General features: G+C 52.9%; 115 protein-coding genes, 3 tRNA genes and 1 pseudogene (1 of these 119 running past the window's edge). 53 read left to right on the top strand and 66 right to left on the bottom strand.

What is annotated here, in order from left to right; genetic code table 11:
* From OGX75_RS15570 to OGX75_RS15530, 9 genes are all read right to left on the bottom strand, one after another.
* Positions 1-440, bottom strand: partial view of an efflux transporter outer membrane subunit gene (locus OGX75_RS15570; RefSeq protein ID WP_286450917.1) — the 5' end (the start) only. It extends 925 nt beyond the left edge of the window; the window shows 440 of its 1,365 coding nt (coding positions 1-440); its start codon is at positions 438-440; the stop codon falls past the left edge of the window.
* A 3-nt stretch (positions 441-443) separates the two neighbouring features.
* Positions 444-3,551: an efflux RND transporter permease subunit gene (locus OGX75_RS15565; RefSeq protein ID WP_199977814.1), complete on the bottom strand. Its 3,108-nt coding sequence runs from the start codon at positions 3,549-3,551 to the stop codon at positions 444-446.
* Positions 3,551-4,672 (bottom strand): efflux RND transporter periplasmic adaptor subunit, encoded by a 1,122-nt coding sequence (locus OGX75_RS15560; RefSeq protein ID WP_012133656.1) that lies wholly within the window; start codon positions 4,670-4,672, stop codon positions 3,551-3,553. The genes OGX75_RS15565 and OGX75_RS15560 overlap by 1 nt, the downstream gene beginning before the upstream one ends.
* 160 nt (positions 4,673-4,832) lie before the next feature.
* Positions 4,833-5,399 carry a TetR/AcrR family transcriptional regulator gene (locus OGX75_RS15555; RefSeq protein WP_049009383.1) on the bottom strand — a complete coding sequence of 189 codons (567 nt, stop codon included), beginning with the start codon at positions 5,397-5,399 and terminating at the stop codon, positions 4,833-4,835.
* A 188-nt stretch (positions 5,400-5,587) separates the two neighbouring features.
* Complete coding sequence (locus OGX75_RS15550) at positions 5,588-6,481, bottom strand: MurR/RpiR family transcriptional regulator (protein WP_112002454.1); 894 nt, start codon at positions 6,479-6,481, stop codon at positions 5,588-5,590.
* Positions 6,482-6,483: 2 nt separating this feature from the next.
* Positions 6,484-7,428, bottom strand: a complete 945-nt coding sequence (locus OGX75_RS15545; protein ID WP_275376275.1) for an iron-siderophore ABC transporter substrate-binding protein — start codon at positions 7,426-7,428, stop codon at positions 6,484-6,486.
* A 15-nt stretch (positions 7,429-7,443) separates the two neighbouring features.
* Positions 7,444-8,496 carry a FecCD family ABC transporter permease gene (locus tag OGX75_RS15540; RefSeq protein WP_047458603.1) on the bottom strand — a complete coding sequence of 351 codons (1,053 nt, stop codon included), beginning with the start codon at positions 8,494-8,496 and terminating at the stop codon, positions 7,444-7,446.
* Entirely contained in the window at positions 8,493-9,506 is a 1,014-nt protein-coding gene (locus tag OGX75_RS15535; protein ID WP_049008662.1) for a FecCD family ABC transporter permease, read from the bottom strand. Before OGX75_RS15535 ends, OGX75_RS15540 begins: the two co-directional genes overlap by 4 nt.
* Positions 9,503-10,330, bottom strand: a complete 828-nt coding sequence (locus tag OGX75_RS15530) for an ABC transporter ATP-binding protein (protein WP_199977816.1) — start codon at positions 10,328-10,330, stop codon at positions 9,503-9,505. Before OGX75_RS15530 ends, OGX75_RS15535 begins: the two co-directional genes overlap by 4 nt.
* Positions 10,331-10,779: 449 nt before the next feature.
* Between OGX75_RS15530 and OGX75_RS15525 the strand changes: the two genes are divergently transcribed.
* The 4 genes from OGX75_RS15525 (at position 10,780) to mtr (ending at position 16,154) form a co-directional block, all read left to right on the top strand.
* Positions 10,780-12,942, top strand: coding sequence for a TonB-dependent siderophore receptor (locus tag OGX75_RS15525; RefSeq protein WP_060816139.1), 2,163 nt, complete (start codon positions 10,780-10,782; stop codon positions 12,940-12,942).
* 221 nt (positions 12,943-13,163) lie between these two features.
* Positions 13,164-13,259 (top strand): tryptophanase leader peptide, encoded by a 96-nt coding sequence (gene tnaC, locus OGX75_RS15520; RefSeq protein WP_024130621.1) that lies wholly within the window; start codon positions 13,164-13,166, stop codon positions 13,257-13,259.
* 125 nt (positions 13,260-13,384) lie between these two features.
* Complete coding sequence (gene tnaA / locus OGX75_RS15515) at positions 13,385-14,773, top strand: tryptophanase (RefSeq protein WP_275155452.1); 1,389 nt, start codon at positions 13,385-13,387, stop codon at positions 14,771-14,773.
* 136 nt (positions 14,774-14,909) lie between these two features.
* Entirely contained in the window at positions 14,910-16,154 is a 1,245-nt protein-coding gene (gene mtr / locus OGX75_RS15510; protein ID WP_024130622.1) for a tryptophan permease, read from the top strand.
* 80 nt (positions 16,155-16,234) lie between these two features.
* On the opposite strand, the gene OGX75_RS15505 is transcribed toward mtr, so the two are convergent.
* From OGX75_RS15505 to OGX75_RS15445, 13 genes are all read right to left on the bottom strand, one after another.
* Positions 16,235-16,885 carry a hypothetical protein gene (locus tag OGX75_RS15505; RefSeq protein ID WP_146235382.1) on the bottom strand — a complete coding sequence of 217 codons (651 nt, stop codon included), beginning with the start codon at positions 16,883-16,885 and terminating at the stop codon, positions 16,235-16,237.
* The gene (parM, locus tag OGX75_RS15500; protein ID WP_197982146.1) at positions 16,878-17,912 is read right to left on the bottom strand and encodes a plasmid segregation protein ParM domain-containing protein; all 1,035 of its coding nucleotides are present in this window, start codon (positions 17,910-17,912) and stop codon (positions 16,878-16,880) included. The genes OGX75_RS15505 and parM overlap by 8 nt, the downstream gene beginning before the upstream one ends.
* A 43-nt stretch (positions 17,913-17,955) precedes the next feature.
* Positions 17,956-18,768: a C40 family peptidase gene (locus OGX75_RS15495; RefSeq protein ID WP_309300386.1), complete on the bottom strand. Its 813-nt coding sequence runs from the start codon at positions 18,766-18,768 to the stop codon at positions 17,956-17,958.
* A gap of 16 nt (positions 18,769-18,784) precedes the next feature.
* A complete protein-coding gene (lafU, locus tag OGX75_RS15490; protein ID WP_286450916.1) occupies positions 18,785-19,732 on the bottom strand; it encodes a putative lateral flagellar export/assembly protein LafU in 948 nt (315 codons plus the stop codon).
* Complete coding sequence (gene motA, locus OGX75_RS15485; protein WP_012133674.1) at positions 19,732-20,595, bottom strand: flagellar motor stator protein MotA; 864 nt, start codon at positions 20,593-20,595, stop codon at positions 19,732-19,734. The genes lafU and motA overlap by 1 nt, the downstream gene beginning before the upstream one ends.
* 7 nt (positions 20,596-20,602) lie before the next feature.
* A complete protein-coding gene (locus OGX75_RS15480) occupies positions 20,603-21,298 on the bottom strand; it encodes a FliA/WhiG family RNA polymerase sigma factor (RefSeq protein ID WP_012133675.1) in 696 nt (231 codons plus the stop codon).
* 19 nt (positions 21,299-21,317) lie between these two features.
* Positions 21,318-21,788: a flagellar basal body-associated FliL family protein gene (locus tag OGX75_RS15475; RefSeq protein WP_012133676.1), complete on the bottom strand. Its 471-nt coding sequence runs from the start codon at positions 21,786-21,788 to the stop codon at positions 21,318-21,320.
* 13 nt (positions 21,789-21,801) lie between these two features.
* Positions 21,802-22,875 (bottom strand): flagellar hook-length control protein FliK, encoded by a 1,074-nt coding sequence (locus OGX75_RS15470; RefSeq protein ID WP_115615035.1) that lies wholly within the window; start codon positions 22,873-22,875, stop codon positions 21,802-21,804.
* On the bottom strand, positions 22,875-23,180 hold the full coding sequence (locus OGX75_RS15465) for a hypothetical protein (RefSeq protein WP_049011587.1): 306 nt from the start codon (positions 23,178-23,180) through the stop codon (positions 22,875-22,877). The genes OGX75_RS15470 and OGX75_RS15465 overlap by 1 nt, the downstream gene beginning before the upstream one ends.
* Positions 23,177-23,569, bottom strand: coding sequence for a flagellar export chaperone FliS (fliS, locus tag OGX75_RS15460; protein WP_012133681.1), 393 nt, complete (start codon positions 23,567-23,569; stop codon positions 23,177-23,179). Before fliS ends, OGX75_RS15465 begins: the two co-directional genes overlap by 4 nt.
* Before the next feature lie 22 nt (positions 23,570-23,591).
* Positions 23,592-24,920 carry a flagellar filament capping protein FliD gene (gene fliD, locus OGX75_RS15455; protein WP_047458617.1) on the bottom strand — a complete coding sequence of 443 codons (1,329 nt, stop codon included), beginning with the start codon at positions 24,918-24,920 and terminating at the stop codon, positions 23,592-23,594.
* A gap of 204 nt (positions 24,921-25,124) precedes the next feature.
* The gene (locus tag OGX75_RS15450; RefSeq protein WP_024130627.1) at positions 25,125-26,018 is read right to left on the bottom strand and encodes a flagellin N-terminal helical domain-containing protein; all 894 of its coding nucleotides are present in this window, start codon (positions 26,016-26,018) and stop codon (positions 25,125-25,127) included.
* A 247-nt stretch (positions 26,019-26,265) separates the two neighbouring features.
* Entirely contained in the window at positions 26,266-27,144 is an 879-nt protein-coding gene (locus OGX75_RS15445; RefSeq protein ID WP_024130628.1) for a flagellin N-terminal helical domain-containing protein, read from the bottom strand.
* 743 nt (positions 27,145-27,887) lie between these two features.
* Here OGX75_RS15445 and OGX75_RS15440 point away from each other — a divergent pair.
* Both OGX75_RS15440 and OGX75_RS15435 read left to right on the top strand, forming a co-directional pair.
* Positions 27,888-28,841: a winged helix-turn-helix domain-containing protein gene (locus tag OGX75_RS15440; RefSeq protein ID WP_047458621.1), complete on the top strand. Its 954-nt coding sequence runs from the start codon at positions 27,888-27,890 to the stop codon at positions 28,839-28,841.
* Positions 28,813-29,283, top strand: coding sequence for a hypothetical protein (locus OGX75_RS15435; RefSeq protein WP_012133689.1), 471 nt, complete (start codon positions 28,813-28,815; stop codon positions 29,281-29,283). Before OGX75_RS15440 ends, OGX75_RS15435 begins: the two co-directional genes overlap by 29 nt.
* Before the next feature lie 40 nt (positions 29,284-29,323).
* Here OGX75_RS15435 and OGX75_RS15430 read toward each other — a convergent pair whose 3' ends face one another.
* The 12 genes from OGX75_RS15430 to flgB are packed head-to-tail and all read right to left on the bottom strand — an operon-like array spanning position 29,324 to position 39,105.
* Positions 29,324-30,328 (bottom strand): hypothetical protein, encoded by a 1,005-nt coding sequence (locus OGX75_RS15430; protein ID WP_049011795.1) that lies wholly within the window; start codon positions 30,326-30,328, stop codon positions 29,324-29,326.
* Between the two features lie 5 nt (positions 30,329-30,333).
* Positions 30,334-31,251: a flagellar hook-associated protein FlgL gene (flgL, locus tag OGX75_RS15425; protein WP_071818870.1), complete on the bottom strand. Its 918-nt coding sequence runs from the start codon at positions 31,249-31,251 to the stop codon at positions 30,334-30,336.
* Positions 31,252-31,273: 22 nt separating this feature from the next.
* A complete protein-coding gene (gene flgK, locus OGX75_RS15420; RefSeq protein ID WP_115615038.1) occupies positions 31,274-32,659 on the bottom strand; it encodes a flagellar hook-associated protein FlgK in 1,386 nt (461 codons plus the stop codon).
* A 3-nt stretch (positions 32,660-32,662) separates the two neighbouring features.
* Entirely contained in the window at positions 32,663-33,052 is a 390-nt protein-coding gene (locus OGX75_RS15415; RefSeq protein WP_012133693.1) for a rod-binding protein, read from the bottom strand.
* 9 nt (positions 33,053-33,061) lie between these two features.
* Positions 33,062-34,165, bottom strand: a complete 1,104-nt coding sequence (locus OGX75_RS15410) for a flagellar basal body P-ring protein FlgI (RefSeq protein WP_012133694.1) — start codon at positions 34,163-34,165, stop codon at positions 33,062-33,064.
* Positions 34,165-34,830: a flagellar basal body L-ring protein FlgH gene (flgH, locus tag OGX75_RS15405; RefSeq protein WP_012133695.1), complete on the bottom strand. Its 666-nt coding sequence runs from the start codon at positions 34,828-34,830 to the stop codon at positions 34,165-34,167. The genes OGX75_RS15410 and flgH overlap by 1 nt, the downstream gene beginning before the upstream one ends.
* 26 nt (positions 34,831-34,856) lie before the next feature.
* On the bottom strand, positions 34,857-35,642 hold the full coding sequence (gene flgG / locus OGX75_RS15400) for a flagellar basal-body rod protein FlgG (protein ID WP_012133696.1): 786 nt from the start codon (positions 35,640-35,642) through the stop codon (positions 34,857-34,859).
* A gap of 21 nt (positions 35,643-35,663) precedes the next feature.
* On the bottom strand, positions 35,664-36,395 hold the full coding sequence (locus OGX75_RS15395; protein WP_012133697.1) for a flagellar basal body rod protein FlgF: 732 nt from the start codon (positions 36,393-36,395) through the stop codon (positions 35,664-35,666).
* Positions 36,395-37,585: a flagellar hook protein FlgE gene (gene flgE / locus OGX75_RS15390; protein ID WP_012133698.1), complete on the bottom strand. Its 1,191-nt coding sequence runs from the start codon at positions 37,583-37,585 to the stop codon at positions 36,395-36,397. Before flgE ends, OGX75_RS15395 begins: the two co-directional genes overlap by 1 nt.
* A gap of 34 nt (positions 37,586-37,619) precedes the next feature.
* Positions 37,620-38,303 carry a flagellar hook assembly protein FlgD gene (gene flgD, locus OGX75_RS15385; RefSeq protein WP_012133699.1) on the bottom strand — a complete coding sequence of 228 codons (684 nt, stop codon included), beginning with the start codon at positions 38,301-38,303 and terminating at the stop codon, positions 37,620-37,622.
* A gap of 2 nt (positions 38,304-38,305) precedes the next feature.
* Positions 38,306-38,731: a flagellar basal body rod protein FlgC gene (flgC, locus tag OGX75_RS15380; RefSeq protein WP_110494618.1), complete on the bottom strand. Its 426-nt coding sequence runs from the start codon at positions 38,729-38,731 to the stop codon at positions 38,306-38,308.
* A gap of 23 nt (positions 38,732-38,754) precedes the next feature.
* Positions 38,755-39,105 (bottom strand): flagellar basal body rod protein FlgB, encoded by a 351-nt coding sequence (gene flgB / locus OGX75_RS15375; RefSeq protein WP_012133701.1) that lies wholly within the window; start codon positions 39,103-39,105, stop codon positions 38,755-38,757.
* A 78-nt stretch (positions 39,106-39,183) separates the two neighbouring features.
* Between flgB and flgA the strand changes: the two genes are divergently transcribed.
* From flgA to OGX75_RS15350, 5 genes are all read left to right on the top strand, one after another.
* Complete coding sequence (flgA, locus tag OGX75_RS15370) at positions 39,184-39,975, top strand: flagellar basal body P-ring formation chaperone FlgA (protein WP_081353224.1); 792 nt, start codon at positions 39,184-39,186, stop codon at positions 39,973-39,975.
* Positions 39,976-40,106: 131 nt separating this feature from the next.
* Complete coding sequence (gene flgM / locus OGX75_RS15365) at positions 40,107-40,379, top strand: flagellar biosynthesis anti-sigma factor FlgM (RefSeq protein ID WP_012133704.1); 273 nt, start codon at positions 40,107-40,109, stop codon at positions 40,377-40,379.
* Positions 40,380-40,381: 2 nt separating this feature from the next.
* Positions 40,382-40,819, top strand: coding sequence for a flagella synthesis protein FlgN (locus OGX75_RS15360; RefSeq protein WP_219935915.1), 438 nt, complete (start codon positions 40,382-40,384; stop codon positions 40,817-40,819).
* Positions 40,820-40,892: 73 nt separating this feature from the next.
* Complete coding sequence (locus tag OGX75_RS15355; protein WP_012133707.1) at positions 40,893-42,140, top strand: class I SAM-dependent methyltransferase; 1,248 nt, start codon at positions 40,893-40,895, stop codon at positions 42,138-42,140.
* Positions 42,141-42,158: 18 nt separating this feature from the next.
* Positions 42,159-43,232, top strand: a complete 1,074-nt coding sequence (locus tag OGX75_RS15350) for a glycosyltransferase family 2 protein (protein ID WP_047458632.1) — start codon at positions 42,159-42,161, stop codon at positions 43,230-43,232.
* A gap of 99 nt (positions 43,233-43,331) precedes the next feature.
* Here the strand turns inward: OGX75_RS15350 and OGX75_RS15345 are convergent, their stop codons facing one another.
* The 10 genes from OGX75_RS15345 to OGX75_RS15300 all read right to left on the bottom strand — a co-directional run bounded on the left by OGX75_RS15345 (position 43,332) and on the right by OGX75_RS15300 (position 53,391).
* Entirely contained in the window at positions 43,332-44,219 is an 888-nt protein-coding gene (locus OGX75_RS15345; protein WP_286450913.1) for a glycosyltransferase family 9 protein, read from the bottom strand.
* 110 nt (positions 44,220-44,329) lie between these two features.
* Positions 44,330-45,271, bottom strand: coding sequence for a hypothetical protein (locus tag OGX75_RS15340; RefSeq protein ID WP_071259990.1), 942 nt, complete (start codon positions 45,269-45,271; stop codon positions 44,330-44,332).
* A gap of 33 nt (positions 45,272-45,304) precedes the next feature.
* Positions 45,305-46,738 (bottom strand): glycosyltransferase family 2 protein, encoded by a 1,434-nt coding sequence (locus OGX75_RS15335; protein ID WP_053090068.1) that lies wholly within the window; start codon positions 46,736-46,738, stop codon positions 45,305-45,307.
* A gap of 4 nt (positions 46,739-46,742) precedes the next feature.
* Positions 46,743-47,186, bottom strand: a complete 444-nt coding sequence (fliJ, locus tag OGX75_RS15330; protein ID WP_049009295.1) for a flagellar export protein FliJ — start codon at positions 47,184-47,186, stop codon at positions 46,743-46,745.
* A gap of 6 nt (positions 47,187-47,192) precedes the next feature.
* Positions 47,193-48,512: a flagellar protein export ATPase FliI gene (fliI, locus tag OGX75_RS15325; RefSeq protein WP_286450912.1), complete on the bottom strand. Its 1,320-nt coding sequence runs from the start codon at positions 48,510-48,512 to the stop codon at positions 47,193-47,195.
* Positions 48,499-49,257: a flagellar assembly protein FliH gene (gene fliH / locus OGX75_RS15320; protein ID WP_049009546.1), complete on the bottom strand. Its 759-nt coding sequence runs from the start codon at positions 49,255-49,257 to the stop codon at positions 48,499-48,501. The genes fliI and fliH overlap by 14 nt, the downstream gene beginning before the upstream one ends.
* A gap of 3 nt (positions 49,258-49,260) precedes the next feature.
* Complete coding sequence (locus OGX75_RS15315; RefSeq protein WP_012133715.1) at positions 49,261-50,298, bottom strand: flagellar motor switch protein FliG; 1,038 nt, start codon at positions 50,296-50,298, stop codon at positions 49,261-49,263.
* Entirely contained in the window at positions 50,270-51,961 is a 1,692-nt protein-coding gene (gene fliF / locus OGX75_RS15310) for a flagellar basal-body MS-ring/collar protein FliF (RefSeq protein ID WP_101743925.1), read from the bottom strand. The genes OGX75_RS15315 and fliF overlap by 29 nt, the downstream gene beginning before the upstream one ends.
* A 10-nt stretch (positions 51,962-51,971) precedes the next feature.
* Positions 51,972-52,340, bottom strand: a complete 369-nt coding sequence (gene fliE / locus OGX75_RS15305; RefSeq protein ID WP_047458644.1) for a flagellar hook-basal body complex protein FliE — start codon at positions 52,338-52,340, stop codon at positions 51,972-51,974.
* Between the two features lie 19 nt (positions 52,341-52,359).
* On the bottom strand, positions 52,360-53,391 hold the full coding sequence (locus OGX75_RS15300; RefSeq protein WP_101743927.1) for a sigma-54 interaction domain-containing protein: 1,032 nt from the start codon (positions 53,389-53,391) through the stop codon (positions 52,360-52,362).
* A gap of 510 nt (positions 53,392-53,901) precedes the next feature.
* Between OGX75_RS15300 and OGX75_RS15295 the strand changes: the two genes are divergently transcribed.
* The 7 genes from OGX75_RS15295 to OGX75_RS15265 are packed head-to-tail and all read left to right on the top strand — an operon-like array spanning position 53,902 to position 60,197.
* Positions 53,902-54,786, top strand: a complete 885-nt coding sequence (locus OGX75_RS15295) for a FliM/FliN family flagellar motor switch protein (RefSeq protein WP_047458648.1) — start codon at positions 53,902-53,904, stop codon at positions 54,784-54,786.
* The gene (fliN, locus tag OGX75_RS15290) at positions 54,779-55,177 is read left to right on the top strand and encodes a flagellar motor switch protein FliN (RefSeq protein ID WP_012133720.1); all 399 of its coding nucleotides are present in this window, start codon (positions 54,779-54,781) and stop codon (positions 55,175-55,177) included. The genes OGX75_RS15295 and fliN overlap by 8 nt, the downstream gene beginning before the upstream one ends.
* Positions 55,174-55,926 carry a flagellar type III secretion system pore protein FliP gene (gene fliP, locus OGX75_RS15285; RefSeq protein ID WP_047458650.1) on the top strand — a complete coding sequence of 251 codons (753 nt, stop codon included), beginning with the start codon at positions 55,174-55,176 and terminating at the stop codon, positions 55,924-55,926. The genes fliN and fliP overlap by 4 nt, the downstream gene beginning before the upstream one ends.
* A 2-nt stretch (positions 55,927-55,928) precedes the next feature.
* Positions 55,929-56,201: a flagellar biosynthesis protein FliQ gene (fliQ, locus tag OGX75_RS15280; RefSeq protein ID WP_012133722.1), complete on the top strand. Its 273-nt coding sequence runs from the start codon at positions 55,929-55,931 to the stop codon at positions 56,199-56,201.
* 6 nt (positions 56,202-56,207) lie between these two features.
* Positions 56,208-56,981: a flagellar biosynthetic protein FliR gene (gene fliR / locus OGX75_RS15275; RefSeq protein WP_049009537.1), complete on the top strand. Its 774-nt coding sequence runs from the start codon at positions 56,208-56,210 to the stop codon at positions 56,979-56,981.
* Complete coding sequence (gene flhB / locus OGX75_RS15270) at positions 56,981-58,114, top strand: flagellar biosynthesis protein FlhB (protein WP_012133724.1); 1,134 nt, start codon at positions 56,981-56,983, stop codon at positions 58,112-58,114. The genes fliR and flhB overlap by 1 nt, the downstream gene beginning before the upstream one ends.
* Positions 58,101-60,197, top strand: a complete 2,097-nt coding sequence (locus OGX75_RS15265; RefSeq protein WP_012133725.1) for a flagellar biosynthesis protein FlhA — start codon at positions 58,101-58,103, stop codon at positions 60,195-60,197. Before flhB ends, OGX75_RS15265 begins: the two co-directional genes overlap by 14 nt.
* A gap of 60 nt (positions 60,198-60,257) precedes the next feature.
* On the opposite strand, the gene OGX75_RS15260 is transcribed toward OGX75_RS15265, so the two are convergent.
* Positions 60,258-61,247 carry a lysozyme inhibitor LprI family protein gene (locus OGX75_RS15260; protein WP_012133726.1) on the bottom strand — a complete coding sequence of 330 codons (990 nt, stop codon included), beginning with the start codon at positions 61,245-61,247 and terminating at the stop codon, positions 60,258-60,260.
* A gap of 168 nt (positions 61,248-61,415) precedes the next feature.
* On the opposite strand from OGX75_RS15260, the gene OGX75_RS15255 reads away from it, so the two are divergent.
* A complete protein-coding gene (locus tag OGX75_RS15255; RefSeq protein ID WP_024130634.1) occupies positions 61,416-61,673 on the top strand; it encodes a hypothetical protein in 258 nt (85 codons plus the stop codon).
* A 126-nt stretch (positions 61,674-61,799) separates the two neighbouring features.
* On the opposite strand, the gene OGX75_RS15250 is transcribed toward OGX75_RS15255, so the two are convergent.
* Together OGX75_RS15250 and OGX75_RS15245 are read right to left on the bottom strand one after the other, a co-directional pair.
* A complete protein-coding gene (locus OGX75_RS15250; protein ID WP_158661222.1) occupies positions 61,800-63,260 on the bottom strand; it encodes an EAL domain-containing protein in 1,461 nt (486 codons plus the stop codon).
* 232 nt (positions 63,261-63,492) lie between these two features.
* Positions 63,493-63,837: an anti-adapter protein IraM gene (locus OGX75_RS15245; protein WP_047458657.1), complete on the bottom strand. Its 345-nt coding sequence runs from the start codon at positions 63,835-63,837 to the stop codon at positions 63,493-63,495.
* Positions 63,838-64,148: 311 nt separating this feature from the next.
* On the opposite strand from OGX75_RS15245, the gene OGX75_RS15240 reads away from it, so the two are divergent.
* Positions 64,149-64,679 carry a hypothetical protein gene (locus OGX75_RS15240; RefSeq protein ID WP_012133729.1) on the top strand — a complete coding sequence of 177 codons (531 nt, stop codon included), beginning with the start codon at positions 64,149-64,151 and terminating at the stop codon, positions 64,677-64,679.
* 115 nt (positions 64,680-64,794) lie between these two features.
* On the opposite strand, the gene cueP is transcribed toward OGX75_RS15240, so the two are convergent.
* Positions 64,795-65,343 (bottom strand): copper-binding periplasmic metallochaperone CueP, encoded by a 549-nt coding sequence (gene cueP, locus OGX75_RS15235; RefSeq protein WP_071260005.1) that lies wholly within the window; start codon positions 65,341-65,343, stop codon positions 64,795-64,797.
* 690 nt (positions 65,344-66,033) lie between these two features.
* Positions 66,034-66,789, bottom strand: coding sequence for a helix-turn-helix domain-containing protein (locus OGX75_RS15230; RefSeq protein WP_286450910.1), 756 nt, complete (start codon positions 66,787-66,789; stop codon positions 66,034-66,036).
* Between the two features lie 106 nt (positions 66,790-66,895).
* Between OGX75_RS15230 and OGX75_RS15225 the strand changes: the two genes are divergently transcribed.
* The 15 genes from OGX75_RS15225 (at position 66,896) to OGX75_RS15155 (ending at position 82,195) form a co-directional block, all read left to right on the top strand.
* Entirely contained in the window at positions 66,896-67,279 is a 384-nt protein-coding gene (locus tag OGX75_RS15225; protein ID WP_286450940.1) for a nuclear transport factor 2 family protein, read from the top strand.
* Positions 67,280-68,053: 774 nt separating this feature from the next.
* Positions 68,054-68,632: a fimbrial protein gene (locus OGX75_RS15220; RefSeq protein ID WP_024130637.1), complete on the top strand. Its 579-nt coding sequence runs from the start codon at positions 68,054-68,056 to the stop codon at positions 68,630-68,632.
* A gap of 181 nt (positions 68,633-68,813) precedes the next feature.
* The gene (locus OGX75_RS15215) at positions 68,814-69,512 is read left to right on the top strand and encodes a fimbrial biogenesis chaperone (RefSeq protein ID WP_049009526.1); all 699 of its coding nucleotides are present in this window, start codon (positions 68,814-68,816) and stop codon (positions 69,510-69,512) included.
* A gap of 31 nt (positions 69,513-69,543) precedes the next feature.
* Positions 69,544-71,982, top strand: coding sequence for a fimbria/pilus outer membrane usher protein (locus OGX75_RS15210; RefSeq protein WP_200096322.1), 2,439 nt, complete (start codon positions 69,544-69,546; stop codon positions 71,980-71,982).
* A 15-nt stretch (positions 71,983-71,997) separates the two neighbouring features.
* On the top strand, positions 71,998-73,089 hold the full coding sequence (locus OGX75_RS15205) for a fimbrial protein (RefSeq protein ID WP_058668655.1): 1,092 nt from the start codon (positions 71,998-72,000) through the stop codon (positions 73,087-73,089).
* A 317-nt stretch (positions 73,090-73,406) separates the two neighbouring features.
* Positions 73,407-74,189: a response regulator transcription factor gene (locus tag OGX75_RS15200; protein ID WP_146209150.1), complete on the top strand. Its 783-nt coding sequence runs from the start codon at positions 73,407-73,409 to the stop codon at positions 74,187-74,189.
* A 52-nt stretch (positions 74,190-74,241) separates the two neighbouring features.
* On the top strand, positions 74,242-74,907 hold the full coding sequence (locus tag OGX75_RS15195) for an EAL domain-containing protein (RefSeq protein ID WP_104869041.1): 666 nt from the start codon (positions 74,242-74,244) through the stop codon (positions 74,905-74,907).
* A gap of 45 nt (positions 74,908-74,952) precedes the next feature.
* Positions 74,953-75,540 (top strand): LuxR C-terminal-related transcriptional regulator, encoded by a 588-nt coding sequence (locus tag OGX75_RS15190; RefSeq protein WP_286450907.1) that lies wholly within the window; start codon positions 74,953-74,955, stop codon positions 75,538-75,540.
* Between the two features lie 179 nt (positions 75,541-75,719).
* On the top strand, positions 75,720-76,601 hold the full coding sequence (locus OGX75_RS15185) for a glycine betaine ABC transporter substrate-binding protein (protein ID WP_047458689.1): 882 nt from the start codon (positions 75,720-75,722) through the stop codon (positions 76,599-76,601).
* A gap of 9 nt (positions 76,602-76,610) precedes the next feature.
* Positions 76,611-78,155: an HAL/PAL/TAL family ammonia-lyase gene (locus OGX75_RS15180; protein WP_286450905.1), complete on the top strand. Its 1,545-nt coding sequence runs from the start codon at positions 76,611-76,613 to the stop codon at positions 78,153-78,155.
* The gene (locus OGX75_RS15175) at positions 78,155-78,778 is read left to right on the top strand and encodes an ABC transporter permease (RefSeq protein ID WP_012133746.1); all 624 of its coding nucleotides are present in this window, start codon (positions 78,155-78,157) and stop codon (positions 78,776-78,778) included. Before OGX75_RS15180 ends, OGX75_RS15175 begins: the two co-directional genes overlap by 1 nt.
* Positions 78,775-79,407: an ABC transporter permease gene (locus tag OGX75_RS15170; RefSeq protein ID WP_012133747.1), complete on the top strand. Its 633-nt coding sequence runs from the start codon at positions 78,775-78,777 to the stop codon at positions 79,405-79,407. Before OGX75_RS15175 ends, OGX75_RS15170 begins: the two co-directional genes overlap by 4 nt.
* Positions 79,408-79,419: 12 nt before the next feature.
* Positions 79,420-80,391, top strand: coding sequence for an ABC transporter ATP-binding protein (locus tag OGX75_RS15165; RefSeq protein WP_047458700.1), 972 nt, complete (start codon positions 79,420-79,422; stop codon positions 80,389-80,391).
* Entirely contained in the window at positions 80,388-81,392 is a 1,005-nt protein-coding gene (locus OGX75_RS15160) for an ornithine cyclodeaminase family protein (RefSeq protein ID WP_110494633.1), read from the top strand. Before OGX75_RS15165 ends, OGX75_RS15160 begins: the two co-directional genes overlap by 4 nt.
* The gene (locus OGX75_RS15155) at positions 81,389-82,195 is read left to right on the top strand and encodes a phosphate/phosphite/phosphonate ABC transporter substrate-binding protein (RefSeq protein ID WP_286450904.1); all 807 of its coding nucleotides are present in this window, start codon (positions 81,389-81,391) and stop codon (positions 82,193-82,195) included. The genes OGX75_RS15160 and OGX75_RS15155 overlap by 4 nt, the downstream gene beginning before the upstream one ends.
* A 51-nt stretch (positions 82,196-82,246) precedes the next feature.
* Here OGX75_RS15155 and OGX75_RS15150 read toward each other — a convergent pair whose 3' ends face one another.
* The gene (locus OGX75_RS15150; RefSeq protein WP_286450903.1) at positions 82,247-83,179 is read right to left on the bottom strand and encodes a LysR substrate-binding domain-containing protein; all 933 of its coding nucleotides are present in this window, start codon (positions 83,177-83,179) and stop codon (positions 82,247-82,249) included.
* Positions 83,180-83,350: 171 nt separating this feature from the next.
* On the opposite strand from OGX75_RS15150, the gene OGX75_RS15145 reads away from it, so the two are divergent.
* The 9 genes from OGX75_RS15145 (at position 83,351) to OGX75_RS15105 (ending at position 92,107) form a co-directional block, all read left to right on the top strand.
* Positions 83,351-84,301, top strand: a complete 951-nt coding sequence (locus OGX75_RS15145; protein WP_024130638.1) for a branched-chain amino acid ABC transporter permease — start codon at positions 83,351-83,353, stop codon at positions 84,299-84,301.
* A 10-nt stretch (positions 84,302-84,311) separates the two neighbouring features.
* A complete protein-coding gene (locus tag OGX75_RS15140) occupies positions 84,312-85,418 on the top strand; it encodes a branched-chain amino acid ABC transporter permease (protein ID WP_198448456.1) in 1,107 nt (368 codons plus the stop codon).
* Complete coding sequence (locus tag OGX75_RS15135) at positions 85,415-86,182, top strand: ABC transporter ATP-binding protein (RefSeq protein WP_012133754.1); 768 nt, start codon at positions 85,415-85,417, stop codon at positions 86,180-86,182. The genes OGX75_RS15140 and OGX75_RS15135 overlap by 4 nt, the downstream gene beginning before the upstream one ends.
* Positions 86,175-86,894 carry an ABC transporter ATP-binding protein gene (locus OGX75_RS15130; protein ID WP_286450901.1) on the top strand — a complete coding sequence of 240 codons (720 nt, stop codon included), beginning with the start codon at positions 86,175-86,177 and terminating at the stop codon, positions 86,892-86,894. Before OGX75_RS15135 ends, OGX75_RS15130 begins: the two co-directional genes overlap by 8 nt.
* Positions 86,895-86,921: 27 nt before the next feature.
* Positions 86,922-88,079, top strand: a complete 1,158-nt coding sequence (locus OGX75_RS15125) for a branched-chain amino acid ABC transporter substrate-binding protein (protein ID WP_286450900.1) — start codon at positions 86,922-86,924, stop codon at positions 88,077-88,079.
* 17 nt (positions 88,080-88,096) lie between these two features.
* Positions 88,097-88,579, top strand: a complete 483-nt coding sequence (locus OGX75_RS15120; protein ID WP_012133757.1) for an L-2-amino-thiazoline-4-carboxylic acid hydrolase — start codon at positions 88,097-88,099, stop codon at positions 88,577-88,579.
* Positions 88,576-89,799 carry a Zn-dependent hydrolase gene (locus OGX75_RS15115; RefSeq protein ID WP_286450899.1) on the top strand — a complete coding sequence of 408 codons (1,224 nt, stop codon included), beginning with the start codon at positions 88,576-88,578 and terminating at the stop codon, positions 89,797-89,799. Before OGX75_RS15120 ends, OGX75_RS15115 begins: the two co-directional genes overlap by 4 nt.
* A gap of 265 nt (positions 89,800-90,064) precedes the next feature.
* Complete coding sequence (locus tag OGX75_RS15110; protein ID WP_219935944.1) at positions 90,065-91,048, top strand: DUF1852 domain-containing protein; 984 nt, start codon at positions 90,065-90,067, stop codon at positions 91,046-91,048.
* A 27-nt stretch (positions 91,049-91,075) separates the two neighbouring features.
* A complete protein-coding gene (locus OGX75_RS15105) occupies positions 91,076-92,107 on the top strand; it encodes a methionine synthase (RefSeq protein ID WP_219935946.1) in 1,032 nt (343 codons plus the stop codon).
* Between the two features lie 59 nt (positions 92,108-92,166).
* On the opposite strand, the gene OGX75_RS15100 is transcribed toward OGX75_RS15105, so the two are convergent.
* From OGX75_RS15100 to proB, 3 genes are all read right to left on the bottom strand, one after another.
* Positions 92,167-92,242, bottom strand: a tRNA-Thr gene (locus tag OGX75_RS15100).
* Positions 92,243-92,357: 115 nt separating this feature from the next.
* Complete coding sequence (gene proA, locus OGX75_RS15095; RefSeq protein ID WP_115181967.1) at positions 92,358-93,611, bottom strand: glutamate-5-semialdehyde dehydrogenase; 1,254 nt, start codon at positions 93,609-93,611, stop codon at positions 92,358-92,360.
* 11 nt (positions 93,612-93,622) lie between these two features.
* A complete protein-coding gene (proB, locus tag OGX75_RS15090) occupies positions 93,623-94,726 on the bottom strand; it encodes a glutamate 5-kinase (protein ID WP_012133771.1) in 1,104 nt (367 codons plus the stop codon).
* A gap of 289 nt (positions 94,727-95,015) precedes the next feature.
* On the opposite strand from proB, the gene phoE reads away from it, so the two are divergent.
* Positions 95,016-96,068, top strand: coding sequence for a phosphoporin PhoE (gene phoE, locus OGX75_RS15085; RefSeq protein ID WP_024130644.1), 1,053 nt, complete (start codon positions 95,016-95,018; stop codon positions 96,066-96,068).
* 104 nt (positions 96,069-96,172) lie between these two features.
* Here the strand turns inward: phoE and crl are convergent, their stop codons facing one another.
* The 3 genes from crl to gpt form a co-directional block, all read right to left on the bottom strand.
* Positions 96,173-96,571, bottom strand: coding sequence for a sigma factor-binding protein Crl (gene crl / locus OGX75_RS15080; protein WP_047458752.1), 399 nt, complete (start codon positions 96,569-96,571; stop codon positions 96,173-96,175).
* A gap of 57 nt (positions 96,572-96,628) precedes the next feature.
* Positions 96,629-97,873, bottom strand: coding sequence for an esterase FrsA (gene frsA / locus OGX75_RS15075; RefSeq protein WP_286450897.1), 1,245 nt, complete (start codon positions 97,871-97,873; stop codon positions 96,629-96,631).
* Between the two features lie 99 nt (positions 97,874-97,972).
* Positions 97,973-98,431 carry a xanthine phosphoribosyltransferase gene (gene gpt, locus OGX75_RS15070; RefSeq protein ID WP_006685917.1) on the bottom strand — a complete coding sequence of 153 codons (459 nt, stop codon included), beginning with the start codon at positions 98,429-98,431 and terminating at the stop codon, positions 97,973-97,975.
* A gap of 257 nt (positions 98,432-98,688) precedes the next feature.
* On the opposite strand from gpt, the gene pepD reads away from it, so the two are divergent.
* Positions 98,689-100,146: a cytosol nonspecific dipeptidase gene (gene pepD / locus OGX75_RS15065; protein WP_104869055.1), complete on the top strand. Its 1,458-nt coding sequence runs from the start codon at positions 98,689-98,691 to the stop codon at positions 100,144-100,146.
* A gap of 103 nt (positions 100,147-100,249) precedes the next feature.
* On the opposite strand, the gene dinB is transcribed toward pepD, so the two are convergent.
* Positions 100,250-101,305 (bottom strand): DNA polymerase IV, encoded by a 1,056-nt coding sequence (dinB, locus tag OGX75_RS15060; protein WP_286450896.1) that lies wholly within the window; start codon positions 101,303-101,305, stop codon positions 100,250-100,252.
* A gap of 272 nt (positions 101,306-101,577) precedes the next feature.
* On the opposite strand from dinB, the gene dpaA reads away from it, so the two are divergent.
* Positions 101,578-102,318 (top strand): peptidoglycan meso-diaminopimelic acid protein amidase, encoded by a 741-nt coding sequence (gene dpaA, locus OGX75_RS15055; protein ID WP_012133778.1) that lies wholly within the window; start codon positions 101,578-101,580, stop codon positions 102,316-102,318.
* Here dpaA and OGX75_RS15050 read toward each other — a convergent pair.
* Positions 102,289-103,056 (bottom strand): class II glutamine amidotransferase, encoded by a 768-nt coding sequence (locus OGX75_RS15050; RefSeq protein WP_112001150.1) that lies wholly within the window; start codon positions 103,054-103,056, stop codon positions 102,289-102,291. The two genes, dpaA and OGX75_RS15050, sit on opposite strands and share 30 nt — an antisense overlap.
* Before the next feature lie 130 nt (positions 103,057-103,186).
* The gene (lpcA, locus tag OGX75_RS15045; protein ID WP_024130646.1) at positions 103,187-103,765 is read right to left on the bottom strand and encodes a D-sedoheptulose 7-phosphate isomerase; all 579 of its coding nucleotides are present in this window, start codon (positions 103,763-103,765) and stop codon (positions 103,187-103,189) included.
* 238 nt (positions 103,766-104,003) lie between these two features.
* Between lpcA and fadE the strand changes: the two genes are divergently transcribed.
* Together fadE and OGX75_RS15035 are read left to right on the top strand one after the other, a co-directional pair.
* Positions 104,004-106,451, top strand: a complete 2,448-nt coding sequence (fadE, locus tag OGX75_RS15040; RefSeq protein WP_047458764.1) for an acyl-CoA dehydrogenase FadE — start codon at positions 104,004-104,006, stop codon at positions 106,449-106,451.
* A 107-nt stretch (positions 106,452-106,558) separates the two neighbouring features.
* Positions 106,559-107,329 (top strand): amidohydrolase, encoded by a 771-nt coding sequence (locus OGX75_RS15035; RefSeq protein ID WP_024130647.1) that lies wholly within the window; start codon positions 106,559-106,561, stop codon positions 107,327-107,329.
* Positions 107,330-107,444: 115 nt separating this feature from the next.
* Here the strand turns inward: OGX75_RS15035 and OGX75_RS15030 are convergent.
* Together OGX75_RS15030 and dnaQ are read right to left on the bottom strand one after the other, a co-directional pair.
* Positions 107,445-107,521, bottom strand: a tRNA-Asp gene (locus OGX75_RS15030).
* 133 nt (positions 107,522-107,654) lie between these two features.
* The gene (gene dnaQ / locus OGX75_RS15025) at positions 107,655-108,386 is read right to left on the bottom strand and encodes a DNA polymerase III subunit epsilon (protein ID WP_024130648.1); all 732 of its coding nucleotides are present in this window, start codon (positions 108,384-108,386) and stop codon (positions 107,655-107,657) included.
* 64 nt (positions 108,387-108,450) lie between these two features.
* Between dnaQ and rnhA the strand changes: the two genes are divergently transcribed.
* Positions 108,451-108,918, top strand: a complete 468-nt coding sequence (gene rnhA / locus OGX75_RS15020) for a ribonuclease HI (protein ID WP_012133784.1) — start codon at positions 108,451-108,453, stop codon at positions 108,916-108,918.
* Here rnhA and OGX75_RS15015 read toward each other — a convergent pair.
* A complete protein-coding gene (locus OGX75_RS15015) occupies positions 108,915-109,637 on the bottom strand; it encodes a class I SAM-dependent methyltransferase (protein WP_012133785.1) in 723 nt (240 codons plus the stop codon). The two genes, rnhA and OGX75_RS15015, sit on opposite strands and share 4 nt — an antisense overlap.
* 33 nt (positions 109,638-109,670) lie before the next feature.
* On the opposite strand from OGX75_RS15015, the gene gloB reads away from it, so the two are divergent.
* On the top strand, positions 109,671-110,426 hold the full coding sequence (gene gloB, locus OGX75_RS15010) for a hydroxyacylglutathione hydrolase (RefSeq protein ID WP_047458770.1): 756 nt from the start codon (positions 109,671-109,673) through the stop codon (positions 110,424-110,426).
* Between the two features lie 71 nt (positions 110,427-110,497).
* Positions 110,498-111,865 carry a murein transglycosylase D gene (gene mltD, locus OGX75_RS15005; RefSeq protein ID WP_047458772.1) on the top strand — a complete coding sequence of 456 codons (1,368 nt, stop codon included), beginning with the start codon at positions 110,498-110,500 and terminating at the stop codon, positions 111,863-111,865.
* Positions 111,866-111,913: 48 nt separating this feature from the next.
* Here mltD and OGX75_RS15000 read toward each other — a convergent pair whose 3' ends face one another.
* The gene (locus OGX75_RS15000; RefSeq protein ID WP_286450895.1) at positions 111,914-112,684 is read right to left on the bottom strand and encodes a class I SAM-dependent methyltransferase; all 771 of its coding nucleotides are present in this window, start codon (positions 112,682-112,684) and stop codon (positions 111,914-111,916) included.
* Positions 112,685-112,760: 76 nt separating this feature from the next.
* Positions 112,761-113,561 carry an endonuclease/exonuclease/phosphatase family protein gene (locus tag OGX75_RS14995; protein WP_024130650.1) on the bottom strand — a complete coding sequence of 267 codons (801 nt, stop codon included), beginning with the start codon at positions 113,559-113,561 and terminating at the stop codon, positions 112,761-112,763.
* Between the two features lie 299 nt (positions 113,562-113,860).
* Here OGX75_RS14995 and yafC point away from each other — a divergent pair, with 299 nt between their 5' ends.
* Positions 113,861-114,775, top strand: a complete 915-nt coding sequence (gene yafC, locus OGX75_RS14990) for a DNA-binding transcriptional regulator YafC (protein WP_012133790.1) — start codon at positions 113,861-113,863, stop codon at positions 114,773-114,775.
* Positions 114,776-114,799: 24 nt separating this feature from the next.
* Here the strand turns inward: yafC and OGX75_RS14985 are convergent.
* Together OGX75_RS14985 and OGX75_RS14980 are read right to left on the bottom strand one after the other, a co-directional pair.
* Positions 114,800-115,153: pseudogene (locus OGX75_RS14985) on the bottom strand (aldo/keto reductase); the annotation flags it as partial.
* A 111-nt stretch (positions 115,154-115,264) separates the two neighbouring features.
* Positions 115,265-115,341: transfer RNA gene (locus OGX75_RS14980), tRNA-Asp, on the bottom strand.
* Positions 115,342-115,343: the final 2 nt, after the last annotated feature.

The following is a 115,343-nucleotide window of genomic DNA, read 5'->3' as shown; positions in this document are numbered from 1 at the left end:
CTGGCAAGCCAGGTTTCCCGCGCCGCCCGCGACAGGCTCTGATTGCGGCCAAACAGATCCAGCTCAAAGCTGGACACCGCGCCATCGGCTTCAGCGCTCGTTCCGGTTCCGTTCGCCAGCGTACGGCTGCGTGTAGAACTGAGTGAAGCATTCACCGTCGGGAACAACGAGGCACGCGCTTCGCCATACAACGCCCGTGCGGAGTCGATATCAGCAATCGCCTTCTGGACATCACGGTTACTGTTAAGGGCGGTGTTCACCACCTGTTGCAGCCGCGCGTCGTTAACAATCTGCTGCCAGTCGCGGCTGACAGCGTTCCCCTGCCCCTGCGCGCCCGGTAAAGTTGCCGGAACCGGCGCATCGGGCGTGCTGTAGTGCGGATCAAGCGACACACACCCTGCGCTCAGGAGAGCGAAAACAAAGAGAAAAATACGCAACATAACTTACTCCTGACGACGGGACTTGCGGGTAAACAGATGCCTAACCAGCACGAAGAACAGCGGGACGAAGAAGATAGCCAACAGCGTGGCGGTTAATGTCCCACCGATGATTCCGGTCCCGATCGCCACACGGCTGTTCGCCCCGGCCCCTGTGGCGATAGCCAGCGGCGTAACCCCGGCAATAAAGGCCAGAGAGGTCATAATGATTGGGCGCAAACGGGTCTGCGCCGCTCGCAGCGCAGCCCGGCTCAGGGAATAGCCTTCCGCAACCGCAGCTTCGGCAAATTCGACGATCAGAATGGCGTTTTTCGACGACAGGCCGATGGTGGTCAGCAGCGCGACCTGGAAGTAAACATCATTATTTAAATCACGCATCCAGGCCGCCAGCGCTGCGCCTAACAGCCCCAGAGGGATGACCAGAATCACCGAAAACGGTACCGACCAGCTTTCATACAGCGCCGCCAGGCAGAGGAAAACCACCAGAATAGAGATGGCGTACAAGCTCATAGCCTGACCGCTGGCCAGCTTTTCCTGCAATGACAATCCGCTCCACGCCCATGTGGTGCCAGCAGGCAAGCTGTTTGCCAGCGCTTCCATTTTGTCCATCGCGGCGCCGGAGCTGAAACCGCTGGCGTTTTCTCCCTGAATCTCATAGGCGGCAGAGCCGTTGTAGCGCACCAGACTTTCCGGGCCGTACTCCCAACGAGTGGTGGCGAAGGCGGAAAAGGGCGTCATGCTGTTATCGCTGCCGCGCACGAACCATTTGCCCAGGTCCGCAGGCGAAGAACGGAACTCGCTGTCGCCCTGAATGTAGACTTTCTTCACGCGGCCGCGATCGATAAAGTCATTGACATAGGTTCCCCCCCAGGCGCTGGATAAGGTGCTGGTCACATCGCTTAAGCCAAGCCCCAGCGAGACGGCCTTATTGCTGTCGATATCCACCTGAAGCTGCGGCATTTGCGGCAGGTCATTTGCGCGCACGGCGTGCAGAATATCGCTCTGGTTTGCCTGGGCGATCAGCTGATTACGCATCTGTAACAGGGTATCGCGATCGGTCGCCCCATTCGCCATCAGCTCAAAAGAGAATCCGTTGCTTTGCCCCAGCCCCTCAACCGACGGCGGCGTCATCGCAAAAAGCGTCGCATCGCGAATGGCGCCCAGTTCTTTACTGGCACGCAGCGCAATAGCCTGTGCGGTATTTTCTTCGCCTTTACGCTCCGACCAGTTTTTCAGCGAAACGAACGCCATCCCGGCATTCTGCCCGCTGCCGCTGAAGCTAAAACCATCGACGGTAAAAATAACGTCCGTATTGGCTTTCTCTTTATTGAGAAACCAGTCTGTCACCTGACGATTGACCTCTGCGGTTCGCGACGCCGTCGCCCCTGCGGGCAGGGTGTACTGCACCATAATTTCACCCTGATCTTCGGTCGGTAAGAAGCTGCCGGGCAGCTTCCACATCGCCAGCGCCATCGCCCCGCATAACAGCGCATAAACGCCCATCACGCTGACGCTGCGACGCAGCACATGCAGGACGCCGCGCTGATAACCCTGTTCAGTTCGGCTATAGAATCGGTTGAATATCCCGAAGAAGCCCTTTTTATGCGGCGCGGTATGGCTAAGAATCGAACCGCACAGGGCTGGGGTCAGGGTCAACGCCACCACGACCGAGAGCAGCATTGCTGAGATAATCGTCACAGAGAACTGGCGATAAATGACGCCGGTAGAGCCGCCAAAGAACGCCATCGGCAGGAATACCGCAGACAAAACAAGAGCGATAGCCACCAGCGCGCCAGCGATTTCCCCCATCGATTTTTCGGTAGCTTCGCGCGCGGGCAGCCCTTCATCGCGCATAATACGCTCGACGTTTTCCACCACCACAATGGCGTCATCGACCAGCAGACCTATCGCCAGCACCATTGCAAACAGCGTCAGCGTATTGATGGAGTAGCCAAACAGCGCCAGCACGCCAAAAGTACCGAGCAGCACGACCGGAACCGCCAGCGCCGGAATCAGCGTGGCGCGAAGATTCTGCAAGAACAGGTACATCACGCAGACCACCAGAATGATGGCTTCAAACAGCGTCTGAACCACATCCTCTACGGAGATCTTAATAAATTCGGTGCTGTCTTTCGGATACGCTACGTCATAGCCCTGCGGCATATCCCGTTTAAATTCAGCGACTTTATCTTTTACCAGCGTGGCGGTATCCAGCGCGTTCGCCCCCGGCGCAAGCATGACCGCAACCCCCGCAGCCGGATGACCGTTGAGTTTAGCGATGGCGGTGTAGTCTTCACTGCCCATCTCCACGCGCGCCACATCCTGGATGCGTACCACGGCCCCGTCAGACTGGCTTTTGATAATGATCTTTTTGAATTGTTCTACCGTCTGCAAGCGCGACTGCGCGCGAACCGTAGCGGTCAATTGCTGTGTGTCAGGGGAAGGTAACGCACCGATTTTCCCGGCGGAAACCTGAACGTTTTGCGCTTCAATGGCGCTCTGCACATCCGACGGCATCAAAGAATAGGAGGCCAGTTTTGCCGGGTCCAGCCAGATACGCATGGCGTATTCCGCACCAAACACCTGTAGGCTCCCGACCCCTTCCACGCGTGCCAGCGGGTCCTGTACGTTACTCACCAGCCAGTCAGCGATATCTGAGCTGCTCGCCCGGTCGGACTTATCATACACGGAGGCAATCAGCAGGAAGTTACTTTGCGATTTCACCACCGTGACGCCGGATTGTTGAACCTCGCTCGGCAAGCGGGATTCCGCCTGCTGCACCTTGTTCTGTACCTGCACCTGCGCGGTGTCAGGGTCGGTGCCCTGTTCAAAGGTGACATCAATACTGACCGAACCATCGGAACTGCTGGTCGAGGTAAAATAGAGCAGGTTATCCAGCCCGGTAAGCTGCTGTTCAATCACCTGAGTCACGCTGTTTTCCAGCGTTTCAGCGGAAGCGCCGGTATAGGTCGCCGAGATTTTCACCGACGGCGGCGCCACGTCAGGATACTGCGCAACCGGCAGCGTTTTAATCGCCAGAATACCGGCCAGCATGATCAGAATGGCGATAACCCAGGCGAAAACGGGCCTGCGCACAAAGAAACGGGAGAACATCAGCCTTTGCCTCCGTTCAGTTGTACATCAACGGCGTTAACCTGCTGACCCGGCGTGACCTTACTTGATCCCTCAACGATCAACCGGTCGCCGCTACGTAAACCGTCCAGCACCAGCCATTTATCCCCATAGGTATCGCCTGTTTCCAGGGTACGCTGCGCCACTTTATTGTCTTTAGTGACCACCAGCGCTGTCGCATTGCCTTTCGCATCGCGCGTGATCCCCTGCTGCGGCGCGAGGATCGCATCGTTCATGATCCCTTCATCAATGCGGGCGCGAACGAACATACCGGGTAACAGCTGCTGTTGAGGGTTGGGGAAAATCGCCCGCAGCGTGACTGAGCCTGTAGACTCATCTACCGCCACTTCCGTCAGCGCTAACTTTCCTTTTTCGCTATAGGTCGTGCCATCTTCAAGCGTCAGCGTCACGTTCAGGGTATCGCTGTTGGTCGCCAGAGACTGCTTACGCAGGCGCAGCAAATCCACGCTGGAGCGGGTAAGATCGACATACATGGTGTCGAGCCCACGAATGGTCGCCAGCGCCGTCTCCTGTGAAGCCGTCACCAGCGCGCCGGGCGTGACGGATGAGATACCAATGCGCCCGGAAACCGGGGCGGTAATGGTGGTCCAGTCCAGATTGATACGCGCGCTTTCTAATGCAGCTTTCTTTGCCTCCACGCTGGCTTTGTCCTGAGCACAGGTGGCCTGCGCATCATCGGCATCCTGGCGGGAAACACCGTCATCGTTAACCAGTCGCGCGTAACGTTGCGCCTTCTGGCAGTCGGCATTCACCAGCGCCTGCGCCTGTCTGAGCGAGGCATTCGCTTCGTTCCATGCGGCGCGATAGCTGGCGGGATCGATCTGATACAGCGCCTGCCCCGCTTTGACGATATCGCCCTCATTAAACAGGCGTTTTTGAATAATACCCCCCACCTGCGGGCGAACTTCGGCACTGAGCGCTGCGCTGGTGCGTCCGGTCAGTTCACTGACGACAGAAACGGGTTCTGTTTTAAGGGTCACGACGCCCACTTCCTGAGACGGAGAAGCGGTATTGTCGGTTTGTGTATTATCACAGCCGGATAATAACAATAGCGCGATAATTGATGTTGTTATGTATTTCATCTTTTTTCCAGGGTGAGAAACGCCTGCCCCGTTAAAATTAACAAGGTAGCACCAGGCGACTGAACGTTATTTCAGGTACAGCGGTATCGCGTCATGAGCTATTTCTCACAACGACAATAAGGGAAATAATTTATTTCCCTTTGATTATTAGATTCTTTATTCAGCCATTCACAAGCATGGTAACGATATCCCGATATATCTCCTGTAACGCATCAGGGTCACTTTTTTGCGGCGTCAGGCGACGGTAAACCGCCCCTTCCATCATGGTTGCAATCACTTCAACACAGCAACGGATGCGGGCCTCGCTGAGTTGCGGACACGTTTTTCTCAGGTGCGCGCAGGCGTTGTCGAACATCCGCGCATCCGCCTCTTCGAGCATCGCGGCAACATGAGGATTGCGGGTCGATTCAGCCGCCATCTCCAGCATCAGCGCATCATCATCCTCGCTCAGCGTTTGCCGCCAGGCCAGGATTCCGGGGATACGCTCCGTCTGGGTTTTATCTTCTATCTGCGTGATGCGATAGTCGATAATACGGCGGATCATCTCTTCGATAATGGCATCTTTACTGGCGAAGTAGCGATAGATTTGCCCCACGCTGAGACGGGCTTCAGCAGCGATCTGCGACATGCTGGCGCCGTGAAATCCGCTGGCGCGAAAGCACTGGCGCGCGGCGTTGATGATCTCATCCTGTCGTTGTTTCTGGCGGATTTCCAGCTTGCTGCTCATCGCATCTCCTCGTCACCTCAAAAGTGAGAACGATCGTTCTCATTTTGGCTAATTATACGTCTCCTGCGCACATTGAAAAGGATTTTTTTGCTTATTATTTTCCTGCATTATTTGCCAGGAAAATAATGGAGAGATTATGGAGATTTAATGAAAAAAATCTGAAAATCAAATGGAGAGAATATTTAAATTTATTTCTTTGCCCCTGACTTTCCAATTCCCCGGTACAATTCATTGATGCGCTTAACGGACTTAATCGAACGCTGCGGGGCTGTCGAAGCGACAGACAACACGATCATTTCCAGGCAAACCAGCACCGTACCGTGCAACGGCATTTTCCCGTTCTCACCGCCGCGCGGCACATTGATCACCACATCCGCCTCCTTGCTAAAACGTGATTCCAGCGCATTGGTCAGTAAAATCACCGGCACGCCCAACCGCTTCGCCTCGCGGATGGTCGTCAACCCTTCGCGATGCGGCGATTTCTGCGCCATCATAATCAGCACATCCCCCCGCTGTAGCGCAATCAGTTGTTCCGCCAGGTTAATCCCGGTACGATTAAACGCCACCGACGGCAAGCCAATACGGCTGAGCAGACGCGCCGTGTAGTCCGCAAGGATCCCGGATGCGCCAATGCCAAATATCCCCACCTGACGCGCCTCCACCAACAGTGCGACCGCCTGCGCAATCGCGTAACGGTTTTGCGGCGTAGACAGCACGTCGCAGGTGCGCTGATGCCCTTGCAGAACAAAATCAATGCTCGAATTTACATCGCAGGAAAGCGTATTCACCGTGGTCGTCATTTTCTCTTCCGAGGTGATACCCGGGCCAAACCAGTGTTCGATGGTCTGTTTTAAATCGCGCAGCCCGGCAAACCCCAATGCCTGAATCGCCCGGACAACCGTCGCGTCAGAAGTTTGAGTGGCGGTCGCAATTTCTATCGCCGTAAATTCCAGTACCACTTCCCGATTCTCATGGATATAACGCGCCACCGCCTGCATCCTCGGCGAAAGCAGATGCGCCCGCGCCCGGAAGCGATCGCCGTAGACATCAATACGATTTTTCACTTTCTTCGCCGTCAGCATGGTTATTTCCCCTCCGGTAAGTGGCGCCCGGCAATATGCGACTGTACCTGTGCAACCATCAGGCTGAGTGATGCAAAGGAGTTCGAAATCGCCTCTTCACGGGAGATCAAAACGTAGTGCCCGCGCTGGCAAGCGGTAAGAAACTCGCACCAGCCCGGCAACACGGCATCCATCGCGGCAATTTCATCCTGCGGCTTACCACCGGTATCACCGCGCCAGGTGGCAAAAACAAAATCCGCATCCATCTCTGGCAGACGCTCCGCGCTCACGTCAATCCGCCCTCCCGGCGGAATGCTGTCGATCAGTTTCGGGAAGGAAAACCCGGCATCGCGCAGGACGCGTCCTAACGAATGATAGGTGTGCAACGCATTGATTTTTCCCTGGTTTGCCTGAATGACTGACACCGTAATGTGTTGGGTATCCACCGTGTGTTTCAACCGGTCAATCTCTTCCCGGTAGCGACGCTCCAGGATAGCCAGTCGCGCCTGAGTTCCGGTAAGCTGCGCGAGCTTGCGGTAAATTTCCGGCGCGCCGCCGTCGAGATGATCAATGCTCACCGTCGGGGCGATTTTCTCCAGTTGTTCGATGGGCGTATGGCGACTCGGCTCGGTGATGATCAAATCGGGTTTCGCGGCGACAATCGCTTCAATATCAATGTCCGCCGTACCAATAAACTTTATCGTTGAATGATCAAAATCGACGCCGGTCAGCAGCGCGCCCGAACGCAGGAAATGGCTGCCGTCAGGACGCGTTCTGCCGTGGCTGGCGACCGGCGGAACGCCCAGCTCAATCAGCGGAATGGTGATATCAAGATCGTGTAGCGACACAATGCGCTGCGGATGCAGCGGCACGTTCACCACGCGTCCGAGATCGTCGGTAAAAGGCCGGGTGGCAACCTCTGCCTGTACAGAGCACCCCAGCAGCAACAGCGAAAAAAGTAAACGCATACACCCTCTTAAAAATTACAAACGATCCCGACGACGCCAGAGCAACAGTAAAAAGAAAGGGCCGCCGACCAGCGCAATCACGATCCCCGCCGGTATTTGCAGCGGCGCAAAGGCCAGACGCCCGATGGTATCCGTGAGCAGCACCAGCAGAGCGCCAATGAGCGCACTGCCCCACAGCAACGCCATTTGCCCTCCGCGCAGGCAAAAACGCGCCATATGCGGCGCCATCAGGCCGACAAACCCCAGGCTGCCCACGCAGGAGACGCTGGCGGCGGTCAGAAAGACCGGCGCCATAAAACGCAGCAGCGCCAGATGAGACAGACGCACCCCGAGCCCGGTCGCGGTGTGATTACCCAGCAGCGCCACATCCGATGCTCTCGCCGTCGCAAACAGCAGAACAGCCGCAGGCAACGCCCACCCCAGCGCCACCCACAGCAACGGCCAGGTGGCGGCGTGCAGGCTTCCGGCTAGCCAGACCAGCGCCGTTTGCACATCGCGGACATCGGCTGTCGTCATAAAAACGCCCATTCCCGCAGCAAAGAACCATGAGACGCCAATGCCGATCAGCACAAATCGCGGGCGGGAGAAATCACGGGCCAGCAGCATGACCAGCGCGGCGACCAGTAATCCGCCAGCAATACCCGCCAGCGGTCGCCAGACCAGGCTGACCGACGGGAAGAGCAGCACTAACGCCAGTACCACCACGCTACTCCCCTCTTTCACGCCGATAAGACCGGGGTCAGCCAGGCCGTTACGGGTAATCGACTGCATCGCCGCGCCAGCCAGCCCCAGCATTGCTCCACACAGCAGCGCCATCAGCAAACGCGGAAGACGGACATCCCAGACAACATACTGCTGCTGCTCCGTTAACGCCTGCGGAGAGAACAACGCACGCCCGATGGCGGAAGCCGGAACGGGAAGCGACCCCTGCAACACGCCCGAAACCAGCAGTACGGCGGCCAGCGTGGCAAACCCCAGCACACACCACACCGTTTTCAGCCGGACAAGGCGTGAGAATTTCCCCACCCGCCATGCGCGCAGCCCGGCACGCGCCAGAACAACGCTCATTTAAGAAATCTCGACGCAATGAAAATAAACACCGGCGCGCCGACCAGCGCGGTCATCACCCCTGTAGCCAGCTCCTGCGGGGCAAGCAGGGTTCGGGCAACGATATCCGCCAGTAGCAGCACTGCCGCCCCCAGCAGCGCCGCCAGCGGGAGCATCTGGCGAATGTCTTCCGTCACCAGGCGTCTGATGACGCCCGGAACCAACAGCCCGATAAAACCCAGCGGCCCGGCAACGGATACCGCCGCGCCGCACAGCAGCGCAATGGCGATCATCGCCATCAGACGAATGCGCAGAATATTAACGCCCAACCCACAGGCCATCCGGTCGCCTAGCGCCAGAATATTCAGCCCCGGCGCTATCGCTATCGCCAGTACAACGCCAACCAGCGACGGCAGGAGAGCCTGGCGTACTTTTTCCCAACTCATCCCCGCGAGATCGCCCACCAGCCAGGTGCGCATCGCCAGCAACGTCTGCTCATCCAGAATAAGGATTGCCGCCGTGAGCGACGACACCATCGCCGACAGCGCCACGCCGCAGAGCGTGACCTTCAGCGGCGTCAGTCCGCCACGCCCGGCGGAAGAGAGCGCCATCACCAGCGAAAAGAGTGCCGCTGCGCCCCCTGCCGCAACCAGTGACTGACTGAGCCCCGCGACGCCCAGCGCGGTACACAGCACCACGGAGAACGCGGCCCCCGCATTCAGCCCCAGAATGTGCGGTTCGCCCAGCGGGTTGCGAATCAATGCCTGTAACAGAACGCCAGCTACGCCCAAAGCCGCGCCAACCAGCATGGCCGCAGCCATACGCAACAGACGCAGAGAGATAACGATTCGGTGATCAAAGTTTTTGGCATCAAAGTGAAATAACGCCTGAATGACGGTCTGCGGACTGACGGCACGCGCCCCGACGCCCAGATGAATCACCGCCAGCATAAACAGCAGCAGTAGCAAGACAGGAAGCGCCAGCAGAAATCGACCACGACGGCGGCCTGATGCAATGACCATAGCCGTCATTCTTCCGCTCCAGCCCTGGCACGAAACGGCATGAAGAACGGCTTTCCGGTCAACGGATTCACCGACATCTGCACATCGACGTCAAACACCGATTTGATCAGCTCCGGCGTACAGTGCTCTCCTTCATGTACGATCCCCTCCAGCCGCCCCTGTCTGAGAAAGACCAGCATATCGCCGTAATTCACCGCGAAATTGAGATCATGTAACACCACCACCACGGTACGACCATGATGGCGGGTCAGGGAGTGCAGAAGCTCAAGGATCTCTACCTGATAACGCAGATCGAGAAAGGTTGTAGGCTCATCCAGCAAAATAAACGGCGTTTGCTGCGCCAGCGCCATCGCAATCCAGCACCGCTGGCGCTGCCCGCCGGAGAGACTCTCTACCGGCAAATGGGCGAAGTCGGTTGTTCCGGTGAGCTGTAACGCCTGCTCTACGGCCTGTGCGTCATCATCGGTCCATTGCTGGAGAAAATTCTGCCAGGGAAAACGCCCGCGCGAAACCAGTTCAAAAACCGTTAATCCCTCCGGCACCAGCGGGGATTGCGGCAGGATGCCAAGCTGACGCGAAACCGCTTTGGTCGGCTGTTGATGAATCGCTTTACCATCAAGCAGCACGCTGCCGCCCAACGGCTTCAGCATTCGGGCAATCGTACTTAATAAGGTGGATTTGCCTGAGCCGTTCGCCCCGGCCAGCACCGTCATTTTACCTTGCGGGATAGTGAGGCAGACGTCATGCACGATGGCGTGCTGACGATAGCCAGCAGAAAGCTGTTTCAGCTCAATGCCCGTTCTGTGGGCGGTGTTTTCCACATGCTGTGGCATGTTCACTCCTGCGCCGTCGCAGCCTGGCAAAGCCAGCGCGCGCAGCCTTTCAAATAAAAATAAAACTCATTCTCTTTAAGATCTTGCTGGGTTGCGCTGTAGTAGTCAAGCAATTACGCCCTGTAGTTACATCACCGTACTCACGCAACAAAAACGCCGCAGAAAAAGACGAACAAACTTATAAAAACAGATAAATATCAATAAATTAAAAATCATTTCCCCGCAATAACACTACGGTTTTATGACGTTAACCCTGCTGTAGTTTCTTTTTCATTTTTACGTTTACTACTACAAACGCCCATGATTGAATGATTCTCAATTACACATCTGACGCCGTTTACGTTGGTTAAAAGATGGATAAAACGCATGGCTAGCAAGCCGGGCAATGAACTGGATAAACCTGTTTCCCCTCCCGTTTTTGGCAGGGTATTTTGCGGAATAAATAAAAGATGGCTAAGTTAACTCCTTATTTTTCTGGGATGAAAGGGCGAGCGCTGTGCTCCGCTCTGTTTTTGGGTATCACGACGGCTCCTGCGGTCATGGCGGCGGAAAAAGAAAACTCGCCGCTCAAAAATGAAGAGACGATGACCGTGCGCGCAGACGCCTCTTCTGCCGATCAGGCCGTCACATCAGGTTATCAACCGCTGAGTTCGTCCACCGCCACGCTGACGTCGATGCCGCTGCTGGATATCCCGCAGGTGGTCAATACCGTCAGCGACAAAGTGCTGGAAGATCAGCACGCCACAACCCTCGATGAAGCGCTGTATAACGTCAGCAACGTTGTGCAAACCAACACGCTGGGCGGAACGCAGGATGCGTTTGTTCGCCGTGGTTTCGGCGCGAATCGTGACGGTTCCGTGATGACCAACGGTCTTAAAACCGTATTGCCGCGCAGTTTCAACGCGGCCACGTCGCGGGTGGAAGTGCTGAAAGGCCCGGCCTCCACGCTGTACGGTATTCTCGATCCCGGCGGCCTGATTAACGTCGTAACCAAACGTCCGCAAACGCAATTTGGCGGCTCAATTTCCGCCACCTCCTCCAGCTTCGGCGGCGGCACAGGCCAGTTTGACATCACCGGGCCGATTGAAGGCACCCAACTGGCGTATCGCCTGATCGGCGAGTATCAGCACGAGGACTACTGGCGCAACTATGGTACTAACCAGAGCAGCTTCATCTCCCCTTCCCTGACCTGGTTTGGCGACAACGCGACGGTCAGCGTGCTCTATTCGCACCGTAATTACAAAGCCCCGTTCGATCGCGGCACCATTTTCGATCTCAATACCAAACAGCCGGTTAACGTGGATCGGAAAACCCGCTTTGATGAGAAATTCAATATCACCGATGGCGAATCGGATCTGGCGCAGCTCAATGCCGAATATCGCTTCAACAGCGCGTGGACGGCGAAATTTGATTACAGCTTCAGCCAGGATAAATACAGTGATAACCAGGCTCGCGTGATGGCTTATGATTCCGCTACCGGGAACCTGACCCGCCGCGTGGATGCGACGCAAGGCTCCACCCAACGGATGCACGCGACCCGCGCCGATTTACAAGGAAACGTGGATATCGCTGGTTTCTATAACGAGATCCTGACCGGCGTCTCTTATGAGAATTACGATCTGCTGCGCACGGATATGATTCGCTGTAAGAACGTGAAAGGCTTTAATATTTACAATCCGGTCTACGGTACGCTCGGCAAATGCACCAGCGTCTCGGCCTCCGACAGCGACCAGACGATTAAGCAGGAGAGCTATTCCGCTTACGTACAGGATGCGCTGTATCTGACCGATAAGTGGATCGCCGTCGCCGGGATGCGCTATCAGTACTACACCGAATATGCCGGGAAGGGCCGCCCGTTCAACGTCAACACCGACAGTACGGACCAGCAGTGGGTGCCGAAATTCGGCATGGTCTATAAGCTGACCCCTTCTGTGTCGCTGTTCGGCAACGTATCGCGCGCCTTTATGCCGCAATACTCTATTGCCAGCTACATTGGCGATCTGCCGCCGGAAACCTCTACCGCCTATGAAGTGGGGGCGAAATTCGATCTCTTTGACGGCATCACCGCCAATATCGCCCTGTTCAATATCGATAAGCGCAACGTGCTGTACAACGAAATCGTGGATGGCGAAACCGTGGCGAAAACCGCAGGGCGCGTACGCTCACAGGGGGTGGAAGTGGATGTCGCAGGCTCGCTGACGCCCAATACCAATATCATCGCCAGCTACGGTTATACCGCAGCAAAAGTCACGGAAGATCCCGATTACAAAGGGAAACCGCTGCCTAACGTACCGCGTCATACCGGTTCATTGTTCCTGACCTATGACATTCACAACGCCTTTATGGGCAATACGCTGACCATTGGCGGCGGCGGACATGGCGTAAGCCGTCGCTCCGCCACCAACGGCGCGGACTATTATCTGCCTGGTTATTTTGTGGCCGATGCCTTTGCAGCCTATAAGATGAAACTGCAATACCCGGTGACTCTGCAACTCAACGTGAAAAACGTGTTTGATAAAACGTATTACACCTCATCCATTGCTACCAATAATCTGGGTAATCAGATTGGCGACCCGCGTGAAGTTCAGTTCACGGTAAAAATGGAGTTCTGATCCTTCTCATCCAAATACCCTGTCAATTCTGGCAGGGTATTCCCGCTATTCCCTCACATTAAGATGAATAAACTCACACCGCCCAATGAACGCAAAAATGCGCGCCTCATCAACTTTCTTAACTGAACTGTATCAGATTTAACATTTTGTGATTTTTATCGCGGATAAATTTTAATCTTCCGCTATTTTTAAATTCCCTTTCACTCATGGAGGACGATGTAATGAAACACAAATCGTTTTATCGCCTCATTGCCGCAGGCGGTCTGCACTTCTGGTATAACCTCGATCCGCGTATTTCTAACGACTTTCCGCGTTAATTCTCCTTAGCCGTTCAACATCAATAAAAAATTAACTGAACACTACGTTTGGTCGGTATTTCTTGCGCCTGTTAAAGGCACAAAAATAACGTTCACGTAGCGCGACATGCTATTGGAGAAATAATATGAAACGTATTCCTGAGCCGTTCCGCATTAAAATGGTAGAAAACATTCGTATGACCACCTGGGACGACCGTGTTAAAGCGCTTGAAGAAGCGGGATATAACCCTTTTCTGCTCAGAAGCGATGATGTATATATCGACCTGTTGACCGACTCCGGCACTGGCGCAATGAGCGATCGTCAATGGTCAGGCCTGATGATGGGCGATGAAGCCTACGCCGGCTCACGCAACTATTACCATCTGTGCGACAAAGTAAAAGAGCTGATCGGCTACCCGTTCACGATCCCTACGCACCAGGGACGCGGCGCCGAGCAAATCCTGTTTCCCTGCCTGATTGCCCGCCGCAACGCCGAAAAACCGGTCTTTATTTCCAACTTCCACTTTGATACGACCGCCGCCCATGTCGAATTAAACGGCGCGAAAGCCATCAACGTGGTGACGCCAAAAGCGTTCGACACCACCTCATGGTACGACTGGAAAGGCAACTTTGATATCGACCTGCTCAACGCCACTATCGCGGAACATGGCGCAGAAAACGTCGCGGCGATTATCACCACCGTCACCTGCAACAGCTCAGGCGGCCAGCCGGTTTCCATCGCCAATATGCGCGAGGTGTATCAAATAGCGAAGCGGCACAATATTCCGGTGGTCATCGACTCCGCCCGCTTCTGCGAAAACGCCTGGTTTATTAAACAGCGCGAAGAGGGATACGCGGATAAAACGGTGAAAGAGATCGTCCGTGAGATGTACCAGTATGGGGATATGCTGACCATGTCGGCGAAGAAAGATCCGATGGTCAATATCGGCGGGCTGTGCTGCTTCCGTGATGATGAAGATCTGTTCAACGACGTGCGCATTCGCTGCGTGCCAATGGAAGGTTTTGTCACTTACGGCGGGCTGGCGGGGCGCGATATGGAAGCGCTGGCGATCGGCCTCGAAGAAGGGATGAATGAAGATTTCCTCGCCTATCGGATTAACCAGGTGGAATACCTGGGCGAACGGCTGCGCGAAGGGGGGATTCCAATCCAGTATCCAACCGGGGGCCACGCGGTATTTGTCGATGCGAAGCTGCTGCTGCCGCACATTCCGGCAGAACAGTTCCCGGCTCATGCGCTGAATAACGAATTGTACCTGGAAGCCGGGATTCGCAGCGTGGAAATTGGCTCTCTGCTGCTTGGGCGCGATCCGGTCACTGGCAAACAAAAACCGTCGCCAATGGAGTTGCTGCGTCTGACGATCCCCCGCCGGGTCTACACCAACGATCACATGGATTACATCGCGGATGCGTTAATCGCCGTAAAAGCCCGCGCCGCATCGATCAAAGGGCTGACTTTCACCTATGAACCGCCGGTGCTGCGCCACTTTGTGGCCCGGCTGAAACCGGTGAAATAACGTTCTGATACGCGCTCCCCTGCGGGAGCGCGATTCCGCTATTTAATACGATATTCAACGCATTCAGGCATGAGAAAAGCGGGATCGCCCTTTTCTCTGCACAATGACGGGCATAGCCACGCGAGGAAAACGCACTATGGCTACATTATCGGTCGCAAATAAAGCGCCGTCGCTGATCGGCGGGGCAATGATTATCGGTGGAACCATTATTGGCGCGGGCATGTTTTCTCTCCCGGTGGTGATGTCTGGCGCCTGGTTTTTCTGGTCACTGCTGGCATTAATTTTTACCTGGTTTTGTATGCTGCATTCCGGGTTAATGATCCTGGAAGCAAACCTGAATTATCATATTGGCGCCAGCTTCGACACGATTACCAAAGACCTGCTGGGAAATCGCTGGAATATTATTAACGGTCTGACCGTCGCGTTCGTGCTGTATATTCTGACTTACGCCTATATTTCCGCCAGCGGTTCGGTTATTCACCATACCTTTGCACAAATGGGGATCGTCTTTCCGGCCAGGCTCGGCGGGTTATTATTCGCCCTGGCGGTAGCGTTTATTGTCTGGCTAAGCACCCGGGCGGTGAGCCGTATGACGACCATTGTGCTGGGCGCTAAAATTCTCACCTTCTTTATGACGTTTGGCGGTTTGCTCTGGCACGTCCAGCCAACGATTTTACTCAATACCGCTGAAGTCAGCCCCAGCTACCTGCCCTACGTCCTGATGACGTTGCCGTTCTGTCTCGCCTCATTTGGTTATCACGGCAACGTGCCCAGTCTGATGAAATATTACGGCAAAGATCCGTTAACCATCCGTCGCTGCCTGCTACTGGGAACGTTGATGGCGCTGGTGCTGTATATCATCTGGCTGGTCGGTACGATGGGGAATATTCCGCGTCCGGCGTTTATTGAGATCGCCGAAAAAGGCGGCAATATCGACGTGCTGGTACAGACGCTGAGCGGTTTGCTGAACAGCTCAACGCTCGATCTGCTGCTGACCGTCTTCTCCAACTTTGCCGTCGCCAGTTCGTTCCTCGGCGTTACGCTGGGATTATTTGATTACCTCGCCGATCTCTTCAGGTTCGACGACTCGCCAAAAGGACGTTTCAAAACTGCGCTGGTCACGTTTCTGCCGCCCATCACCGGCGGTTTAATCTGGCCAAATGGGTTTATCTACGCCATCGGTTTTGCCGGGCTGGCCGCCACCGTCTGGGCGGCGATTGTCCCGGCGCTGCTGGCGCGCGCATCGCGCAAACGCTTTAACAGCCCGCACTATCGGGTATGGGGAGGCAACGCAATGATCGTCCTGATTTTATGCTTTGGGGCAGCTAACGCGCTTATCCATATTCTATCCAGCATTAACCTTCTGCCGGTATACCGGTAGTACGCCGTGCGCGGCGGCATAAAATAAAAAGGGAACCGCCGGGTTCCCTTTTCAACACTGGTGACGCGCTGTGCGAAAGTCTAAAAGATCCCTTTCTGACGCACTTTACTCATCTTCTGCGTCGGCGCGTCTACGGTACTGAGATCGACTTCTTCAGCATTTACGGATTTAGCCGGTTCCGCTGCTGACGTGCGCCCCGTCACGCGCAGCTGTTGCAACAGCAGATGCTGCTGTTCCAGCAAGACTTTGAGCTGGGCAACCTCTTCGCGCAGTTTTGCCGTCTCCTCATGCTGCGTGTTATCCGATGGCGCTGCGGCAACCTGCTGTTTTTGCAGGGTCTGCGCCATCAGCGTACGCATTTGCGCCAGCTGCTGTTCGCTGAAGTCTTTCTCTTTTTCTGCATCGCCATCGCCGGTCATGAGGGCGACGGGCAGCAAATTGCTCTCCTGCAATTCCGCACAAAGGGATTCGAGGCTCAAACCTTCCCGGCTCAGGGATTCTGCAACATGGCTGCACAATTGCGGGTTGAGAAGATGCAATTGCAGGCCGGACAGATAGATATTGCGATGAAACTGGCGGATCTCCATGTTGGCGTCATTGACGTCGCTCCCGTCCCGCTGCACTGCGCCATACCATTTTTTTAGTTGCAGCATCGCGCGCAAATCCGCGCGCGATCGCTCTGGCGACAAATGCAATGAGAGGTTAACACGGCGGATCTGCCTGTTACTCATCGTCGCCTACCTCAACCATTTGCGGCGAATCAATCTGCTCAACGCCTGACTCAGCATGGTACAGGCAGATCTCGCGCGAGAGCGCGCTTTGCGGGTTGTCGAGCGTCACCACGCGATCGCCGAGCGTCGAATAGGCCTGGCGCAGAGCGGATTCGATCAGATGCGCGCCGCCGCCGACCAGATAAACGCGGTTAGGGTTCTTAGCGAATTTCTTCGCTTCATAAGCCACCTGATCGCCAAGTTCCTGAATCTTGATCTCGATCCGTTCAAGGATCTCGTCAATCCGCGATTCATCGTTGATGACGCTTCTGACAAAATCCAGATCGTTGCGACGCTTAATCAGCTCGTTCGCCACCAGGTAGCTGGAGTCGCTGTCCGCCGCCGCCAGTAATTTACGCGTGGCGTCCGTCACCATCGCCACGCCGATTTCGTTGTTGCCGTAAATTGCGGAAACATCGTCAAACTCGCCGACAATCACCCCCATGTCCAGCGTTGTCCCGCCGCAGTCGATGACCAGCGACTTGGTGAATTCATTCACGTTGGAGTTAAGCAGATGCGACAGCGCCGCAGGCAGGCTCTCCGGCATAACATGCACATCAACGATACGGAACAGCTCGCCTTTATTCAGCGAGATCTCACGCATCAGGTTGCGACGTTTCGCTTCGATGCGCTCATCGTTACGCTGGCAATCGTCCGGCTTGTAGAATTGCGTAATCGGCAGTGTGACGATAACTTCAACGTCACGCGGCGTCAGGCCGGTTTGCAGCAGCGCATGATGAACCGCCAGCAGATTCAAATCGTCATACTGGTATTCGATGTGCGTCGTGGAAAGCGCTTTATCCGAGGTCGCATCATAGGTGTATTTCGTGGTGCCGATGGTGTAGTTGTATACCGACTGACCACGCAGCAGCGCCGCGCTTTTCCAGTCCTTACGGAAGGAGTTCGGCGAAACAACGGTCTTCAGCGTACCGTTTTCAATCCAGCTAATTTTCACATTGGTTGAGCCATCATCAATGGCGAATTTCATACGTGTTGCGGTCATGGGTTTTAACTCAATCTAAGGGTCATTTTTACAGCGTCGCCTCTTCCGTCAGAATGCGGCGAGCGCCGAGGTAATGCGATTGCCAGAAATCATCTGAAAGCTGGCTAATGCGGATATTTAGCCCGCTACGCGGGGCCTCAATAAACTCATCGTTTCCAAGGTAGACGCCAACATGGTCGGCGCCCGGTCGCTGGTTAATGTTAAAAAACACCAGATCGCCGCGACGGAGTTTATCTACGCGAATATGTTTAAGAGTGGGGTCCTGATACATGCCGTTTGCCGTGCGGGGTAGCTTGCGCTCCAGCACATGATTGAAGGCGTAGAAAACCAGGCCACTGCAATCAAATCCTTCCAGCGGATTTTTACCGCCCCAGACATAGGGCTTACCTAACTGGTCTTCCAGACGCTTGATGACGGTATGTAATCGGGACGCCAGTTTCGGGCTGATGCGCCCCGTTTTGTCCTTCCCTTTGCGCGCCTGACTCCACAGCATGTCGGAGCCGCCCAGGCTACCGGGCTGCCAGCGGGCATGCATTGCCAGCATCTCGCGGTTTTTAGTGCGGTCAGCCAGTTTTTTCGCCGTTTCCCGCTGCTTTTGTTCCGGCGTTAACGGTACGACGGCAGTCCGTTTTTTCACTTTCGCCATCAGCCGCTCGCGATTTTTTTTCCGCATCTGCAACGCGTTTTCCTGCTGCGTCATACCCGCTTCTACAGGCTTCGGCTTTGCGATGCTGTAGCCCGTCGGCATCAGCAATAACAGGATGAGAGAAAAAAAAGGTACCTGGCGGCACAGAACATGCCGGGCAGGTACAAAACGGACAGAACGGATGAAACGTTTCACAGCAATAACGATCTGATTAATGGTTTTTCGTCAGTTTATCGGTCAGCGGTTTAATGACTTTTTCGCCATGCTGCCCAAAGAACTGGTACAGAGAATCACTGGCGGAATGCGTCAGCACCATAATTTCAATGCGGCGGTTCGCGGAACTCAGCGGATGTTGCGGGTCAAGCAACATCTGATCCGCCATGCCGCTCACTTGCAGAATTTTGCTTTGATCCAGCCCCCCGGTGGTCAGAACCGCCCGCGCCTGCATGGCGCGTTCACCGGACAGGTTCCAGTTGTTATAAAGCACCTGATCGCGAAAACGCGTGGCATCGGTATGGCCGGTGATGATGATCTTGTTGTCGATCTTGTTCAGTTCCGGCGCGAACTCCGTCAGTAAGCGCTTGAAAAACGGCGTCAGGATTGCGCTACTGCGCTGGAACATCTCGCGTTTTTGATCGTCCGAGACCAGAATACGCAGCCCCTGCGGCACAATTTCCATTTTCAGGTTGGCTTGCGCATCGTACGTCGAGGTGATTTTCATGATAATGCGCGCCAGATCTTCAATCTCATTACGCGAGCGGGCGTTCACATCGTCCAGGCTTTCCGTCTGTTTCGCCTGCTGAGCAACCTGCTTCTCCGCATCGGTCAACGGTTTTGACGACTCTACCGTTTTCGACGGTTTAGGCGTTTTCGGATGACGACTGTCAATCAGCGAAAGCTGCCCGCCCTGCCCCTCTTTTTGCGTAATGGGCGTTAACGAGTTGCCTTCAAAGACCGACTCGCCATTAAGCATGGAGACAATCTCTTTACGTTCTTCTTCCGTTACCGCGCCCATGATCCACAGCACCATAAACAGCGCCATCATTGCCAGCGTGAAGTCTGCGAAGGCCACTTTCCAGGCGCCGCCATGAAATTCATCATGGCTTTTACGCGAGGAGCGTTTGATGATCGTGGTATGTTCTTTGCTGCGGTTACGCATCAGGCATCACCCATCATCTGGTTTACCCAACCGTCCAGCGTCGCGAATGTCGGTTTCGTGTCCATCGGCAGCATTTTGCGCCCGGCATCGACCGCCAGCAGCGTCGGCTTACCGGCAACGTGGTTCACCAGTACGGTACGCACGCACTCCAGCACCGAGATTTGCTTTTTGGTGCGTTGCTCCATGGCGTTCGCCACCGGGTCCATCAGGCAGTAACAGAAGAATACGCCGAGGAAGGTTCCCACCAGAGCGGCCGCAACCTTCACGCCGATGACCGCAATCGAGCCGTCAATGGATTGCATGGTAATGATGATGCCAAGTACCGCCGCGCAGATGCCGAATCCAGGCATCGCTTCCGCAGTACGTTGCAAAGAGCGGGACGGTTGCAGAAGGTTCTCTTCCATTGCCACCAGTTCCTGTTCGAGAATCCCTTCCAGCTCGTGCTCGTTGATTTTCCCCATCGCCATCAGGCGGAAGTTATCGGAGATGAACGTCACCAGCGCTTTGTCGTGCAGCATGAGGGGGTATTTCTGGAATAACGCGCTGTTTTCCGGTGCTTCGATATGCTCATCCAGCACCTTCAGGCCGCCGTCCTGCACCAGTTCCAGCAGTTCATACAGCAGCATCAGCAGCTGGCGCTGATACTCATCGGTATATTCGTTTTTGCGCATAATGCCGCGAAACTGACGGTACATTTCGCTCAGCACCGCTTTGGGGTTCGCCAGTACCATCGCCCCCAGTCCCGCGCCAAGAATAATGATGATTTCACCCGGCTGCCAGAATGAGGCGAGGTGTCCGCCTGACAAAATAAAGCCGCCGACAACACACCCCATGATGATGAGAATACCTAAGAATTTCTGCATAAACCTTTCACTTCTGGAAAAAAGACTGAATTTTTTGCGCAATGATTTTATTGAGCTGACATACCCTGGCCTCGGTTAAATTGAGGACCAGCGCAATTTCCTTCAGGCTCATTTCATGCTGGTAATAGAGCGTGAGAATAAGTTGCTCACGCTCATCAAGACTCGCCAACGCGTTGCGTAACGTTCTGCTGACGATGATCTCTTCTTCAAGCGGACGGCTATCCAGCGCCCCCGCATATACGTCATTACCCAAAAGATCGTCGAGACTCTCCAGCGTTTTGGCGCAATCGAGTAAGAGATATTCCTGATACTCTTCAGCCGTAATGGAAAGATGGTGGCTGATATCCTCAAAGCTGGGCGTACGCCCCAGCTGACGCGCAATCTCGCGGATCGCATCATTGAGCTTATGCGTTTTCTGTCGCAAACGACGCGGACGCCAGTCAAGCAACCGCAGCTCATCCAGTACCGCGCCGCGAACGCGTTGTATGGCATAAGCGGCAAACTGCTCATCAGGATGACCGTAACGGCGCAACGAGGTTAATAACCCCATTAGCGCGATCTGTTCCATATCATCCCGATCAATAACGCTACTGGTCTGGTAAGCGAGTTGCTTCACCACTTTGTTGACGAGCGGCAGATACGTGCTGACATAGCGCGCTTCATCCGCAGGCGTCAGCGTTTCACTTGCGATAAAATCCATCATGTCCAATACGGCTTATCAATCACTGGAAGACCATTTTGCTGATGATGACGTCATCAAAGGGGACGTCCATCTTCAGGCTGTCGAATCTGGCGGCATAGGCGGCTTTGAGTTTGTCGTGCAGGTTGCTGACGCTTAGCGCACGCACGGCGTCATAGTCCATTTCGGAAAACAGATTGACGGTCGCTCCACGAATCGCAGGGATCATGTCTTGCGCCGTCCGTGCGTTTTCCGCGCTCATGGTCGCCAGGTTCAGTTCCAGCATCAGATAACGCTCCGCATTACCTTTCCCTTTCAGGGTGATGAGGATGTTTTTAATTTCCACGAACTCCACCTGTTGCGGCGTGGAGGATTTAAATAAGCTCGTCAACGGATTGCTCTCCGATGCCGTGTCCGCGCGAAGTAGCCAGGTGCCGGCAACGGTTAAACATGCCGTCAGTAAAGCGGTAACCAAAGCGATCGCCAGCCCAAAGGAGATTGTTTTTGCGTTCATAAATGTCTTTTTGTTAAACGGTCAGTAATACCGAATCATCTTCACGGCGGGTGCTTTCTGATTCCGGCAGACCTGCCGCGATCTCATCTCCCGCCTGAATGATGGCGTGTTGTTGTGCGAACTGCTGTTCTTTGCCCTGCTGCTGCCCTGACTGAGAGGAGACCTGCACGTTTACCTGAACAAAGTTCTGTTCGGTCAGGCTCTGGCGCAGATCGTTGCTCGTTTGCTGAAGCGCACGATAGACCTCAGCATGGCTGGCGTTGATTTGTACCTGTACGCGCCCGTTATCAAGCTGCAACGAGATGTCGATCTTGCCCATTTCAGGCGGATCGAGACGGATAGTGGCGTGCTGGATCTGGTTCTTCACCTGAAGTTGCAGACGATCGCCCAACGCGCTTTGCAATTGCTGCGTCCAGCGGGAGGTTTCCGTATCAAGTTTTAATGTCGAGGTATGCGCAGACATTGCATCAGGCGTCACCGCCGCCGTTGGCGTCGTGGAGACAACGGAGACCGGCTGCGCATTCACTGTCGGCGTCGCCACAGCGACTGCGGTCATAAGCTGCGGCGTAATGTGCTGCAACCCTGCGGTTGGCGTCTGCGGCGACTCGGTCGCAGGCGTTACGTTAACCCCTGCCGCCAGCATCGGGCGCAGCGTTGGCGATAACGCCCCCTTATCCTGCAACTGTCCCGCCAGTAACGGCTGCGTCTGCAACGTCAGCGCATTCATCTCGTTTTGCGAACGACCCGCGTAGCTGACGGGTTTAACCGGCATCTGCCCGGTCATCAACAGCGCCTGCAACAGCTGCTGCTGCGCATCGTCTTTCAACGGAGAGGCATCCTTCTGATGCCGATCGCCCGTATCATCCTCATCCTGCACGCTCACCGGCTGCGCGCTGACGGTAATCCCCAGGGCATTTTTGCCCTGCCCGCCCATCAGCGTGCTGACAACATTCATCAACGCATCGTTGAATCCTGGCTGCGTCTGCCCGGCAGATGACTGAGCGCCGCTCTGCCCGGCGATCGTCTCCGCCTGCATCGGCAAACCGGAAGCGTGCCCCGCATTTTGAGAAAGATTGAGAATATCCATTACCCCATATCCTCTGCGTCCATAAACGCGGCATACGCCGTCGCACCTTCACGATTGCGCATGGCGAGCGCCATTTTGTTCGCGATAATGTCGCTCTGCCCCTGACAGTAATCGCGCACCTGACGGTGAATCTCCCGCAGCTCGTCCAGGGCTTTGCTGTCTGCCGCGTCCAGGGGTTGGCCCCGGACAGCGGTAAGCAATTCAGCAATCTTCAGGTCAACATTCCGTACGGCAGACCAGTTATGGTCGGCTGCGGCCTGGCGTAACGCCTGCATCAGCGTTCGCATCGTCAACGCATAGCTCATGTTCCCTGACCCATTTTTTCCCAGCCGTCCTGAATATTGCCGAGGATAACTTCCACCTCTTCAATATTTTCGACAGACAGCTTGTGGCTGGCGTCATAGAGGCGGTAAACGCAGTAGTCATAAAGATTCGCCAGACTTAATGCCAGCTCGCCGCCTTTTTCAAAATCCAGCGCGCTGGTCAGCGCGTTCAGGATGTCGATGCATTTATTAATGCTTTGCGCCTTACGTTCGTAGCGACGCGCCGCAATATGGCTTTTCGCGCGTACCAGTTCGTCCATCAGGCCATTGAACAACATCAGCACTAACTGATGCGGATTCGCTGCTGCGGCCTGAATCGCCAGGTCAGATTGGTGATAGAGGCCGAAGCCTTCCTGCTCGTTACCGTACATTGAAAGTTAAATTCCCTAAGAATTAGCTAAACATACTCATGGTGTTATTCATCTGCGTCATGATCGACTGTAACTGCGTGAACTGCTTCAGGTAGCGGTTATAGGAGGACTCATAACGCGTGTTCATTTTTTCGGTTTTGGTGTCGATGTCGCGCTGCTGTCTGTCGAGCGTTTCCTGGCGACCTTTTAATAAACCGGTGCTGGTGTTCAGGTATTTATCCAGCGATTTATCCATCGCTTTAATCAGCCCGTTATTCCCGTTGAAGAAATCAGCGACCGATTGCGGATTTGATTTCAGTTGCTCATTGAGCGTGTCGGCGTCGATCGACAGCTTGCCGTCTTTGTCGGCAGTAATGCCGAACTTCGTCATGTTTTGGTCGCCGAAGGTGCCGCGCAGCATGTTGCTCAGATCGTTGGTTAACGAGGAGATACTGGCATCACCGGCAAACGCGCCGCGCGAATCAGAGCTGCTGCCGGTCGCCGTCAGCCCGGAGATGGTGTCCTGCAACGTGTTATAGGCATCGATAAAGGCCTGAATTTGCTCCTTTGTCCCCGTGGCATCCGTGTCGACTGAAATAACCAGCGGCTTGTTGGCTTCGGTGGTGCCGGTCAGTTTGATCGAAACGCCGTCTACCAGGTTATCCAGGGTATTGGAGCTGCTGGAGTAAACGGTGCTGGAATCGCCAACGGTGAATTTGGCATCTTTACCGGCGGTAATCACATTCTCGCCATTAAAGATATCCTGACCGTTGGTCATGCCGCTGGTATCCAGCTGAATATCGTATTTCTCGCCGCTCTGATCGCTGCTCATCATCAGCGTCACCTTGCCATCAATACGCATCAGCGAAGCGGTAACGCCGTTCTGACCGTCGTCAGAGGTCGCGGTGTCAGACGCGCTCGGGAAATCCGCATTATTGATGGCGTCGGCAAAATCAGCGAGGCTGTCTAAATCATCCATCTCAATTTCAAGGCTCTCGCCGTTGAGATTGATCTTCAGCGTACCGCTGGCGTTTTTAATCGCCTCATCATCAAGCCCGTCAAACCCTTTCTGCTGCGCAGAAGCCAGTTGGGTGACGTTCAGGCTGTATGTCCCTTTACGGGCAGACGCGCTGGCGGTGATGGTCGCGATCCCTTCCTGGTTCATGGTCGCGGTATTTTTCAGCACGCTGGTGCTGGAGGAATTCAGCCCGGTGATTGCCGAACGGAAATCCGACAGGGCGGTACGCAGCGAGGAAAGCGCTTTTTTCTGCGCTTCCAGCGTGGAAGTCTGTGATTTCAGCGAGGTTTGCAGCGCAAGAATGTCATAGCCTGCCAACTGTGTGGCCAGTGTCGTTGGATCAAAATCAGACATAGTGGGTTTCTCCGGGCACGCGCGCCGCTTTCAACATACAGTAGATAAAGCAACTATCGTGCCAATTTTTTAATAAGTATTTATCAATGAGTTACGTAAGAGGAGGAATGTCCCCTTCCGCAATTTCCGGCAGAAGGAAGCGCATTGCCGGATACAAAAACACCGCCATACAGCGGTGTTTTAGGGGCAGATATCCGCGAAGGATTAACCCAGCAGAGACATCACCATGCTGGACATGCTGTTGGACTGTTTCAGCATGGACATGCTGGTTTGCGCCAGCATCTGGTTACGGGTCATAGAGGAGGCTTCGCTGGCGAAGTCCGCATCCTGAATGTTGCTCAGCGCCAGATCGGTGTTGTCTTTCATGTTCGCCAGGTTAGCCGCGGTGTGGCCCAGGCGGTTAATGCTCGCACCCATTTTGGAACGCACGGCGCCGACGTCATTCAGCGTAGTTTCCAGGTTGTTCATCAGATCTTTCGCGCCGGCAGCGTCAGTAATGTTGATGCCGCTGGCCGAGTAGTAGCTGCTGCTTGTATCGCTAATCGTGCCAAAACCGCCGCTGGCATCAATCAGCGAGTCGGTGCCAGAACCTTTCAGCTCTTTAGACAGATCAACCTGCATGGTTTCATCGGTGGAAGAGCCAATCTGGAAGTTCATCGCTTCGCCAAACTTACCGGAAGCGCCGAACAGTTTGTCACCTGCATAGGAGGTGTTGTTCATGATGTTCTGCAACTCAGAGTTCAGGTCGTTCAGCTCGGCGTTGATGGCATCGCGGTCTTTGGTGGTGTTGGTGTCGTTCGCTGCCTGGGTGGCGAGATCTTTCATGCGGTACATGATGTTGCTCACTTCGTCGAACGCACCTTCGGAGGTCTGTAGCAGCGCAGTGGCATCAGAGATGTTGCGCTGTGCAACGGCCATGCCGTTGGTCTGGCCCTGCAAACGGGTGGCAATCTGTAGACCCGCCGCATCGTCCGCTGCGGAGTTAATACGCTTGCCAGTACCCAGACGTTCCATTGCGGTGGACAGCAGATTGTTGGATTTATTCAGGGCATTGGTGGATGCCATGGAAGAAGCGCTGGTGAAAATAGAAAGCGACATAGATATTCCTTATTCATTCAGGTCATTCATTCGTTGTACTGACTCAAAACGACACATCCATTTCGAAAATTAAATCCGACGACGTTCGAATGACCATTTTTCAGGCAACCCGGGGAAAAAATGGCGAAGAAAGACGGCAAAAAGGAGCTGCACTGCAACAGCAGACACAAAAAAAGCCGCACCCCGTGCAGGATGCAGCGTCATAAGAACACATCGCCTGCCTTTCCAGGCAAGCGGCGGCTTACTGTTAACCCAGCAGAGACATCACCATGCTGGACATGCTGTTGGACTGTTTCAGCATGGACATGCTGGTCTGCGCCAGCATCTGGTTACGCGTCATGGAGGAGGCTTCGCTGGCGAAGTCCGCATCCTGAATATTGCTCAGCGCCAGATCGGTGTTGTCTTTCATGTTTGCCAGGTTGGCCGCGGTGTGGCCCAGGCGGTTAATGCTCGCACCCATTTTGGAGCGCACGGCGCCGACGTCATTCAGCGCCGTTTCCAGAGAGTTCATCATCGCCGTAGCGTCGGAGGCGCTCCCGATGTTGATACCGGAAGCGGTATTGTTCCAGTCACCGATACCCGAGAAACCAGAAGCGCTAAACAGGCCACTCGCTGTACCACCCAGTTCGTCACCCAGGCTCACGGTCATGGTTTCTCCAGAGGAAGAACCAATCTGGAAGTTCAGGGAATCGGCAAATTTACCGCCGGTACCGAATAATTTATCGCCCGCATAAGACGTGTTGCCCATGATGTTTTTCAGTTCGGCATTCAGGTCGTTCATTTCAGCGTTGATGGCATCACGGTCTTTGGTGGTGTTGGTGTCGTTCGCTGCCTGGGTGGCGAGATCTTTCATGCGGTACATGATGTTGCTCACTTCGTCGAACGCGCCTTCTGCGGTTTGCAGCAATGCGGTGGCATCAGAGATGTTACGCTGCGCAACGGCCATGCCGTTGGTCTGACCCTGAAGGCGAGTGGCAATCTGCAAGCCCGCCGCATCGTCCGCTGCGGAGTTGATGCGTTTGCCGGTGCCCAGACGCTCCATTGCGGTAGACAGCAGATTGTTGGATTTATTCAGGGCATTGGTGGATGCCATAGAAGAAGCACTGGTGAAAATCGAAAGCGACATAATATATTTCTCCTTGGATTACCTGTCTGTTTTATCAGGTTCTTGTCGTTGCTGACTGATAAAAACGACCCACCACAACGAAAAATTAAATTCATTTAATGAAAATTTATTTAAAGATTTGTCACCCTCTTTTTTCAAGACGAAAAATATCCAATTAATTATTCTTATTATACCATCCTCAATAAACCACCTTTAGCCCGGCAATAAAACCAACCCCATAATTATGCAATCAGGCGACACAAACGATAAAAAAATTAACTCCGCTCCTTTATTTTTTCTTGTTTATTGTTTTAATCTGCCAAAAAATATACCCACACCCCATGAAAGGAGATTGATGAACACAAATTTTTCACATTCGCATGGCCTGATTTTACATAAGGATCTTTTAACTATTTCGATTAACTTTTAATCAGAAGAATTAATAATAAGGCGAATCTTTCACTGCAAATGAGGTTGCACATCACATTTTTATCGCGTAAAAAGAGCGCCAGGAAAAGATGATTCCGCGATAATCAGAACAACAGCAGGCCGCTGGTGTCTTGTTTCTGAGTGCTGTTCAGGCTGAAAAACAAACTCAGCCATCGGCAAAAGCGCTTTTCGTTTCCTCACCTCCCGCAGGCAAGCGGCATTCATTAAGAATTTCAAATGGAATTAACAGATAGTCAACATCCGTGTTCAGGCTATATTTTCTTGCGATATTTAGCCGTTGCATTTACTGGGGTGGTATATCCATCGATGAATAAATGAATAAACGCTATTACTCCGTTAATAACTGGCTGGTTGATATCCCCTCGGGATCTATTCTCCATTTAACAACAGGGGAACGTAAACGTCTGGGAGAATATCAACTCAAGCTCCTTGAAACGCTCATGCAAGATGCGGGAAAGATCTTTACGCGTGAAGAACTCACCACGCTGGTCTGGGAACGCCGCGTCATCGGTAATAACAGTCTGCCCAATGCCATCCACGCGCTGCGTACGGCACTGGAAGACGACGGCAAAAAGCAAAAAATCATCAAAACCATCCCTAAAAAAGGGTATTTGCTTGAGCCTGATTATTGCTGCTTTATCGAAAAAGAAGAGAGCGAGGTTCGCGACCCCGAAGAAAATCATCTTCCGCTGGAAGAAAACGCCCCCTCCGATTTAGCCGGGGAATATGAGGTTGTCGACGAGACGTCACTTCCTGTCGCGGAACAAGTGAACGATATCGTCCGCGTAACGCCGCCTGCAACGACCAGGCCAGTGAAAAAATCCATCCACTGGACCACCGTGTTTTTACTGCTCGCGCTGACGGCGATCGGCAGCATACTCTTTACCGGCTGGTACATGAAACTGAAAGGTCATGAACATCTGGTCGCCCAGGAGATACAGCCTAACGTTTACAGCAACATCAACCTGTATTCCATTGGGACGAGCAGCGAGCCGTCTTATGACGCCAATAACTTGTACACCAAGCTGAAAGACACTTTTTATACCATTAATCAGCAGATCAAAATGCAGTCAGTCAGGATGAGCGTCTACTTTAGCATCACCAATTCATCGCTGAACTACACGTTCGCCCTTACCAGCCAGTGCGACAAAAAGCAGTTAGCGATGACGATTTATCACTGGCGTATCGATCCGACACGGCTGAACAACCTGATTATGCGTGAAACCCGGAGAAAACTGAATGAAATGGCAACATGCAAAGAAAGTTAATCTTGTGATTTTGTTGAGTATTTCCGTGCTTCTCGCCATCGCATTCGGCACCAGCACCCTCACAGGCGGCGCAGAGCGACCCAATACGGATGTGGAAGGGACTTTCCAGCTTGGTTTCTATGACCTGATGTCGCAGACGAAAGAAATTTATAATTCGCGGATGAAAACAACGAAAGGCACCATTCTGGCGACCATTACCAGCCCTGATGACAATCGTTTCGTACTAAAGGAAAAATTTACGCCGACGTCAGGGAAAAACGGCAAACTCTATTTTTACCTGACGCCCATCTACTACACCACCACGCACAAGGGGCTGATGATAGATGGTCTGGTCGATATGTTGATGAACACCAATTTCTGGATGGAGCCGCTGGCATTTAACGGGCAACCGCTAGTGGTAGGGCAAAGCGGGTCGATTTTTCTCTACCCTATCCAGCAGTAAGTCAAAACCGGAGGCGGAGGCCCGCTTCCGGTTACGATAATCACCCCAGCAAATTTTTTACCGTCGCCAGCCTGACGTTGGCCTGCGCGCCCAGCGCCCTGGAGAGGGTGCTGTAGCTGCTGGCGCTGCTCGCCAGCGCTTCCCCCAGGCCGCGCGCGGTTTCCCGGGCCTGCGCCGGGCTGTATACCGTCGCCATATCATTGATGCGCGACGCCACGCGCTCCTGCTGTTGGCGAAGCCTGCTGCGCTGGGTGGTAATGTGCTCCAGCGTATTTTGCAGCTTTACCTGGCTTTCCCTTTCCCGACGCGTCGCCAGCGAAACAACCTCATCGCTGCTTGCCGTTTCCGCCTGTGGCGTGAGCAACGTAAACGCATCGGCGGGGAAATGTCTGCCCTCTCCGCGCACGGTGAGCTGTTGGCTGACCCGCTCCCAACGGCTTTCATCCACGCTGAACATCAGTTGCCCGTTTGCCGTCTGACGCGCATGAATCCCCAGACGGCCCAGCCCCACATTCAACTGGGTCAACGTCTGACGCGGCGTCGCCTCTTCCGGCAACGAAATGGCGGTCATCTCACGCTGCCGCCCGCCCAGTGAAAATACCAGCGTTTCTCCCCCCGGCTGGCTGAGAAGTTTCTCACTGCCGGGAAGCGTAAAGTTAACCGTGCTTTTTTGCTCCAGCGACGCGGTCAGATGGCGATCGACAGTGCCGCCGGAAAGCTGCGTCCGACGCATCAAATGTTTTTGCAGCGTATTCGCCGGCTGCGTCGCATCGCCGCGAAGCGACGACTGACGCACCTGCAACAATTGCGTTTCCGTCTGCGCCAGATAGCTGTCAGCCTGCTGCACTGCCGTGAGTTGTTGATTTAGCTGTACGTTGTAGCGCATCGGACGGCGGGACAACAGCGCCGATTCGGGGAACGCATTGCGGGTCGCGGTGATTTCTGGCGCGTTGACGCGGCCGACCGTTTGCGGCGCATCAATGCTTCCGCGCCCGGTTGCGGGCGCGGAAGTCGTAAGGGACGTTGTTTTTAAACCTACCTGCATAACAATTACAACAGACTAAACAAGTTAAGCTGACTCACCATACTGTAAGCCTTATTAGTGATCTGCACCGACTGCGTATACAGTTGCAGGTTGATACTGGTGGTCGCCCAGTCCGTTTCGGACAGGTCCCGTACAACCTGATCGTTCGCAAGGCTGACATCGCTGTGCGCATCGCTGAGCAGCGTCAGGCGGTTCTGACGACCGCCAAGATCGGTGAAGAGGCTGGAGATGTTATCGCTGGTATTTTGCGCGACACCGATCATCTCCTCCAGTTCGTCTTTATAGTCAGCGTAATTCGCGTTCGGGTCCTGCATTTTGTCGCTGAGCGCTTTCAATTTATTCAGCATCTCAAGGTCGTTTCCTGAACCGGAGAATGCCTGAGCGACCTGGGTGTTTTCCGTAATAGAGACGCCGTTCGCGACAATCGTTTCGCGGCTGCTGTCATTGCCGCCATACACATACTGCCCTTTCGCCTCGTCCCACGTTACCGTCTGGCTGTCGGTCTGCGTGCCGGAAAACAGATAGCTGCCGTTTTCATTTTTAGCGTTCAGGGTGGCGACCAGCGAATCCAGCATTGAAGAAAGCTCCATGCCGTAACCCGCCATATCTTTCTGGCTGAGCGTACTGTTATTCGCCAGCTTCAGCTTATCGCCGACCGCCAGCATCTGGTTACTGAGCGCGGTGATGTTCGACTCCTGAATCGACAGCGCGCCGCTCAGGCTGGAAATATTGCTCTGATACTGTTTAATCGCAGACTGCTCACGGTTCAGTTGCACCAGACGACTTGCGGAAACAGGATCGTCAGACGGCACATTAATGCGCTTTTGCGTCGACATCTGCTCCATCAACTTACTGATACGCGTGCCGTTAACGCCTAATTGCGCCAGCATGGCATTTGAGTTGTAAAGACTACTAATACGCATAATTTAAATTCTCTGATGGCGCTTAAAACATCCCCAGCAGGTCGCTGAAGATCTGATTTCCGGTGGAGATCACCTTCATGTTCGACTGGTAAGCCTGCATGTAGATCTGTAGATTAATCGCCTCTTCATCCTGGTTTACCGCGCTCAGGTTATCGCGCTGATTCTGCGCCTGGTCGCGCACCGTCGACGCCGCTTCCATTTCTGTTTTGCTCTGCTTACTGGCAATACCGATAGTGGAAATGATCGCCGCAGCCCCTTCGCTCAGACTCATATTTCCCAGACCCGGAATATCCGTTTTCTGGTTTTTCAGTTCGATCAGCGCCTTCAGGTTATCACCGTTGCCCGGTACGCCCGTGCCGTCGTCGGCCTGGATGCCGGACAGCGCCAGTTCTTCAGGCTTCAGGTCCGTCACCTGCAACATGCCCGCAGGATTGCTCGGATCGAAAGTAAACAGCGGCTTGCCTGAATTGCCATTCAGGTCATAGCCCTTCGCCAGCTGATCGTTAAACAGTTTTGCCACCGATTCCGCCATCCCTTGCACCGAATCTTTCATCTGTTGGAGGGTGCCGGTTTCATAATCATACAGCGCGCCAAGTTGACCGCCCGCCGACGGGTTCAGCGTGAACTCGCTGGTGGAAAATTTCAGCGTCAGCGTGGAGTTGCCGTTGGCGTCCTGCCCCGCGCTGAGCTGCCCGGCGACCTTACCGCTCACCAGCGGCTGACCGTTCGCCATTGAGACGGTGTACCCGCTGGAACCATCGTCCGTCACCTTCACGTCCGCCAGCGTACTTAACTGTTTTACCAGTTCATCACGCTGATCGCGCAGTACGCTGCTGTTACCGCCGGTTGACTCCATGTCGGTAATTTTTTTGTTGTAGTCCGCAATACTGGTACTCAGGGTGTTGATCTGGTCAACCATCGCGTTGCGCTGGGTGTTGATCGACTCTTTCTGGCTGGAGATGAAGTTGTTAACGTTATTGAAACGGGTCGCCAGCGCGCCCGCCTGGTTAATAAGCTGCTGACGCAGCGCCGGGGATTCCGGCGTCTGGGTCAATGCGCTCAGGGCGCTGACAAAATCATCCAGCCCGTTACCAAGACTGGTAGAGTCGGTGCCGATCACCTGTTCCAGCGCGCCGATATATTGATTTCCGGTTTCGAAATAGCTGGCTTTCGAGTTGGTCTGCCACACCTGATTAACCAGATACTGACTGGAGATGCGACGAATACTGTCGACCTGTACCCCGTTCCCGGCGGTAAAACCCGTTTCTCCCATTGGGCCGATGGAGCTTTGGATAATGCCCTGGCGGCTGTACCCCGGCGTCAGCAGGTTAGCGATGTTCATCGAGGTGACATTCATGCCCACCTGGGCTGCCTGCAAACCGCTGAAGGCAATATTAATCATACTCATGGCTTACTCCTGCCCGCGCATTACCGGAACCACAGGCGTTTTAAGTTCTTTCGGTTGCTCTTCTAAAGCGGTCATTTCATCCGTTTTCTTAAGCGGCGTATTCACCTGCGGCGAAAGCTGGTTGATGATCATCTGGGTAATCCCGGTGCTGCGCTGAGACGCCAGGTCAGACGCCAGTCGGTCATCGTAAAAATCACGCATCATCCGCTGCTGTTTGCTGTTGAAAGGGTTGTCTTCCCCCAGCACATCGGACGCCTTGCGCATTTGCGACAGCATGGAACGCAGCATCAGCGCCTCAAACTGTTCGGCGGCCTGTTCAAGATTCTGCGGCTTTACCTGCCCGGAGAGATCGCCGGGCAGAATCGCGGTTTGTCGGTTAATGGCATTCAGCATGATATTTCCTTAAATCACGACCAGTTCAGCATCCAGCGCGCCGGCTTCATGCAGCGCCTGTAAGATAGCCATCGTGTCGTCCGGCGCCGCGCCAAGGCTGTTAATGGTATTCACGATGCTGCGCAGGCTGGTTCCCGCCGCAATAGTCACCATCTGACCCCGGCCACGGTTAACGTTGACGTCGCTTTCCGGCGTGACAACCGTTCTTCCCTGGCTGAATGCGCCAGGCTGGCTGACGTTCGACGACTCGCGGATGGTGACGGTCAGGTTGCCGTGTGATACCGCCGCAGCGCGCACCACTACGCCATCGCCAATGACCACCGTTCCCGTTCGGGCGTTGAACACCACGCGTGGCGGCTGTTTACCGGCGTTAATCTGCACATCTTCCAGAGAGGACATAAAGGCCACCCGATCGCCCGCGCCCATCGGCGCACGTACCGCCACGTTAGTCGCGCTTTGCGCGGTCGCCGTGCCGGAACCAAAGGCGTTGTTCAGCGCGACTGCGACGCTGTTGGCAGTCTTAAAGCTGGGACGTTTCAGGTTCAGCATCACCACCGGCTCCTGCTGGAAATCGCTCGGCACTTCGCGCTCCACCGAGCCGCCGTTTGGCACACGGCCAACGGTCGCGGTGTTGATGGTCACGCTGGAGCCGCTGTTGCCCTCGGCTTTCACGCCGCCTACCACCACATTCCCCTGTGCCAGCGCATACACTTCGCCATCAGCACCGCGCAGTTGAGTCAGCAGCAGCGTACCGCCACGCAGGCTTTTCGCATCGCCAATCGAGGAGACGGTTACATCAATACTTTGCCCACGCGCATAGCCCGGCGGCAGCGTGGCGCTAATCGCCACGGCCGCGACGTTCTTCACCTTCGGATCAATCTTCGCAGGCAACTGCACGCCAAACTGGCGCAGCATGTTGGTAACGGACTGGCTGGTGAACTTGACCTGGTTTTTATCCCCTGTACCGTCAAGCCCCACAACCAGGCTGTAGCCCACCAGTTGGTTGCCGCGCACGCCCTGAATATCGACCACATCGCCAAGACGCTGCGCCGCCGCGTTCATGCTGCAAATCAGCAGGAAAAAGAGTGCCAGTTTACGCATCATGGCCTCCATTAAATTGGGAACAGCGGGTGGTTGAAGAAGCGGGTCAGCCAGCCTGCCGCATTCGCGTCGCTGAGCGCGCCGCGTCCGGCATAGGAGATACGGGCATTGGCGATTCGCTGTGAAGAGACGGAGTTGTCGCGTTCGATATCTTCCGCGCGCACCAGGCCCGTCACCCGCATATACTCATCCCCCTGGTTGAGGGTGAGCCATTTCTCCCCGCGAATCGCCAGCACGCCGTTTGGCAACACTTTATAAACCGCAACGGTGATCGCGCCGCGCAGGCTGTTCTGCTGCTGCGAGGTGGCATTACCGTTAAAGTTTCGGTTGCCGTCAATCGAGCCGGAAAGCTTATCGATTGAATGGCCGAATGCTTCCGGTATCCCCAGGGAAACATCGTTTTTCTTACCAAAGTTAGTGCGCGCCTGCTTGCTGGCCTGAGTAGACTCATCCAGCTTAACGGTCAGGATGTCGCCTACGCGATAAGCCCGGCGATCCTGGGTCAACGACCAGTTGTAGTTGCCGTTATATAACCCACCGCCGCGCACCTGCGTTTCAGGCACCACGATATCTTCCGGCGGCGCATACGCCGCATCGTCTTTTTTCACCAGCAACGCCGGGCTTTCGCAGCCCGACAAAAACAGCGCCAGTAGACTGATAACTAACTGCTTTTTCATTTCTCTTTCACTTTAAAGCCCTGTCGTTACATCGACTGGGTGACAAACTTCAACATGTCATCGGCGGCAGAGACCATCTTGGCGTTCATTTCGTAGGCACGCTGAACGGTGATCATGTCGACCATCTCTTCAACGACCTGTACGTTAGAACCTTCCAGAGAGCCCTGCTCCAGTTGTCCGAGCGCGTCCTCGCCGGGTACGCCTTCAACCGCTTCGCCGCTGGCCGCCGTTTCACGGTATAAGTTGCCGCCTATCGCCTCCAGACCGGCCGGATTGACGAAGTTCACCAGCGTCAACTGCCCCAGCTCCACCGGATCGGTTTCGCCTGCCACCGTCGCGGTAATGGTGCCGTCTTTACCAATCTGCAAATCTTTGACGTTCTCCGGCAATTCAATCTGCGGCACCAGCGGCAGCCCCTGCGCATTCGTCAGCACGCCATCTGGCGTTTTCTGGAAATTACCGGCGCGGGTATACGCGATATCGCCATCCGCAGTTTCCACCTGGAAGAACCCTTGCCCGGTGATCGCCACGTCGAAGGTTTGCCCGGTGTTCTGGATGCTGCCGACGGTAAACTCTTTCTGCGTCCCGACGATCTTCACCCCGGTGCCGTACTGAATGCCGGTCGGCGCGATATTGTTCTGATCGAGCTGCCCACCTGGCGTGCGCTGATTCTGATAAAACAGATCGGCGAACATCGCGCGATCCCGTTTAAACCCGGTGGTGTTGACGTTCGCCAGGTTGTTGGAAATCGCGGTCATTTTGGCGTCCTGCGCCGCCAGGCCGGTTTTACTGATCCATAAAGCGGGATTCATCTTTATTCCTTCTTATTGTTATCAGGTGCCACGAATCAGACGGTTGCCTGAATTAGCGAGATCTTCAGCGGCTTTCATCATCTTGATTTGCGCTTCAAACTGACGATTCAGCGCAATGCTGGCGACCATCTCATTAATGGCCGAGACGTTAGCGGTTTCCAGATGCCCGGACGCCACCATCACCTCTTCATCGCGTGGGTTAATCGCCGTGTTGCTCACCAGAAAGCCATCCACATTTTTGCTCAGATCGCTTACCGGAATGTTCACCAGCTTGATGCGGTCAACATCAACCGGCGCGGCAATATCGCCGTCGTCAGGCACGATAGTGATCACACCGTCCTCACCGATGCTGACGGACGAGAACGGCGGTAAAACGATCGGGCCGTTGTCACCTTCAACCGGCAGGCCGTTGATCGACAGATCGCCCTCCGGGCTGACGTCGATCTGCCCGTTGCGGGTGTAAACCTCACGGTTGCCGCTGGCCAGCGCAATCAGCCCATCGCCTTTAATGGCGATATCCAGATTGCGCCCCGTTTCACGTACCGCGCCAGGCGTCATATCCACGCCGCCCTGAGTAGGCAGCGCCATATAACGCGAGGCATATCCCTCGCCGTTAACCTGCTGAGAAATCGCATTATCAAGATCGCTACGAAACCCCTGGGTATTCACATTTGCCAGGTTGTTTGCATGGATCTGCTGCTGCGACAAACTGCGCGATGCGCCGCTCATGGCGGTAAAAATCAAACGATCCATTACACCGCCTGGAAGAGAGCGTTCATCATGTTGTCGTTGGTGCTGATAACCTTCGTGTTAGCCTGGTAATTACGCTGCGCGGTCATCAGACCAACCAGCTCAGAGGTCAAATCCACGTTTGAGGATTCCAGCGCGCCGGATTTCACAGAACCCAGCAAACCGGTGCCCGGCGTTCCGGTCAGCGGCGCGCCGGAACTGGCGGTTTGTACCCACGTCGTGCCATCTTTTGACGCCAGACCATTCGGGTTCGCAAAGTTCGCCAGCACCAGTTGCCCCTGCAACATCCGTTCGCCGTTGGAGAAGGTCGCGTAAACGCTGCCGTCTTCATCAATCGCCTGACCGGTACGTTCGCCAGACGCGTAGCCGCTGCTGTTGTTTTTGCTGACGGAGAAGTCAGAACCGTACTGGCTGGTGCCGTTGTAGCTCAGATCGATAGAGAGATCCGCCGCGCCGGAGATCGATGTGGTCAGGTTCGTCAGACCAACCGGGCTTTTCAGGACGCCCTGCTCGGTAAATTCTATCGCCTGGCTGCTGTCCGGGATTTCCACGTCGTCCATGTAATAGTGAACCTGCCAGGTGTTCTCGCCGGTTTTCACAAAATACTGGTTCAGCGTGTGCTCGCGTCCCAGGGAATCAAAAACCTGCGTGGTGTAGGTATTGTTATAGGAAGTGCTGTCTTTTGGGTTGAAAGGCGCCGTCTCCGGCTCGGCGGCGCGCGCGTCCAGGTTGGCGGTGAAGTCGAGGCTGTCGGTCGCTTTCGCCGGAATAGAGCCGCTGCTGATCGTCAGATTACCGATCGTCCCCACTTCTATCTCGCCGTTAGCATTAACCGGGTAGCCCTGAAGATACATCCCCAGGTTGTTGATCAGGTTGCCGCTGCTGTCGGTGCCGAAGTAGCCCGCACGCGTATATGCCGTGGTTCCCGTGCTGTCACGCACCATGAAAAATCCGCTATCGCTGATCGCCAGATCGAGCGCATTTCCGGTGGTAGAAATGTTTCCGCCTCGGGTAATACTCTGGGTCACACCAGAAACCCCTACGCCCAGCGGCTGGCTTTCCGCATACAGTGAGGAAAATTCCGCACGGCCGGATTTGAATCCTACGGTGCCGGAGTTCGCAATGTTGTTGGAAATGGCGTTCAACTGCTCGGTAATTGCATTCAGACCGGAGGTCGCAATATTAAAACTCATAATAAATTCCTGTTAACTCAACGCTTAACCCGACTTACGCACGTTTCTGCGAGTCGCTGCCAAACTGGGTAATATTGTTGTAAGCAATTTCACCGATTCCGGTGATATTCAGTTGGATGGCGCTGCCATCAAGCGGGATGCGCACATTGTTGACGATGCCGCCCACTTCAACAGGAATGCCTTCTTCGCCCGTATCGGTTACAACGCTAAGGGTGTATTTCCCTTCGCTCAGGCCCAGCTCCTGCGGGTCAATGGTGAAGTCCACCTGCCCGGCGTCCTGTTTCCCCAGCTCAATTTTGTGCTCGGTGCCGGCCGCGTCTTTGACGATGACCGTCGTCACACCGGAAGCGTGATCCAGCGTCAGACGTCCGTTAATCGTCGTTTCGCCGTCAGAGTTGATAGCGTCGGTCTGCACCATCACATGCTGCCCGACCAGATTGCCGGTAGTGAGCGTTTGCAGGTTGTCCATCAATACGGAACTGTTCGCCATCAGTTGCGACATGGTTTCCATTGACTGAACCTGCGTCAGCTGCGCCAGCTGGCTGACATACTCGGTGCCATCGGTAGGGTTCAGCGGGTCCTGATTCTGGATCTGCGCGACCAGAAGCTGCATGAACAGCGTGTTCATGCCGGCTGCGCTGCTGTTATTGTTGTTACTGGCAATGCTGCTATCCGACGTTCCTGTCTGGCTTCTGGTGGACGTGCCGTCTACATTCATCCTTATACCTCTCCGAGTCTCAGCAGACTTTGCTGCATGCTTTTAACACTGTTCAGAACATCAACATTGGTTTCGAAACCGCGCGACGCCGACATCATGTCCGCCATCTCCTCTACCACGTTGACATCCGGGTAGTAGACATAGCCATCCGTATTCGCCATCGGGTTATGCGGCTCATAACGCTGTATGGCATTGCCGGTTTCGACAACATCCATCACCTGGACGCGCGCGCCGGTTAACGCCCTGCTATTCATTAACTCATCATTCTTATAAACCGCAGCAAACACCGGACGACGGGCTTTATAGACGCCGTCTTCGGTGGCGGAGGCGGTTTCCGCATTAGCGAGGTTACTGGCGATGGTATTCAGACGAACGGTTTGCGCCGTCATCGCCGACCCCGAAACGCGATAAATATCGGTAAAAGCCATATTCCGTTATCACCTGCGTAGGATTACTTACCTTCAATGGCCTTTTTCAGGCCCGTGAATTTCATGTTTAAAAATGCCAGGCTCATCTGATAATCCTGGGTATTCTTCGCAAACTCAGCCTGCTCGACGTTCAGCGCAACGGTGTTGCCATCGGAAGAGGGCTGATAAGGCACGCGGTACATCTCTTGCGGCGCTGACGGATTCGAAAAACTCCACGATGAACGTTGCATCTCAGCGGCAAAATCAATATCTTTAGCCTGGAAATTGGGGGTATCGACGTTTGCCAGATTGGCTGACAGCAACTCTGCTCGGGAAAGTCGAAGCGCTACAGCCTGTGGATGAACGCCCAATGCTTTGTCAAAAGTAATACTCACAACTCACACCCTCGTGATGCTAAACCTGCAATGATCTGCTTTCTTGTATAGCAATATTCATGCCAAGGTTTTAACATCATGATTTTTAATGGCTTTATTGGTTTTATCCCTTCGCGGGTGAAGCGTTGTTTCCGCCCTGGAACGTTATCCTTCCTGCTGATGCTTTTTACGGCGCTGCCATCCTTCGCCGCCCCGGAAAAAGTGCAGAGCGCGCGTAAGCAGGTCACTGCCGCCGTTCAACATCACGCAGCGCAAGCCCTTCGCCAGGAGGCCGGGCGCCGCAAGTGGCCCGAGTATCAGGCGAAGATGAACCTGTTTATCCCTTCCGACGTCTCCCGGTACGCTCCCTGCCCTGACGCGCTAACCGTGTCGCTGCCCGGCGGCGAACGCATCGATCTCAACCGCCTGCGTTTTGATGTGCGCTGTGAAGGGCCGCAAGGCTGGGATGTCGCCGTCACCGTCAAACCGGATGTCTATCTTCCGGTGGTGATCGCCAAAAATTCACTGGAGCGCGGCCAGGTGTTATCCGCCAGCGACGTATCCATCAAAAAGCTCAACATCAGCAGCACGCGCGGCAACTACCTCACCGACCCGGATGAGGCCATTGGGCTGACCGTGAAGCGCCGCATTCGTGAACTACAGCCGATCACCCTGACGCAACTGGAATCTCCGGTGCTGGTTGAACGCGGTCAGCGCGTTCTGATGATCGCCGAACAGGGAGGCGTAGAGGCCCGTACGATGGGGGAAGCCATGAAAAAGGGACGTAAAGGCGAAATGATTAAGGTGAAAAATGAGAGCAGCGAGCGGGTGGTCAGCGCAATTGTCGCGGACGCTGGCGTCGTCAAAATGGTCTACGCCAGCGGAAACTAAAAATATTCATTTGCGGTTTAAGTTTTACCGGCAGCAGGCCGCTCTTTAACGGTGAGGGCATCGGAAGTCCTCCTTCCGCAGGGCAGGATTCATCCGCAACCATAACGAAAAGATGAAAAAGAGGCGAAGCGATGAAAGTAGTAGCGAATCAATACAATCTGGCAACCGCAATCAACAAGAGCAGCGCCGCAGAACAGACCCGCACTGTCGCTCAGGAAGGCACGAAAATTGAGCGCAGCGCCGCGATCGATCCGGTACTGGGCGATGCGCAAACACAACTCTCTGCGCTGCCGGAAGTGGATATGGCGCGCGTAGCTGAAATGAAAGACGCGATCAGCAGCGGTAAAATCGCGGTTAACCTCGATTCGCTGACGGATGCGATGCAGAAGTATTTCCAGAGGTAATTATGGCTAACGCCGCTCAGAGCGTTAAAACACTGATACAGGACATGGCCGAAGACCGTAAGCATTACCATGTCCTGAATGATTTACTCATACAGCAACGCGACCACATTATTGCGCGCCGCGCCGCAGAGCTTGACGTGCTGAACGCGCAAATCATGGCGTGCTACCAGCACTTGTCGCAGCACAGTCAGCAACGTTATCGCCTGCTTGAACGGTTAGGCATTAACGCCAACGCGCAGGGCATGCAAACGCTCATTGCCCGCCTGCCTGCCGCCCACCAGCCTTCCGTTTCCGCTCTCTGGCAAAGTCTCCAGCAACAGGTCGCGCAATGTCAGGCCACCAATGAATACAACGCCATGCTGATGAATATGCAGCAGGAGATTCTGACCAATCTGTTGAATATCAGCGAACCCGAAAACTGGCTGTATCAGCAGGGGTAATGCGCTGTAATTTATTGATTTGTAGCTTTGTTCCGTTTGCGTTCTATCCGTAATTTTCATCGAGGCCAATATTATGGGGCAATTACGACGCTTCAACCTTCCCCACCTGATTCGTCACTATCGTGTTACTCATGTAATTGAAACAGGTTTTGGTAAAGGTGCATCAAGTGTATATGCCTTACGCTCAGGTGCTGAAGAAGTTTATTCCTGTGAAATCTATAAACCGTTATTTGATGCCGCGCCAAAAATAGACAATCTGCATCTGTACAATGAAGACAGCCTGACATTTTTGTCCCATGAAGAAATTAAACGCACTCTTTTCATCAAGCGCGCCGTTGTTTTTCTGGATGCACACTTCCCCGGCGCGGATTTTAAATTCGAGGACTACCAGAGCAATAAATACAATGAGGAAACGCGCCTTCCTCTGCTCAATGAGTTACGCCAGCTAAAAGAATTTGCGGATAATGCGCTGATTATTATTGATGATAGCCGTATCTATCTTCGCGTTATGCATGAGGCCACCGGCTGCAAAGCGCTCCCTCCTCCCACAGAAGACGCTGAGAACGCGTTTCTGGAAGCGCTTGAGGCCTATAGCGGGACGCATATCATCAAACATTATCCCGATGACCAGGGCTACGTTGTACTTTGGCCTAAAAGCTGGCGAGAATTCGGCGTTAACACCCATATTCTGGCAGGAGACCGGACTGCCGCCCCCGTATTTCGAACGGGGATACCAGGAACAACCTGTATGTCAATTAACAGGCGATTGCTTGATGCGCGTTTCAGTACTCGCTGGCTGTCAGGAAAAGGTCTGGATATTGGCGGCGGCGATGACAGTATTGCGTTGTATCAAAGCCTGTTTCCTTTAATCCAATCAATAACCGTATTCGATCTTCAACAAGGTGACGCGCAGTATTTAGCCAGAGTACCGGATAACGAATTTGATTTCGTTTATTCAGGGCATTGCCTGGAGCATGTTATGGACCCCTACGTCGCGCTGCCTCATTGGTTAAGGGTCGTAAAACCCGGCGGTCATCTGGTTTTAACCATTCCAGACGAAGATTTATACGAGCAAGGCGTTTGGCCATCAACCTTCAACGACGATCATAAACATACTTTTACGCCCTTTAAGCATCGGAGCTGGTCGCCTGTTTCCGTCAACGTATTATCGTTATTACAAACCCTGCCAGGGAACTTCAGCATTGAGAAAATAGAGAGGCTGAATCATAGCCATTTAAAAGGTATGCCTCGATTCGATCAAACGCGGACGGCGTTTGCTGAATCCGCAATTGAGATAATCATCCAAAAGCTGAAATCATAGCAACAGGGAGAGTAGCCAATGAATCACCCTGTCGTATCGATTATTTTGCCGGTCTACAATGTCAGCGCATACCTTGAGCGCTGCCTTGATTCACTCGTTGCGCAGACCTGGCGGCATCTGGAAATTATCGCGGTTAATGACGGTTCGACAGATAACTCCCGGGATATTCTGGCGCGTTATCAGAGCCGTCTGCCGGGTATGCGTATTGTTGACCAGGAAAACAGAGGACTTGCCGAGGCCCGCAACGCCGCGTTAGCAAGCGCATCAGGTGAATATATTTATTGCCTGGACTCTGACGATCATATCGCTTCGGATGGTATCGAAACCATTGTGCGCGAAATGGAAAAGCATCACCTGGATGCCCTGTTTTTCTCCACCCATCTGGAATTTCACCTGCACCATATCAGCAACAATATGGTTTCCGGGTATTATCAACGGCCGCGTAATCTGATTAATAAAACATTTCATGCCGAAACGTTCTTTAATCACTGCATTACCGAACGCGCCCGAACAGGACACGGTTACTCCGTTGTGGTCTGGGGATATGCCTGGCGGCGAAAAACGTATGCTCATATGCGGTTTAAGACACCGTTTTTTGAGGATGAATACTTCACCACCGAATTGCTGCTCAGCGTGCCCGACGCAAAAGTAAGGTGCCTTGCCGACAGACTGTATTTCCATACCATTCGTAACGGCTCAATCACCACTTCCAGCAGCAAAGCAAAACGCGCGCTGGCTATCCTTGATACCTTCCGACTGCTGCTTCCCCGGGCCGGAAATATCAGCAATCCCCAAACCGTACAATGTTTAAACCGATATACGGGTATGCTATATCAGGATGCGATAATCCGTAATTTGCCCGAAACGCTGCCTTTATTTTCCGCACAGAAGATGATTCACTATCTGGCATCCATTTTTCATGAACTGTATGTAGACACGCCAACAGAGAATGGGCTTGTGTTGCTGCATGCCTTGATTAACCAAATTGCTCGCGACAGCAATATTATTGATGAGAGCGAATTCATCGCGCTATCAGGCAGAATTGAACTGGCGATAAAGAACAAAAGAAGAATATTAGCCGAAGGTTTTTAGTCTTCATACCACGCTATTTAGCAATACGATTGGCTATGCCGCATAGCCAATCGCTTTTACCAGATATTCCTTCAGGAACCGGCACGACAAGAAATAACGTTATTCCTGGAGCGATAAAACAAAACTGACCATTTGGGTATACAGCATCGCCGGTTCATATTGTCGCAGACAACGGAAAGGGGTTTTATGAACGCACCAGTTTGCAAATTCCTGAGTCGTCGGCACATCAAAAGGGCGTTTAAGCACGGTGGTGAAAATGACATCGTTCATCAGCAAACGCGCACATGGCCCATGGCTACAGGCGAGATCAATTCCCATACAACGCCAGCCCGCTTCCCCATAACGAAACGGCAACCGGTGTTCCGCAGCCACGGTTGAATAGAGGGCTACCACAGGGAGATCTGTTGCCGCCGCAAGCATGACCGGCCCTGAATCACAGGAAACCAGCATGTTCGCTCGCGGCATAAGCGCAACCGTTTCCAGCGCTGAAAAGCGGTCAATAGCATTGATAACCCCGGCCGGATACGCTTCCGCCATCGATTTTCCCGCCTCAGAGTTGTTATTGCTCCCAATGAACACAACTTGCCACCCCGTTTGCAGCCACATTTGCGCCAGCTCATGCCAGTTATTTTGCGGCCAGGTCCGGTTTGGGTGCCCAATATTAGGGTGCATTAATAACACCGGCGCGTTCTCTAATTTATGTTGCTGCCAGAACGCGTCAACGGCACTGTGGGCAGATTCTGGAATGACCAAATCGAGGTGTTTATCCGCTGCGGACGCCTCAAGCCCTGCCTGCGCGAGAAAAGCATCGATCATATGTAGCGGTCTGAGCGCATGGGCCCAATGCGTAAAGTCAAAAAGTCGCCCTTGCGCCTGCGCCCGCTGAATGCATTGATGCTGCTCCGCATTAAGAGAATCCACCGGCCAGACCTCGCTGATATGCGGGCATGCCCGCGCCAGCGCGCTAAAGTGCGGCTGGCTCAGCATAACAATGCTCGCGCCGGTTTTATTTTTGATGGCTCTGCACGCTGCCAGGAGATACAGGGTATCTCCCATTGCAGCATTAAGATGTAAATAAACAGTATCCATATGATTTATTACAACAGCGACAACCCGCACAGCAGGCTGTAGTCAGAGGTATGCGCCGCATTCGCGGAGAACGGATTCTGCTGCTGCCACCCCTTCAGCGCGTTAATCAGCAGCACGACATCATCCTGCGTCAGCGCTCCCTGTTCGCGGCGGATTGCGCACAGCATTTTGATCTGGAAGAACTGGTTGGCCAGCCCCAGTAGCGCCTCACCGTAATTGGTGCATTGAATGCCGGGGAATACATCGTTATACAGTTGATAAATCAGCGCATTACGCAGGATATGCGGCTGTTCATCAAACAGTGGAATGGTTGACCAGAGCGATTCCAGTTGCTGAAGACGATCCGCCAGCCGCGCTGGCTGCATCACCGACAGCTCGCTCATTTTCAGCGCCACGCTCATTTTTTCAGTCAGCGGCAGATTCAGATTCAGGCGTACCCGGCCCATCTCTTTCAGCGCGGCAATGCGGTTTTCAGCAATCGGAGGCAACAGCGCAAACTGCTGTGTCAGCACGCCTTGTTCTGCCAGCATCGCCAGTTGCTCTCCCATAGAGGACAGCAGGGCCGGATCGTGCTCGCCGCCGTCCAGATACTGCTGCGCCTTACTCAGCAAAACGCCGATCGCATACAGGCTGCCTTCCAGCGACAGCGCAGGATGTACCGCCAGGTTAATACATTGCTGGTTCAGGGTTTCGCTCCAGGCGGATAACTCATCTTCGCCCTGCGCCTCCCCTTGCGAGGTGTGCAGGATAAAGGCCTCCGGGTTAAGCAGCATCTCTCTGGCCGCCGCTTCACAGGTGATATCCAGACTTTCACGCTGCTGGTTTTTCAGCTTCACGCTAATACGCGGCCAGTTTTGCTGCGCATGCTGGCAAGCCGGGCACTGGCACGGGGTTTCTCGCGCATCAAAGCGTGACACAAATTCAGGTTGGTAATGTTCTATCAGTTCCATGTTTGCTCTCTCCAGGCGTATTCTGGCCTGCGGTTAGCGGTGTTTACGGAAAAACCAGTGCGTACAATCGATGATTTCGCCACTTTTAGGGTCCGGGTGATGTTGCAGGAAGGCAAAGCTCGGGCTGAATCCCAGCCACAAATCCCCCTTATTCATTAATGCCGCCCAGCAGCGATCCAGGCTTGCCGGATAGTCCATCGCCTGGCGATAGGCGTCCAGCAGGGCATCGTAATAACCTGCGTTAACGGCATACGCGCAGCCGCAGCCCGCGTTATAGATCCGCGCTACGCCCTTCAATGACTGGGTGAGCGTAAAGTTTTCATAGCGCCCGCCGAGCAGAAGCACCTGCCAGTTAAGCTGGTTCAGGCCATTCAGCAGCTTGTTGATGTCGTTAACGGCGTTCTCTTTTTTGACGAACTGCACGTCGGCATCCAGCAGCAGCACATTTTTCCAGCCTTCTTTCTGCGCCCGCTCAAGCACCTGGCAGTGCGTTGCCAGTTCCGCCCGTTCCGCCGACGCCTCCGCGTTTTTCGCTACCGGCCAGATCTGTTCGCCACGCAGGCCAAAATCCAGTAAAGCCTCGCAGCGACGGGCCAGCTCCGCCTCTTTTGCCGGGTCGTAGAGCACCGCCACCTTTTCAAAAGCCTGCCAGTTCACCTGAACATTCAGCGGCGCATGACTCAGTCGACGGTAGTGCGCCAGCAAGTTCGCGTCATTGACAATGTCTTCCAGCGTCAGATCCACCGGCGTGGAGCTGCCCATGATGAAATCTTTGTCATAGGTATTGCTGCTGTGCGAAATACAAAGAATGGCGCGCTTCGGATCTATCTGGTGAACCGGCGTGGTAAAGCCTTTCAGGAATCCCGTCTCTTCCGCTTTTGTCGCATCGTCGTCATAACGATTTTTTTTCAACAAATTGCGGTGATACCCAAAAGTGCCGTTCAGCGCATGTCTCGGCCCGAAAGGGTGCGTGATATAGATTTTGTCCAGATGGCTGTACCAGATATAAATCTGATCGCTGCCGGAGAACAGCGCGTTGCTGGCCTGCATCTGCGCCACCTGCCAGGAAATTTTATCCGGCGGGTAATAATCGTCATCGTCAAAACACAGGATGTACTCTCCCTGCGCCATCGCATTGAGCATGTTACGTTTTTGCCCCAGTACCAGGCGCGCTTCACTGTGGACATAACGCACGTTGGGCTGCGACGGGTCCGTCATCATCTCAATCAGATCGGCATTGCTGACCGGAGAATCATCCAGAATAATCAGTTCGCGTTTGTCAGCCGGATAGTCCTGGTACTGCCAGATATACAGCAGATACGGCAGGAACTCGCGTCGGTTATACGTCGGGCAGACGACGCTAACGAACGGCGTGCTGTGAACGCGTGCCGTCTGCTGACGGTGAATCAGCGTCCCCATCAGAGAACGCGAAGACGTTTGCGGGAAACCCGGTTTGTTTCTTTTCATAGCGCTATCGTTGACGAATCAGACGTTGTTGACGCAGCCAGCACTGGGCAGAGAGCGAATCGGTCATTTTCTGTTCCCGACGGTTGATTTCAGCCTGCCGGTCAGCGCGTTTAGCGTCGAGAACCAGCTCAATGCTTTTTTCCCGCTTCGCCTCCGCCAGCAGGTTGCCCTGAATTTTTTGCGCTTCCAGGTGCGCCAGCGCCTGCTCCTGTTTTTGCCAGTCGATAATGCGTTGAATGTTATGTTTATATTTCGACTGGTTAATCATCATGGCCGCACTGTTGGCGCTCTGAGACACCAGACCCGCAGCAAGTGACGTCAGCGTATCGATATTTTTCTCAAACCGTTGGCACAGCTGGTTTTGCGATGCCAGCTTCGTGCTTAAGTCTTCTACCGCGCGGGCGCGCAGCAGGTGAAGTTGCTCAAGCGTAGAAATCAGTTTGCTCATCGTGCATTACCCTGCCTGCGCCAGGGCGCACAGATCGCTGATTGTCTGCTCAAGCAGCGCGGCATCCTGGACTTCCTGTTGTAAGAATTGATTGATCGCGGGCGAAAGGCGTACCGCTCTGTCTGCCAGCGGATCGGCGCCTGCAACGTATCCCCCCAGCGGGATCAGCGGTTTAATACTTTGGTATTCGGCATACAGCTGTTTCAGCGTGCGGGCGGCGAGCTGGTGCTCACGCTCCGTCACCTGACTCATACAGCGGCTGATAGACTGGCCGACATCAATCGCCGGATAATGCCCGGCCTCGGCAAGGTGGCGCGAAAGCACGATATGCCCGTCAAGCACCGCGCGGGCGCAGTCCACAATCGGATCTTGCTGATCGTCCCCTTCCGCCAGCACCGTATAGATCGCGGTCATCGATCCCTCGCTTTCGCTGTTTCCGGCGCTTTCAACCAGCCGCGGGACCATCCCAAACGCCGACGGCGGATAGCCTTTAGTCGCAGGCGGTTCGCCAAGCGACAGGGCGATTTCGCGCTGCGCCATCGCGTAACGCGTGAGGGAATCCACCAGCAGCAGAACGTCTTTCCCTTTATCGCGGTAATAGCCGGCAATGGTGTGGCATAACTCGGTGGCTTTAATGCGCATCAGCGGCGATTCATCCGCTGGCGCGGCGACAATCACCGACTTCGCCAGCCCTTCAGCCTGCAAAGCATTTTCAATAAACTCTTTGACTTCACGGCCTCGCTCACCGATCAGCCCTACCACCACGACTTCCGCCCGGGTGTAACGCGTGATCATGCCGAGCAGAACGCTTTTACCGACGCCGCTGCCCGCCATCAGCCCGACGCGCTGGCCTTTACCAATAGTCAGCAAGCCGTTGATGGCGCGAACGCCAACGTCCAGCGGCGCATGAACAGGCTGACGCTTAAGCGGATGCACCTGCGGAAGCTGCTGTGCTAACAGCGTATCTCCGCCGAGCTTTCCTTTATTATCAAGAGGTTCGCCAAGACCGTTTACCACGCGTCCCAGCCACTGATCGCCGATCATAACCCCTTCAGTTTTGCCTGCGGGAAACACGCGGGCGCCAGCGATCAGGCCAGAGGGATGCTTGAAGGGCATCAGGTAGGTCACGTCACGATCAAAGCCAACCACCTGCGCATCCATCATCTCCTGATCGACGCTTTCAACGTGGCACATCTGCCCTACCGCCAGACGACAACCGACGCACTCCAGCAGAATGCCGTTGACCCTGACCAACCGCCCGGCGACGCGCGCCAGATCGATCTGCTCGATAGAGCGCAGCGCCTCTTCAAAATCAAGGCTGCTCATGCGGCGATTCCGGCAGCAAACTGTTTTTCAGTACATCTACGCACTGATCGAGACGGTGCTGACAGCCCACATCCATCTCCGTGGTATCGGTGATAACGCGGCACTCTCCCGGCTCCAGAGAAGGATCGGCAACCAGTCCCCACTCACGCGCTTTCTCCGGTTCGGCCTCGCTGATGCGCATAAATTCTTCGCTGTTTAGCTGAACACGTACCTGCTCCGGCTGATGCGGCAGGCTGGTCAACGCCTCTTCCACCAGCGCCAGCAGTTGCGTCGGGTGCAACGCCAGTTCACAGCGGATCACCTGGCGGGTCACTTTTTCCACCAGTTGCAGCAACTCTTCGCGGCGACGCTGCTCGTAACGCTCCAGGTAGTTCTGCACCTCTGCGGTCAGGCGCTCAAACGGGGCGGCGGCGTCCAGGAACTGTTGACGCGCCTGCTGTTTACCTTCAATCAGCCCTTTGCGCATCCCTTCGTCAAAACCAAGACGAATGCCTTCCTGGTAGCCCTCTTCCCGGCCTTCTTCCATCCCCTGGGCAAACCCCCGGTTCATCCCTTCCTGGAACCCCTCTTTTACCTGTAACTGGTAGTCGGCGGGGTCCAGCGTCGGTGCGGCGTCTTCATCAGCGACAACACCGGCAGGCATCCTGCGATTACGCAAGGGCGGGAAGCGGTATAAGCGCGGCTTAACCACCGCCTGGCGGCTGGCGGTCAGGGCATCCAGCGGTAAACTCCGTTTCTTGAACATGGTTTACTCCACCGTCTGCTCGGCAAACAGTTGCACCTGAATTTCACCTTCTTCAGCCAGCTGGCGCACAACCTGCATGATCTCTTTGCGCACCTGCTCTATACGGCTAATCGGCACTGGCCCCAGGCGGGTCGTGGTGCTTTGCAGCAGCGTGACCTGGCGTTTTGGCATCACGTTAAAGATGGCCTGACGCAGAACCGGCTCCGTCCCTTTCAGGGCTACCGCCCACTCTTCGATCGGGATTTCATCCATCAGACGCTGCAACGTCACCGGCGTCTGACGACTGAGAATGTAGAACTCGTACATCTCGTCTTTCAGATCTTCGACCACTTTCTCATCGCGCTCGCGCAGTTGATCCAGCAGCTGTTGCTGATTGCTGGGGATACGGTTAACGATGTTGGCGGCATGTTTGAGGCCAATCACTTTTGAACCATGCTCGGAAAGCACCGCGACGCCGCGATCGATCAGTCTGTCCAGTTCGTCGATAACGTCACGATTGATGTCGTCCAGACGCGCGACGCGATAGATAATTTCATCCTGCCGTTCTTGCGGCAGAACGCTTAACACGCTGGCGGCAATATCCGGCGGCAGGAAGGCGAGAAAAACGGCCTGGAGCTGGAGATGTTCCTGCTCAATCAATGCCGCCAGCTGTGGGATATCGACCCATTGCAGGCGTGCCATACGGTAGCGAATTTCATCGCCGTAGATACCGTTGATCACGCTGCGGGCAATCTCACCGCCCAACGCTTTTTCCAGAATGCTGCGCAGATACGTGCGTGAGGCGCCGTTGATCCCGCTTTGTTCGCGGTAATCAGAGAAAAAATTGTTCATTGCCAGACGCGCCTGATGCACCTTCACATCATGGAGACGCGCCATCGTTTCGCTCAACAACATAACCTCTTCGCGGTTCAGCTTCTGCATCACCTGCGCGGCGGCCTCTTCGCCTACGCTCATCAGCAGGATCGCCGCCTGCTCCAGACGGCTGCGCCCGGCTGAGGCTGAGTGGTTTTTATCATTCCGGCTTACTGTTGCTTCGGTCATTGCTGTTGATCCATTGTTTCAGTACTTCTGCTACGCGCTCGGTTTCGCTCTGGGCCAACAGCTGGAGGAATTCCACTTTGGCTTCCAGGCCGGAGCTTTGCGGCGGCAGCAGATCTTCATTATTGTTGAACGCCGCTTTCGACAGGCTGGCGAACTCGTCATCGTTCATCACCACCCCATTGTCAGGCGCTTCCAGCTCTTTCTTCGTCGCCTCGCCATCCAGGGTGATCGGGTCGCGACGTCCAAAGCGCTGTACCAGCGGGCGAACGCCAAACAGCAATGTCAGCAAGGCCAGCAGCCCAATTCCGCCATTCTGTCCCCAGTACTGCATGGAAGGGTCTTGCCACCATTTCAGGTCTGGCATGACATCGTCTGCCGGGGCCGTGAAGGTCAGAACATCCAGCGTTAAGGCATCGCCGCGCGCTTTTTCGATACCCGCCGCGCTTTCCACCAGGCGCGTCATCGACGTCAGTTGTTCCGGCGTAATTTTCGCCAGCGCAGGAGCGGCCTGGTTCAGCACCACCGCGACACTCAGTTTTTCCAGCTTGTAACCCGGGTGGCGGATATGGCGAATATCACGATCAAACGCGTACTTACGCTGTTCCTGGCTGCGGCTGGAAAGCGAGCGCGGGTCGGTGTTATTCGCGGCGTTTGCAGCGTTTTCAGCGGGCGGATTGCCCTCCGCCGGGTTGGCGGGAGCCTGCGGCGTCGGGTTAACCGGACGGTTACTCAGCGAGCCGGGAATGCCAAACGCCATTTCATTGGTGGTGTTTTCCTGGCTCAGTTGTTCATCGCTGACGCGCGGATCTTTACCCAGCCGTTCCTGAGTCTCTTCCACACGGCTTAAATCTACGGTCGGCGCAACGCTGATACGGAAGTTGCCCGGCCCCACTAACGACGTCAGCAGGCTGGTGATATTTTTCGTGGTATCCTCGCGAATGCGCTGCATGACGTCATCGCCCATGCGCTTGCTCGTCATGCCGCCATCCGGGCCTTCGATGCCGTCAGACAACAAATTACCGCTCTGATCGACCACCCGCACCGCGCCAGGTTGCATACCCGGTACGCTTCCGGCCACCAGTTGAATGACAGAAGCGACCTGCTGCTCATCCAGTTTTCTGCCATAGTGCAGTTGCACCATGACCGATGCGCTGCTGGTCGGTTTGTTGGTCAATACAAAGGAGCTGGACTCGTTAAGCCCAAGATGGACGCGCGCGTTTTCCACGGGGTCCAGCGCCATGATGCTCTTCGCCAGTTCCCCTTCCAGGCTGCGTTTGTAACGGACATTCTGAATAAACTGGCTGCTGCCGAGCATCTCTTCTTTGTCCATCAACTCGTAGCCATCGGGCGTCGCCGCGCTGATGCCTTTTGCCGCCAGCGCCATTCGCGCCTGCGGCAGTTTGCTTTCGCTCACCAGAATCTGGCCATTGTCCGGGTTAATGCGGTAAGCGATGTTTTCTGCCCCCAGAACGTCCACCACCTGTGACACCGGCAGATGTTCCTGCGAACCGTAGAGCGCGACATAACCCTGATTGCGGTTCCACAGCGACAGAATAATCGCGGCCGCCAGCACCACACCGCCCACAATCGCCATGAGCTGGGGCTTATTCAGACCGGATGGCACCGACACGGAAGGGAGACGACTTTTAATCTTAGTAAGCACGGTTAAAACCTTAGAGCGGAATATTCATTACTTCGTCCAGTGCCGTGGTGAGCTTATTACGCACCTGCATCATGGCCGAAAAAGCCACGCTGGCTTTCTGACTTTCGATCATCGCACCAGCTAAGTCGTCGCTCAGCCCCATATCAATCGCTTTTTGCTTTGCGCCTGCGCTGTGTTGAATCGCATCGACGTTATCGATAGCGTTATTCAGCGCGCCCGCAAAGGAAATCGGTTCACTGACGCCAAACGCGTTGCTGGCGGGAGCGATAGTTAAAGAGGCGTCAACCGAACCGGCTGACGCTAATGAAGCGGTTTGCTGCATTCTGTTCAGCAACGCCTGGTGTGTCGTGTTAATGCCTGCGGCAGTAATCTTATCCATTCATCAATCCTTCCTGGCCTCAGGAATAACATTCAATATCAATACCCTCGTCGCGCATGGAGGCGAGACGATAACGTAGAGCGCGTGGGGTGATGCCTAAAAACTCTGCGGTTTTGGATTTGTTGCCTTTATGGCGTTTAAGCAGATCGATGATGTACTGGTATTCCGCCAGCCGCCCGTGCAGTTTGACATCGCGGATCGACGGGTTGCCCGTCTCCTGCTCGCGATAGGCAGGCATCATTTCGATAACCGGCGCTTCAGGCTGGGAAGCGCGAACGGCCAGGCCAAAGTCGGCGGCGTGAATCTCTTCGCCGTTGCACAAAATCATGCCGCGCTGAATCACATTCTCCAGTTCACGGACATTACCCGGCCAGTCGTATCTGAGCAGGACGGTACGCGCCTCATCGCTCAGACGCAGATCGCCTTTATGAAAAGCGCGGTATTTAGTGATAAAACGCTGGGCCAATGGCAGGATGTCCTGCCTGCGTTCACGCAGCGGCGTAATATGAATAGGCACGACGGAAATACGGTAGAAAAGATCCTGGCGGAAACGGCCTTCGGCAATTTCCTGCTGCAAATCTTTATTTGTAGAAGCGATCAGGCGAATATCCAACGGAATACGCTTATGGCTTCCCAGACGTTCAACTTCCTGCTCTTGCAATACGCGCAGTAATTTTGCCTGCAACGCCAACGGCATATCGCCAATCTCATCAAGCAGCAGCGTGCCGCCATTAGCTTGCTCAAATTTACCGGCGACGCTCGCAACAGCGCCGGTAAACGCGCCTTTCTCGTAACCAAATAAAATGGCTTCCAGCATACTCTCTGGAATAGCTGCACAGTTAACGCCGACATACGGGGCGTCACTGCCGCAGGCATTCTCGTGAATGTATTTGGCGATACACTCTTTCCCTGTTCCCGTTTCGCCCGTAATCAGTACTGATACATTATACTTAGCAACGCGACGCGCTAACGACATTACGCTAACGCTGGCAGGAGAAACGGCGATAAAGCCATTTCTATTACGATCTTCGCATTCAATGATAATACTCATTTAGGTGTACCAACAGAAAAAACAAAATAAGAAATATGCTGTTCAGCCATTATTCAAAGCATCTTTTAAAAACATCACAAACCCAGTTTGTTAATGGGTTTTTATAAGATGTTAATAAAAATAAACAGTTTTTTTAACTCATGAATCAGGCAACTTTCATAAAGTAAAGGCAGTATACGTAGCGAATAGGAATTGTCTTGTTTTTAATGGGTATTAAAATATTAATCTATAAAAATCAATGAATTAAAAAAGTTATTAATGAGAAAATTCCTAGAGAAATAATGGATTAATAACCCCTGGATGCTTGCAATAGCAGGGTTAAGATTGTCTAATCTACATCCTGACGTAATGTGTGAGAGTTTTCGACAGCGACGTTTCTTCTGTGTTGTTCAAGAGCGACACATAATTTTTAAAACTCAAATACCTCCAGGAAATTTTACGGTTCACGCTACACAACAACCAAAAAGTGGCGTTATTTTTCATCTAAACTTTTGGTAACCCGGAATAATCATGAACCCTGCATCACAGCGAGTCAGAATTCATCAGAGAAAGGATTTACCTTCTCTGGTAAAGCTCGACACCAGTAAACTCGGTCGGCCGTGGCACAAGTTACCCAAGTTGATGAATGACAGTTTTGACATACTTGATGCACGCCTGAGCATTTATTTTCTGAAGAAACTCCGTGTTAATGCCGCGTTGAAGTCGATGACCTTCGCAATCGACCAGCAATATAAGAATGCGCAGGTTTTTTCGACGCCTTACGGAAATGTCGCCTTTGTTATTGATCGCATCTTATTGCTGAACATCCTCCATGATTATTACGGTTTAAGTAAAGACAGCAGTCATGTTGCGCCAGATGAATCGTTGCGCGTGACAAAAACAGAAGAACGCCTGAGAAGTAAACTGGGTCAGGAACTCACGCAACTGGTGATTTGCAAAGAAACCTTTGGCGAAAATCTCGATATTAAGGTCGATTATTCAACGGTCATTAGCCACTGGTCCTGGTGCATTACCTTTACCCTCGAAGGGTACGATCACGGCTCTTTTACCATTCTGCTCGATCACCACCATGTTGATCAGATGCTGGCGATACTCCGTTCGCCAGATGCGGCCGATAGCCGCGCCGTGAAAAGCGTGCCGCTGAGCCCTGCGCAGATAGAACGGTTGTTCGACAGTCTGCCGTTAAAACTGAGCGGGCGTCTGGCCAGCCTGAACCTGACCGTCGCCCAGATTTCCGATATTAAACCCGGGGATATCATCCCCATCGCCATTAACGAACCTTTACCGGTATTTATCGGCAAAGAACAGATTTTTGAGGCTGCTATCGTTGAAGATCGTAGCAAGCTGTTTTTGTGCGATATCTATGATAAGACAACCGAGAAGCAATATGAGTGATTTGCAACACGAGCTAAGCCAGTCTCTTGACCTGGATGACCTGAACCTTAGCGATATGACGCAGGAAGACACCGTCGAAGGGAATATCCGCCTGGATTTGCAGCCTGAAACGCGCAACACCGCGATGACGGATATCCGTAAAATGGCGCTGTTTAGCCGCATTCCCGTGACGCTGACGCTGGAAGTCGCTTCCGTAAATATCTCGCTTGCTGAATTAATGTCAGTCAACAGCGATTCGGTGGTCGAACTGGACAAGATGGCGGGCGAGCCGCTGGACATTAAAGTGAATGGCATTCTGTTTGGTAAAGCAGAAGTGGTGGTGCTCAACGATAAATACGGCCTGCGAATCATTGAATTCAACGCCAAAGAACTCGGTGAGCTCACGCGATGAACCGCTTGTTTAACAGAAGCGGCATCGCTCTGCTGCTCCTGGGTCTGCTTGTCGCACAACCGGCACTGGCTGCAAATGGCGACATTACCCTCTTTAGCACCGCCGCCAACGGCGCAGGTCAGGATTACAACGTTAAAATTGAGATCCTGATCCTGATGACTTTGCTCGGCTTATTGCCGATCATGGTGCTGATGATGACCTGTTTCACCCGCTTCATTATCGTTCTGGCGATTCTGCGCCAGGCGCTCGGGCTGCAACAAAGTCCACCCAATAAAATTCTTACCGGGATTGCGCTGGCGCTGACATTGCTGGTGATGCGCCCGGTCTGGACCACGATTTATACTGACGCCATTGACCCTTTTCAAAAAGATGAAATCACGCTGAAACAGGCGCTGGCGAAGGCGGAAGTGCCGCTGAAGAACTACATGCTGGCCCAGACGAACAATAAAGCGATGGCGCAAATGATGAGCATCGCCGGGATCGAGGGCGATGCGCGCGAGCAGGATCTCACGATCGTGACTCCGGCCTATCTGCTGAGCGAACTGAAAACCGCCTTCCAGATCGGCTTTATGATCTATATCCCCTTCCTGGTGATCGACCTGATTGTCGCCAGTATCCTGATGGCGATGGGGATGATGATGCTCTCGCCGCTGATCGTCTCGCTGCCCTTTAAGCTGATGCTGTTCGTCCTGTGCGATGGCTGGACATTGATCGTCGGTACGCTGGCCTCCAGCGTTCAGGGTCTTTAGCGATGATGAACATGGACACGGCAGGCGACATCATGGCGACCGGCATCCATCTGGTGCTGCTGATTTCCGCCGTCGCCATTATTCCCAGCCTGATTGTCGGGCTGTGCGTCAGTATTTTTCAGGCCACCACGCAAATTAACGAACAGACGCTGAGCTTTCTGCCGCGACTGGTCGTCACCCTGGGCGTGCTGATCTTCGCCGGTAAGTGGATGCTGACGCAACTGGTGGATTTTACGATCCAGATCTTTCACCAGGCGGCGGCGCTGGTCGGTTAAGCGGCGATGGGAATCGATATACAGGCGCTGTTCACGCCGCTGATGGCTCTGGTGCTGCCCTTTTTCCGCATCCTGGCGTTTTTGCAGTTCGCGCCCGTGCTGGACAACCGGGCTTTTTCCCGTCGCATTAAGATTGCCGCAGCGCTGGCGCTGTCGATCATTATCACCCCCATGCTGCCCAATAATGTTGTGCTCAGCGAACTGCTTTCGATGCGCACCGTCTTGCTGATCGGCGAGCAGCTCCTGTGGGGATTCCTGTTCGGCATGGCGCTCCAGCTCGTCTTTGTCACGCTGCAAACCGCCGGGCATATTCTGTCGATGAACATGGGGCTGGGGATGGCGATGATGAACGACCCGGTCAACGGCAGCTCCACTACGGTGATTTCGCAGATCATTTATGTTTTCTGCGCACTGCTCTTTTTCATCATGGATGGGCACCTGCTGCTGGTCACGATTCTGTTCAAAGGCTTTAGCTACTGGCCTATTGGTCAGGCGATTAACCAGCCAACGCTGACGCTGATTGTTCAGGGACTGGGCTGGATTATGGCATCTGCGACGCTTATCGCGCTGCCGACGACGTTCGTCATGCTGATTGTGCAGGGCGGATTTGGCCTGCTAAACCGCGTTTCACCAACGCTGAACCTTTTCTCGCTGGGTTTTCCGATCAGTATGCTGTTTGGGTTGCTCTGTATCTCGATGATGGTGACCAACATTCCTGATCACTATCTCAATCTCACCAATGAAATACTGGCGAAGCTCGACGCCATAAGGGTGCCGTAATGTCCTCCAGCGGCGACAAAAGCGAAAAACCCACCCCCGGAAAACTGCGCAAAGCGCGTGAAAAAGGCGACCTCCCGCGCTCAAAAGATCTGACGATGGCGGCGGGACTGCTGGCGTCGTTTTTCACCCTTGCCGCATTTCTACCCTATTACCAGCAGTTAATCCGTGAATCGTTTGCCGCTGTCGGTGAAATGGCGGGCAGGCTCGACGATCCCACGGCGCTGAATCAGTTTATGCTGCTGAACGTCTGGGTTGTACTGCGCTTTATCGCAACGCTGATTCCGATTCCGCTGTGCTGCATAGTGGCAAGCCTGGTGCCTGGCGGCTGGATTTTTACCCCCACAAAACTGAAGCCGGATTTTAAAAAGCTCAGCCCCATTAGCGGCATCAAGCGGATGTTTTCCGCCAGCCACTACACGGAAGTCGGCAAGATGCTGCTCAAGTGCGGCATTATTCTTACCGTGTTGTACATGATGGTGCATGATTCCATGCACGCTCTGCTGCACCTGCAACAGCTTTATCTTCGTCAGGCGATCGGACAAGGGTTTGCCATTTTTCGTCACGTCTTCAGCTACTTCATCGCCGTTATCGTCATTTTCGCCCTGCTGGATGTACCGCTCAGTAAGTTCATGTTCACCAAAAAAATGCGCATGACCAAACAGGAAGTGAAAGAAGAGTATAAAAACAACGACGGTAATCCACAGATTAAAGGACGCATCCGCCAGCTTCAGCGTCAGATGGCGATGGGGCAAATCGCGCGAACCGTACCAACGGCAGACGTTATCATCACCAACCCGACGCATTACGCCGTTGCGCTGAAATATGATCCACAGCGTGCCGAAGCCCCTTACATCGTTGCTAAAGGAATCGACGATGTTGCGCTCTGGATCCGTGAAGTGGGCGCTAATCACAATATCGAGGTGGTGGAATTTCCGCCGCTGGCGCGGGCAGTTTATTACACCACCCGCGTTAACCAACAGATTCCCACGCAGCTTTTCCGCGCGATTGCCCACGTACTGACCTACGTCATGCAATTAAAATCCTGGCGCGAAGGCAACGTGGAACAAAAGCCCCGCCTGAACAGGCAAATCAACATTCCTCAAGAGGTACTGAAAGCCAATGGCGAACAGTAAATTGCGCAACGCGCTGAGCGTGCTCCGTCAGGGGCAAGTCGGCGTGCCTATTCTGCTTCTTTGCGTGCTGGCAATGGTTATTCTGCCGTTGTCGCCGCTGATGCTGGATATTCTGTTTACCTTTAATATCGTCCTGGCGGTCATCGTGCTGCTGGTATCGGTGAATATGCAGCGTCCGCTGGACTTTGCTATTTTCCCGACGCTGTTGCTGATCACAACGTTAATGCGTCTGACGCTGAACGTCGCCTCTACCCGCGTGGTGTTGCTGCACGGTCATGAAGGCGAAGGCGCGGCGGGTAAGGTCATTGAAGCCTTTGGTCAGGTGGTCATCGGCGGCGATTTCGTCGTCGGTTTCGTGGTGTTTATCATCCTGATGATCATCAACTTCGTGGTGGTCACCAAAGGGGCGGAACGTATTTCCGAGGTTTCCGCGCGCTTTACCCTGGATGCGTTGCCGGGCAAACAGATGGCTATCGACGCCGATCTGAACGCGGGTCTGATTAACCAGCAGCAGGCCCGAAACCGCCGACAGGAAGTATCGAAAGAAGCAGACTTCTACGGTGCGATGGACGGCGCGTCGAAGTTTGTTCGCGGTGACGCCATCGCCGGGATCATGGTGCTGATCATCAACGTGATCGGCGGTATCTGTATCGGTATTTTTAAATACGATCTCGATGCCAGCCACGCGTTCCGCCAGTACGTTCTGCTGACCATTGGTGACGGTCTGGTCGCCCAGATCCCATCGCTGCTGCTGGCGACTGCCGCAGCGATTATCGTGACTCGCGTCAGCGAAGGCAATGACGTCAGCGATGAGATAAAAATCCAGCTTCTCTCTCGCCCGAAGGTGCTCTATACCGCCGCTTTCGTGATGTTTATTCTCGCGATTGTGCCGGGAATGCCGCACATCGCCTTCCTGAGCTTCACCGCCCTGCTGCTGTTTGCCGCCTGGCGGCAGAGCAAAGCGGTGCAGCCCGCCCAGGAAGAGACGGATATGGAGGCCATCACCGAAGCCATCGCGCCGGATGCGACGCCAGGCGTTTCCTGGGAAAGCATTCCATTGGTGGAGCCCATTGGCCTGAATCTCGGCTATAAACTGGTCACGCTGGTGGATGAGTCGAAGGGCAGTCCGTTGTCACAACGTATACGCGGCGTTCGCCAGGTCATTTCCGAGCACTGCGGCGTACTGCTGCCAGAGATCCGCATCCGGGAAAACTTCCGCCTGAAACCGGCGCAATACGCGATTCATATCAACGGCATTCGTACCGCGCTCGGCGAAGTCCAGGCTGAAAAACTGATGGCGATTCCCGGCACTGAATTGTACGGGGAGATCAACGGCATACTGGATACCGACCCCGCTTACGGCATGGCGATTGTCTGGATCGACCCGGAACAAAAGGCGAAAGCGCTGAATCTTGGTTATCAGGTGGTTGACTGCGCGAGCGTGGTGGCGACGCACGTCAACAAGGTCGCCCGCGAGCATCTGCCAGATCTGTTTAACTATGACGATATTACCCACCTGCATGCGCGCCTGGCGCTCCAGGCACCAAAGCTGGCGGAGGATTTAAATGCCGCGTTTAACTACAGTCTGCTGCTGCGCATTTATCGCCAGTTATTGCTGGAGCAGATTTCACTGAAGGATATCGTCACCATCGCGTCCACATTGCTGGAAAGCGTCACCGTGACGAAAGATCCCGTGCTGCTGACCTCCGACGTGCGCTATGCTCTGCGCCGCGCCATCGTTCACACCATTAACGGCGATCGTCAACAACTCGCGGCCTACACCATCGACAGCCAGCTGGAGAATATGCTGCTGGGCGCGCTCAACCAGGCGCAGCAGGCCGGAAAAGTGGCGCTGGATAGCTTCCCTGTCGATCCGAACATTCTGACCCAGTTGCAGACGACAATGCCGATGATTTACGAGCAGATGAAGGCGAAAGGGCTGCCGCCGCTGCTGCTGGTAACGCCGCAGCTACGTCCGGTGATCTCCCGCTATGGCCGACTGTTCGCCAGCGGGCTGCATATTCTTTCTTATAATGAAGTGCCGGATGACGCGGATCTGAACGTCGTAGGGACGCTGGCATAACCGGCAGGAGATCGACAAAGGAGATCGCGATGACGATCTCCTTTCCCATAACGACAGGTTTTATTGATCCAGGTAACGCAGTTTCCAGCCAGCGAGCGTACGCGGCATTTTCTTGATATCGTTACCTCTGGTGCTGAAGTAGTACAACTGCATTTTTCCGGCGCTGTCGCGTTCTACCCTCGCCGCCCAGATATTGCTTTGCGTGTACATAATAATGGCCGTATGGTTGTTCGCCGCGCCACGCACCCACATAGAGACGACCGTTGCGCCGATGTTATCTATATCATCCTGATAAATGTAAACGTTGGCGGTATCCACAAACTTCTGGTAATCATCCCCCACCAGCGCGCGGAAACGCTCATCCATTTTGGGGTCGGAGAAAATTCCCAGCGAGTACAGCGTCGCCTTCGGGCGGGGATCGTGATCCGAGCGCAGATAGCGCCCATCAATAAATGCCCCCGTCGGCATCGAAATCCGGCATCCCCAGTCCGCGTTGCTGTAGACCTGAAGCGCGCCGCTTTTACGGGGGATAAACAGCAGTTTGCAATTACTGGTATCGGCAATACGTTCGACCAGCGCCATGCCGTACAGTTTTCGGGCTTCGGCCGTAAACTCATCTTTATTCAATCCCGACCAGACGCGAATATCCGTCGTGACTGACCATTCCGCGCTCCGGCTGAACTGGATCATTCCGCCACTTAAATTGGACACACTGGTGTTCCACCACAGCCCTTCCCAGTCAAAATCCGGGGCAACGTCTGAAATAGAACTGATGCCCTGATAGTAGGCGCGCTCAATGCAGCTGTCGGAGGTACACGCCTGTAGCGACTTTTCCCATTCCTGGTACTTCTTGTGAACCTGTTGAGAAGGGTTTCTGACCAACATCGTGTGATAGATAACCGTCATTGTGCTGTCCAGCCAATGAAGATTGTCGTTGTTACAAATGGTGTTTTCTAAAGGCATAGAAGCACGCTGACAGTTAACCGCATAAGCGCTGGCAGCGGAGAATGACACAAGGAGTATCAGACAGTTAATCAGGCGACCAATCATTATGAATAATCTTTAACCAATACAGGGGCTTATTTTGGCTAAATTATGTTTTATTTGCAATAAGTCACAAGATTTTATTCACATTATGAATAATCACCTCCCTGATTTAAGTTGTTGCCGGTAAATGTCGCTTGATAACAATATGTGTTCCTCATGGATTGTTAGGTTATGAAGATAGACAGTAGTAATTACATGCTTTCGACACTCTCCTCAGGTTCGTCACAAAACGATGCCAGTCGCAAACCTCTCGGCATCACGCGTAACAGCGGGCAGGCCAGTCCACAAAGCGGCTACTGGCAATTGTCCAGCACCGCGGTATCGGCTGTAGTGAACCTAAAAAAAGGGGAAATGATGCCTTATTATCAGGGCTCGCCCGTGCAATGGCAGTTAATTCAGTATGATTTAGGTAAAGAGACGCCAGTCTGAATCATCGCTATACAGCATAATTATTATGAGCGGTAATCTGTCACGCACTTGAGATAGCTTATCGTTCATATCACGCCCCCTCCCCCGCGCAGAGTCCTTCAGGATATAATTCCTATAATCAGTATGTTACGTGACAACCTGATAACCTCTGATAAAGCGGATAAAATTCGCGAATGAAAGTGGCCGGGAGAAGAAATAGCCCTGGAAGAAATCAACATTTTTAGATCGAAGATAATCAACCTGGTACTTATGCTCCACCCCTTCCGCAGTCGTTTGAATACGCATTCTTTGTGCCATCTCGACCACACAATCAACAAGCGGCGTATTTTTCCCTTCCGAAATCAGATTAATAAACATGCGACCTATTTTAATATTCTCTGGCCGCAGGCCAGTGATATAAGACAGGTTAGAAAACCCCGTGCCAAAGTCATCCAGCGACAGCCCGACATTATGAATCTTCATATAATCAATTTTATTGGAGATATCATCATTCACTTCGATCTCTCCACGCTCGGTGATTTCAAAAACAAGTTGCAGGTTCTGTTCGCGAAACACACCTGAATACGTCCCGATGAATGAATAAAAAGAGTCCTTCACCAGATGAGCATGGCTGATGTTCAGGTTAAATTTAAAACCCGGTTTAAATACCGTGACCGAGCGTTGAATATCGATGACCACCAGATCCAGTAATCCTTTCGTCAGGTCGGCAATCAACCCGGCACGTTCTGCCACCGGAATAAAGATATCGGGAGAAACAGAACCCGCTTCACAATGTTGCCAGCGGGCCAGAACTTCCGCGCCAATCACGCGGTTTGTTTTGGCGCATACAATCGGCTGGTAGTAAGGCTGGATTTCATTTCTTCTGATGGCCACCGCAAGGTGATGAGGTAATGATGCCCGATGCGATAACAGTAACCAGAGCAATATGGATGATACGAGCGCACTGGCGATAATCATCGCAATATAGCGCCATGAGTGGGCGATCACGACCAGCGCATCCCCCAGTTCGGTTTTTCGCCAGGCAATCGTATAAAGTTTGTTATAACTTTCCGCTTTTATATAGTGTGAAAAATGCGACTCCTGCAAACTCCCCGGTTTAACGCCAGAGGCGGTTAAAATTTTATCGTTCATGCGTAAAACAATACGATCGCTGAACGCCATATTTTTGATGCGCTCAACAATAATGCGCACATCAGAAGCCGCAAATATTCTTCCCGCCGGATAAGAAACATAAAGCATCATGATGAAATCATGCGGAGAGGTGATCACCCGATCAACCCTTATGCCCTGCTGTAAAGAGAGAGCAGGACTCAGGGTGTACCCTTTGTTGTAGAGTAGCGAGGAACAATAAATCGTATTGCCCTGCGTAAAGTTAAGCGACTGAAGATGCGGGTAGCGTGTGGGGATAATATTGAGCTTTTTTTCCAGTGTCGTATTACAGGGCTGACCCAGTAACGGTTGCGCCTGCGCAATCGCCAGTCGGGCATCGCCTAATACTTTATCGACGACAAAAGCCAGACTTTTGACCTCAGATTGCAGCAGCGCCTGCTTACTTTGCTGTACGCTCGTTAACTCCAGCCACAGCACGCTGGCAAATACCAGAAAAAACAGAAAGACAGAAGCTGTAAGGATTCTTTTATCTGATTTTGTTATAAACCTTAAAGACATATCAGGTCGCTTCTTTTCTACTCAGGGCACTCTGTATTCAGGCGACACAAAACCGGCCCGTCTTAAATGACAGCAATAAAAAGGATGGATACCCAATTTGCATGTAACGACGACGTTCTGCGATGCCAGAATAGTCACGCCATAAATTATTTTATCCGGTGACAGTCCTCGCGCCATACGGACAAAGCGTGAATACGCACCGCTGCTGTCGCGCACAGTGATTGATGGTAACAACGCCATTTCCCGGGCAATCAATTCGGTTATGAAAAGAGGCCCATAACGCATTGCTGTAGGGGAAAACGTGCAGGATTTTGATGTTTCTTTTTTTCCCGTTCGCCAGGACGCCTGAATCCTCCGGGGAGATAACGGAACCTGTGCGTAAAAAATAATCGCCCTTATACCACAGAATGAACTTAAGATTTTCCGCTCCGCTGGTCAGCGCAAAGGCGGTTCCCGTTGTCGGGCACACCAGGTTATTTTCGACGCTCCACTCCATAACAAACTCCTTTTGTTGTATGTTCGTCCATTAACGCCCTAAGAGAATTACTAATACTCTGCCTCATGTCTAACAGAAATAAGAAAAATCAAAAACCTTACGCTTGAACAGAAAACAAATACTTTATTTACACATTGACAAGGCGATCTGATTTGACTTAATGAAACATATCAGCTAACTCTGCATCTATTTTTTAAAATATCAACAGAATTTATAGCAATCATACAACATAAGATTTAAGTACAGGCCGGATTGTGTCGCAATGGTACTCAGGCAATTTGAGCAAAATAACAAATGAAGGAGTCTGATGTATGGACATAATATTTATTATCTCCTTAATCATAATTGGCTGCATCCTGGCACTGTCTGGAGGATGGATACTCATTCTGAAAGCCGAAGCTAAAATAGAACAAAAAATAATGGATGGGCTGGAACTCAAAAGGAAAGAGGATCAGAATAATAAAATTCTGCAAAAATATGAGGAGCTGTTAGCAATGGAAATCGAATGGCATACGTATCGAATATCCACCATTGAGTTTTTCATTACAAAAGTGAAGAGTAAAAGCGCCACAGAAACGCCGATAACACAACCGACAATAAGCGGCGACAGCAAACTTTACTCCAAAATAAAAGCATTAATATCTATTTACTTTCCGCATCTACAGGATGATTATAATACGCTGTGTAAAGTTTCAAACTGCTCTATCTATTTTGACTTTATCTACGGCAGATGTACCAGCAGCAATAAAGTCATTACCACACTGACAGAAAAGCGAGCGCAATTTAAATCGCTGTCTACGGAATTTCAAAACAAAATCCGAAAAGAAGTCACCATTACATGATACGTGATTCACACCCGATGCGGGGCTGAGTCACCGGCAAGGGAATCGCCCTGAAGATAGAGACTGGCGAAGAATGCAGCACATCGTCAGTCATCTCTTCAGGCTGTTTATCCCTTTACGAGGCAGCGCGTAATTGCAGGTCGGTCAGGCAAGTCTGACTGTCATTCGCGGTTTTAAACGAATAAGCCGCTTTTTTCCCCTCATGACTGATTTCAATCATCCCCTCAGTGTTACGCGGCAGCCATAACCCGATAAAGCCATTCTGATAACTTTTCATTTTCTTATGTATCAACACCGTACCGTTCCGATCTGTCACGTTCACATCAAACCAGCTGTCCGGCATTTCTCCCTGGCAACCTGAAAGACTGTGGTTAAAACAGGGATGGGTTTGATATTCATAAGGCGCCAGCGAGAGATAAAATTTCTCACCCAGCGGAAAGGTGTACGTTTCGCCATTCGCCGACAGTTTCAGATCCGTGCTGGTCACAGAAGCGGTATACGGTAAAGGACGCGCCTGAGGGTTTTGATCGATAGCATCCACCATTTGCTCAACCGATTTTCCCGCCAGCCCGCGTTCAGCCAAAAACGCCGTTTCCTGCGTCGATGCCATTGAGATATTACTTAGTGCAATAAATAATAATAAAGACTGAATGATTTTCGGCATAATTATTATCCTTGTACGAATTGTGTTTCACAATTATACGTCTTTTCAGGAAGAAGAAGACAGGCGCACATCAGGTAAAGTTTAGAAAAGATCTGTATGAGCGTGCTAAATAAGCAAAAAAATGAAAGACATGCAGTCTAATAAAAAAGAGTTCAAGTGACCATATCACAATTATGAACTTTTCCCTGTAAAATATATGTTATATAAACAACTAACTGATAACATGTCAACACTGATAAAAGCGTAATACATCAATGTAAACAGAACCGCCTGAGTCCAGAGTCTCATTTATTCTCTCCGGTACATTGTCCTTGCATCTTAAATCCAATGAGAAAAAATAATAATCTTGACAAGATAATTACACAGCATAAATATGAGCAACAAGAAATAAAGGCATAACCTTATAAGCATAAGGAATATTTATGGAAAGGGAACTGTTAAACATAAAAAAAACAGGAAGAAATAAAATAGACCACGACCTTAACTTAAAAATTAATGTCTTTAAAACGTTGCGACAAGAAAATGTCCTGATGAAGGATTATATTAATCTGCTGGAAAACAGAATTATTTTTCTGGAAGGCGTCATTCTGGAGAAAACGAAGAACAAATCATAAGATTCTATTATACAGGCAGGGATGTCTGACTCCGTGTGCCTTGTCGCATAAGTGACTCTATTTATGCGACCTTTTTTTAAACCACATTCGTACCATGACCGAAACGCAGATAGAACTGCCCTGGCGTCATTCCCATAAAACGCCTGAACACGGCAATAAATGCACTCACATTCTCATAACCCGCTAATTGCGCGACAAGGCTGACAGGCTCTCCGCGCAGTAAATATTCCAGCGACAAAATGACTTTCGCTTTTTGCTTCCACTGACCGAATGTTAATCCCGTCTGCTGTATAAAAAGGCGGCTCAACGTCCTGACGCTCAGCCCGGCCTGTTTCGCCAGCTCTGCCTGACTCAGCGTATAGGCCCTGTCGGCCAGTATTTTTTGCGCAATCTGTCTGACCCTTCTGTCGTCGGGAAGGATCAATTGTGAAGAGAGCGCATCAGCATAGCGAATCTCATCGACCATAACCTGCAACAGGTGAGCCAGCCGCTCTGAAGGCTCTCCGATGGTTCCCTCCCCACAAATTTTCTCAAGCAACAGCAGTAGAAAAGGCGACGCTGCCCGAATGCACGGCGAGGAGGGAAAGACCCCGCAAAATTCCGCGCTGAAGTGCAGACTGGCGCCATATGCACTCACCGGCATCCACGCGCAATGGGGTAACGACGGCGGAATCCACCCTACCGAACCGGGCGTCAACGCCCACTGCCCTTGTTCCGTTTCGACCATCACCATGCCACGCGTGATCCAGTACAACTGCCCGCCAGGGTGATGGTGCCACTGAGTCGTATGCTTAGAGGAGTGATGTAAAGGTTGAATGCTTTCTATCATCATGGCCGATTTAGCGTATTTATTGTCTTACTACGGTTACTTTGCCGCTTCAGTCTGAGGGTAATCTTCCCTGTACGCAATCACGATGAGGAAGAGAACATTGGAAAATATGATGCAACGCATTGCTCAGGCGCTTGATGCCGTTATTTCCCGACCTGGGCACGATGAACACACTATCGAATTATTTTTCACGCCCGATTATCGCCAGACGGTAAATGGCATCGACCTTGATTACGAGAACTTCGTCGCACACATGGCAAAACTAAAACAGGTTACTCGTACCATGAAGGTGAACATTCTGGCCATCGCTCAGCAGGGCAATCACGTTCTGACCCATCACCTGGTGACCGTCATCAAAACGAACGGCGAACAGGCACAAACCGAAGTCTTTGCCTGTTTCACATTAGAAAATGGCCGTATTGCTGCCTGTCAGGAATTAACCCGGTTAATCAGCGGCGCCGAAGAAGATAAAATGCTGGGAAGTCTGCGGTGATCGGGAGCGAATTAAGGGACAGATAAAGGCCGGAATGCAACGACAGAACGCAGCCCCGCCTATAAAAATACGGAGTTTGCGGTATATAACAGTCCCCATATGGCAAAGCCGTACACTCTGCTCCCCTGCCATTGCGCTATTTAGTTAGCGTCAGTGCGTACCTGCAAGAATAAGGCAGCAATCCCCCTCTGCTCTCCTTTTTATTAAAACGCCATTTTATATTGCATGCCTGGGCGTTTTTATCCCTTTTGCTCATCCTCTTCACCCACTTTCATTTTAATAAATCTTATTAATTAAAATAATTCACCCCGAACAATGAAACAAAAACAAAACAAATAAAGAACATTTAACTACTTTTCTTTATAAATATAACATTAGCGCGCAAAATATTCTCTTTTTTTGTCGTTACCTGATTGTGTAAATCAATATTACTGAATGTAAGCATCAGATTTTTTCCATTTTACCTTTCGTTTTATAAGAATTTTAAAATTTAAAGTTACATCTCAGTTACACGATCAGTGCCATATGCTGATAAACAAGAAAAAAAACCAAAACAGCAGACTAATACACTTAATTTAAGTAAATTCTTAAACTGATATTTTAAGATTGTGTTACATCAATTAGGATCATCACCTAACCTGATGGAAATAATGATGCAGGCTCCATTTTTCCGTTTTCAGGGATTTTACGGATGTAGACAGCAAGACCAGGACGGTTTTGTGACATGAAATGTTCGTCCCCAGGACGGGAGCAAACATACTGGAGTTAATATCAATGAAAAAGCTCGCTATCTCTTCTTTCGTTATCGCGTCATCCTTCGCAGCCTTTAATGTCAGCGCTGCAACCGAGGCTTCTGGCGGTACTATCACCTTTACCGGCCAAGTTACTGATACAACCTGTACAATTAACGGCGGAAACTCTGCTGACCTGACGATTCCATTAGATCCCATCGCCGTTAGCGATGCATCTACCGCAGGTCTGATCCAGAAAAACCGTAAACAATTTACTCTGGAATTTACCGGCTGTACTTCTGCTTCCCTGGGGCAGGACGATGGCGCGGGAAATAAAAATACCCTGAATCTGATCCTGAGTTCAGACAGTATTTCTAACGATGGTCTGTATCTGAACAACACACAGTTGAGAACCGACGGCACGAAGAAAAACGTGGGTATCGCACTCAGCACGCTGGCCAATAGCCAGACGCCGCTGAACCTGCATACTAACCTTGATACGAATGTTGAAGGTGATAGCGCCACTGTCGATCTGTATGCGAACTACTATAAAGTCGGTTCAGACGCTGCCGATACCGGTGCCGTTAACACCATGCTGACTTATACCGTCGCGTATTTATAAGCAACGGGTTAATTTACTCATATAAATAAAGAGCCTGATCCGTCATTATTGACTTATTGTATTCGCGAATTATTTTCACCTTCTGGTGAGGTATTCTTATACCTGCAATTCAGGAGGGAAGAGAGAAAATAAACGCGACCAGGTATATTGATTAGATTAGGCTCTCTTTTTTCAGGTTAATATGAAACGTTCTCTCATTTTTCTAACGCTTATTGCCTTCAGCTTTAGCAGTCTGGCGAATGTTATTATTAGCAATACCAGGGTTATCTATCCTGAAGAACAAAAAGAAACAACGGTTCAGCTGATTAACCGTGGCAACAGTCCGGCGTTAATTCAGGCCTGGATAGACGAAGGTAATCCAGACTCTACGCCAGAAACCGCTCAGGTTCCCTTTTTGCTGACGCCGCCAGTGGTGAAAGTTGAAGGCGGTAGCGGCCAGCAGCTGCGCATTCGCTATACCGGTTCAGCCAACGCGCTGCCTCAGGACAGGGAGTCCGTTTATTACCTGAATGTGCTGGATATTCCGCCAAAACAGGAAAATCTTGATGGCAAAAACACGATGCAAATCGCCATTAAGTCGCGCATCAAATTATTTTATCGCCCGACCGAACTCACGATTCCGGCCAGCGATTTACATAAGTATTTATCGTTTAGCGCGCAGGGTAATCAACTTGTCGCCACAAACCGGGCTCCTTATTTCGCATCGATTGCCACAATGAGTTCACGAGGTAAATCTCTTACTGGCGAACCGAAAATGATTGCGCCATTGTCAACACTGACAATACCCACGACAGGGGCGGTTTTATCGGGGCAGGCTTTGGATATTCTGTTAGTTGATGATTACGGTTCATATCAAAAATATTCATTCACCACAAAATAATATAATAATGTCCAAATGAATGGGGATGGCAATGGCTGGTAAAAAGAGTCAATACGCATGTTTATTGCCAATACTGGCGATGATGTCTATTTATAGCCGGGCGTATGCCGTGGCTTTCAATACTGACTTTTTAGCCGGTGACTCTAAAAATGCCGATATGTCGCGTTTTTATCGTGCCTCTGCGCTTCCTCCTGGTGAATACCCGTTTGATGTTTTTATTAACGAGGAGTGGAAAGGCCGCCTTCCCGTTTATATCACGGATGAAGGAACGTTTTTCCAGCATGAGAATATTGCCCAGCTTGGGCTTCTTCCCTCAATAGTCCCTGCCGCAAACAGCGCCAGCGAGCGAGTGGATGTGAATACGTTACTGCACGGAGGCAGTATGAAAGTCAATGCGGCCGATATGTCGCTACGTCTGACCATTCCCCAGGCGTATATTCGCCAGACGCTGCGCGGTTATGTCGATCCCGTCTTTTGGGATGAAGGCATTCCGGCGCTGATGCTGGGATACAATGCCAACTATAACTACAACGAAGCCAAAGGCGGAGGACGCAATCAGGAAAACGCCTATTTCCAGTTAAACAGCGGGCTGAATGCGTTTGGCTGGCAATTTCGCGATAGTTCCAGCTATAACAAAAGCAAGGGCGTGGAAGGATCATGGACAAACAATACACGCTACGTTGAGCGCGGGATCGCTGCGCTTAAATCGATCATCCGCATGGGCGACAGCTATTCCAGCAACGATCTTTTTGATTCTTTGCGTTTTCGCGGCGTCAGCATGGGCACGGATATGCGCATGTTACCCGATTCTCAGCAGGGCTTTTCCCCGATTGTACGCGGCGTCGCACAGTCTAACGCGCTGGTTAAAATTAGTCAGAACGGGCAGGTTATTTATCAGAAAAACGTGTCGCCTGGCCCGTTTGAAATTGCGGATATCCTTCCTACCGGCTCAGGCGGCGATCTGAATGTCGAAGTCATTGAAGCAGACGGGCGCACCAGCAGTTTCATCGTCCCCTTTTCTTCGGTGCCAAACATGCTGCAAGAAGGGATTGGGAAATATGGTCTGTTGCTGGGGGAAGCGCGCACGGAAGAAAGCCGCTATCGCCCCCAGTTTGCCCAGGGCAGCTATCAATACGGGATCAATAACCTGATCACCGGTTATACCGGGGTAATTTACAGCGAAGACTATAACGCGTTTCTTCTCGGGAGCGGCCTTAACCTCCCGTTTGGCGCGCTGTCTTTTGACGTCACACAGTCACAAACGCAAATTCCGGCAGATAAAAAAGTCCGCGGGCAAAGTTACAAAGTCGCCTTTAGTCGTTTCTTTAATGTCACCGGGACGAACTTTGCGCTGGCGGCGTATCGCTATTCCACGAAAAACTATTACAGCTTCAATGATGCAATCGCTTTGCACAACTGGCAAAAAGAGAACGCTGACAGCCCTAATGCCAGATATATGCGCCAGAAAAACACCTTTAATATCAACCTGAGCCAGTCTCTGGGTGAGGAGCTGGGTTCCCTTTACTTATCAGGAACCTGGCGGGACTACTGGAATGGTCATGGCACAACAAAAGAGTATCAACTGGGGTATTCCAACCACGTTGGCGCCGTAAGTTATACCCTCTCAGCCAGCAGCATGCGTAACGATAATCAGCGCGAAGAGCGACGTTATTACCTCACGTTCTCGGTGCCCTTGAGTCTCTTTGAACGGCCCGTCTTCCTCAACAGCAGCGTTACATTTAATCGTGACGGCTATTCCGACACGAACATGGGGATCAGCGGAACCGCAGGCGAATTTAATCAGGCGACCTATAGCGTCAGCGGCAGCAACCGTCGCGGTGGAAATAACTCGGCCAGCAGCAGCCTGAGCTATCGCACTGCGTTTACCACCTTAAACGGCAGCTATAGCGAGTCAGGAGACTATCGTCAGATCGGCGCGGGAGCCAGCGGTAGCCTGGTGGCTTATCGGGGCGGCCTGCTGACGTCCAGCCAGTTGGGCGATACCTTCGCAATTATCGACGCGCCAGGCGCTCAAGGGGCCACGCTGGGCGGCGACGGCACACGCACCACGAATACCTCCGGGAAAGCGTTGGTTCCTTACCTGTCCCCGTACCGTAAAAACCGAATCCAGTTAGATACCACCCATATGAAGGAAGGCGTTGAGCTGAAAGGCAATATCCAGGAAGTGGTGCCTTATGCGGGTTCCGTCACCTATGTGCGCTTCGATACCGACCAACGGCGGCAGTTCATGTTGCCAGCACGGGCCGTTAACGGGCGCCCTCTCCCCTTCGGCACCGAAATTTTTGACGATGCTGGCGCCAGCGTCGGATATGTCGCCCAGGGAGGAATGTTGTACCTGAAAACGGAACAGCTCCCGTCACGTTTACATATCAAAACCAGCAGTGACGGCCGCCAAAGCTGTGTTATTAGCCAGCCGACCCACGATGGTCAGATAAATATTTGCCGCTAATGGCAGGAGCAGAGGATGAAAATCACTATCCGTACAATAACGTTAATTCTTGCCTGGCTACTGGGATCGATAAGCTATGGCGTACAGGCCTCCTGTAAAAGCGATTCCGGCGCGCAAAAAGAGAGCAATCTGGTGCTCAACCTGGATTCACTTTCCCTCAGCAGCGAAACCACAGGTTCGCAGAACCTGTCGCTGTCATCCGGTACGTTTAGCTGTAGTGGCGAATGGATTGGTTATGTTAACCGTGTTGCTATTATCTCTGAAATGGCCAACAGCACGGCCTATATCAATTATGGTAACTATGTATTGCAATTCACCATCGGCAATATTGTACCCACGAAAAAAGACTATAGTCGCTCTGGAGAAAGTCATATTCCCGGTACTTCGCTGAATAACGTGGTCTATACCTATAAGGCTAAGTTACTCAAAAGCGTACCGAGCGGCGCCAACCCGGCCTATGTCTATAACGTTGGCCCGGACGCAACCAGTATTACTCTTGCTCACGCTATATCCGTTGTTGATGCTTCAGGTATCGATTTCTGGTTTCCCGGCGTTAATTTAGCCGAATTCATTAAATGGATATTAGGCCTTATCGGTTCTGACGAAGAGAAACGCCTGTTCTACCAGAATATCACGATCAATTATCGTCCTCATGTCAGCACCTGTAGCATCCCGGATACGACGGTCACGCTACCGGAAACCGATCTTACCAGCCTGATATCCGCAGGAAAGGAAGCGCAGTTTTATGAAAACTTCACTCTGCATGCCGAATGCAGCGACCTGTTAGAAGGCATGAGCACACGCACCATTCAGTTTTATCTCAGTAGCGCCAGCGTCGATACGGATAAATACACCCTGAAAAACACCCAGGGAACGGCAAGGAATATTGGGGTGCGAATTATGCGTGCCGATACCAGTAAAAAAATTGCCATCAGCCAGACAGAGCTTACCGCAGGTAATATTACCAGCGAGTATGAACTCTATAAGATTGCGCAGTGGGGAAGCAATTTTGATATTCCACTGAGAGCATATTATTACATCTATGGTGCCAAACCGACGGAAGGCAGAATACAAACCACGGCGAAAGTAAACATCATTTACCCATGATAAAAGGCGAGAAACAGAATAGTCATCTACTGAAATAATCAGAAGCCTCAACAAAAAAAGAAAGATATTTATACACAAAATCATTTGAGAAGCATCGAGGCGGCAAGTGAATGAGCCCCCAGGAGCGTAAACGTAGTACGTGACCGGGGTGAATGAGCGCAGCCAACAAAGAGGCAGCCTGAAGGATGAAGTGTATATCAACGCCTTATCATGGTGTGTTTTAATAGCATCACTATTATTTTCTTATTTTATAAATAGTTACAGTTAAATTTTACATCTTGTCATTATTGTAAACGATATGCGGATCGAAAAATATAATGCGTACACTACAGAACGATCAATTTCTTTATCTCAGCAGTGAGGACTCCCCCTGTAATCCTTCCACTGCAAGATTTGATTTAGTCATGATAGAAAACTCTGTCAAGTCATTAAATAGCGTTACGCAGCCGCTCCATTCAACGTTAATTATTGATACCGATAACTATATGATTAATTTTCTTTGCAAACACCTGATCAACCCTTTGGTATTACACACCAGCCCGACATTCAGAGAAGCAAAATACAAAATAGAAAACCATATTATTGATAATGTCGTCATGGAAGTTTTTACGCTGGAGGAGAGTGCGCTGGAGGCGCTTAATTTTATTTATGATATGCAGATAAACTATCCTGGCATTCGCTTAACGGTGTTTACTTTTACGCGTAACAGTTACCTGCTTCAGGTTTTGCGAAGTTTTCATTATATCAATATCGTTTCTAAGTATGAACCCATGTCCGAGCTTAATCATGCCGTTCATGCCTGCTGGCTGGATGAGGCTTTTTACAGCCAGTACATTAACGATCTCATGGCTGAAATAGAACAGCCGGATTCTTTTGACGACATTGAATGGACCGTTCTGACCGAATTGGCCCACAGCACGCCTACCCATGACATCGCAAAAAGAATAAATAAACGCTATCACACGCTTTTTTACTACATCAAAAAGATTAATAAAAAGCTGCATCTAAGCACTAAAAATGAACACATAAAAATGCTGAAAGCGATAAACAGTAATCCACTAAAAAGTGCAAGCATATCTTATCGCGACCGATTTAATTAATCCCAGAAAATCCCGATGCACCGTTTATAATTAAAAAGGATATGCCATTATTATGAAACTCATGTGCCGTATCGAACCTATCATTCATGTCCAGACCGGTAGACGGATTGGCGGTGAGGTGCTCTGCCAGCCGGAAGGGGCAGATCCAGAGCTATTTTTCCGCTCTGTTTCGCCAGAACTCCTGTCACATATTGTTCAGGAACAGATATGCACGGGAGTAGCAAATCAGCACGATCGCAATGGCATTTTATTTTTGAATATTACGATTCCATTGCTTATGAATCTGGTGTGGCTCAGATCGATTCTTGCCATGTTACCCGGCCCAAAGGTCATTGAAATTGATTGCCAGCAAAGCGAGTCTTATTTTCCGCGACTTGTGCCGCATATTGATGCAATTCTGACCCTAATGCGCGCTTTTAATACTCAACTTTGGCTGGACGATCTCTATGTCAGGCATATTCCGTTAATTGCGCAACTCCCCTTTCGCTTTGATGGGATTAAGATTGATAAACATGAACTCTGGAGAATATCCGCTGAACAGGATACCTCAGCAATGACAACGCTGGTAAGACAGGTGGAATACCTGACGGATCATGTTCTGGTGGAAGGCGTTGAAAACGAATACCAGCACCGCTTTATTTCGGAGAGCGACGTACATTATGCCCAGGGATTTCTCTGGCCCGTTGATGAGCGAGAATCATTCGTAATAACGATTTAAATATTAAGGAAACCAGCATATTTCAAATATAAAAAAGGGATTCAAATGAAGTCGAAAATAGTGATAGTGTCTGATGACGTCTATTATCTGACGGGTATATCGAAAGGGATGAAAGAGTCAGGTACGCGTGTTGAGAGCATTTTTTTAAGCGATGCTGGCGAGTTTGAACGTTTCACGCTAACCACCTCTTTTTCGCTATCAAAAGATACCGTTGTGTTGCTCTCCGTCAGAGAACCGGGTTTACTCGGCAGGTTAATAACCTTTTTCTTTAGTAAGGTTACGCTGTGCATATCACCGTCAGGCCTGCATTCCCGTCGCCATTTCTTTTGCCAGTACGGTGTATATTACTTCAATAAAAACAAAACATTATCAGAATTAAACGATATTCTGATAGCTATTTCAAATAGAAAAAATACGGAAAGTAACACCATCACTGACAAAGAGTTTTTTATTCTCAGCGAGTTAGTCCGCGCCGGGAATGTGAAACGAATGTACAGCGCAATAAACATCTCTGAAAAAACGGTCTCTTACTACAAGAGGTCGGCATTAAAAAAGATGGGATTACTGAGCAGCCAAAATTACTTATGTATCCACCCGGCGCTCTCCGCCGTTAAGACCATTCAACGGCACTGATCCCCGTCTGAAACTTGTCTGACGATGCTGGTACGAGGAGAAGTCAGCCAAATAGTAAACATTTAAAGTTTCGTTATAAGAAAGAACGAATCCCTATTTCATGCGCCGTCAATATGCTGCTAGCTTCGCTGGTTTGTATATACAAGTAAATTCATGCATTTCTTTGCGGGGAAACGGGGATGAGCATAAAAAACAAACTGGCAGCCTCCTGGCTGGCGCTGGGGTTGTTCGCAGCGCAGGCGCAGGCAGCGGATTTCGTTGTGGGCAGCAAAAACTTTACCGAACAATATATTCTGGCGGAAATCTATGCCCAGGCACTGGAGCAATCCGGTCTTTCCGTTGAACGCAAAACAAACCTGGGCGGGACGTTAATCGCCCACGCCGCGCTGCTGAAAGGCGAAATTGATATGTACCCGGAATATACCGGTACGGCGCTCAGCGCAGTGGTCAAAGGAAAGCCCTCCTCCGATGCCGCACAGGTGTTTAAGCAGGTCAGCGACGCCTACCAGCAGCAATATCATCTCACCTGGCTGCAACCAGCCCGCGTGAACAACGGCTACGCACTGCTGGTGAGCAAACAAACCGCCGAGAAATACCACCTGAAAACGCTCTCCGATCTCGCCAAAGCCGCGCCGGAACTGACCATCGGCGCAGGTGCGGAATTTGGCGACCGCCAGGACGGCCTGAAAGGGCTGGAGCAGACCTACGGCATTAAATTTAAAGCCTTCCGCCAGTTTGCCAAAGTTGGCCTGCGCTACGACGCCCTTGCTGCCGGGCAAATAGACGTCGCAAACGGCTTCGCAACCGACTGGCAAATCGCGGAAAACCAGTATGTCGCACTGGAAGACGATAAACACCTCTTTCCTCCCTACGAAGTTGCGCCGGTCGTGCGCGATGCCGCGCTACAGGCACATCCTCAGGTTCGCGACATTTTAAATAACATCAGCCAGTTGCTTGATAACGCCACGATGCAAAAACTGAATGCGGAAGTGGAAAAGAATAAAGAAGAACCGCGCGATGTGGCGGAAGACTTTTTGCGCGCAAAAGGCGTAATTAAATAGGGTACGACCGTGACAACGACACTTTTTCTGGGCGACGCGCCGCTCACGCTTGATGACGTGCGAGCTGTCGCTGACTGCGGCCAGACTGTCGCGCTGGGGGCGCAGGCGCAGCAGGCCATCAGCGCGTCCTTTGATTTTCTGCTGCACAGCATCAGCGCCGGAAAGCATATCTATGGCGTCACCACCGGGCTTGGCGCTAATGTCGATACGACGCTGCTGCACACGCAAAATGACCGTCACGATGAGGATCTGCTACAGGCGATTCAGCGACGAATCCCGCTGGCGCGGGCGGTCGGCGTCGGCCAGCAGGCAACGCCCGCACAGGTTCGCGCGATCATGCTGGCGCGTCTTGCGGGTTTCGTGCAGGGCGCATCGGGTATTTCTCTGCCCGTGGCGCAGACGCTGCTGGCCTTTATCAACGAAGGCATCCATCCGCGCGTTCCGCTTATCGGATCTATCGGCGAAGCGGATCTCGCGCCGCTGGCGCATATCGGACGCGCGCTCATCGGCGATGGCGAAGCGGAATATCAGGGTACGGTGGCGCCGGTCTCCACACTGCTGAACCAGACGGGTCTGACGCCTGCGCCGCTGCGTGGAAAAGACGGGCTGGCGCTGGTGTCGTCTAACGCCGCCAGCGTTGGCCTCGCCGCGCTGCTGCTGCACGACGCCGCCCGGCTTATGAACGCCCACGCGGGCGCTATCGCGCTCTCGTTTGAAGCGTTTCGCGCTAATATCTCGCCGCTGACGCCCTGGGCGGCACGGATGCGCCCCGCACCGCAACAGGCTAAGACCGCCGCGTATCTGCTGGCGCTGCTGGAAGGCAGCCCGCTACTCCAGCCCGGCAGCGCGCGTTCGTTGCAGGACCCGCTCAGCTTCCGCTGCGTCGCGCCGGTGCTGGCCTGCGTTCACCACGCCTGGCTGAATGCCCGCGCGGCGGTGGAACTGGAACTCAACAGCGCCGACGACAATCCCGGCCTGCTGGCTGAGTCTGAACAGGTCCTGGCAAATGCCAATTTTGATGCCACGCATCTGGCGCTGGCGCTGGAAAGCCTCGGGCTGGCTCTCGCCCGCCATGCCGCATGCAGCGGCGAACGCATCATGAAACTGATGTCACCCGCCGCCAGCGGCCTGCCGCGTTTTCTCACCCGCCACGCCGGGCAGACAGGCTTCGCCACGCTGCAAAAGACGGTTTCCGCGCTGGTCAGCGATATCGCCCATCATGCCCAGCCGCTCTCCCCGCTGACGATGCCGGTAGCCGATCGGATTGAAGATTACGCCTCGCAGGCAATGGGGGTGGTCGCCAAAACCACACGACTACTGGAAAGCCTGCGCTATCTGGTGGCCATTGAACTGTTGGTTGCCGCGCAGGCGCTGGATCTTCAGGCGTCGCCACGCCCAGGACGCTATGCAACGGCATTACACGACAAGATTCGCGCTCGGGTGGCGCCGCTGGATGAAGATCGCGCCAGCGCTGGCGATATTTCCGTTCTGGCCGACGCGATAATGCAGCCGGAATGGCTTGCAGGCCAGGCCGTATTGCTGGAGACCTCCTGATGCGCTGGGCGACGCGACACTATGACGACATTCTGCTGGCGCTCTGGCAGCATCTGGTACTGGTCGGTGCCGCAATGCTGATGGCGTTCGCTATTTCACTGTTTCTCGGCATTACCACCGCCCGCCGCCCGCGACTGTATGCGCTGGTGATGGCGGTCACCGGCATGATTTTTTCCATTCCAGGGCTGGCGCTATTCGCACTGCTCATCCCGTGGCTCGGCATCGGAATGCTCCCGGCGATTGTCGGGCTGACAGCCTATGCGCTGATGATCCTGACCCGCAATATTGCCACCGGTTTTCATGCCATTCCGCTGGACGTCCGCGAAGCGGCGCGCGGAATGGGATATGGCGCCTGGCGCAATCTGCGCGAAGTGGAACTGCCGCTGGCGCTACCGTTCATCATCACCGGACTGCGCATTGCCACCACCACGCTTATCGGCATCGCTACGGTCGCGGCATATATCAACGCCGGTGGACTTGGCGCGATTATTCTCGCCGGGCTGGATCAGCGCTATCCAGAGAAAATATTTATCGGCGGCGGCCTGACGTCGCTGCTGGCGATCGGCGCGGATCTGTTTTTTGTCCGGCTACAGCGGCGCGTTTTACAGGGGAGAGACCAATGATAATCCAGGCATGGCTATGGGTGCTGGATAACCAGCCGCTGTTCTGGCAGGCAGTGTGGCAGCATCTGATGATGTGCGGGCTGGCGCTCAGCATCGCCCTGATTATTGCTATCCCGACGGGTGTGCTGATCGCGAACATCCCTCGCCTCGCTTTTATCATCACCAGCGGCGCCAGCACGCTGCGGACGATCCCAAGTCTGGCGATCCTTGCGGCGGTTATGCCGTTTCTCGGTATTGGCCTGCTGCCTTCAGTCGTCGCGCTGGTGGTGCTGGCCGTGCCGCCGATTTTGCTCAACACCTGCACCAGCATTCAGTCCGTGAACCCGGATACGCTCTCAGCGGCGCACGGCATGGGGCTGACGCCCTGGCAGGTCACAGGCAAAATCGTACTGCCTCTGGCGGCTCCCGGCATTCTCGCCGGCTGCCGTACCGCCGCCGTACAGGTTGTCGGCGGCGCGGCTCTGGCGTCATTTATCGGTGGCGGCGGTCTGGGGGATTTTGTCACCACCGGCATTGCCATCATGGACATGTCGCGCCTGCTGGTCGGCGCGGTGCCGATTATTCTGCTCGCTGTGGCTATCGAAGCGCTTTTCGCCCTGCTTGAGCGCCTGTTTTCTCAGCCGACGTAAAGGGCTAATACAATGATTACACTGGAAAATATTAGCAAAATTTATCCTGGATCGCCGCGTAAAGCGCTTGACGATCTCTCCATGACGTTTGAAGAGGGAACCACCACGGCCCTGATTGGCCCTTCCGGCTGCGGTAAAACCACCACCATGCGCTTAATCAACCGGCTGGAACAACCCACTTCCGGGCGTGTCCGGGTAAATGGGCGCGACGTCGCAACGGAAGATCCGGTGATGCTGCGTCGACATATCGGCTACGTTATTCAGAACGTCGGACTGTTCCCGCATATGACCGTCGCGGACAACATCGCCACGGTGCCGCGCCTGCTGGGCTGGAGCGCCTCGCGTATTCAGGCGCGAGTGGAAACATTACTGGAACTGGTCGGGCTGGATGCCCGGCAATACGCCAGCCGATTTCCTGCCGCGCTTTCCGGTGGTCAGCGGCAACGAGTCGGCGTTGCCCGCGCACTGGCGGCGGACCCGCCGGTCATGCTGATGGATGAACCGTTCGGCGCCATCGATCCGCTGGTTCGCGGGCGATTACAGACCGAGTTTAAGCAGATTCTGCAACGCGTGAAAAAGACGGTGATTATCGTCACTCACGATCTTGATGAGGCCATCAAAATGGGCGATCGCATCGCCATTATGCGCGAAGGACGCCTGTGCCAGTATGCCCCGCCCGCTGAAGTGCTCTCGGCCCCGGCAGATGAGTTCGTCGCGGCTTTTGTCGGCAGCGATGCGGCGCTGAAACTTCTTGCTATTACCCCGGTAGCCCAGGCGATGGAAACGTCTCTGAACGCTGACCATCCACAACGGCTTGACGTCAACGCTACCCTGAAAGACGCGCTGGCGCTGATGCTTTCCCGGCGCGCCGACAGCATCACCGTCACCAAATGCGGCGCGCCCGTTGGCGTATTAACTCGCCAGCGGCTTTTCACCCACGTACGACCCGATGCGAACCATGCTACCAGTGAGAGAAATTTATGACTCAACCCATCCATTTAACCTGGCTAAACGGCCCCGACGTTGACCAACTGAAGCTCACGGATACGGAAATCCTCACGGCGGTGGAGGACGGGCTGCGGGCACAGGGAGAGAAAAAAACAGTCATTGAACCGCGCATGCATTTAATTCCCGATAAAGCGTTTAACGGCCACTTTAACGTGCTGCGCGGTTATATCGAACCGCTGGGACTCGCCGGGGTAAAAATCGTCGGCGATTACGTCAATAACTATACGCTCGGGCTGCCCTCGGAAATGGCGCTACTGAACCTGTTCGATCCGCGCACCGGGATGCCGGTCGCCATTCTGGACGCGTCGGCAATCACCGATATGCGCACCGGCGCGCTTACCGCGCTGGGCGCACGCCACCTTGCCCGCCGCAACAGTAAAGTGCTGGGACATATCGGCGCGCGGGGAACCGCCTGGTGGAACGTTCGTCTGCTCAACAGCATTTATGATTTTGATGAAATCCGCATTCATTCACGTCGCCCGGAAAGCCGTACCGCATTTGCCCGCCGTCTGGAGCAGGATCTCGGCAAAAAAATCATCGTTACCGATGACTGGGAAAGCTGCGTGCGCGGCGCGGATATTGTGGTCGAAGCCTCGCGTCTTAATGCGCCGACGCCGCTGTTAAAAACAGAATGGATAAAGCCCGGCGCCTTTGTTGTGCCCTACGGCACCATGAGCGCCGTGGAGCTGTCGCTCACCGACATGATGGACAAGCTGGTGGTGGACGACTGGGGGCAGTGCAAAGGCGGCATGTTTGGTTCACTGCGAGCCCACGTAGAAGCGGGAAAATTAAGTGAGCATACCCTGCATGCCGAGCTGGGTGACATTGTCGCGGGCACGAAGCCAGGCCGTGAAAATGATGATGAAACCATCCTCTTCTGGCACCGGGGGCTGTCGCTAAGCGATATTGCGCTGGGGCATACGATGCTTAAGAAAGCGCATGCGCTGGGTATTGGTCAGGAGCTACGTTACCGATGATTGTTAACGCAAGAATGTACTCGGTAACTCCGGCAGCGGCGGAGGGGTGGAAAAGACTCCTGCCCGAAGCCGTGCGCCGCGCCGGGCTGACGGCAGAGATTGTTGACTACCCGGCCCCGGCCAGGCTGGAGGGGCTATGGACTCGTTCCGATCTGCTGGCGGTATTCATGTGCGGCTGGCCCTTCGCGCAGCGGCGCTTTCCGGTACGCCCGGTGGCCGCGCCGGTTACGGAAGAGGCCGCCAGGGAAGGGATTCCAGGGCACTACCGCACCCTATTTATGGTGCCAACATCGTCTACCGCCAGATGTCTGGAAGAGACGTTCGGCGGGCGGCTGGCGTATACCAACCCGGAGTCGCACTCCGGCTATAACGCGGTACGCTATCATCTGTCGGCATACATTAACGAGACGCGAAAGACGCTCTATCGCACGCTTGTCGGGCCGCTAATCACCCCGCGACGCGTGGTGGAAACGCTGGCAGCGGGCGAAGCGGATGTCGGCCCGTTGGACAGCTATGCCTGGTCGCTTCTGTGCCGGTATGAGCCGGAACTAACGCGCCATGTGCGCATACTGACGCGCAGCGTTCCCGCGCCGATGCCTTTACTGGTGGCAAGCGATACCGTTAATCCACAGGCCATTGCGGCGCTGCAAACGGCGCTGCTGACGCTGAATACAGAGCGCGACGCCACGCTATTACGGCCTCTGGGGCTGCGGGGATTTATCACCCCGGTCGCAGACGCCTGGCAAGTCGTCTGCGACCGGGAAGAAATTGCGTTCTCCAGAGGCTATGCAACGCTGCGCTGAAAACGGCATTTCATTATGTCGCCCCTATTCGCTTCATCCGCAGTGACATCGTTATACGGTAGCCGCTTCGCGCCTTAACCAGTTCTGTAATAGTTTGCCATCCTGCGTCATTTCACTATCCTGGCGGACGCACAAATAGTAGTCGCGCCCGTCATCTATTGGCAGATCGAAAATCTTCACCAGCTCGCCTTTGTCCAGGTACGGCATAATGAGGGGTTCGCGCATCAGGGCGCATCCCAGTCCTGCCTGTACACCCGCCAGCGTGAGCAGACCGTCCTCAAACAAGGGGCCGCTGCGCGGCGGGGAACGCTTCACGCCCTGCTGAATAAACCATTGATGCCAGGTGGTTCGTTCTTCATCATGCAGCAGCGGCATCTGCATCAGTTGCTCCGGGGTATCAATATGACCATGCAGTCGCAAAAACGCCTGGCTGCATACCGGCACCATGCGCCCGGAAATCAGTTTTTCACTCTGGTATCCCGCCCAGTTGCCATTGCCGAAGCGGATCGACATGTCTGAAGCGTCACTCAGATAGTTGCGGTGATTGGCATACACCACGTTAATCTCGGTATGCGGATTCGCGCGCATAAACATCGGCAGGCGAGGAATAAACCAGCCCATCCCAAAAAGCGGAATCAGGCTAATCGTTACCTGCCGGGTCTGCTCCTGCTCCACCAGATGCTCCGTCGCCTGACGCAAAACGTTAAACGCCGCACGGATCGAACGATAATATTCACGCCCTTGCTGGCTCAGCGCCAGTCGTCGCCCATGCCGTTCGGTGAGCGCGATTTGCAGATATCCCTCAAGTAACTTGAGCTGATGGCTAACCGCAGATGGAGAAATCGCCAGTTCCCTCGCGGCTTGCGTCACGCTTCCTAACCGGGCAATGGCTTCAAAGGCGCGCACCGCCCGCAACGGAGGATCGTTGGCAAGGCGACTCTCCGCAAAGGAGGGCAATGTCGACAATTGTTCTGTTTTATTCATATATTGATTTCTTTAGGCTGTAACCTTGTTTTGTGATTAATAAAATAATCATATTAATCATTAAGATATGAAAATATCTGTTTATCATAAGAAATAATATATGTGTATTTTACAATTTTATTCAATTATTGGATGGTACCCACTGAAAGAGCAATTTGTCGGGTACAAACGTTGGACACACTCATACAACAACTGATAAACGGTGTGATGCTGGGCAGCATCTACGCGCTGATCGCGCTGGGCTATACCATGGTGTATGGTATTTTGCGTATTATTAACTTTGCTCACGGCGATATCCTGATGGTTGGCGCGCTTACTACGCTCTCCGCCATCAATGTCCTGAATCATACCTTCCCTGCTATGCCGCAGTTACTGCAACTCGGTGTAGCGCTGCTCATTGCGATGGCCGTCTGCGCCCTGCTGGCAATGGCGGTAGAACGTTTCGCCTATCGCAGGCTGCGTAACGCCCCACGGCTGGCTCCGCTGATCTCCGGTATCGGCGTTTCCGTATTACTGCAAACCGTGGCGATGATCGTCTGGACCCGCAACCCGCTGATGTTCCCGCAGATCCTGTCGATGGCCCCGATCGCCGTGACCTCCGGCGGCGAAACTCATCCACCCGCGATTATCACTCTCACCGGCATTGTCACCGTCGGGCTGGCGCTGGCAGTCATGACCGGTCTGTGGCTGCTGGTTGAATACACTCGCCTCGGGCGAGGCATGCGCGCAGTGGCAGAGAATCCGCGGGTCGCCACGCTGATGGGCGTTAACCCAAACGCCATCATCACCCTGACGTTTGCTATCGGCGGCATTTTTGCGGCGCTGGCCGGCGTGATGATGGCGAGCAACTACGGTAACGCCAGCTTCTCAATGGGCTTTCTCCCCGGAATTAAAGCGTTCACCGCCGCCGTGCTTGGCGGCATTGGCAATATTCGCGGTGCGATGATCGGCGGGATTTTACTGGGTGTCATAGAAGCGCTGGGTGCGGGCTATCTCGGTGAGCTCACTAACGGCGTCTTTGGCAGTAATTACCAGGACGTGTTTGCCTTCATCGTGTTGATCCTGGTGCTGGTATTCCGTCCGGCAGGTTTGCTGGGCGAGCGCGTGGCGCACAGAGCGTAAGGGAAAATCAATGACAACCGTACAACTGCAAGCTCCAGCCACGACGCGCAAATTTTGGTCAGGCATGACTTTGTTCTGCATCGCATTGCTGATCGCTCCTGTCGTTGCCAGTCAGCTTGGCGGTAACTACTGGGTCCGCGTGATCGATTTCGCCCTGCTCTACATCATGCTGGCGCTGGGGCTCAATATCGTCGTGGGCTATACCGGCCTGCTGGATATGGGGTTTATTGCCTTTTATGCCGTTGGGGCTTATCTGGCCGCTCTGCTGGCCTCTCCCCATCTGTCTGAGGTGTTCCCAATCCTCGCCGTCTGGTTCCCGGACGGGCTACATACCTCGTATCTGCTGATCGTTCCGGCTGCGGCGCTGGTCGCTGCCGTATGCGGCATTTTGCTTGGCGCACCGACGCTGAAGCTGCGCGGGGATTATCTGGCAATTGTTACGCTGGGCTTTGGCGAAATTATCCGCATTCTGATGCGCAACCTCGATCGTCCGCTGAATATCACCAACGGCGCCAAAGGCATCACCGGCGTGGATACGCTTAACCTGTTTGGCCTGAAGTTCAGCGGTGTTTATCACTGGCTCGGCTTTAAAGTGCCCGCGTTGTGGCTGTGGTACTACCTGCTGATGCTGGTCATTGTGGCGATCATTTTTGTCTGTCTGCGCCTGCAACACTCACGTATCGGTCGCGCCTGGCACGCGATTCGTGAGGACGAAGACGTGGCCCGCGCGATGGGCATTAACGTGCGCAACTATAAGCTGCTGGCTTTTGCTATGGGCGCCTCGTTTGGTGGCGTCGCTGGCGCACTGTTTGGCGCGTTTCAGGGATTTGTCTCCCCGGAATCCTTCACCCTGCAAGAGTCCATTGCCGTGCTGGCGATGGTGGTGCTGGGCGGTATGGGCCATATCCCCGGCGTGATCCTCGGTGCGGTGCTCCTGACCGCCCTGCCGGAACTGCTCCGTAGCCAGGCGGCCCCTGTTCAACAGATGTTGTTCGGCACGGTACTGATTGACCCGGAAATTTTGCGTCAGCTCTTCTACGGCCTTGCACTGGTGCTGGTGATGCTGGTTCGCCCATCCGGTATCTGGCCGGTTCGCCACAAAGAGGTGAAAGCATGAGCCTGTTAACCGTGAGCAATATGTCCAAACGCTTTGGCGGCCTGACCGCCGTGGACGATGTCTCGCTTTCCATTAATAAAGGCGAGATCTACGGTCTGATCGGCCCCAACGGAGCCGGAAAAACCACCTGTTTTAACCTGATTACCGGGCTTTATCCGGCAGACAGGGGGGCGTTTTTTATTGCAGACCAACCCTATTACCCAAAACAGATAGAGAAAGTCACCGCCGCCGGGATTGCACGCACTTTTCAAAACGTGCGTCTGTTCAACGAGATGTCAGTGCTGGAAAACGTGATGGTCGGTCGCCACGTTCGCACCCGTAATGGGCTATGGGCTGCACTGAGCCGCCATAAACGCGCCCGTGAGGAAGAAGCGCAAACCCGCGAACAGGCCTGGCGCTGGCTGGAGTACACCGGCATTGCAAAATTTGCCCATTACCGCGCCTGCGATCTGGCCTACGGCCACCAGCGTCGTCTTGAGATCGCCCGCGCGCTGGCTACAGATCCGCTGCTTCTGGCGCTTGACGAACCTGCTGCGGGGATGAATGCCGCCGAGAAGGTCGCACTTGGCGAGCTGTTAATTCGTATTCGTGAAGATGGCAAAACCCTGCTGATGATCGAGCACGACGTCAAGCTGGTGATGAACATCTGCGACCGCCTGACGGTGCTCGATTACGGCAAAACGCTGGCCTGCGGCACGCCGGATAGCGTGCGTCGCGACCCGGCAGTTATCGCAGCCTGGCTTGGAGGCAATAAGCATGTCTGAGTTACTGAAGGTGGAACGCCTGGATGTGCATTACGGCGGTATTCAGGCCGTTCGCGATATCTCCTTTACCCTGCATGAGGGTGAACAAGCCACGCTGATTGGCGCCAACGGCGCGGGTAAAAGTTCCACCGTGCGCGCCATCACCGGGCTGGAAAGTTTTAACGGCAACATTGAGTTCAATGGCAAAGCCGTACGCAAACAGAAACCGGAGACGCTGCTGCGCAACGGGCTGGTGATGGTGCCGGAAGGTCGCGGCATCTTTGCCCGCATGACGGTGCTTGAAAATTTGCAGATGGGGGCATGGTTAAGGCGTGACGCCGCCAGCGTTAAGCGCGAAATGGCAGAGATTTTTGAGCATTTCCCGCGTCTTGGCGAACGCCAGCACCAGCTTGCAGGACTGCTCTCTGGCGGCGAACAGCAGCTGTTGGCGCTCAACCGCGCCCTGCTGAGCCGCCCGCGTTTGCTGATCCTCGACGAGCCGTCTATGGGGTTAGCCCCCAGGATGGTGGAAAACATTTTTACCGTGATCGCCGGGCTGCGCGCACGCGGCGTCGCCCTGCTGCTCATTGAACAAAACGCCCGACTGGCGCTGGAAGTAACCGACAGCGCCTGGGTGATGGACAGCGGCAGCATTGTGCATCGCGGCGAGTCGAAAGCGATGCTTAATGACGATCAAATTGCACAGATTTATTTGGGCGAAATGCCTGTTTAACACACTCACCAACAGCAGGGAAAAACAATGAAAACAGTAAAAATCAGTGCGCTCAGCGCCGCTATTCTGCTCAGTAGTTTTGCCTCTACAGGTGCATGGTCAGCTAAAAGCGAAACCGTGACCATCGGTCTTGCAGGCCCGCTTACCGGCCCGTCTGCCCGTATTGGTAAAGATCTGGAGAACGGCGCCCAACTGGCGATTGACGATATCAACAAGCAGCACCCGACCATCGGTGGTAAAGCGGTGACTTTCAGGCTGCAATCTGAAGACGATCAGTCCGACCCGCGCACTGCCGTGGCTGTGGCGCAGCGTCTGGTCGATAGCGGCGTGGCGGGCGTGGTCGGCCACTGGAATACCGGCACCAGTATTCCGGCGGCACGCGTTTATCACGATGCGGGTATCGCCCAGGTCGCGCCTGTTGCCACCGGCCATGCCTATACCAGACAGGGCTTTAATACCAGCTTCCGTGTGATGGGGCATGACGATGACGGCGGCCAGTTTGCCGGTCAGTATGCGGTGAATACCCTGAAGGCAAAACGTATTGCCGTGATCGACGACCGTACCGCATTCGGTCAGGGGCTGGCTGACGAGTTTATAAAATCACTTGAAGCGCAGGGCGTGAAGATTGTTGACCGCCAGTACGTTGACGACAAAACCGTGGATTTCAGCGCCGTGCTGACCGCCATTCGTAGCAAAAACGCTGACCTGATCTTCTTCGGCGGCGTGGATAGCCAGGCCGCACCGCTGGCGCGTCGTATCAAACAGCTGGGTATGAACGCCACGCTGATGGGCGCAGGCGGCTTCGTCAGCCAGACCTTCCTGCAACTGGCCCAGAAAGAAGGTGAAGGCGTCGTGGCGCTGGAGCCGGGCCTGCCGGTTGAGCAGATGCCGGGCGGTAAGGCGTTCGAACAAGAGTATCAGTCTCGCTACCACACCCATATTGAACTCCACGCCCCGTTCGCCTATGACGCCACCCGCGTTCTGGTTGCTGCGATGGAAAAAGCCGACTCTGTCGATCCGGCTGAGTATCTGCCGGTTCTGCGCGCAATAAGCTATTCCGGCGTTACCGGGCAGATCGCTTTTGATAATGAAGGCAACCTGAAATCGCCGTCTTTCACCGTCTACAAAGTCGTGGATGGTAAATGGCAGCCGCAAACGGTACTGGGCGGCGCCAAAACGAAGTAACGCAGTGAGGCAATGTGATGAGTGATAATAATGAGCTGGGCATTCTCGCCCGCCGCAAAATAGAAGCAGAGATTATTAAACCAATCTATGAAATCCTGGTGCGCGAGATAGGGAAAGCCCGCGCCCAGGCGGTCATTGGCGAAGCCATTGAGCAGGCGGCGATCGATGCCGGTAAAGAATTTGCGCGCAAGGAGCCGAATGGCACAGACGTGAAGAGTTTTATCGCCCTGCAATACCTGTGGGAGAAGGATAACGCGCTGGATGTCAAAGTGATCGACGCCGACGACAAGCAGTACAACTATAACGTCACCCGCTGCCGTTATGCCGAGATGTACCACGAGATGGGCCTCGGTGAGATTGGCCACCTGCTCTCCTGCGCCCGCGATGAGAAATTTATCGTCGGCTACGCGCCCGACGTGGAGCTGACCCGTACGACCACCATCATGCAGGGTGGCGCATGCTGTGACTTTCGCTATCGCACCAAAAAGGAAGACGTATGATCCGCGTGAACGCAGAGCGTTTATGGTCGACGCTTGAGATAATGGCGCAAATCGGCGGCACGCCAGCCGGTGGCGTCACCCGACTGGCATTAAGCAATGAGGATCGCCTCGCCCGTGATTTACTGCGCGACTGGGCGCAGGAAGCCGGATTTCGCTGCGAAATCGATAGCATGGGCAACATGTTTATTCGCCGCGCCGGTAAAAAACCACAGCTTGCGCCGGTGATGACCGGTTCACACGTTGATTCTCAGCCGCTGGGTGGGCGATATGATGGAATTTACGGCGTGCTGGCCGGGCTGGAAGTGCTGCGTACTTTAAACGATCAGAACATTGAGACCGAACGCGATATTGTACTGGTCAACTGGACCAATGAAGAAGGCGCACGCTTCGCGCCAGCAATGCTGGCCTCCGGCGTCTGGAGCGGGCAGTTCACACAACAATACGCGTGGACGCGTGAAGATCAGGACGGCATCAGCGTCGGCGAGGCGCTTGAGGCTATCGGTTACCGTGGCGACCAGCCCGCCGTCGCCTTCCCTGTCTACACCTGTTACGAGCTACATATCGAGCAAGGCCCGATTCTCGAAGAGGAAGGTATTGATATCGGCCTGGTGCATGCCGCTATGGGCCAGCGCTGGTTCAACGTTGTAATCCGCGGATTTGCCGCCCATGCCGGCACCACGCCAATGGCCAGCCGCCGCGATGCGTTGACCGCCTTCGCCCATCTGGCGCTGGCGGTGGAAGACATTGGCAATCAGCACGAACCAGACGGCAGAGCGACAATCGGCATGGCGCAGATTTCACCGGGATCGCGTAACGTAGTGCCAGGGGAAGTACATTGCAGCGTGGAATTTCGTCATCCACAGACTGCCGCCCTCCAGGCAATGGAAACGGCGCTTCGCAAGGCAACCGCCGATCTGAATCAGCGCGGCATTCAGCTCGACGTGGAGCGTATCTTCGATTACGCCCCCATCGCATTTGACGAGACCTGTCTACAGCGCAGCGCAAACGCGGCCCAGGCACTGGGATACAGCAGCAAACGGATGGTGTCCGGCGCCGGTCACGATACCTGTTATATCAGTAAAATCGCGCCCGCCAGCATGATTTTTATCCCCTGCGAAAAAGGCATCAGCCACAACGAGGCAGAAAACATTCAGCCGGAATGGGCAGAAAAAGGCGCTAATGTTCTGCTGCACAGCCTCCTGCCAGCTGCGCTTGAATAACAGAGCCAGGTGAACCGGTCAGTCAGAACACTATTCAACTTAATCGATTACAAGCATGACCGGATTTGATCGTACAGCAGACCATGAATATGACTCATGTTGTAATGAAATTAAGTCTCTTTCACTCATCCAGTGACTCTGGCATAAAAGAGGCCTTACTCACTTATTGATAACATGAATACTGCTAAATAATAAAGTCAGGTAACTCTGTAAAATCAATAAATTAATTCAGTTTTCATATCATGACTTAGGATGCAGGATCACGATGAATAACGATTTTACATTTACGATCAAAAGCAGTCGCTTTGATGAACATTATAACCCTTCTGAAAATACGCGTATTACTACCAACTTTGCGAATCTGGCCAGAGGAAAGAACCGCCAGGAAAACTTACGCAACACGTTAGTGATGATTGACAATCGCTTCAATACACTGGCGTATTGGGATAACCCCAAAAGCGATCGTTATTCTGTGGAACTTGATATCATTTCTGTTGCGATGAATATTAACGTTGATAGCAACAGCGATACATTCCCCGCTATTGAAATATTAAAAACCAATATTATTGACAAAAAGAACAACGAACGTTTTGAAGGTATTGTCGGGAATAATTTCTCCTCTTACGTGCGAGATTATGATTTTAGCGTATTACTGCCAGAGCATAACAAAAACAAACCTGAGTTTAGCATTCCAGATAATTTTGGTAATTTGCATGGGAACATATTTAAACATTTCATAAACTCAAATGAATACAAAGAGCATTTCAAAAAACCACCTGTGATATGTCTCAGCGTGTCAAGTAACGATATCTATCATCGGACTGGAAACCAGCATCCTGTATTGGGTATCGAATACCAGCCAGGTGGCTCTTCGTTAACTGAGAAATACTTTAATAAAATGGATTTGCAGGTTCGCTATTTTATGCCCCAAAATAGCGTTGCACCTTTGGCCTTTTATTTTTCTGGTGATTTACTTAGTGATTACACGAATCTTGAACTTATCAGCACCATCAGCACGATGGAGACGTTCCAGAAGATTTACCGACCTGAAATTTACAATGCCAACGCCGCAGCAGGTCAATGCTATCAACCAAATCTGAACCACCAGGATCATTCATTAACAAAAATTGTTTATGATCGGGAAGAACGCAGCCAGCTGGCTATTGAGCAGGGAAAGTTTACAGAAGAGCATTTCATCAAACCATACAAAGATATTCTTGAAAAATGGTCTGCTCACTACGCTCTTTGATTAACCGAAAATAAAAGGTCATCGATTATGAAAATATTACTACCCACTTCAACGGCTGGCAGTTTACCTAAACCTTCCTGGCTTGCTCAACCTGAGACGCTTTGGTCGCCCTGGAAATTGCAAAATGAGGAATTAATCGAGGGAAAACAAGATGCGCTACGTTTATCCCTGGATGATCAACTACGGGCAGGTATTGATATTGTTAGTGATGGCGAGCAAACGCGCCAACACTTTGTCACCACGTTTATTGAACACCTCAGCGGCGTTGATTTTGAGAAACGTCAGATTGTTAAAATTCGTAATCGCTATGATGCGAGCGTACCGACCGTTGTTGATGCGGTAGCGCGTCAAAAACCCGTTTTTGTTGAAGATGCAAAGTATTTACGCCAGCTCACTCGTCAGCCGATTAAATGGGCGCTGCCAGGGCCTATGACGATGATCGATACGCTCTACGATGCCCACTATAAAAGCCGCGAAAAGCTGGCCTGGGAATTTGCAAAAATTCTCAATCAGGAAGCCAGAGAGTTAGAAGCTGCCGGCGTCGATATTATCCAGTTTGATGAGCCCGCATTTAATGTGTTTTTTGATGAAGTGAATGACTGGGGGATCGCCGCGTTAGAAAAAGCCATTGAAGGGCTAAAATGCGAAACCGCTGTGCATATCTGCTATGGATATGGCATCAAAGCCAATACCGACTGGAAAAAGACGCTGGGGTCAGAGTGGAGACAATATGAAGAAGCTTTTCCCAAACTGCAAACGTCTAATATCGATATCATCTCACTGGAATGTCATAACTCGCATGTTCCAATGGATCTGCTTGAACTGATTCGCGGTAAAAAAGTCATGGTAGGGGCCATTGACGTGGCAACCAACACCATTGAGACACCAGAAGAAGTCGCCAGTACGTTACGCAAAGCGCTTCAGTTTGTCGATGCCAACAAGCTCTATCCTTCTACCAACTGTGGTATGGCTCCCTTATCTCGTCAGGTAGCCAGAGGTAAGCTCGATGCCCTAAGCGCAGGCGCAGAAATCATCCGAAGAGAACTTTCGGCTAAATGACTCTGTTAATAAGATACGGGCTTTGAGTTGATTTCGGTAGACCTGGGAAGAGTTTGAAATGGTGCCGATAATAGGAGTCGAACCTACGACCTTCGCATTACGAATGCGCTGCTCTACCAACTGAGCTATATCGGCCCTGAAAGGACATGACCACGAGTGTGAATCACGGGGTAGAAGGTTAAAACTAACCGGGTGATGCGTCAATAGCCTTGTGAATCAAGTGGCTGATTTTGCATCACTCCGGTTTTAATTACGCACGAATGGTATCGTCACCGATGCCGATCCACTTGTAGGTGGTCAGCGCTTCCAGCCCCATTGGGCCGCGTGCGTGTAATTTTTGCGTGCTGACAGCCACTTCCGCGCCAAGGCCAAATTGTCCGCCATCGGTAAATCGGGTAGAAGCATTGACGTAAACGGCGGACGAATCTACTTCATTCACAAAACGATCGGCGTTGCGCAGAGTGCGCGTCAGGATCGCATCAGAATGTTGAGTGCCGTGTTCGCGAATATGCGCAATCGCATCATCCAGGTCGGCCACGATTTTCACATTCAGATCCAACGACAGGAACTCGTCGTCATACTCTTCGGCTTTCACCGCTACCACGTTCGCCGGGCCTGATTTCAGTTGGGCCAGCGCCGCATCGTCAGCATGCAGCGTGACGCCGCTTTCCGCCATTTGCTTGCTCAGCGCAGGCAGAAAACGCGCAGCGATATCCTGATGCACCAGCAGCGTTTCCACCGTGTTGCAAGTACTCGGACGCTGGGTTTTTGCATTGACGATGATCTTCAGCGCCGGCTCGATCTCCGCGCTGTCGTCAACAAAGATATGGCATACGCCAATCCCGCCGGTGATCACCGGGATCGTCGACTGCTCACGGCACAGCTTGTGCAGGCCCGCGCCGCCACGAGGGATCAGCATGTCGATGTATTTATCCATACGCAGCATTTCATTGACCAGCGCGCGATCCGGGCTGTCGATCGCCTGGACTGCGCCAGCAGGTAAGCCGCAGGCTTCCAGCGCTTGCTGAATCACCGCAACCGTTGCCGCATTGGTGCGATATGTCTCTTTACCGCCGCGCAGAATCGCCGCGTTGCCGGTTTTCAGGCACAACGAGGCGACGTCAACGGTCACATTGGGACGCGCTTCGTAAATCACGCCAATGACGCCCAGCGGAACACGACGACGTTCCAGACGCAGCCCGCTGTCCAGCAGACCGCCATCAATCACCTGTCCGACCGGGTCGGCCAGGTTACACACCTGACGGACGTCATCGGCAATCGCTTTCAGGCGCGCCGGTGTCAATGCCAGACGATCCAGCATCGCTTCGCTGAGGCCGTTTTCGCGCGCCTCGGCAACGTCCTGGGCGTTAGCGCTCAGGATGCTTTCAGTTTGCGCTTCCAGTTCATCCGCTATTTTTTCCAGTACGCGATTCTTCTCGCGGCTGGAGAGTAGCGCCAGTTTGTAGGACGCCGCTTTGGCAGCAATGCCCATTTGTTCCAGCATACGTCGGCTCCTTAACGGGTAATCATGTCATCGCGATGGACAGCGACCGGGCCATATTCATAGCCAAGAATCGCGTCAATCTGCTGAGAGTGGTGACCAGCAATACGGCGCAGCGCGTCGCTGTTATAACGGGTGACGCCGTGGGCGATATCGCGCCCTTCCTGGTTACGGATGCGGATCACTTCACCACGCGAGAAGTTACCTGTCACGCTTTTAATGCCTTTTGGCAATAATGAGCTACCGCGTTCCAGAATCGCAGATGTCGCCCCTTCATCCACCGTGATTTCACCGGCAGGCGGCGCGCCAAAGATCCAGCGTTTGCGGTTTTCCAGCGGGGAGGCTTGCGCATGGAAACGGGTTCCCGCAGAAATGCCTGCCATAACATCGCCAATCACGCCCGGCTTGCTGCCCGCCGCGATGATGGTGTCGATTCCGGCACGACAGGCAACGTCGGCAGCCTGCAATTTGGTGCCCATTCCCCCGGTTCCCAGGCCAGAGACGCTGTCGCCCGCAATCGCACGCAGCGCATCATCAATGCCGTACACGTCTTTAATCAGTTCAGCCTGCGGGTTGGTTCGCGGATCGGCGGTAAACAACCCTTGCTGATCGGTCAGTAACAACAATTTGTCGGCGCCCGCCAGAATGGCGGCCAGCGCGGAAAGATTGTCGTTATCGCCCACTTTTATTTCAGCGGTCGCCACGGCATCGTTTTCATTGATGACAGGGACAATATTGTTGTCCAGCAGCGCACGCAGGGTGTCACGCGCGTTCAGGAAGCGCTCTCTGTCTTCCATATCCGCACGCGTCAGCAGCATCTGCCCAATGTGAATACCGTAGATAGAGAATAGCTGTTCCCAAAGCTGAATCAGACGACTCTGCCCCACCGCCGCCAACAGTTGTTTAGACGCTATGGTCGCCGGGAGTTCCGGGTAGCCAAGATGCTCACGCCCGGCGGCAATAGCGCCCGACGTGACGATCACAATACGATGGCCTGCGGCATGTAGCTGCGCGCATTGACGAACAAGTTCTACGATATGGGCACGGTTCAGGCGGCGCGATCCGCCCGTTAGCACACTGGTGCCGAGTTTTACCACCAGCGTCTGGCTGTCACTCATGATTCTCTGCCATTCAAAATAGGGGAAAATGATATCAAACGAACGTTTTAGCAGGACTGGCCCCGGTTGCCAACAACCAGAGCACAAAGCATGAAATTTTGTTGCGCAGGATCAGCAAGCGTAGCGGCAGTTTCTGACAATTTTATTACCGCAATAATAAATCATCCTTTTTTAAAAATATTCTTAATTTGTCATAAAACCTTCATTGCAGAGCGTTAAAAACCATCCTGTTTTTCACGGGGATCACTCCCAGCGAGTATTAGCGCGTAATTTTAAATCAGGAATGAAAATGAAAAAGAGCACTCTGGCATTAGTGGTGATGGGTATTGTTGCATCGGCATCCGTGCAGGCAGCAGAAGTGTATAACAAAAACAGTAATAAACTGGACGTGTATGGCAAAGTAAAAGCGATGCACTACATCAGTGATGATGATAGCAAAGATGGCGACCAGACTTATATCCGCTTTGGCTTTAAAGGCGAAACGCAGATTAACGATCAGCTGACCGGTTACGGTCGCTGGGAAGCTGAGTTCGCCGGTAACAAAACAGAAAGCGAAGGCGGTCAGAAAACCCGTCTGGCTTTTGCGGGTCTGAAGCTGAACGATTTCGGTTCGTTAGATTATGGTCGTAACCTGGGTGCCTTGTACGACGTTGCCGCGTGGACGGATATGTTCCCTGAATTCGGCGGCGACGGCCTTGCACAGACCGACAACTTTATGACCAAACGCGCCAGTGGCCTGGCAACTTACCGTAACACCGATTTCTTCGGCGTTATCGATGGTCTGAACTTAACCCTGCAATATCAGGGTAAAAACGAAAACCGCGACGTCAAAAAGCAGAATGGCGACGGTTTCGGCACATCTCTGAGCTATGACTTCGGCGGCAGCGACTTCGCCATCATCGGCGCATACGCCAATTCAGACCGCACCAATGAGCAGAACCTGCAATCTCGCGGACAAGGTAAAAACGCGGAAGGTTGGGCGACGGGTCTGAAATATGACGCCAATAACATTTACCTGGCGACTATCTATTCTGAAACCCGCAACATGGCGCCTATTTCCGGTGGTTTCGCCAATAAAGCGCAAAACTTCGAAGCGGTTGCCCAGTATCAGTTTGATTTCGGCCTGCGTCCTTCTCTGGGCTATGTTCAGTCTAAAGGCAAAGATATTGAAGGTATCGGTGATGAAGATATCGTGAAATATATCGATGTGGGCGCAACATATTATTTCAATAAAAATATGTCCGCGTTCGTTGATTATAAAATCAACCAGATTGACGATGATAACAAGCTGGGCGTAAGCAGCGATGATATCGTCGCGATTGGTATGACATACCAGTTCTGATTGTCTTAATTTGCCGGATGACGACGCTCAGGCGTCTTATCCGGCCTACTCTTTTGCACTGTTGCAGGCCGGATAAGCGTAGCGTCATCCGGCATTATTCTATGTTACGCCGTTAACTTCACCGGTTCTTTGAAGTTATCGGCGGGTTCCAGCGCCAGATTCAGCGAAGTCAGCAGTGCACGCAATTTTTCATGAAACTCGCGCAGGGTGTACTCCAGGCGTTCAACCACTTCGGTCTCTTTAATCGGCACGGCGGTCCAGTTACCTTCTTTGTCAAACAGGCCAAACTGGTAGCTGTAGGTAAAGCGTTTTTCCTGCGCTTCCAGTTCCATCCACCAGCCCCAGAATTCACGTTTCTCAGGCGCTGGCTTCACGTTGACGCAAACAGCCAGGCAATCGAAAAAAAAACGATTATCTTCGCACTGCCCTTCGCGTATATACGGGCCAAGCGCAGTGAATTTCTTGATCAATCTACTTTTCGGGTGTCCACTCGGTAACGTCATTGCGATCTCCTTTGGTGAAGCAACTGTTTTACCAAAACAATAAAATTTAGCAATCCATTAACACAATCTGTGATTGATCCAACCGGTAATTTCTTTCAGCGCAGTGTCAAAATTGCGATACACCGGATTAAACGGAATCTCCATCAGCTTACCGTCGGAAGATGACGAGGTGATGAGCCGGGACTCCTCTTCCGGGCTAAACGGATCGTTTTTCCAGAAGCCAGATAACATCGGCGTTGGGCAGCGTCTGCCAAGCAACCCCTGCACCTTCAGTGAATAACGATTTAGCTCAACGCGCAGCGCTTCATCTGACGCATCATGCATCCCCAGACGGCTTGCCAGCACGTCAAGATACATTTCCGGCACCGTCCCCTGACGTTGTGAATCGCTTAACAACGCATGGACCACCGGCCCCAGACAAGCTACCGCTTTCAGTCGCGGCGCTTCCAGGTAGGCCAGACGTACCGCAACGTTAGCGCCAAAACGAAAACCAAACGCCGCAACCCGGGTATGATCAACCCACGGCACCCCAGGCAGCGCTTTCAACACATGCTGATGCAGCAGACTGGAGTCCTGGGTGAGTTTCCATTTTGACGAGAATCCAACCGACGGCATGTCCAGCGTCAGCATCGCCATACCGCGCGGCGCGAAGTAACGTTCGAACAGGGTGTAATAGTCCGTTTGCATGGAGTCCAGGCCGCCGCACATCAGTACGGTCGGGAACGGGCCATCCCCTTTCGGCATATGCAAAAACGCAGTGACAGGCGCGCCGCCGGGGATCGAAAACGCCATTTCACGCAGCGAGCCCGGCAAGCGTTGCGCGGCCTCTTCATACGCACGGTTCGCCAGCGCCTGCGCCTGCTCCGCCAGCTCATCCCCTTTAAGATGCGGGTAAGCCGCAATGTTGTAGAGCGAGGAAGCGTGCAGCCAGTGGCGTCCGCTGCGCTGTGGGTCTGCTTCCTGGCAGGCTTTCTGCTGCCATTCCATCGCCTGTTTCGACCATTCAAAGATCCAGTTACCGCCACGGTAGCCAATCACCGTGTCATACAGCTCTTTGTCGGTTCGCTCGGCTTCGCTCATTACGATACGCGCCTGCACATCAAGGATTTCTCGCGGATCGATACCGCGCCAGATCCACATCAGACGGTTGATCATGCGATACCAGTGCGGCACGTTTTTACCATCCAGAGTGGACTGCACGGACGGCTGCGTTCCGTGATTGAAGCGCCGGACAAGCGTCGACGTTTCAGGATGTTTGAAGCGGGGTTTAAACAGGGTTTCGCTGAGGTTAGCCTGTGACATTCGTGCAGCCTCCAAGGGTACTTACTGAGGCCTATTGTAACGTGTGTGCGGCTAAAAAAAACAACGCCCGGCATTGCCAGGCGTTGAAAATTTCAGTGATTAGCGACCAGAGATTGGCGGGACGAATACCACGCCCATATCCCACGGCTGCTCAATCCAGGTGTCCTGCGGGATATCAATCACATAATCATCCACCAGCGGGCGGCCAGCCGGTTTAGCGAAGATAGTGACGAAATGAGCTTTAGGGTACATTTCGCGGATAGCAACAGCAGTGCCGCCGGTATCGACCAGATCGTCGATCACGATGAAACCTTCACCATCGCCTTCCGCACGTTTCAGCACTTTCAGTTCGCGCTGGTTGTCGTGGTCGTAGCTGGAGATGCAAACGGTATCGACATGGCGAATACCCAACTCACGCGCCAGCAATGCGCCCGGTACCAGACCACCACGGCTGACGGCAATAATGCCTTTCCATTGTTCAGAAGGCATCAGGCGGCTTGCCAGTTTGCGTGCGTGAATCTGCAACATGTCCCAGGTGACGACGTATTTTTCGCTCATGTGAAGTGTCCCAGCCTGTTTATCTACGGCTTAAAAATTGAGGGTGAACCAGGTTGCGCGAGATTATAGAGACCTGACGCGCTAAAAACCAGTGTTTCGCGGAATCCAGCCCTCTTTTTACGTGCTTTATACTACCCGAAGACCAGGAAAGTGGTATTCTCAATCGCATCTCGCAAGCCCGACTTGTGGTGACAATCAATCTGCTAACCCTGTGGCCTGCAAGAAAGTTTTGCAGGACATCGTCAAGGAGACTTATCGTGTCTGAACTGTCTCAATTATCTCCACAACCGCTGTGGGATATTTTTGCAAAAATCTGTTCTATTCCTCACCCGTCCTACCATGAAGAGCAGCTCGCTGAACACATTATGGGCTGGGCCAAAGAGAAAGGTTTCCACGCTGAGCGCGATCGGGTCGGTAATATCCTGATTCGTAAACCTGCCACCGCAGGTATGGAAAACCGCAAACCAGTGGTTTTGCAGGCGCACCTGGATATGGTTCCGCAGAAAAACAACGACACCGTACACGACTTCACCAAAGATCCGATCCAGCCTTATATTGACGGCGAGTGGGTAAAAGCCCGCGGCACCACGCTGGGCGCGGATAACGGCATTGGTATGGCTTCCGCGCTGGCCGTTCTGGCTGACGACAACGTCGTGCACGGCCCGCTGGAAGTGCTGCTGACCATGACGGAAGAAGCCGGTATGGACGGCGCATTCGGCCTTCAGCCTGGCTGGCTACAGGCCGATATTCTGATCAATACCGACTCCGAAGAAGAAGGTGAGATCTACATGGGCTGTGCAGGCGGTATCGATTTTACCTCTAACCTGCCGCTGTCCCGTGAAGCCATTCCGGCGGGCTTCCAGAGCTTTAAACTGACGCTGAAAGGCCTGAAAGGCGGCCACTCCGGCGGCGAAATCCACGTCGGTCTCGGCAATGCCAACAAGCTGCTGGTGCGCTTCCTGGCGGATCATGCTGAAGAACTGGGTCTGCGTCTGGTTGATTTCAACGGCGGTACGCTGCGTAACGCTATCCCGCGTGAAGCCTTCGCCACCGTTGCCGTAGCGGCAGATAACGTCGATGCGCTGAAAACGCGGGTGAACGCTTATCAGGAGATCCTGAAAAACGAGCTGGCAGAGAAAGAGAAGAATCTGGTGGTTCTGCTGGAAGCAGCCGCTAACGACAAAGCGGCGCTGACTGCCTCGTCCCGCGATGGCTTTATCCGTCTGCTGAACGCCACGCCAAACGGCGTGATTCGCAATTCCGACGTAGCGAAAGGCGTGGTTGAGACGTCCCTGAACGTGGGCGTTGTGACCATGACCGACAACAACGTGGAAATTCACTGCCTGATCCGCTCGCTGATCGACAGCGGTAAAGACTACGTGGTGAGCATGCTGGATTCACTGGGTAAACTGGCCGGCGCGAAAACCGAAGCAAAAGGCGGCTATCCGGGCTGGCAGCCAGATGCGAACTCGCCGGTAATGCACCTGGTGCGTGAAACTTACCAGCGTCTGTTCAATAAGACGCCGAACATCCAGATTATTCACGCGGGTCTGGAATGCGGTCTGTTCAAAAAACCGTACCCGGATATGGACATGGTCTCTATCGGGCCAACCATTACCGGCCCGCACTCTCCAGATGAGCAGGTTCATATCGAAAGCGTCGGTCACTACTGGCGGCTTCTGACTGAACTGCTGAAGTCTATTCCGGCGAAGTAAGTCGCTACGAAACATTGCCGGATGGCGGCGTAAACGCCTTATCCGGCCTACACGCTGATTTGTAGGCCGGATAAGCGCAGCGCCATCCGGCAATACATCAAAGTCACAGCCCCAGCAGAAGCTGTCTTTCCAGTTGTGGGTCCAGTAGCGTAACGTATAACCCTACCAGCCGCACGCCCCGCCCTCCCCGCCGCTCATTCCAGGTTTTACGCGCCGTCGTGATTAAATCGTCCTTGCTTAAACGCGGCCAGACGTGCTCCTGAGTGGTCAGCTGGAAATCGTTAAATTTTAATTTAACCCCCTGACGGGCGATGAGCAGGTCAGGCTTCACTTTTGCCAGCCGCCTTTCCAGCTCTGGATATAACCGCTCAATGATCGCCTCACATTCCGCCCATTCGTGAATATCCTCCGCCAGCGTGCGTTCAACGCCTATCGATTTACGCAGTCTTTCATTGTTCACATCCCGCTCATCAATCCCCTGGCTACGCTCCCATAACACGCGGCCAAACTTACCAAAGCGCTTGAGTAACATCGCCAGATCGTACTTTTGCACGTCTTCACAGGTACGCAGCCCCATCGTTTCCAGCCTGGCCGCAGACACTTTACCCACCCCCGGAATTTTCCCCAGCGGTAAGGTTTTGAGAAACTCAGGAACATCGGCGGGGGTAATCACATATTGCCCATTCGGTTTATTAAGGTCAGAAGCAATTTTTGCCAGAAACTTAACCGGAGCAATACCTGCTGATGCGGTGAGCTGGAGTTCGTTAAAAATCGTCTGACGGATTTCCTGAGCGATAAGCGTGGCGGAGCCGTGGCAATAAGTGCTGTCGGTGACGTCCAGATAGGCTTCATCCAGCGAAAGCGGCTCTATACGCGAGGTATAACGAGAGAAGATTTCACGGATATGCTGCGACGCTTCTTTATACGCCTCAAACCGCCCCGGCAATAGCGTGAGGTGCGGGCAAAGCTTAAGCGCCATACCGGTCGGCATCGCGCTGCGCACGCCAAATTTGCGGGCGGGATAATTTGCCGTACTGATAACGCCCCTGCGCTCGCGGCTGCCGCCGATAGCAATGGGAATATCACGCAGGGCCGGGTTATCGCGCATTTCAACCGCCGCGTAAAAACAGTCCATATCAACATGTATGATTTTGCGCATGGCTCACCTCCGCAATACTGTTTAAGTATACAGTGTATTTTGTATTGTGAGAAGTAAAGTGGAAGTTAAGCCGCGGCAGAATGCGCCGGGTTCTGACTGCCTTGACGGCTAAATTTCAGTATAAAGAGAAACTAAATTGTAAACGCATCGCCTGGGGCTTGCGAAAAACTGCCGTGGTGATAATGTGAGCGCACCAAATACGGATTAGTCTGATTTGGGGACTTTGTTTGCCGTTCTGGCGTGTGTAACCGTTTTATCAAGGAATAAGCAGTATGCGTAAAATCGCATTTTTTCTTGCGATGCTTCTGATCCCGTGCGTCTCATTTGCCGGTTTGCTAAGCAGTAGCAGCCCAACCACGCCAGTCAGCAAAGAATATAAGCAGCAGTTGATGGGGTCGCCTGTCTATATTCAGATCTTTAAAGAAGAGCGTACGCTCGATCTGTACGTCAAGATGGGTGAGCAATATCAATTGCTCGACAGCTACAAAATTTGCAACTATTCCGGTGGCTTAGGCCCCAAACAGCGCCAGGGTGACTTTAAAAGCCCGGAAGGTTTTTACAGCGTCCAGCGTAATCAGCTCAAACCGGACAGCCGTTTCTATAAGGCCATTAATATCGGTTTTCCGAACGCCTATGACCGCGCACACGGTTATGAAGGTAAGTATCTGATGATCCACGGCGCCTGCGTCTCCGTCGGTTGCTATGCCATGACCGACAGCGGCATTGATGAGATTTTCCAGTTTGTAACCGGCGCCCTGGTATTCGGGCAATCCAGCGTACAGGTGAGCATCTATCCCTTCCGCATGACCGATGCAAATATGCAGCGCCATAAGTATTCGTATTACAAAGATTTCTGGACGCAGCTAAAACCGGGCTACGACTACTTTGAGCAAACCCGTAAGCCACCAACGGTTTCCGTTGTTGATGGCCGTTACGTGGTCAGCAAACCGTTGAGCCATGAAGTGGTTCAGCCACAGCTGGCGTCAAACTATACGCTCCCCGAGACAAAATAATCGCCATTCGCCTGGCATAATCTTTTGCCAGGTTTCATTTCCCGTCAGCGGCTGCGTTGCAATCACGGTAACCACATCATTCGGTGTGGTTTGTGAACTGAAGTCGATTTCCACATCCTGGTCCAACAGCGTGGCAACGCCAAACGGCGCGCGGCGGGTGATCCAGAATAAATTGGTCGAGCAATAGGCCATAACATAGCGCCCGTCTGACAGCAGCATGTTGAAGACACCTTTCTTACGGAGTTCTTCTGCCAGCGTCGCAATATATTTAAATACCGCCATCATATTGCCCGGCGTGCGCGGATAACGCTGCGTCAGCTTATGCAGCAGCCAGCAGAACGCTTTTTCGCTGTCCGTCTCACCAACCGGGCGAAAATTACCGGTTTCAAGCGATTTGTAGCCGCTGAGCTGCCCGTTATGCGCATACGTCCAGTTACGCCCCCAAAGCTCACGGGTAAACGGATGCGTATTTTCCAGCGCCACTTCCCCACGATTCGCCTGGCGAATATGGGCGACGACGGAACAGGATTTGATGGGATAGTCTTGCACCAGTCTGGCGATGGGCGAATTAAAACTGGGTTGCGGATCTTTAAACGTGCGACACCCTTTACCTTCATAAAACGTAATGCCCCAGCCGTCTTTGTGCGGCCCGGTTCCTCCACCACGCTGAACCAGCCCGGTGAAACTAAAGCAAATATCGGTTGGCACATTGGCGCTCATCCCGAGCAGTTCGCACATACATCACCTACCTTAAAACGCTGAACCGCCTGATGGCGCTGCGCTTATCAGGCCTGGACAAATCAAATGTAGGCCGGATAAGACGCTTTAACGTCGTCATCCGGCAAAAACACAGTAAAGAATTATCCGCTTACTTAACCATCTCTTTTTCGATCAATTGGATCAGGATATGAATCACTTTGATATGGATTTCCTGAATACGATCAGCATAACCGAAATGCGGCACGCGAATTTCAATATCCGCCGTCCCTGCCATTTTACCGCCGTCTTTCCCGGTCAGGGTGATGACTTTCATTCCCTTCTCGCGTGCTGCGGCAATCGCTTTAATCACGTTACCAGAGTTACCCGAAGTTGAGATCCCTAACAGCACATCCCCTTCACGGCCAACCGCTTCAACGTAGCGAGAGAAAACATAGTCGTAACCAAAATCATTACTGACACAGGAGATATGGCTGACGTCAGAAATAGCGATCGCCGGGTAGCCTGGACGATTTTCACGGTAGCGACCGGTCAGCTCTTCGGCAAAATGCATCGCGTCGCAATGAGAGCCGCCGTTACCGCAGGAAAGTACCTTGCCACCCGCTTTAAAACTGTCTGCCAGCAGGACCGCCGCGCGCTGAATAGCGTGAATATTGGCTTCATCTTTTAAAAAATTGGCCAGCGTTTCCGCCGCTTCGTTCAGTTCGTTACGAATAAGATCCTGGTACATGAGGATATCCTTCAGCATGAATGTAATTGACAGATGCAGTGTACCGGATAGCGCAGAAAGCGAGAAGCACAAGCCACAGGAATGCCGCTGGCTTTTGATTTTTTGTGCCGGTGAAAACGGCAACAATGTGAGCTTCGTTGTAATTATTTTGTAAACACATTGCTAAAAGAAATGACATCCACTACAACCATATCATCACAAGTGGTCAGACCTCCTACAAGCAAGGGAGCTTTTCGTTATGATGATTTTGAGTATTCTCGCAACGGTTGTTCTGCTCGGCGCGCTGTTTTATCACCGCGTGAGCTTATTCCTCAGCAGCCTGATTTTACTCGCATGGACAGCCGCGCTGGGCGTTGCTGGCCTGTGGTCTATCTGGGTGCTGGTTCCTCTGGCCATTATCCTCGTACCGTTTAACGTTACGCCGATGCGTAAGTCGATGATCTCTGCGCCAGCGTTTCGTAGCTTCCGTAAAGTGATGCCGCCGATGTCGCGCACGGAGAAAGAGGCCATTGATGCCGGTACAACATGGTGGGAAGGCGATCTCTTCCAGGGCAAACCTGACTGGAAAAAATTGCACAACTATCCGCAACCGCATCTGACCGCTGAAGAACAGGCGTTCCTGGATGGCCCGGTAGAAGAAGCCTGCCGTATGGCGAATGATTTCCAGATCACGCACGAATTAGCCGATCTGCCGCCGGAGTTGTGGGACTACCTGAAAGAGCATCGCTTCTTCGCGATGATCATCAAGAAAGAGTACGGCGGCCTGGAGTTTTCGGCGTATGCGCAGTCTCGCGTGCTGCAAAAACTCTCCGGCGTTTCCGGGATTCTGGCGATTACCGTGGGCGTGCCTAACTCATTAGGCCCAGGTGAATTGCTGCAACACTACGGTACTGAAGAGCAGAAAAACCATTACCTGCCGCGTCTGGCGCGTGGTCAGGAGATCCCTTGCTTCGCGCTGACCAGCCCGGAAGCGGGCTCCGATGCGGGCGCAATTCCTGATACCGGCGTCGTCTGCATGGGCGAATGGCAAGGCCAGCAGGTGCTGGGTATGCGCCTGACCTGGAACAAACGTTACATTACGCTGGCCCCTATCGCGACCGTGCTGGGTCTGGCCTTTAAACTCTCTGACCCGGAAAAGCTGCTGGGTGGTGAAGAAGAATTGGGTATCACCTGTGCGCTGATCCCGACCTCAACGCCTGGCGTCGAAATTGGTCGCCGTCACTTCCCGCTGAACGTACCGTTCCAGAACGGGCCTACGCACGGCAAAGATATCTTTGTGCCGATCGACTACATCATTGGCGGGCCGAAGATGGCAGGACAGGGCTGGCGTATGCTGGTGGAATGCCTGTCGGTAGGCCGTGGTATCACGCTGCCATCCAACTCGACCGGCGGGGTTAAATCCGTCGCGCTGGCAACCGGGGCATATGCCCATATTCGTCGCCAGTTCAAAATCTCTATCGGCAAGATGGAAGGTATTGAAGAGGCGCTGGCGCGCATTGCCGGTAACGCCTACGTAATGGACGCCGCAGCGTCGCTGATTACCTACGGCATTATGCTGGGTGAAAAACCGGCGGTGCTGTCAGCTATCGTCAAGTACCATTGTACCCATCGCGGCCAGCAGTCCATCATCGACGCAATGGACATTACCGGTGGTAAAGGCATTATGCTCGGCGAAAGCAACTTCCTGGCGCGTTCTTACCAGGGGGCGCCTATCGCCATCACCGTTGAAGGTGCGAATATCCTGACCCGCAGCATGATGATCTTCGGTCAGGGGGCGATTCGCTGTCATCCGTATGTTCTGGAAGAGATGGCCGCCGCGCAAAGCAACGATGTGAATGCGTTCGACAATCTGCTGTTTAAACATATCGGCCATGTCGGTAGCAACAAAGTACGCAGCTTCTGGCTCGGTCTGACCCGCGGCCTGACCAGCTACACCCCGACCAGCGACGCAACGAAACGTTATTACCAGCACCTTAACCGACTGAGCGCCAACCTGGCCCTGCTGTCTGATGTCTCAATGGCGGTGTTGGGCGGTAGCCTGAAACGTCGTGAACGTATCTCCGCACGCCTGGGCGATATTTTAAGCCAGCTGTATCTGGCCTCCGCCGTGCTGAAACGCTATGACGATGAAGGCCGTAACGAAGCCGATCTGCCGCTGGTGCACTGGGGCGTACAGGATGCGTTGTATCAGGCGGAGCAAGCGATGGATGAACTGCTGCAAAACTTCCCGAACCGTTTTGTTGCGGGTCTGCTGAACGTGGTGATCTTCCCAACCGGTCGTCACTACCTTGCCCCTTCCGACAAGCTGGATCATAAGGTCGCGCAGATTCTACAAGTACCGAGCGCAACCCGTTCACGTATCGGTCGCGGTCAATACCTGACGCCGAGCGAGCATAACCCGGTCGGCTTACTGGAAGAAGCGCTGCTGGACGTAATAGCGGCAGATCCTATCCACCAGCGGATCTGCAAAGAGCTGGGTAAAAATCTGCCGTTTACCCGTCTGGATGAACTGGCGCATAACGCGCTGGCAAAAGGGCTGATTGATAACGATGAAGCCGCCATTCTGGTGAAAGCGGAAGAAAGCCGTCTGCGCAGCATTAACGTTGATGATTTTGATGCCGACGCGCTGGCGACTCAGCCGGTAAAGTTGCCAGAGAAGCAAGTGCGTAAAGTCGAAGCCGCTTAATCCTCACCTCCCCTGAAAGCCCCGCTTCTGCGGGGCTTTTTATTGCCACATTTTCGTTGATGCTCATGCTACAGTGTAAAAATGCTGTTCAACGAGGAGCCCCGATCGTGCCTGGTTTGAAAATTACCCTGTTGCAACAACCGCTGGTCTGGATGGACGGTCCGGCCAATTTACGTCATTTTGACAGACTGCTGGAAACCATCACCGGACGTGACGTCATTGTTTTACCTGAAATGTTTACCACCGGTTTTGCAATGGAAGCCGCACTTCAGTCACTCCCGCAAGAAGATGCGATCGACTGGATGCTGGCCAAAGCACAACAGACTGATGCCCTGATTGCGGGCAGCGCTGCGTTGCAAACCGAACGTGGCCCGGTAAACCGTTTTTTACTGGTTGAACCTGACGGCAACGTTCATTGCTATGATAAACGCCATCTGTTCCGCATGGCGGATGAACATCATCATTACCAGGCGGGCGATAAACGTGTTGTCGTTGAATGGCGCGGCTGGCGTATTCTGCCGTTAGTGTGTTATGACCTGCGTTTTCCGGTATGGTCCCGCAATCTTAATGATTATGACCTGGCGCTGTATGTAGCAAACTGGCCTGCTCCACGTTCGCTACACTGGCAGGCGCTGCTCACCGCACGCGCGATTGAAAACCAGGCCTATGTAGCAGGCTGCAACCGTGTTGGCACTGACGGCAACGGGCACCATTACCGTGGGGACAGCCGGGTGATTAACCCGCAAGGAGAGATTATCGCCACCGCCGAGCCACATCAGGCGACACGTATTGATGCAGACCTGTCGCTCACGGCGTTACGGGAATACCGCGAGAAATTTCCGGCATGGCAGGACGCCGACCCGTTCACGTTACGCTGATGATTGTTCATCCTTCTCTGCAACGATTCTGGCATTTCTACGGAGAAGGATAATTTTTGTTGAAGGCTAAAACGACGAAAGCCTGAATCATTTCTGATTCAGGCTTTCTGAATAGTGGCGGAACGGACGGGACTCGAACCCGCGACCCCCTGCGTGACAGGCAGGTATTCTAACCAACTGAACTACCGCTCCGCGTTGTGTTCCTCTTGGGAACGAAGCGCATATTACGGATTGCCTCGCACCTCGTCAACGGTTTTTCTCACGTTTTGAATCGTTTGCTGTAAAAATCACCCGGACGGCTATTTTTACGTCGTAAAACCCCGAATTACGCCCGCCAGAGGCAACTTCCGCCTTTCTTCTGCACCAGGTCGAGACGCGACTCATGCGCCATCAGCTCTTCATCAGTCGCTAAAACAACGCGTAACTTGCTGGCCTGGCGGACAATACGCTGGATTGTCGCTTCACCCTGCTGTTGCTGCGTTTCCCCTTCCATTGAGAAGGCCATCGACGTTTGCCCGCCGGTCATCGCCAGATAGACATCGGCCAGAATCTGGGCATCGAGCAATGCGCCGTGCAGCGTACGTTTGCTGTTATCTATCTCATAGCGTGAACAAAGCGCATCAAGGCTGTTACGCTTGCCGGGGAACATCCTCCTCGCCAGCGCCAGGCTATCGGTGATTTTGCAGAACTCGCTTGTTTTCGGAATACCACGACTGAGCTTGGCGAACTCATAATCCATAAAGCCGATATCAAACGATGCGTTATGGATCACCAGTTCCGCGCCACGGATATACTCCAGGAAGTCGTCAACCACATCGGCAAAAACGGGTTTATCAAGCAGAAATTCATCCGCAATACCGTGTACGCCGAACGCTTCCGGGTCCACCAGTCGGTCCGGTTTTAGATAGACGTGGAAGTTATTGCCGGTAAGGCGGCGGTTCACGACCTCGACCGCACCGATCTCAATGATCTTATGGCCTTCGTAGTGGGCGCCGATCTGGTTCATACCGGTGGTTTCGGTATCGAGGACGATCTGTCGTGTAATTGCAGTGCTCATAGCGGTCATTTATGTCAGACTTGTCGTTTTACGATCGATTTCAATTACAGGAAGTCTACCAGAGATGCTTAAACAGGTAGAAATTTTCACCGATGGTTCTTGCCTGGGAAATCCAGGTCCAGGTGGTTATGGCGCTATTTTACGCTATCGCGGCCATGAAAAAACCTTTAGTGAAGGATATAGCCTCACAACTAACAATCGCATGGAGCTTATGGCGGCCATCGTCGCGCTGGAAGCGTTAAAAGAACATTGTGAAGTCACATTAAGCACGGACAGCCAGTATGTCCGTCAGGGAATTACGCAATGGATCCACAACTGGAAAAAGCGCGGCTGGAAAACAGCGGAGAAAAAGCCGGTAAAGAATGTCGATCTCTGGAAGCGTCTTGATGCCGCGCTGGGCCAACATCAAATCAAATGGGAATGGGTAAAAGGCCATGCCGGCCATCCTGAAAACGAACGTTGCGATGAGCTGGCGCGTGCGGCAGCGATGAATCCTACGCAGGAAGACGTTGGTTATCAGGCAGAGGCTTAAGCGTCTGGCTTACGGTATTGCCGGGTCGCGCCCACGGCCTGGCGAATCCGCGCTTTGCTTTTATTTTGTTTCATCGGGTTAAGCGTAAGCGGGATGGTTCGCTTACGCGCCACAATCAGTTGCAGGCAGCCCAGCGCCGGAATATGCGTGCTCAGCAGCTTTCCCCCTTGCTTTGACCAGGGTAAAACATGAAAACGGCTGTAGTGCAGCACTTCAAAATTCAATAACGAGAGCCAGTCCAGTTGGCGCATCAGCGTAAACATCCGGCTGTTATAAGGTGAAGATTTACGCAAGACGGGCACCAGCTTACGCAGGCCCATCAGGCTAATCGGGTTAAAACCACTCAAAACCAGCCAGCCATCATCAATTAACACCCGGTCGGCTTCACGCAGTAACCGATGTGGGTCGACGCACCACGGTAGCGTATGCGCCAACAGACAAACATCAACAGACTTATCGGCAAAGGGAAGATGTAAGGGATCGGCCTGAACCTGGACGGGCGCGCCTTGCAGGGAAATATTGACTTGATGAGAAACGGCGCACGCTTCAGAGTTGATTTCTGCGCTTAAATTACCAATTTTAAGCAAATGAAAACCATACATTTTGGCGAACCACGGGTTAAGCTGATGCTCCAGCGCCTCACGATAGTATTCACCCCAGGGCAAATCGCCCCAGCGATGGGGAGCTATGACTGTTTGAGGGATCCTTGCCGGTTTCATCACAACCTTCCGCTACGCATTAAGAGGTAATTTATGAATCTTAACAGTATTCCCGCATTTCAGGACAATTACATCTGGGTTCTGAGTAATAATGAAGGACGTTGTCTGATCGTTGATCCTGGCGAAGCGGCTCCCGTGCTAAATGCCATCAAAGAGAAGAACTGGCAGCCGGAAGCGATTTTCCTCACTCACCATCACCACGACCATGTTGGCGGCGTGAAAGAACTTCTTCAACATTTTCCGCACGTAGTGGTTTACGGACCGGCAGAAACACAAGATAAGGGAACCACGCACGTAGTCAAAGATGGCGATAGCGCCCTCGTTTTAGGGCATGAATTTAGTATATTTGCCACACCGGGTCACACTTTAGGACATATCTGTTACTTTAGCCACCCTTACCTTTTCTGCGGCGACACCCTTTTCTCTGGAGGCTGTGGACGCCTGTTTGAAGGTACAGCCTCACAGATGTATCAATCACTTAAAAAAATCAGCGCCCTTCCTGACGATACGCTGATTTGTTGCGCACATGAGTATACTTTAGCAAACATGAAGTTTGCATTGAGCATCCTACCGCACGATTCGTTCATAAATGAATATTATCGTAAAGTTAATGAGTTACGCGCAAAAAACCAAATTACACTCCCCGTAATTCTGAAAAATGAGCGGAAAAATAATATTTTTTTGAGAACGGAAGATCCTGATTTAATTAATGAAATAAACAAAGAAACAAAGTTGCAACAACCTGAAGAGCGTTTTGCCTGGTTAAGGTCAAAGAAAGACAGCTTCTGACAATTCCTACTTGTCATTGGCGAACTTCGCCGTTATGATCGGTCGTCTTTTAAGCAACTATTGACACACACATGAAGGCAAAAGCGATATTACTCGCCTCTGTCCTGCTTGTGGGGTGCCAGTCGTCTCAGAACACTGGCAACGTCCAACAGCACGCACAGAGCCTTTCTGCAGCTGGTCAAGGGGAAGCAGGAAAGTTTACGAGTCAGGCACGATGGATGGACGATGGGACGTCTCTCGCGCCAGATCAAGACTTGTGGGCTTTCATTGGCGACGAGCTAAAGATGGGAATTCCGGAGAACAACCGGATACGCGAACAGAAACAGAAGTATTTACGCAATAAGAGCTATCTCCACGATGTAACTTTACGGGCAGAGCCGTATATGTACTGGATAGCCGGGCAGGTTAAGAAACGTAACATGCCGATGGAACTGGTACTACTACCCATAGTGGAGAGCGCTTTTGACCCACACGCAACGTCTGGCGCCAATGCCGCAGGCATCTGGCAGATCATTCCGAGCACAGGGCGCAATTATGGTTTGAAACAGACCCGCAATTATGATGCGCGTCGTGACGTTGTGGCTTCCACAACGGCCGCGTTAGACATGATGCAGCGTCTGAATAAGATGTTTGATGGCGACTGGCTGTTGACCGTTGCAGCTTATAATAGCGGCGAAGGTCGCGTGATGAAGGCAATCAAAGCGAATAAGGCGCGTGGCAAAGCCACCGACTTCTGGTCGCTTTCGTTACCTCAGGAAACGAAGCTGTACGTGCCAAAAATGCTGGCATTGAGCGATATTCTCAAAAACAGCAAACGCTATGGCGTGCGTCTGCCAACCACAGACGAAAGCCGTGCGCTGGCGCGCGTTCGTTTGAGCAGCCCGGTTGAGATGGCACAAGTTGCAGATATGGCGGGCATGTCCGTCACCAAGCTGAAGGCGTTTAATGCTGGCGTGAAAGGCTCTACGCTAGGCGTTAGCGGCCCACAGTACGTGATGGTGCCAAAGAAGCATGCAGAACAACTGCGTGAGTCTCTGGCTTCAGGCGAAATTGCTGCCGTACAGTCTACGCTGGTCGCAGACAATACGCCGCTGAACAGCCGTAGCTACAAAGTTCGCTCTGGCGATACGCTTTCCGGCATCGCGGCACGCCTTGGCGTGAGCACGAAAGATTTGCAGCAGTGGAATAGTCTGCGCGGATCTAACCTGAAAGTGGGCCAAAGTCTGACGATTGGCGCAGGCAGTAGCGCACAGCGTCTGGCCAACAACAGCGATAGCATTACCTATCGTGTGCGGAAAGGTGATTCGCTTTCGAGTATCGCCAAACGTCACGGGGTGAACATCAAAGATGTGATGCGCTGGAACAGCGATACAGCAAATCTGCAACCAGGCGATCAGCTAACGTTGTTTGTGAAGAACAGCAGCACACCTGACTCCTGATAGCATGACTCAGAAAAGGCACTGGTTTCCCCCCAGTGCCTTTTTTATTTATGCCGCTTTATGCGCCTCAACCATAATCGTATCGCTGGTAAACGAACCGTCCTCCTGCAAAGCGAAATACGCTTTTACCTCCGCGGATGCGCTCTTCTGATACAAACGAATAGCCTCAACCAGCGCCGCAGGCGTACGCATTCTCGTTACCCATGAACTGAACTCCAGCGGTAAGCGGTCCGTTAACAACGTATCGACAATCAGATTCGCATCATTCACCAGGGACAGCCACTCACCGCTGGAGTAGTTACGTACATGAGAAGTGTCGCGTAACGCTTCTACAGTCTGTAACCAGATATCGCGCACCGGATGCCCAGGCGACATCACATCCATCATAATCAACACGCCACCCGCTTTCAGAACCCGGTTGACTTCACGCAGTGCCAGCCCAACATCATGCCAGTGATGTGCAGAATAGCGGCTAATCACAACATCAAAGGCGTGATCCTCAAACGGCAGATTTTCAGCATACCCCTGTCGGGTCGCGATATTTTCTAAACCTTTCTCTTTCGCCGCCTGTACGACGACCTCAAGCATCTGCGAAGACAAATCGTAAGCCACCACCTGCTTTACGTTCTGCGCAGCAATAAAACTGGCGTGCCCGGCGCCACATCCCATATCCAGTACGCTGGCATGCGAAAAAGAGGACAGCCGTTCCGCCAGTCGCTGTAAGTCACGACCAGAAGTATGAACGGTACTGGTTAAATAGGCATTTGCCTGAGAGCCAAACTGCTTTTCGACGTTGTCATGGTGGGAGTGTGTTGTCATCGTGTTGTCCTTTGGTTGTTTGCAAAATAAAGGGCAGCACCACTTCAGGCCTGCCCCACGGCAGACCTGACACACCTTATTGCTCAGGTTTGCCGGGACTGAATTCAACGAGTAGCGGGTTATGATCGGAGGCGCGCGTGACCAGTACGGAAGCCTCGCTAACGTTCAAACCTCGATAAAACACAAAATCAAGAGGACGGCCAAACGCCCGTCGGCGCTGATCGTCAGTAAAACGCACCTGGCGCAGGGACATCTCGCGCGCAAAGCGATATAGCGCGTTCATTCGTGGTCGGCTCCAGGCATTGAAATCACCGGCCATAATCACCGGGCCGCTGTGATGCGCAATTTGATCGCCAATAGGAAGTAACTGCTTACTATACACATCCACCCCAAGACTGAAGTTAACGGCGTGAATGTTTACCACCATCAACAATCGCGTATCAGGCAAAGGATAAACGGTCACCAGCGCTGACTTCGCCAAACGTAAGATGGGCTCACGTTCGCGCAGCGGGCAGCAGTAGACGGGATGAGCAGCAGAAAGCGTCATAACGCCCGAAGGATGCTGAGGTAACACAAAAGCGGGAACCTGATCGGCTGCAAGATAGTTAGCGGTCGCAAACTGCACCAGTTCAGGCGTGGTTTGCGCTTCCTGTAATAAAACCAGGTGCGCATCTTTGCCAAAGTTTTTCAGCACCGATAACCATTCGGCCCGCTGCTGTTTAAAGATATTCCACACCAGAATCCGAATGCGGTCTTCACTGCTTAACGGCACTCCGGCGGGTAATGCCTGGCCAATACTCGCAAACGACCCAGGCGGTAAAATCCGCTCGGCGGGTTGTCCGGCAATATAGCGCATGGCATAAGTATTTTTTCGCACGTTTGACTTTAAAACCTCTGTAACGTCAACCAGCCCGGGCACGGACTGGTTATTCTGTTATAGGGATTTTAGCTCACACTTTCAACGAGCAGTTACATATTGTTTTGTAAGCAAGCGCTTACCTCCGTAAATTTAACCAGGAACAGCGCGAACTGGTCTATCCAATCGATCACAGGTTAACGCCGTCAGAACAGGCTCTCCGGCCACCACACCTCACGCGCAGATTGAAACCAACAGCCCAGGATGTTTTAATGAAAAAATAGCCAAAATATCAATGTAATTTTGCTTCAGGTGCAAAAATGAAAGCTACATCAGAAGAACTCGTGATATTTGTTGCCGTAGTCGAAAGCGGTAGCTTTAGCCGCGCTGCGGAGCAACTTGGACAGGCGAATTCTGCGGTCAGCCGGGCGGTCAAAAAGCTGGAGATGAAACTGGGCGTGAGTCTGCTTAATCGCACAACACGCCAGTTGAGTCTGACGGAAGAAGGCGAACGTTATTTTCGTCGCGTGCAGTCAATATTACAAGACATGGCCGCCGCTGAAACGGAGGTGATGGAAACGCGAAGCACTCCACGCGGCCTGTTGCGTATTGACGCCGCCACGCCGGTGATACTGCACTTTCTGATGCCGCTGGTTAAGCCTTTTCGCGAGCGTTATCCAGAAATGACGTTATCACTGGTTTCCTCAGAAACATTCATCAATCTGATTGAACGAAAGGTCGATGTCGCCATACGTGCCGGGACGCTGACCGATTCAAGCCTGCGCGCCCGCCCGCTCTTTACCAGTTATCGAAAGATTATCGCATCGCCGGATTATATTGCCCGCTTTGGCAAACCCGAAACCATTGAAGAGTTAAAACAGCATCTATGTCTCGGATTCACTGAACCGGCTTCGCTCAATACATGGCCTGTAGCATGTAGCGACGGACAACTCCATGAAATCAGCAGCGGTCTGTCGTCAAATAGCGGTGAGACGCTCAAGCAGCTTTGTCTGAGTGGTAACGGGATCGCCTGCCTGTCTGACTATATGATTGATAAAGAAATCGCGCGGGGAGAGCTTGTGGAGCTGATGGCCGATAAGCGCCTACCGGTAGAGATGCCTTTCAGTGCCGTTTATTACAGCGATCGTGCGGTCAGTACCCGCATTCGGGCGTTTATCGATTTTCTCAGCGATCATGTAAAAACAGCCCCCGAAGGAGCTGTAAAAGAGGGTTAAGGATACAGAGAGAGGGTTAGCCGATCAGTCCCACTCTGGCGCCAGACCTTCCGGGCTGACAAGGCGATCGTTGCAGTCCAGTGCGGCAATCGCCTTTTTATCTTCGGCATCCAGATGCAGATCGAGCGCCAGCAGGTTGCTTGCCAGATTTTCACGTTTAGTAGAAGAAGGAATTACGGAGTAGCCTTCTCCCATTGCCCATGCAAGGATCACCTGCGCCGAAGTCGCATTGTGCTTAGCGGCAATACGGGCAATCACTTCATCTTTCAGTGCCTTACCATAAGCCAGCGTCATGTAAGAGGTGATGTGAATTCCATGCTGTTTTGCCCAATCCACGACCTTGCGGTTTTGCAGATACGGAGACAGTTCAATCTGGTTATTTTTATGCGGAAAAAGATCGTAGAACGCAGAGGATTTTTGCGAAATAAGCAATAATGGAACAGCAGGCAAGAAAAAAGCCCTGAGCGTTAGCTCAGGGCTCTTAATAAGTGGCGGAACGGACGGGACTCGAACCCGCGACCCCCTGCGTGACAGGCAGGTATTCTAACCAACTGAACTACCGCTCCAC

The organism is Citrobacter sp. CK199 (assembly GCF_030333285.1).
Classification (GTDB): Bacteria; Pseudomonadota; Gammaproteobacteria; order Enterobacterales; family Enterobacteriaceae; genus Citrobacter_B; species Citrobacter_B koseri.
The sequence above is the reverse complement of the archived record's forward strand: the minus strand, read 5'-3'. Positions and strand labels throughout refer to the sequence as shown.

Coding starts and splice junctions, on each gene's coding strand:
- OGX75_RS15565 (WP_199977814.1), bottom strand. CDS start 3,551: ATGTTCTCCCGTTTCTTTGTGCGCAGGCCCGTTTTCGCCTGGGTTATC.
- OGX75_RS15560 (WP_012133656.1), bottom strand. CDS start 4,672: ATGAAATACATAACAACATCAATTATCGCGCTATTGTTATTATCCGGC.
- OGX75_RS15555 (WP_049009383.1), bottom strand. CDS start 5,399: ATGAGCAGCAAGCTGGAAATCCGCCAGAAACAACGACAGGATGAGATC.
- OGX75_RS15550 (WP_112002454.1), bottom strand. CDS start 6,481: ATGCTGACGGCGAAGAAAGTGAAAAATCGTATTGATGTCTACGGCGAT.
- OGX75_RS15545 (WP_275376275.1), bottom strand. CDS start 7,428: ATGCGTTTACTTTTTTCGCTGTTGCTGCTGGGGTGCTCTGTACAGGCA.
- OGX75_RS15540 (WP_047458603.1), bottom strand. CDS start 8,496: ATGAGCGTTGTTCTGGCGCGTGCCGGGCTGCGCGCATGGCGGGTGGGG.
- OGX75_RS15535 (WP_049008662.1), bottom strand. CDS start 9,506: ATGACGGCTATGGTCATTGCATCAGGCCGCCGTCGTGGTCGATTTCTG.
- OGX75_RS15530 (WP_199977816.1), bottom strand. CDS start 10,330: ATGCCACAGCATGTGGAAAACACCGCCCACAGAACGGGCATTGAGCTG.
- OGX75_RS15525 (WP_060816139.1), top strand. CDS start 10,780: ATGGCTAAGTTAACTCCTTATTTTTCTGGGATGAAAGGGCGAGCGCTG.
- tnaC (WP_024130621.1), top strand. CDS start 13,164: ATGAAACACAAATCGTTTTATCGCCTCATTGCCGCAGGCGGTCTGCAC.
- tnaA (WP_275155452.1), top strand. CDS start 13,385: ATGAAACGTATTCCTGAGCCGTTCCGCATTAAAATGGTAGAAAACATT.
- mtr (WP_024130622.1), top strand. CDS start 14,910: ATGGCTACATTATCGGTCGCAAATAAAGCGCCGTCGCTGATCGGCGGG.
- OGX75_RS15505 (WP_146235382.1), bottom strand. CDS start 16,885: ATGAGTAACAGGCAGATCCGCCGTGTTAACCTCTCATTGCATTTGTCG.
- parM (WP_197982146.1), bottom strand. CDS start 17,912: ATGAAATTCGCCATTGATGATGGCTCAACCAATGTGAAAATTAGCTGG.
- lafU (WP_286450916.1), bottom strand. CDS start 19,732: ATGCGTAACCGCAGCAAAGAACATACCACGATCATCAAACGCTCCTCG.
- motA (WP_012133674.1), bottom strand. CDS start 20,595: ATGCAGAAATTCTTAGGTATTCTCATCATCATGGGGTGTGTTGTCGGC.
- OGX75_RS15480 (WP_012133675.1), bottom strand. CDS start 21,298: ATGATGGATTTTATCGCAAGTGAAACGCTGACGCCTGCGGATGAAGCG.
- OGX75_RS15475 (WP_012133676.1), bottom strand. CDS start 21,788: ATGAACGCAAAAACAATCTCCTTTGGGCTGGCGATCGCTTTGGTTACC.
- OGX75_RS15470 (WP_115615035.1), bottom strand. CDS start 22,875: ATGGATATTCTCAATCTTTCTCAAAATGCGGGGCACGCTTCCGGTTTG.
- OGX75_RS15465 (WP_049011587.1), bottom strand. CDS start 23,180: ATGAGCTATGCGTTGACGATGCGAACGCTGATGCAGGCGTTACGCCAG.
- fliS (WP_012133681.1), bottom strand. CDS start 23,569: ATGTACGGTAACGAGCAGGAAGGCTTCGGCCTCTATCACCAATCTGAC.
- fliD (WP_047458617.1), bottom strand. CDS start 24,920: ATGTCTGATTTTGATCCAACGACACTGGCCACACAGTTGGCAGGCTAT.
- OGX75_RS15450 (WP_024130627.1), bottom strand. CDS start 26,018: ATGTCGCTTTCTATTTTCACCAGCGCTTCTTCCATGGCATCCACCAAT.
- OGX75_RS15445 (WP_024130628.1), bottom strand. CDS start 27,144: ATGTCGCTTTCGATTTTCACCAGTGCTTCTTCTATGGCATCCACCAAT.
- OGX75_RS15440 (WP_047458621.1), top strand. CDS start 27,888: ATGAATAAACGCTATTACTCCGTTAATAACTGGCTGGTTGATATCCCC.
- OGX75_RS15435 (WP_012133689.1), top strand. CDS start 28,813: ATGAAATGGCAACATGCAAAGAAAGTTAATCTTGTGATTTTGTTGAGT.
- OGX75_RS15430 (WP_049011795.1), bottom strand. CDS start 30,328: ATGCAGGTAGGTTTAAAAACAACGTCCCTTACGACTTCCGCGCCCGCA.
- flgL (WP_071818870.1), bottom strand. CDS start 31,251: ATGCGTATTAGTAGTCTTTACAACTCAAATGCCATGCTGGCGCAATTA.
- flgK (WP_115615038.1), bottom strand. CDS start 32,659: ATGAGTATGATTAATATTGCCTTCAGCGGTTTGCAGGCAGCCCAGGTG.
- OGX75_RS15415 (WP_012133693.1), bottom strand. CDS start 33,052: ATGCTGAATGCCATTAACCGACAAACCGCGATTCTGCCCGGCGATCTC.
- OGX75_RS15410 (WP_012133694.1), bottom strand. CDS start 34,165: ATGGAGGCCATGATGCGTAAACTGGCACTCTTTTTCCTGCTGATTTGC.
- flgH (WP_012133695.1), bottom strand. CDS start 34,830: ATGAAAAAGCAGTTAGTTATCAGTCTACTGGCGCTGTTTTTGTCGGGC.
- flgG (WP_012133696.1), bottom strand. CDS start 35,642: ATGAATCCCGCTTTATGGATCAGTAAAACCGGCCTGGCGGCGCAGGAC.
- OGX75_RS15395 (WP_012133697.1), bottom strand. CDS start 36,395: ATGGATCGTTTGATTTTTACCGCCATGAGCGGCGCATCGCGCAGTTTG.
- flgE (WP_012133698.1), bottom strand. CDS start 37,585: ATGAGTTTTAATATTGCGACCTCCGGTCTGAATGCAATTACCGAGCAG.
- flgD (WP_012133699.1), bottom strand. CDS start 38,303: ATGAATGTAGACGGCACGTCCACCAGAAGCCAGACAGGAACGTCGGAT.
- flgC (WP_110494618.1), bottom strand. CDS start 38,731: ATGGCTTTTACCGATATTTATCGCGTTTCGGGGTCGGCGATGACGGCG.
- flgA (WP_081353224.1), top strand. CDS start 39,184: ATGATTTTTAATGGCTTTATTGGTTTTATCCCTTCGCGGGTGAAGCGT.
- flgM (WP_012133704.1), top strand. CDS start 40,107: ATGAAAGTAGTAGCGAATCAATACAATCTGGCAACCGCAATCAACAAG.
- OGX75_RS15360 (WP_219935915.1), top strand. CDS start 40,382: ATGGCTAACGCCGCTCAGAGCGTTAAAACACTGATACAGGACATGGCC.
- OGX75_RS15355 (WP_012133707.1), top strand. CDS start 40,893: ATGGGGCAATTACGACGCTTCAACCTTCCCCACCTGATTCGTCACTAT.
- OGX75_RS15350 (WP_047458632.1), top strand. CDS start 42,159: ATGAATCACCCTGTCGTATCGATTATTTTGCCGGTCTACAATGTCAGC.
- OGX75_RS15345 (WP_286450913.1), bottom strand. CDS start 44,219: ATGCTGAGCCAGCCGCACTTTAGCGCGCTGGCGCGGGCATGCCCGCAT.
- OGX75_RS15340 (WP_071259990.1), bottom strand. CDS start 45,271: ATGGAACTGATAGAACATTACCAACCTGAATTTGTGTCACGCTTTGAT.
- OGX75_RS15335 (WP_053090068.1), bottom strand. CDS start 46,738: ATGAAAAGAAACAAACCGGGTTTCCCGCAAACGTCTTCGCGTTCTCTG.
- fliJ (WP_049009295.1), bottom strand. CDS start 47,186: ATGAGCAAACTGATTTCTACGCTTGAGCAACTTCACCTGCTGCGCGCC.
- fliI (WP_286450912.1), bottom strand. CDS start 48,512: ATGAGCAGCCTTGATTTTGAAGAGGCGCTGCGCTCTATCGAGCAGATC.
- fliH (WP_049009546.1), bottom strand. CDS start 49,257: ATGTTCAAGAAACGGAGTTTACCGCTGGATGCCCTGACCGCCAGCCGC.
- OGX75_RS15315 (WP_012133715.1), bottom strand. CDS start 50,298: ATGACCGAAGCAACAGTAAGCCGGAATGATAAAAACCACTCAGCCTCA.
- fliE (WP_047458644.1), bottom strand. CDS start 52,340: ATGGATAAGATTACTGCCGCAGGCATTAACACGACACACCAGGCGTTG.
- OGX75_RS15300 (WP_101743927.1), bottom strand. CDS start 53,391: ATGAGTATTATCATTGAATGCGAAGATCGTAATAGAAATGGCTTTATC.
- OGX75_RS15295 (WP_047458648.1), top strand. CDS start 53,902: ATGAACCCTGCATCACAGCGAGTCAGAATTCATCAGAGAAAGGATTTA.
- fliN (WP_012133720.1), top strand. CDS start 54,779: ATGAGTGATTTGCAACACGAGCTAAGCCAGTCTCTTGACCTGGATGAC.
- fliP (WP_047458650.1), top strand. CDS start 55,174: ATGAACCGCTTGTTTAACAGAAGCGGCATCGCTCTGCTGCTCCTGGGT.
- fliQ (WP_012133722.1), top strand. CDS start 55,929: ATGATGAACATGGACACGGCAGGCGACATCATGGCGACCGGCATCCAT.
- fliR (WP_049009537.1), top strand. CDS start 56,208: ATGGGAATCGATATACAGGCGCTGTTCACGCCGCTGATGGCTCTGGTG.
- flhB (WP_012133724.1), top strand. CDS start 56,981: ATGTCCTCCAGCGGCGACAAAAGCGAAAAACCCACCCCCGGAAAACTG.
- OGX75_RS15265 (WP_012133725.1), top strand. CDS start 58,101: ATGGCGAACAGTAAATTGCGCAACGCGCTGAGCGTGCTCCGTCAGGGG.
- OGX75_RS15260 (WP_012133726.1), bottom strand. CDS start 61,247: ATGATTGGTCGCCTGATTAACTGTCTGATACTCCTTGTGTCATTCTCC.
- OGX75_RS15255 (WP_024130634.1), top strand. CDS start 61,416: ATGAAGATAGACAGTAGTAATTACATGCTTTCGACACTCTCCTCAGGT.
- OGX75_RS15245 (WP_047458657.1), bottom strand. CDS start 63,837: ATGGAGTGGAGCGTCGAAAATAACCTGGTGTGCCCGACAACGGGAACC.
- OGX75_RS15240 (WP_012133729.1), top strand. CDS start 64,149: ATGGACATAATATTTATTATCTCCTTAATCATAATTGGCTGCATCCTG.
- cueP (WP_071260005.1), bottom strand. CDS start 65,343: ATGCCGAAAATCATTCAGTCTTTATTATTATTTATTGCACTAAGTAAT.
- OGX75_RS15230 (WP_286450910.1), bottom strand. CDS start 66,789: ATGATGATAGAAAGCATTCAACCTTTACATCACTCCTCTAAGCATACG.
- OGX75_RS15225 (WP_286450940.1), top strand. CDS start 66,896: ATGATGCAACGCATTGCTCAGGCGCTTGATGCCGTTATTTCCCGACCT.
- OGX75_RS15220 (WP_024130637.1), top strand. CDS start 68,054: ATGAAAAAGCTCGCTATCTCTTCTTTCGTTATCGCGTCATCCTTCGCA.
- OGX75_RS15215 (WP_049009526.1), top strand. CDS start 68,814: ATGAAACGTTCTCTCATTTTTCTAACGCTTATTGCCTTCAGCTTTAGC.
- OGX75_RS15210 (WP_200096322.1), top strand. CDS start 69,544: ATGGCTGGTAAAAAGAGTCAATACGCATGTTTATTGCCAATACTGGCG.
- OGX75_RS15205 (WP_058668655.1), top strand. CDS start 71,998: ATGAAAATCACTATCCGTACAATAACGTTAATTCTTGCCTGGCTACTG.
- OGX75_RS15200 (WP_146209150.1), top strand. CDS start 73,407: ATGCGTACACTACAGAACGATCAATTTCTTTATCTCAGCAGTGAGGAC.
- OGX75_RS15195 (WP_104869041.1), top strand. CDS start 74,242: ATGAAACTCATGTGCCGTATCGAACCTATCATTCATGTCCAGACCGGT.
- OGX75_RS15190 (WP_286450907.1), top strand. CDS start 74,953: ATGAAGTCGAAAATAGTGATAGTGTCTGATGACGTCTATTATCTGACG.
- OGX75_RS15185 (WP_047458689.1), top strand. CDS start 75,720: ATGAGCATAAAAAACAAACTGGCAGCCTCCTGGCTGGCGCTGGGGTTG.
- OGX75_RS15175 (WP_012133746.1), top strand. CDS start 78,155: ATGCGCTGGGCGACGCGACACTATGACGACATTCTGCTGGCGCTCTGG.
- OGX75_RS15170 (WP_012133747.1), top strand. CDS start 78,775: ATGATAATCCAGGCATGGCTATGGGTGCTGGATAACCAGCCGCTGTTC.
- OGX75_RS15165 (WP_047458700.1), top strand. CDS start 79,420: ATGATTACACTGGAAAATATTAGCAAAATTTATCCTGGATCGCCGCGT.
- OGX75_RS15160 (WP_110494633.1), top strand. CDS start 80,388: ATGACTCAACCCATCCATTTAACCTGGCTAAACGGCCCCGACGTTGAC.
- OGX75_RS15155 (WP_286450904.1), top strand. CDS start 81,389: ATGATTGTTAACGCAAGAATGTACTCGGTAACTCCGGCAGCGGCGGAG.
- OGX75_RS15150 (WP_286450903.1), bottom strand. CDS start 83,179: ATGAATAAAACAGAACAATTGTCGACATTGCCCTCCTTTGCGGAGAGT.
- OGX75_RS15140 (WP_198448456.1), top strand. CDS start 84,312: ATGACAACCGTACAACTGCAAGCTCCAGCCACGACGCGCAAATTTTGG.
- OGX75_RS15135 (WP_012133754.1), top strand. CDS start 85,415: ATGAGCCTGTTAACCGTGAGCAATATGTCCAAACGCTTTGGCGGCCTG.
- OGX75_RS15130 (WP_286450901.1), top strand. CDS start 86,175: ATGTCTGAGTTACTGAAGGTGGAACGCCTGGATGTGCATTACGGCGGT.
- OGX75_RS15125 (WP_286450900.1), top strand. CDS start 86,922: ATGAAAACAGTAAAAATCAGTGCGCTCAGCGCCGCTATTCTGCTCAGT.
- OGX75_RS15120 (WP_012133757.1), top strand. CDS start 88,097: ATGAGTGATAATAATGAGCTGGGCATTCTCGCCCGCCGCAAAATAGAA.
- OGX75_RS15115 (WP_286450899.1), top strand. CDS start 88,576: ATGATCCGCGTGAACGCAGAGCGTTTATGGTCGACGCTTGAGATAATG.
- OGX75_RS15110 (WP_219935944.1), top strand. CDS start 90,065: ATGAATAACGATTTTACATTTACGATCAAAAGCAGTCGCTTTGATGAA.
- OGX75_RS15105 (WP_219935946.1), top strand. CDS start 91,076: ATGAAAATATTACTACCCACTTCAACGGCTGGCAGTTTACCTAAACCT.
- proA (WP_115181967.1), bottom strand. CDS start 93,611: ATGCTGGAACAAATGGGCATTGCTGCCAAAGCGGCGTCCTACAAACTG.
- proB (WP_012133771.1), bottom strand. CDS start 94,726: ATGAGTGACAGCCAGACGCTGGTGGTAAAACTCGGCACCAGTGTGCTA.
- phoE (WP_024130644.1), top strand. CDS start 95,016: ATGAAAAAGAGCACTCTGGCATTAGTGGTGATGGGTATTGTTGCATCG.
- crl (WP_047458752.1), bottom strand. CDS start 96,571: ATGACGTTACCGAGTGGACACCCGAAAAGTAGATTGATCAAGAAATTC.
- frsA (WP_286450897.1), bottom strand. CDS start 97,873: ATGTCACAGGCTAACCTCAGCGAAACCCTGTTTAAACCCCGCTTCAAA.
- gpt (WP_006685917.1), bottom strand. CDS start 98,431: ATGAGCGAAAAATACGTCGTCACCTGGGACATGTTGCAGATTCACGCA.
- dinB (WP_286450896.1), bottom strand. CDS start 101,305: ATGCGCAAAATCATACATGTTGATATGGACTGTTTTTACGCGGCGGTT.
- dpaA (WP_012133778.1), top strand. CDS start 101,578: ATGCGTAAAATCGCATTTTTTCTTGCGATGCTTCTGATCCCGTGCGTC.
- OGX75_RS15050 (WP_112001150.1), bottom strand. CDS start 103,056: ATGTGCGAACTGCTCGGGATGAGCGCCAATGTGCCAACCGATATTTGC.
- lpcA (WP_024130646.1), bottom strand. CDS start 103,765: ATGTACCAGGATCTTATTCGTAACGAACTGAACGAAGCGGCGGAAACG.
- fadE (WP_047458764.1), top strand. CDS start 104,004: ATGATGATTTTGAGTATTCTCGCAACGGTTGTTCTGCTCGGCGCGCTG.
- dnaQ (WP_024130648.1), bottom strand. CDS start 108,386: ATGAGCACTGCAATTACACGACAGATCGTCCTCGATACCGAAACCACC.
- rnhA (WP_012133784.1), top strand. CDS start 108,451: ATGCTTAAACAGGTAGAAATTTTCACCGATGGTTCTTGCCTGGGAAAT.
- OGX75_RS15015 (WP_012133785.1), bottom strand. CDS start 109,637: ATGAAACCGGCAAGGATCCCTCAAACAGTCATAGCTCCCCATCGCTGG.
- gloB (WP_047458770.1), top strand. CDS start 109,671: ATGAATCTTAACAGTATTCCCGCATTTCAGGACAATTACATCTGGGTT.
- mltD (WP_047458772.1), top strand. CDS start 110,498: ATGAAGGCAAAAGCGATATTACTCGCCTCTGTCCTGCTTGTGGGGTGC.
- OGX75_RS15000 (WP_286450895.1), bottom strand. CDS start 112,684: ATGACAACACACTCCCACCATGACAACGTCGAAAAGCAGTTTGGCTCT.
- yafC (WP_012133790.1), top strand. CDS start 113,861: ATGAAAGCTACATCAGAAGAACTCGTGATATTTGTTGCCGTAGTCGAA.